This is a genomic window from Sporobacter termitidis DSM 10068 (assembly GCF_900130065.1).
GTDB classification, from domain to species: domain Bacteria; phylum Bacillota; class Clostridia; order Oscillospirales; family Oscillospiraceae; genus Sporobacter; species Sporobacter termitidis.
In genome coordinates this window covers 285,141-366,364 of the sequence record NZ_FQXV01000002.1, presented here as the reverse complement: position 1 = coordinate 366,364, position 81,224 = coordinate 285,141, and the positions used below count along the sequence as shown (strand labels likewise).

General features: G+C 56.6%; 75 protein-coding genes, 1 rRNA gene, 1 pseudogene and 1 riboswitch (1 of these 78 only partly in view). Of the genes and pseudogenes, 36 read left to right on the top strand and 41 right to left on the bottom strand.

Going from position 1 to position 81,224, the window contains the following annotated elements:
• The 4 genes from BUB60_RS05205 to glnA all read right to left on the bottom strand — a co-directional run.
• Positions 1–154: ribosomal RNA gene (locus BUB60_RS05205) — 16S ribosomal RNA — on the bottom strand; the annotation flags it as partial.
• A 505-nt stretch (positions 155–659) separates the two neighbouring features.
• Entirely contained in the window at positions 660–1,934 is a 1,275-nt protein-coding gene (locus tag BUB60_RS05200; RefSeq protein ID WP_073076587.1) for an adenylosuccinate synthase, read from the bottom strand.
• Positions 1,935–2,103: 169 nt separating this feature from the next.
• Positions 2,104–2,640: an ANTAR domain-containing response regulator gene (locus BUB60_RS05195; RefSeq protein ID WP_073076586.1), complete on the bottom strand. Its 537-nt coding sequence runs from the start codon at positions 2,638–2,640 to the stop codon at positions 2,104–2,106.
• Positions 2,641–2,680: 40 nt separating this feature from the next.
• A complete protein-coding gene (glnA, locus tag BUB60_RS05190) occupies positions 2,681–4,012 on the bottom strand; it encodes a type I glutamate--ammonia ligase (RefSeq protein WP_073076585.1) in 1,332 nt (443 codons plus the stop codon).
• A 366-nt stretch (positions 4,013–4,378) separates the two neighbouring features.
• Here glnA and BUB60_RS05185 point away from each other — a divergent pair, with 366 nt between their 5' ends.
• Positions 4,379–5,986 (top strand): CTP synthase, encoded by a 1,608-nt coding sequence (locus tag BUB60_RS05185; RefSeq protein WP_073076584.1) that lies wholly within the window; start codon positions 4,379–4,381, stop codon positions 5,984–5,986.
• A gap of 57 nt (positions 5,987–6,043) precedes the next feature.
• On the opposite strand, the gene BUB60_RS05180 is transcribed toward BUB60_RS05185, so the two are convergent.
• From BUB60_RS05180 to gpr, 9 genes are all read right to left on the bottom strand, one after another.
• On the bottom strand, positions 6,044–7,207 hold the full coding sequence (locus BUB60_RS05180; RefSeq protein ID WP_073076583.1) for a peptidylprolyl isomerase: 1,164 nt from the start codon (positions 7,205–7,207) through the stop codon (positions 6,044–6,046).
• 124 nt (positions 7,208–7,331) lie between these two features.
• Complete coding sequence (mfd, locus tag BUB60_RS05175; protein WP_073076611.1) at positions 7,332–10,835, bottom strand: transcription-repair coupling factor; 3,504 nt, start codon at positions 10,833–10,835, stop codon at positions 7,332–7,334.
• 247 nt (positions 10,836–11,082) lie between these two features.
• The gene (gene rsmG / locus BUB60_RS05170) at positions 11,083–11,787 is read right to left on the bottom strand and encodes a 16S rRNA (guanine(527)-N(7))-methyltransferase RsmG (RefSeq protein ID WP_073076582.1); all 705 of its coding nucleotides are present in this window, start codon (positions 11,785–11,787) and stop codon (positions 11,083–11,085) included.
• 9 nt (positions 11,788–11,796) lie between these two features.
• Positions 11,797–12,219 carry a large-conductance mechanosensitive channel protein MscL gene (gene mscL / locus BUB60_RS05165; protein ID WP_073076610.1) on the bottom strand — a complete coding sequence of 141 codons (423 nt, stop codon included), beginning with the start codon at positions 12,217–12,219 and terminating at the stop codon, positions 11,797–11,799.
• A gap of 22 nt (positions 12,220–12,241) precedes the next feature.
• Positions 12,242–13,537 carry a serine--tRNA ligase gene (serS, locus tag BUB60_RS05160; RefSeq protein ID WP_073076581.1) on the bottom strand — a complete coding sequence of 432 codons (1,296 nt, stop codon included), beginning with the start codon at positions 13,535–13,537 and terminating at the stop codon, positions 12,242–12,244.
• Positions 13,530–14,000, bottom strand: a complete 471-nt coding sequence (locus BUB60_RS05155; RefSeq protein ID WP_073076580.1) for a hypothetical protein — start codon at positions 13,998–14,000, stop codon at positions 13,530–13,532. The genes serS and BUB60_RS05155 overlap by 8 nt, the downstream gene beginning before the upstream one ends.
• Before the next feature lie 17 nt (positions 14,001–14,017).
• Positions 14,018–14,881, bottom strand: coding sequence for a ParB/RepB/Spo0J family partition protein (locus BUB60_RS05150; RefSeq protein WP_073076579.1), 864 nt, complete (start codon positions 14,879–14,881; stop codon positions 14,018–14,020).
• Between the two features lie 32 nt (positions 14,882–14,913).
• Entirely contained in the window at positions 14,914–15,687 is a 774-nt protein-coding gene (locus BUB60_RS05145) for a ParA family protein (protein WP_073076578.1), read from the bottom strand.
• Between the two features lie 209 nt (positions 15,688–15,896).
• Positions 15,897–16,802: a GPR endopeptidase gene (gene gpr / locus BUB60_RS05140; RefSeq protein ID WP_073076577.1), complete on the bottom strand. Its 906-nt coding sequence runs from the start codon at positions 16,800–16,802 to the stop codon at positions 15,897–15,899.
• Positions 16,803–16,966: 164 nt separating this feature from the next.
• Here gpr and rpsT point away from each other — a divergent pair, with 164 nt between their 5' ends.
• From rpsT to rnhA, 9 genes are all read left to right on the top strand, one after another.
• The gene (gene rpsT / locus BUB60_RS05135; protein ID WP_073076576.1) at positions 16,967–17,233 is read left to right on the top strand and encodes a 30S ribosomal protein S20; all 267 of its coding nucleotides are present in this window, start codon (positions 16,967–16,969) and stop codon (positions 17,231–17,233) included.
• 270 nt (positions 17,234–17,503) lie between these two features.
• The gene (gene dnaA / locus BUB60_RS05130; protein ID WP_073076575.1) at positions 17,504–18,814 is read left to right on the top strand and encodes a chromosomal replication initiator protein DnaA; all 1,311 of its coding nucleotides are present in this window, start codon (positions 17,504–17,506) and stop codon (positions 18,812–18,814) included.
• Between the two features lie 248 nt (positions 18,815–19,062).
• The gene (gene dnaN, locus BUB60_RS05125) at positions 19,063–20,181 is read left to right on the top strand and encodes a DNA polymerase III subunit beta (protein WP_073076574.1); all 1,119 of its coding nucleotides are present in this window, start codon (positions 19,063–19,065) and stop codon (positions 20,179–20,181) included.
• Entirely contained in the window at positions 20,171–20,437 is a 267-nt protein-coding gene (locus BUB60_RS05120; protein ID WP_073076573.1) for an RNA-binding S4 domain-containing protein, read from the top strand. Before dnaN ends, BUB60_RS05120 begins: the two co-directional genes overlap by 11 nt.
• Complete coding sequence (gene recF / locus BUB60_RS05115) at positions 20,434–21,537, top strand: DNA replication/repair protein RecF (RefSeq protein ID WP_073076572.1); 1,104 nt, start codon at positions 20,434–20,436, stop codon at positions 21,535–21,537. Before BUB60_RS05120 ends, recF begins: the two co-directional genes overlap by 4 nt.
• Positions 21,538–21,663: 126 nt before the next feature.
• Positions 21,664–21,924, top strand: coding sequence for an extracellular matrix regulator RemB (remB, locus tag BUB60_RS05110; protein ID WP_073076571.1), 261 nt, complete (start codon positions 21,664–21,666; stop codon positions 21,922–21,924).
• Between the two features lie 45 nt (positions 21,925–21,969).
• Positions 21,970–23,901, top strand: a complete 1,932-nt coding sequence (gene gyrB / locus BUB60_RS05105) for a DNA topoisomerase (ATP-hydrolyzing) subunit B (RefSeq protein ID WP_073076570.1) — start codon at positions 21,970–21,972, stop codon at positions 23,899–23,901.
• 42 nt (positions 23,902–23,943) lie between these two features.
• A complete protein-coding gene (gene gyrA / locus BUB60_RS05100) occupies positions 23,944–26,487 on the top strand; it encodes a DNA gyrase subunit A (protein ID WP_073076569.1) in 2,544 nt (847 codons plus the stop codon).
• A gap of 30 nt (positions 26,488–26,517) precedes the next feature.
• Positions 26,518–26,967, top strand: coding sequence for a ribonuclease HI (gene rnhA / locus BUB60_RS05095; RefSeq protein WP_073076568.1), 450 nt, complete (start codon positions 26,518–26,520; stop codon positions 26,965–26,967).
• A 314-nt stretch (positions 26,968–27,281) separates the two neighbouring features.
• On the opposite strand, the gene BUB60_RS05090 is transcribed toward rnhA, so the two are convergent.
• From BUB60_RS05090 to BUB60_RS05080, 3 genes are read right to left on the bottom strand one after another with little or no spacing between them, the layout of a single operon-like run.
• Positions 27,282–27,914 (bottom strand): ABC-2 transporter permease, encoded by a 633-nt coding sequence (locus BUB60_RS05090; RefSeq protein ID WP_073076567.1) that lies wholly within the window; start codon positions 27,912–27,914, stop codon positions 27,282–27,284.
• Complete coding sequence (locus BUB60_RS05085) at positions 27,898–28,776, bottom strand: ABC transporter ATP-binding protein (protein ID WP_073076566.1); 879 nt, start codon at positions 28,774–28,776, stop codon at positions 27,898–27,900. Before BUB60_RS05085 ends, BUB60_RS05090 begins: the two co-directional genes overlap by 17 nt.
• Positions 28,773–29,162: a GntR family transcriptional regulator gene (locus BUB60_RS05080; protein ID WP_479725496.1), complete on the bottom strand. Its 390-nt coding sequence runs from the start codon at positions 29,160–29,162 to the stop codon at positions 28,773–28,775. Before BUB60_RS05080 ends, BUB60_RS05085 begins: the two co-directional genes overlap by 4 nt.
• Before the next feature lie 141 nt (positions 29,163–29,303).
• Between BUB60_RS05080 and BUB60_RS05075 the strand changes: the two genes are divergently transcribed.
• Positions 29,304–29,675 (top strand): VOC family protein, encoded by a 372-nt coding sequence (locus tag BUB60_RS05075; RefSeq protein ID WP_073076565.1) that lies wholly within the window; start codon positions 29,304–29,306, stop codon positions 29,673–29,675.
• A gap of 125 nt (positions 29,676–29,800) precedes the next feature.
• Positions 29,801–31,936, top strand: coding sequence for an S-layer homology domain-containing protein (locus BUB60_RS05070; protein WP_073076564.1), 2,136 nt, complete (start codon positions 29,801–29,803; stop codon positions 31,934–31,936).
• Between the two features lie 88 nt (positions 31,937–32,024).
• On the opposite strand, the gene BUB60_RS05065 is transcribed toward BUB60_RS05070, so the two are convergent.
• The 11 genes from BUB60_RS05065 to BUB60_RS20590 all read right to left on the bottom strand — a co-directional run bounded on the left by BUB60_RS05065 (position 32,025) and on the right by BUB60_RS20590 (position 40,114).
• The gene (locus BUB60_RS05065; RefSeq protein ID WP_159435344.1) at positions 32,025–32,462 is read right to left on the bottom strand and encodes a zinc ribbon domain-containing protein; all 438 of its coding nucleotides are present in this window, start codon (positions 32,460–32,462) and stop codon (positions 32,025–32,027) included.
• 307 nt (positions 32,463–32,769) lie between these two features.
• Positions 32,770–33,201: an ATP synthase F1 subunit epsilon gene (gene atpC, locus BUB60_RS05060; RefSeq protein ID WP_073076562.1), complete on the bottom strand. Its 432-nt coding sequence runs from the start codon at positions 33,199–33,201 to the stop codon at positions 32,770–32,772.
• Positions 33,202–33,204: 3 nt separating this feature from the next.
• Positions 33,205–34,599: a F0F1 ATP synthase subunit beta gene (gene atpD, locus BUB60_RS05055; protein ID WP_073076561.1), complete on the bottom strand. Its 1,395-nt coding sequence runs from the start codon at positions 34,597–34,599 to the stop codon at positions 33,205–33,207.
• A 2-nt stretch (positions 34,600–34,601) separates the two neighbouring features.
• Positions 34,602–35,477, bottom strand: coding sequence for an ATP synthase F1 subunit gamma (gene atpG, locus BUB60_RS05050; RefSeq protein ID WP_073076560.1), 876 nt, complete (start codon positions 35,475–35,477; stop codon positions 34,602–34,604).
• Entirely contained in the window at positions 35,461–36,984 is a 1,524-nt protein-coding gene (gene atpA / locus BUB60_RS05045) for a F0F1 ATP synthase subunit alpha (RefSeq protein WP_073076559.1), read from the bottom strand. Before atpA ends, atpG begins: the two co-directional genes overlap by 17 nt.
• Positions 36,985–36,993: 9 nt before the next feature.
• Positions 36,994–37,212: a F0F1 ATP synthase subunit delta gene (locus BUB60_RS05040; protein ID WP_073076558.1), complete on the bottom strand. Its 219-nt coding sequence runs from the start codon at positions 37,210–37,212 to the stop codon at positions 36,994–36,996.
• Positions 37,213–37,214: 2 nt separating this feature from the next.
• Positions 37,215–37,694 carry a F0F1 ATP synthase subunit B gene (gene atpF / locus BUB60_RS05035; RefSeq protein ID WP_073076557.1) on the bottom strand — a complete coding sequence of 160 codons (480 nt, stop codon included), beginning with the start codon at positions 37,692–37,694 and terminating at the stop codon, positions 37,215–37,217.
• A gap of 21 nt (positions 37,695–37,715) precedes the next feature.
• On the bottom strand, positions 37,716–37,940 hold the full coding sequence (atpE, locus tag BUB60_RS05030; RefSeq protein WP_073076556.1) for an ATP synthase F0 subunit C: 225 nt from the start codon (positions 37,938–37,940) through the stop codon (positions 37,716–37,718).
• A gap of 18 nt (positions 37,941–37,958) precedes the next feature.
• Positions 37,959–38,846, bottom strand: coding sequence for a FoF1 ATP synthase subunit A (locus tag BUB60_RS05025; protein WP_084726252.1), 888 nt, complete (start codon positions 38,844–38,846; stop codon positions 37,959–37,961).
• Positions 38,839–39,288 (bottom strand): hypothetical protein, encoded by a 450-nt coding sequence (locus BUB60_RS20440; RefSeq protein WP_143162270.1) that lies wholly within the window; start codon positions 39,286–39,288, stop codon positions 38,839–38,841. Before BUB60_RS20440 ends, BUB60_RS05025 begins: the two co-directional genes overlap by 8 nt.
• Positions 39,289–39,751: 463 nt before the next feature.
• Positions 39,752–40,114, bottom strand: a complete 363-nt coding sequence (locus BUB60_RS20590) for a YbaK/EbsC family protein (protein WP_084726251.1) — start codon at positions 40,112–40,114, stop codon at positions 39,752–39,754.
• A 349-nt stretch (positions 40,115–40,463) separates the two neighbouring features.
• On the opposite strand from BUB60_RS20590, the gene BUB60_RS05010 reads away from it, so the two are divergent.
• The 6 genes and pseudogenes from BUB60_RS05010 (at position 40,464) to BUB60_RS04985 (ending at position 47,263) form a co-directional block, all read left to right on the top strand.
• On the top strand, positions 40,464–40,868 hold the full coding sequence (locus BUB60_RS05010) for a hypothetical protein (RefSeq protein WP_143162269.1): 405 nt from the start codon (positions 40,464–40,466) through the stop codon (positions 40,866–40,868).
• Between the two features lie 225 nt (positions 40,869–41,093).
• Positions 41,094–42,227 carry a DUF362 domain-containing protein gene (locus tag BUB60_RS05005; protein ID WP_073076553.1) on the top strand — a complete coding sequence of 378 codons (1,134 nt, stop codon included), beginning with the start codon at positions 41,094–41,096 and terminating at the stop codon, positions 42,225–42,227.
• Between the two features lie 119 nt (positions 42,228–42,346).
• Entirely contained in the window at positions 42,347–43,732 is a 1,386-nt protein-coding gene (locus BUB60_RS20080) for a hypothetical protein (protein WP_242941155.1), read from the top strand.
• Between the two features lie 165 nt (positions 43,733–43,897).
• Positions 43,898–44,014 (top strand): annotated as a pseudogene (locus tag BUB60_RS20825) (DUF255 domain-containing protein); the annotation flags it as partial.
• 210 nt (positions 44,015–44,224) lie between these two features.
• Positions 44,225–44,968, top strand: coding sequence for a hypothetical protein (locus BUB60_RS04990; protein ID WP_073076552.1), 744 nt, complete (start codon positions 44,225–44,227; stop codon positions 44,966–44,968).
• A gap of 240 nt (positions 44,969–45,208) precedes the next feature.
• On the top strand, positions 45,209–47,263 hold the full coding sequence (locus BUB60_RS04985; RefSeq protein ID WP_073076551.1) for a thioredoxin domain-containing protein: 2,055 nt from the start codon (positions 45,209–45,211) through the stop codon (positions 47,261–47,263).
• Positions 47,264–47,512: 249 nt separating this feature from the next.
• On the opposite strand, the gene BUB60_RS04980 is transcribed toward BUB60_RS04985, so the two are convergent.
• From BUB60_RS04980 to BUB60_RS04945, 8 genes are all read right to left on the bottom strand, one after another.
• Positions 47,513–48,169, bottom strand: a complete 657-nt coding sequence (locus BUB60_RS04980) for a hypothetical protein (protein ID WP_084726250.1) — start codon at positions 48,167–48,169, stop codon at positions 47,513–47,515.
• Positions 48,170–48,196: 27 nt separating this feature from the next.
• Positions 48,197–48,592, bottom strand: coding sequence for a permease prefix domain 1-containing protein (locus BUB60_RS04975; protein WP_073076550.1), 396 nt, complete (start codon positions 48,590–48,592; stop codon positions 48,197–48,199).
• A complete protein-coding gene (locus tag BUB60_RS04970) occupies positions 48,589–48,918 on the bottom strand; it encodes a PadR family transcriptional regulator (RefSeq protein ID WP_073076549.1) in 330 nt (109 codons plus the stop codon). The genes BUB60_RS04975 and BUB60_RS04970 overlap by 4 nt, the downstream gene beginning before the upstream one ends.
• 191 nt (positions 48,919–49,109) lie before the next feature.
• Positions 49,110–52,799, bottom strand: coding sequence for a beta strand repeat-containing protein (locus BUB60_RS04965; RefSeq protein WP_073076548.1), 3,690 nt, complete (start codon positions 52,797–52,799; stop codon positions 49,110–49,112).
• A 182-nt stretch (positions 52,800–52,981) separates the two neighbouring features.
• Positions 52,982–53,758, bottom strand: a complete 777-nt coding sequence (locus BUB60_RS04960; RefSeq protein WP_073076547.1) for a hypothetical protein — start codon at positions 53,756–53,758, stop codon at positions 52,982–52,984.
• A complete protein-coding gene (locus tag BUB60_RS04955) occupies positions 53,752–54,447 on the bottom strand; it encodes an ABC transporter ATP-binding protein (RefSeq protein ID WP_073076546.1) in 696 nt (231 codons plus the stop codon). The genes BUB60_RS04960 and BUB60_RS04955 overlap by 7 nt, the downstream gene beginning before the upstream one ends.
• Before the next feature lie 6 nt (positions 54,448–54,453).
• Positions 54,454–54,816 carry a GntR family transcriptional regulator gene (locus BUB60_RS04950; protein ID WP_073076545.1) on the bottom strand — a complete coding sequence of 121 codons (363 nt, stop codon included), beginning with the start codon at positions 54,814–54,816 and terminating at the stop codon, positions 54,454–54,456.
• A gap of 381 nt (positions 54,817–55,197) precedes the next feature.
• Positions 55,198–57,837, bottom strand: a complete 2,640-nt coding sequence (locus BUB60_RS04945; protein WP_242941154.1) for a cation-translocating P-type ATPase — start codon at positions 57,835–57,837, stop codon at positions 55,198–55,200.
• Positions 57,838–58,152: 315 nt separating this feature from the next.
• Between BUB60_RS04945 and BUB60_RS04940 the strand changes: the two genes are divergently transcribed.
• The 17 genes from BUB60_RS04940 (at position 58,153) to BUB60_RS04875 (ending at position 70,279) form a co-directional block, all read left to right on the top strand.
• A complete protein-coding gene (locus tag BUB60_RS04940; protein ID WP_073076543.1) occupies positions 58,153–58,614 on the top strand; it encodes a DUF6323 family protein in 462 nt (153 codons plus the stop codon).
• A 29-nt stretch (positions 58,615–58,643) separates the two neighbouring features.
• Complete coding sequence (locus BUB60_RS04935; protein ID WP_073076542.1) at positions 58,644–59,897, top strand: DUF6179 domain-containing protein; 1,254 nt, start codon at positions 58,644–58,646, stop codon at positions 59,895–59,897.
• Between the two features lie 265 nt (positions 59,898–60,162).
• Positions 60,163–62,001, top strand: a complete 1,839-nt coding sequence (asnB, locus tag BUB60_RS04930; RefSeq protein WP_073076541.1) for an asparagine synthase (glutamine-hydrolyzing) — start codon at positions 60,163–60,165, stop codon at positions 61,999–62,001.
• A gap of 163 nt (positions 62,002–62,164) precedes the next feature.
• Positions 62,165–62,300, top strand: a riboswitch (molybdenum cofactor riboswitch).
• Between the two features lie 320 nt (positions 62,301–62,620).
• Entirely contained in the window at positions 62,621–63,835 is a 1,215-nt protein-coding gene (locus BUB60_RS04925) for a molybdopterin molybdotransferase MoeA (RefSeq protein WP_073076540.1), read from the top strand.
• Positions 63,836–63,893: 58 nt separating this feature from the next.
• On the top strand, positions 63,894–64,841 hold the full coding sequence (gene moaA / locus BUB60_RS04920) for a GTP 3',8-cyclase MoaA (RefSeq protein WP_073076539.1): 948 nt from the start codon (positions 63,894–63,896) through the stop codon (positions 64,839–64,841).
• A 3-nt stretch (positions 64,842–64,844) separates the two neighbouring features.
• Positions 64,845–65,333 (top strand): cyclic pyranopterin monophosphate synthase MoaC, encoded by a 489-nt coding sequence (gene moaC / locus BUB60_RS04915; protein ID WP_073076538.1) that lies wholly within the window; start codon positions 64,845–64,847, stop codon positions 65,331–65,333.
• Positions 65,333–65,764, top strand: a complete 432-nt coding sequence (locus BUB60_RS04910) for an MOSC domain-containing protein (RefSeq protein ID WP_073076537.1) — start codon at positions 65,333–65,335, stop codon at positions 65,762–65,764. The genes moaC and BUB60_RS04910 overlap by 1 nt, the downstream gene beginning before the upstream one ends.
• A 33-nt stretch (positions 65,765–65,797) precedes the next feature.
• Entirely contained in the window at positions 65,798–66,826 is a 1,029-nt protein-coding gene (locus tag BUB60_RS04905; protein ID WP_073076536.1) for a molybdopterin-binding protein, read from the top strand.
• Between the two features lie 14 nt (positions 66,827–66,840).
• On the top strand, positions 66,841–67,338 hold the full coding sequence (locus BUB60_RS04900; protein WP_073076535.1) for a MogA/MoaB family molybdenum cofactor biosynthesis protein: 498 nt from the start codon (positions 66,841–66,843) through the stop codon (positions 67,336–67,338).
• Between the two features lie 858 nt (positions 67,339–68,196).
• Complete coding sequence (locus tag BUB60_RS20075; protein ID WP_159435343.1) at positions 68,197–68,346, top strand: hypothetical protein; 150 nt, start codon at positions 68,197–68,199, stop codon at positions 68,344–68,346.
• Positions 68,347–68,360: 14 nt separating this feature from the next.
• The gene (locus tag BUB60_RS20375; RefSeq protein ID WP_200796599.1) at positions 68,361–68,504 is read left to right on the top strand and encodes a CPC_1213 family protein; all 144 of its coding nucleotides are present in this window, start codon (positions 68,361–68,363) and stop codon (positions 68,502–68,504) included.
• Entirely contained in the window at positions 68,488–69,126 is a 639-nt protein-coding gene (locus tag BUB60_RS04895) for an HDIG domain-containing metalloprotein (protein ID WP_073076534.1), read from the top strand. Before BUB60_RS20375 ends, BUB60_RS04895 begins: the two co-directional genes overlap by 17 nt.
• 9 nt (positions 69,127–69,135) lie before the next feature.
• Positions 69,136–69,321: a hypothetical protein gene (locus BUB60_RS04890; RefSeq protein ID WP_073076533.1), complete on the top strand. Its 186-nt coding sequence runs from the start codon at positions 69,136–69,138 to the stop codon at positions 69,319–69,321.
• Between the two features lie 27 nt (positions 69,322–69,348).
• Positions 69,349–69,585, top strand: coding sequence for a heavy-metal-associated domain-containing protein (locus tag BUB60_RS04885; protein ID WP_073076532.1), 237 nt, complete (start codon positions 69,349–69,351; stop codon positions 69,583–69,585).
• 19 nt (positions 69,586–69,604) lie between these two features.
• Positions 69,605–69,739 carry a hypothetical protein gene (locus BUB60_RS20740; protein ID WP_278277464.1) on the top strand — a complete coding sequence of 45 codons (135 nt, stop codon included), beginning with the start codon at positions 69,605–69,607 and terminating at the stop codon, positions 69,737–69,739.
• A gap of 75 nt (positions 69,740–69,814) precedes the next feature.
• A complete protein-coding gene (locus tag BUB60_RS04880) occupies positions 69,815–70,024 on the top strand; it encodes an alpha/beta-type small acid-soluble spore protein (protein WP_073076531.1) in 210 nt (69 codons plus the stop codon).
• A 15-nt stretch (positions 70,025–70,039) separates the two neighbouring features.
• Positions 70,040–70,279, top strand: coding sequence for a hypothetical protein (locus tag BUB60_RS04875; RefSeq protein ID WP_073076530.1), 240 nt, complete (start codon positions 70,040–70,042; stop codon positions 70,277–70,279).
• Positions 70,280–70,420: 141 nt separating this feature from the next.
• Here BUB60_RS04875 and BUB60_RS04870 read toward each other — a convergent pair whose 3' ends face one another.
• The 6 genes from BUB60_RS04870 to BUB60_RS04845 form a co-directional block, all read right to left on the bottom strand.
• Positions 70,421–72,178 carry a [FeFe] hydrogenase, group A gene (locus tag BUB60_RS04870; protein WP_073076529.1) on the bottom strand — a complete coding sequence of 586 codons (1,758 nt, stop codon included), beginning with the start codon at positions 72,176–72,178 and terminating at the stop codon, positions 70,421–70,423.
• The gene (locus BUB60_RS04865) at positions 72,172–74,004 is read right to left on the bottom strand and encodes an NAD(P)-binding protein (protein ID WP_073076605.1); all 1,833 of its coding nucleotides are present in this window, start codon (positions 74,002–74,004) and stop codon (positions 72,172–72,174) included. Before BUB60_RS04865 ends, BUB60_RS04870 begins: the two co-directional genes overlap by 7 nt.
• Positions 74,005–74,274: 270 nt before the next feature.
• Positions 74,275–77,544, bottom strand: coding sequence for an FAD-dependent oxidoreductase (locus tag BUB60_RS04860; RefSeq protein WP_073076528.1), 3,270 nt, complete (start codon positions 77,542–77,544; stop codon positions 74,275–74,277).
• Between the two features lie 18 nt (positions 77,545–77,562).
• Positions 77,563–79,332: an NADH-quinone oxidoreductase subunit NuoF gene (nuoF, locus tag BUB60_RS04855; protein ID WP_073076527.1), complete on the bottom strand. Its 1,770-nt coding sequence runs from the start codon at positions 79,330–79,332 to the stop codon at positions 77,563–77,565.
• Positions 79,329–79,832, bottom strand: a complete 504-nt coding sequence (nuoE, locus tag BUB60_RS04850; protein WP_073076526.1) for an NADH-quinone oxidoreductase subunit NuoE — start codon at positions 79,830–79,832, stop codon at positions 79,329–79,331. The genes nuoF and nuoE overlap by 4 nt, the downstream gene beginning before the upstream one ends.
• Before the next feature lie 375 nt (positions 79,833–80,207).
• The gene (locus BUB60_RS04845) at positions 80,208–80,480 is read right to left on the bottom strand and encodes a GNAT family N-acetyltransferase (protein WP_073076525.1); all 273 of its coding nucleotides are present in this window, start codon (positions 80,478–80,480) and stop codon (positions 80,208–80,210) included.
• A gap of 258 nt (positions 80,481–80,738) precedes the next feature.
• Here BUB60_RS04845 and BUB60_RS04840 point away from each other — a divergent pair, with 258 nt between their 5' ends.
• Positions 80,739–81,224, top strand: partial view of an ATP phosphoribosyltransferase regulatory subunit gene (locus BUB60_RS04840; protein ID WP_073076524.1) — the start only. Its footprint extends 639 nt past the window's final position; only the first 486 of its 1,125 coding nucleotides appear in the window; the start codon lies at positions 80,739–80,741; the stop codon falls past the right edge of the window.

Sequence of the window (81,224 nt, the reverse complement as noted above, 5' to 3'; positions counted from 1 at the left end):
CCAGCTGTTGTCCCCCTCCGAAGGGCAGATTGCTCACGCGTTACTCACCCGTCCGCCACTAAGACAATCAGCGAACCAATTGTCTCCGTTCGACTTGCATGTGTTAGGCACGCCGCCAGCGTTCGTCCTGAGCCAGGATCAAACTCTCAATAATATGGTATCTTAACTACTCTTTCGAGCATTTAAAATCGTCACATTCTTGATCGCTGAATCTCAGCTTCTCAAAGTTTTTTATAGTTAGGCTCACGGTCGCTGACAACGCCGCTGCCCAACTTAAGGTCCCTTTTCACTGGCACATCTTTCGATGTGTCTGGTGCGTTCTTTTCTTACATTGTTTAATTTACAAGGTACACGCGCCGTTTGCCGGCGGACTTTAAGAATACCATACCCGGCATCCCTTGTCAAGCCTTAAATTGCAATCTCTTAACAATTTATCCTCAACTTGTCCGCCGCTCCGGCTCCCCGCATCCTCTCTTGAAGACGCTCCGTTATATTACCATCACCCTCTTTTTCTGTCAACCCCCTTTTCCGCCTTTTTCACACTTTTTTATTTTCAGTCTGCCAGAGCGCGATTTTGCCGGCAACGGCGCGGCAAAAAACAAAAACGCTCCCCGCCCTGACATGTCAAAGCGGGGAGCGCCGCAAACGGCAAATAACGCTTACCTTATTATTATGTCATCTCTTTCGGGTCCGACGGAGACATATGTCACCGGACATTCAATGGCCTTTTCGACATATTCGATATAGTCCCTGGCCGCCTTGGGCAGGTCGCCGTATTTGCGGACGCCGGAAATGTCCGTGCCCCAGCCCGGCATCGTCGTCGTCACCGGTTTGGCATGGTCCAGAAGCGGCGTATACGGAAAATCCGCCGTGACCTTGCCGTCGATCTCATACGCGCTGCAGATCGGTATCTCTTTTAGATACGAGAGGTTGTCGATTTTTGTGATGGCCGCCTCGGTCGCGCCCTGCATACGGATGCCGTAGCGTGTGGCGGGGATATCAATAGGACCGACGCGTCTGGGCCGCCCTGTGGCGGCGCCGTATTCGCCGCCGATTTTGCGCAGCTCCTCCGCCTGTTCACCGAACCACTCGGCCACAAACGGCCCCTCACCCACGCAGGTGGAGAAGGCCTTGATAACGCCAAGGACCCTGTCGACCTTTAGAAACGGCGCGCCGGAACCGACGGGCGCGTAGGACGCCAGCGGCGACGAGGACGAGGTGAAGGGATAAATGCCAAAGTCAATATCCCGCAGCGCGCCGAGCTGCGCCTCAAACAGGACGTTTTTGCCGGCCTTTGAGGCATGGTATAAATAGTCGGACGTGTCGCAGATATACGGCAGGAGCGGCCCGCCGAATTTTTCCGCCCAGGCCGTCAGCTCGGCCACCGAATGTGTTTCGGCATTGTAGACGCCCTTTAAATAAAGGTTCTTCCATTCAAGGACGGTCTCCAGATGCTTCTGGAACGTCTCGGGCAGGAGCAGATCGCCCATCTGAATGCCCTTCTTCTGATATTTATCGCTGTAGACGGGCGCGATGCCGCGCTTCGTGGAGCCGTAGGCGGCGCCGGCGAGGCGGTCCTCCTCCAGAGCGTCCTGCTCTTTATGGAAGGGAAACACGATGATCGCCCTGTTGCTGATTTTAAAATTATCCGGCGTTATTTTGATCCCTCTGTCCCGGAGCTTCTGCATTTCGCCGCAGAGGTGCTCCAGGTCGATCACTGTGCCGTTTCCGAGGATATTGACGGCGTGCTCCTGAAAAATTCCGGACGGGATGAGATTGAGCGCAAACTTGCCGAACTTATTGACCACCGTGTGCCCGGCATTGCTGCCGCCCTGATAGCGGACAACAATATCGTATTTTTCGGCGAGCAGGTCGATCATGCGGCCTTTGCCCTCATCTCCCCAGTTTACACCGACAATTGCGCAATTCGACATAGAGCTTCACCTTTCGTGCGGGCGGCAAGAGCCGCCGGATGTTTTCAACAGCACTGATTGTACATTATTATCCCCGTGAAGTCAATTTAATGATAAATAGAAATAGAATACAGGCCGCTTTCCGCGGCCTGTAAGCGTGTGTTATATGTTTCCGATGTATTTCCGCCTTTTAGTTGTATGTCTCGATGATCATCCGCGCCGTGTCCACCGCTTTCATGCCGGTATCCATACTCCGACGCTGGATGAAACGATGGGCCTCCTCCTCCGTCATGCCGTTTTTATTCATGAGGATTTCCTTGGCCTTATTGATCTCCGCCGTCTCCTTTTCGGAGCGGCGCGGCGGCGCCGCCTTAAAGTGCTTTGCCTCCATCTGCTGCAGCATCCGGACCGAGGAGACGAGATCCCCCTTGGTGAACGGCGTTGGCAGCTTAAAGACATTCTCGTTGCGGCACAATTCCAGCTGCTGCGGCGGTGCTATGGCGAGAACCATGGCGAGGCCCCCAAGGTCGTACGCCAGATCGGTCACCGTCATCTCCGAGAGCTTATACCCGCAGATGATGATGCCGCCGCTTAATTTCCTGGCGGCGCGGATGGCCTCCGATCCGGACCGGCAGCTGAGCCTGACGGTGATCCCGCTGGCCTCGAGCATCTCGCAGATCCGCTTTCTGTTATTCTCGTTTTCAAAAGCGACAATGATCCTGTCCACAGCATCACCTCCCTTCAAAGGGCTTCATCATACATTTAAATTAGTAAGCGATGAAATACTTTTCAAGCTCCCAGTTGGAAACGCGCGTTTTGTATTCGTCCCATTCGGCCTGTTTGCCCAGGGTATACTGCGTCAGCACGTGATCGCCAAGCGTTTGCTTGATGAGTTCGTCCCTATTGAGTTCGACGATGGCTTCTTCCAATGAGCCGGGGAGGCTGGCGATGCCGTTTTTCTCCCGGGTCGGTGCGTCCATATTAAAGATGTTTTCCGTCACCTCCGCGGGGGGCTGCAGCTTGTTCTTGATGCCGTCAAGTCCGGCCGCGAGACACACGGCCAGCGTCAGATACGGGTTGCAGGCCGGGTCCGGGCAACGCAGCTCCACCCGAGTCGACTGCCCCCGCGCCGCCGGGATGCGGATAAGCGCCGAGCGGTTCGACGCCGACCAGGCCAGATAGCACGGGGCTTCGTAACCGGGTACAAGGCGCTTATAGGAATTGACCAGCGGGTTTGTAATGGCGCACAGGCCGCGGACGTGCTTTAAAAGCCCGGCGATGAAGCTGAACGCCTCCTGGGACAGCCCCTTATTGCCGTTTTCATCGTAAAAGACGTTTTTCCCGTCGTGGAAGAGGGACATGTTCGTGTGCATGCCGGAGCCGCTGATGCCGAAGATCGGCTTCGGCATGAACGTGGCGTGCTGGCCGTTTTTCTGCGCCAGCGTTTTGACCGCCAGCTTGAAGGTCATGATATTGTCGGCCGCCTGCAGCGCTTCGGCATACTTGAAGTCGATTTCGTGCTGCCCCGCCGCCACCTCGTGGTGGGAGGCCTCGATCTCAAAGCCCATCTCCTCCAGCGTCATGCAGATCTCGCGTCGCGTGCCCTCGCCCCTGTCCAGGGGGCCCAGGTCAAAATACCCGGCCTCGTCGTCTGTCTTGGTGATGGGATTTCCCGAATCGTCCGTCTGGAACAGGAAGAATTCGCACTCGGGACCGACATTGAAGGTATAGCCCATGTCTAAGGCCTCTTTGAGGACCTTTTTCAGCACGTACCGCGGGTCTCCGACAAACGGCGTGCCGTCGGGATTGTGGACGTCGCAGATGAGGCGGGCGACCTTTCCGTACTGCGGGCGCCACGGCAGGATCGTGAAGCTGTCCAGATCGGGATACAGATACTGATCGGATTCCTGTATGCGCACAAAGCCCTCGATGGAGCTGCCGTCGATCGCGATCTGGTTGTTAACGGCCTTTTCGATCTGAGACGTCGTGATTGCCACATTTTTAAGCTGGCCAAAGATATCGGTGAACTGCATGCGGATAAACTTGATGTCATCCTCGTTCACCATTCTGATGATGTCTTCTTTCGTATATTTGCCCATAATACGTCTCCTTTCGGATTTTTGTTGTCTGTACTGATGCCGGGGCTGAGAAATGCCGATGAATAATAACGGAAGCTCTGAATCGATATTATTATATACCATTCAGGGCTCCGGATGTCGTCAAAAATAGAAAAAGGCAACGGCGGCTTAAAAAGCCCCATTGCTTTATTCTCCGAATTATACTGCAACAGTCCGCGCCGTGTCAATAACGAATTGGCGATATCATAGAATTACCGTTTTTTAATTTGTATAAATTGGCCATGTCCCATGCAGGTATTCCCATTATTGTTGATGTCTGTTTTGTTGACAACAGCTTGGCTCGATGCTAATATAAACTATTATGTGTGCGCGAGGGAAAGGGATATTATGGGAACAAAACATGTATTTATAACCGGCGGCGTCGTGTCCGGACTCGGGAAAGGCATCTGCGCGGCGTCACTGGGACGGCTCCTGAAGCAGCGCGGCCTCAAGGTGTCGCTGCAGAAGTTCGATCCGTATATCAACGTCGATCCGGGAACGATGAGTCCTTATCAGCACGGAGAGGTTTTTGTGACCGACGACGGTGCCGAAACGGACCTCGACCTCGGGCATTATGAGCGCTTCGTTGACGAAAGCCTGACCGGCGACTCCAGCGTCAGCTCCGGCAAAATTTACTGGACCGTTTTGAACAGGGAGCGCAGCGGTGATTACCTGGGGCGCACCGTCCAGATCATCCCGCACATCACAGATGAGATCAAGGCCCGCATTTACAGCCTGGATACAGGCGATCTGGACGTTATTATCACCGAAATCGGCGGCACGGTCGGCGACATCGAGAGCCAGCCGTACCTGGAGGCCATCCGTCAAGTGGCCAACGAAAAGGGCCGCGAGAACGTCCTGTTTATCCACGTCCCTCTTATTGTACAAATCCCCGGCTCGGACGAGCTCAAAAGCAAACCGACGCAACATTCCGTCAAGGAGCTTCTGAGCATCGGCATCCAGCCGGATATTCTTGTCTGCCGCAGCGACCTGCCGATCACGCAGAGCATCCGCTATAAAATCTCGCTGTTTTGCAATATCGAGCCGGACTGCGTCATCCAGAACAGGACGGCCGCGTGCCTCTATGAGGTCCCGCTGCTCCTAGCCGGCGAGGGCTTGGACCGCGTCGTCTGCCGGAAGCTCGGCCTCTCGGCGCCGGAACCCGATCTGACCGAATGGACGGCGATGGTTGAACGCGTCAAGGGCGCCACAAAGCACGTCACCATCGCGCTTGTCGGCAAATATACGCAGCTGCACGACGCGTATCTCAGCGTTGTCGAGGCGCTCAGTCACGCCGGGACCGAAAACGACGCGATCGTCACGGTCAAATGGGTCAATTCCGAGGACGTGACGGAAGACAATGTTTCCACCGTCCTCGACGGCTGCCACGGCATCCTCGTACCCGGCGGCTTCGGCGACCGCGGCATTGAGGGCATGATTTCGGCCGTCAAGTACGCGCGGGAAAACAACGTCCCCTATTTCGGCGTCTGCCTGGGCATGCAGATGGCCGTCATCGAATTTGCGCGCCACGTCTGCGGCTTCGCCGATGCCCATTCCACGGAATTCGACGAGCTGACGAAGTACCCTGTCATCGACCTGATGCCGGAACAGGTGGGCATCACCAAGAAGGGCGGCACCATGCGGCTCGGAAAATATCCCTGCAAGATCGACGAGGGCAGCCGGTCGGCGGCGCTTTACGGCACGACGACGATTTCCGAGCGCCACAGGCACAGATATGAGTTCAACAACAATTACAGAGGTATTTTTGTGGAACACGGCCTCAAGCTCGTGGGCCTGTCGCCCAACGGCAGTCTCGTTGAGATTGTGGAAAACGAGAACCATCCATGGTTTGTAGGCGTGCAGTTCCACCCGGAGTTCAAGAGCCGCCCAAACAGGGCGCATCCGCTCTTTTACGGCTTTATTAAAGCTGCCGTCGAGTGCCGCGGCGCCGACTGACCGGTCATATAGATAAAAAAACAGGCAGCAGTGCTGCCTGTTTTTTTTATTGCTTTTTTAACCCGCCGCAAAGAGCTTACTGAAATCCAGCGCCTTGTATTTATCGCTGTAGGTAACGTCCATGCTGTTCTGCCAAGTCTCGACGTTGGCGTTGAACATATTGAGCGCCGTAATATATCTTAAGGAATATTGGCCATAGGGAGCGTAACTGGACGGCGTCGAGTCGTAGTTGATCGGGATTCTGTAAATAATGTGGTACCCGAATTCCGACTCCACGAGAGAGGTTGTGTATTTCCCGATCTCCAGCGCTTTTGTCGCGTCCTCAAACTGACTGACCATCTCGCCGCTCTGGAACAGATAGCCCTCGGGGGATTGCTCGACGCCCGGGTCCTGACTGTACTGTTTCATCAGCTGATCGAAGAAACCGTCGAAATCGCTGCCCTGATATGCGTTCAGCTGGTTCAGGATATCCTCCATCTTGGCCTTGACGGCCGCTTTTTCCTCGTCCGTCATCGGTGTCTCATTCCCGGTTTCATCGGTGTTCGTTGTAACCATCAGGATATGCTTGGCCATCAGATATCCGTCCTCGGCGGTATAGTCCGCGACGTCCTGGTCGGAGAGCTTGCTGCCCTTGTCGCCGTACATTGATGTAAAGCAGTCCAGAGCCAGACGGCTGATCTGCTGCAGGTGCGTATAGATATCCTTTGAGCTGTACTGTGACTGCAGCTCCGCAAGGAGCGCCTCCTCGCCTTCGGCCGCCTGGACCTGGGAATCCCAGTCGGCCTGGATGTCGGACTGGTCCTGCTCGCTGAGCGAAATCTTCTGCTGATCGGCGCCGTATTCCACGGCGGCGTTCTGCAGGATTGTCCTGGTGGCGTCATTCAGGATATATTCGGCATATGTTTGCTCGTCCTGATAAGCCGCGGACCAGTCGGTGACCTGATCGCCCTTGGACTGCAGCTGGTAGATATCATAGTTGATGTAATAGAACAGCTCGTCCCAGGTGACGTCTTTCCCGTTGACTGTCATCATGACCGTCTTCGGGTCCAGCGACTTATACGCGCCGGCGATATTCAGCGTCTGTGCCGCCGCGCCTCCGGAAGAGGACGGCGAAGCATCGGGACTGACGAACGGCGACTTTGCCGTTTGGCTGCATCCGGAAAAGACCGAAACGAGCAGGACGGCGCCTGTCAGCAGGACGGTAATTTTCTTATATTTCATTTTTTCCCTCCGTTGTGGTGGCATTGACCGATAAACCTTTCATCAATATACCCCTTTTGGACACCTATGACAATATTAAATACGCATTATTCATTCAAAGTTCATCTTTGAACCCGGCACTTTTTTAAATCGCCTTTCCGTACGCCCTGACAAATTTTGTCGCTTCATCAATGACGTTCGGGGCGCGGAGCTTCAGTGCAATGACCGGGACCGTGCCCGCCTCGATCTTGACCCGGCCTTTGTATTCCGGCATACTGTACAGCGCGGAGACACGATTCATGTCGAAATCGGTCAGCTGCAGCCGCAGCCAGCCGCCTTTTTGCGATATCTCCGAAATTCCGACGGCCGTTGCCTCGCCGCGCAGGAGCGCGATGGAGACAAGGGCCACGGCCTCCTTCGGTGGGTCGCCGTAGCGGTCAATGAGCTCGGCGATCATATCGTCGGCGTCCTCCTCGGTGCGGATGCGGGCGATGCGCCTGTAGAGGTCCATGCGCTGCTCCCCGGAGGGGACATATTTTTCGGGGATATTGGCCGAGACAGAGAGGTCGGCGGCGCAGTCCGTCCGCTTTTCCGGCTTTTCCCCTTTTTCCTCCAGAACGGCCTCCTCCAAAAGCTTTAAGTACATGTCATAGCCGACGCTCATCATGTGGCCCGACTGCTCCGAACCCAAAAGATTTCCCGCCCCGCGGATTTCCAGGTCCCGCATGGCGATCTTGAAGCCGGAGTTGAATTCGGCAAACTCCCGGATCGCCGACAGGCGCTTTTCAGCGATCTCCGTCAGCACCTTGCCTTGCCGGAAGGTGAGGTAGGCAAAGGCACGGCGGGGCGATCGGCCGACGCGGCCGCGGATCTGGTGGAGCTGCGAGAGCCCCAGCTTGTCGGCATCCTCTATAATTAAGGTATTGACGTTGGGGATATCGATCCCCGTTTCAATGATCGTCGTGCAGACGAGCACCTGTATCTCTCCGGCCGCCATCCGTTCCATAACGGCGCCGAGCTGGTCCTCCTCCATCTGGCCATGGCCAACAGCGACGGTGACCCCCTCCAGCATGGCCGAAAGGCGCGATGCCGTCCGCTCGATGTTTTCCACACGGTTGTGGATGTAGTACACCTGCCCCCCGCGGGAAATTTCCCGCCGGATGGCGTCGCAGATGATGCCCCAGTCGTGCTCGAGCACGTACGTCTGCACCGGCTGCCTGTCCCGGGGCGGCTCCTCGATGGTGGACATGTCCCGGATGCCGGACAGTGCCATATTCAGCGTTCTCGGGATCGGCGTGGCCGACAGGGTCAGAACGTCCACCCGCCGGGAAATTTCCTTCAGCCGCTCCTTGTGGGATACGCCGAAGCGCTGCTCCTCATCGACGATGAGGAGCCCGAGCTTTTTGTACACCACGTCCTTTTGCAGCAGGCGGTGCGTGCCGATGATAAGGTCAACCGCGCCCGTTTCGATTTCCTTAACGGCGTTTTTCATCTGCTGCGGCGTCCGGAAACGGCTTAAAACCTCGATTTTTACGGGATAACCCGCAAAGCGGCGCATTGCCGTTACGTAATGCTGCTGGGCCAGGACCGTGGTCGGCACGAGGATCGCCGCCTGATAGCCGTCCAGGATACACTTCATCACCGCCCGGAGCGCCACCTCCGTTTTGCCATAGCCCACATCGCCGCACAAGAGCCGGTCCATCGGGACGGACTGTTCCATGTCGCCCTTGATCTCCTCGATGCATCGCATCTGGTCATCCGTTTCCTGATAGCCGAACTTCTCCTCGAATTCCGTCTGCCAGACGGCGTCGGGGGCGAAGGCGTGGCCCCTGAGGCGCCGCCGCTCGGCGTACAGGGCGATGAGCTCCCTGGCCATCTCCTTTGCCGCGCCCTTAGCCCGCGTTTTTGCTTTTGTCCAGTCGGCGCCGCCCATTTTCGATAGCTTTATGGGCGCGTCCTCGCCGCCGCCGATGTACTTTGAGACAAGGTCCAGCTGGGTGGCGGGGACGTAGAGGCTGTCGGTGCCGGCGTAGGCGATTTTAACGTAGTCCTTCTCGATGCCGTCCACCGGCATTTTAAAGATGCCGACGTAGCGGCCGATGCCGTGGTGCTCGTGCACGACAAGGTCGCCGGGCGACAGGTCCGTAAAGCTCTGGACCCTCTCCCGGTTCGACGGCAGGGCCTTTCTTTTTTTTCGCAGGGAAATGGGCTCTACGAACTGCCCCTCCGTGATGACGGCCAGCCTTGCCACCGGATATTCCATCCCAGCCGACAGTGCGCCGACGGTGATCACGCAGCCGCCGTTCACAGGCAGCTTTTCAAGCTGGGGGTCGACATTCGGGACAATGCCGCGTTCTCTGAGGTAGTCTGCCAGAATTCCCGCCCGGCGCTCGTCCTGGCAGAGGATGACCGTCCTGTAGCCGGTGTTCGCATAATGGGCGATATCCCCCGCCGCCGTCTCCAGGCTGCCCCCGTAGGACGGCAGCTGCTTGGCGGATATATTCAAAAGCGCCTTCGGCCGCACTGGATATTTGCTCGATGTGAAGCTGTCGGCCATCACGACGGCGAAATCCTCGATTTTTCCACAAAACTGCTCCCAGTCCAGGGAAAAACGGACGAGGCTGGCATCGATCACGCCGGCCTCCAGGAGCGTCCTGCTGTCCTCTCCCTGCTGCCACAGGTAGTTTTTCGCGCGCTCGGCAATGCGTCCCGGTTCATTAATTATGATGACGGCTGCGCTGTCGATGTAATCCAGCGCCGTCGCCATTGGATAGAGGAGCTCCATGTATTTGTCCGCCGATTGAAAGCCGCGCCTGTTTTCCAGGCGCTCGATATCGGCGGTAATATTCTTTTTAAGCTCGGAATTCGCGGTTTTCCTCTTTTCGAGATTCTTCAAAAAAGCCTTCAGCGCGCTTTTGAGCCCCTCCTCCCCTGTACCGTGGCCGCCGCTGTACAAAGGCGCGAGCGTCTCGGCTGAGGGCAGGATTTCCGCGGTATCGAGATTTCCCGTCCGGCGCTGGGTCGAAACGTCAAAGCCGGAGAGCGAATCGATCTCGTCGCCGAAAAACTCGCACCGGACAGGCTCGTCGTCCGCCGGCGAAAAGAAATCCAGGATACCGCCGCGCTGGGCAAATTGTCCCGGCCCTTCCACCTGCTCAGACCGGCTGTATCCGCAGCGCAGGAGCAGCTTGACGACGTCCTCCATATCGATAGAAAGCCCCATTTTAAGACTTAAAACGACGCTTTTCATGGCCTCCGGCGCCATTGTCCGCTGCAGCAGGCCGTCGATCGTGGCCACGACGACAGGGGCGCGACCCTGCATCATCCGGCACAGGGCCCGCAGGCGGCGCTGCTCCAGCTGCCGCGATACGCCCTCGGCGTTATAAAAGGTAAATTCCCTCCCGGCCAGCAGCACCGCCGGCTCCGATGTCAAAGCCTCCAGGTCGGACGCCGTCCGGGTCATCTCCATTTCGTCGGCGACAATGACGACAACGGGACAGCCGACGGTACGGCGGACCGCCGCGGCGGCGTGGGACTTGTGGATGCCGTCCAATCCGGAGACGGCAATGGGGCAGCCGCCGCCCTCGATTCTGGCGGCAATCTGCCCGAAACCGATATCGTTGATAATTGATTCTGTCAGTGCACGCATTTGTTCACAGCCGTTTCTGTTAATATTTTCCATACGCTGAACGCGGCACCGCCCCGATAAATGATATATCGGGGGGTACCGGTCATTGTTATTGTTTCACGTGAAACATTTCATTTTGCCATGTCAGTTCGCTCACTTTGCCAGTCCCGCGCATTTTATCATATCATTTCCCGCGCAGGCGGGAATCTACCCCGCGAGTGCGACACCATGGATTCACACATTCACAGGAACGACATTTGAGGGAACCTTACAGCGGACTCTTCTGAATCTTTGCAAACCGCCTTGGATATGCGGTTGGCGTCGGTGAGGTTTTGCGGATCATAACGGCGCGGTGCGCCACGTCGGTTCCGGGGATCGTGTAATCCGCGACCCTTTCAAGCGCGCCGCCGAGCAGCTTTAAGGCATTTTCCGCCCCGCGAAGCTCGGCATCCGAGTCGGCGCTCTTCATGGCGATAAACAAGCCGCCCGGTTTTACAAAGGGCAGGCACAGCTCGCAGAGCATACTCAGCCCGGCCACAGCCCGGGATACCGCCATATCATAGCTGTCCCGCAGACCTGTCAGCGCCGCCTCTTCCGCCCTGACGTGGAGACAGGCAACATCCGGCAATTCAAGGAGCGCACACAGTTCGTCCAGAAAAGCAACTCTTTTCTGCTGTGCGTCCAACAGTGTGAGCTTTATGCTCCGCTGGGCGAGCTTCATGGGCAGGCCCGGGAAGCCGGCGCCGCTGCCGATGTCGATAACGGATTTGCCGGCAAAGCTGTCAAGCGTCAGCAGTGCCAGGCTGTCCAGAAAGTGGAGCTCGGCCACATCCTTCTCGCCGGAGATGGCCGTCAGGTTCATCACGCGGTTTTTCTCTTCAAGAAACTCATAGTAGCGATAAAACGCCGCGGCGTCTTCCTCAGAGAGCGTAAGGCCATATTGTTGAGCGCCTTGAATCAGTATATTCCTCATGGGCACCGTCTATTTATCCTTCTTTTCATTCTGCGCCTTCAAAAGGTCGCAGATCTCCGCCAGCAATAGCTCTTCTCTGGTGGGAACAACCGGCGCCGGCGGTGCTTCCTCCTGCTTTTTCTTCAGTCTGTTGATTGCTTTGACAAAGAGAAAGACAATAAAAGCGAGAATAACGAATTCAACAACTGTATTAATGAAATTGCCGATGTTGAAATTGATGACCTCCGTCTGCCCGAAAAAACGCGGAAGCTCAATGGTCCATTTTGAAAAATTGACACCGCCGGTAAACATGCCGATGACCGGCATGGCAATATCCGTAACGAGTGAGGAGACGATCTTGGAGAATGCGGCGCCGATAATCACGCCGACAGCCAGATCAATCACATTACCCTTGACGGCAAAGGTCTTAAATTCCGCTGCCAGCCTTTTCATTTTTGACGTTTCATGCTTCATACTATTTACACTGAGGCCGGATGATTTCCATGCCGCCCAAATACTTTCGCAGCACCTCGGGGATCACGACGCTGCCGTCCTTCTGCTGATTCTGTTCGACGAGGGCCGGCAGAATGCGGCTGGTGGCAAGGCCTGAGCCGTTTAGTGTGTGGACAAATTCCGTTTTGCCCGTGACCTCGCGCTTAAAGCGGATCATGCCGCGCCGGGCCTGATACTCCCGGGCGTTTGAGACGGAGGAAACTTCCTTATAACCCTGCATGGAGGGAATTTGAATCTCGATATCATACGTGCGCGCCATAGAAGCCGAGCAGTCGCCGGCCGCCAGCTTGACGGTCCTGAAGTGGAAACCGAGTCCCTTAACGAGAGCCTCCGCCTTTCCGACGAGCTCTTCAAAGGCCGCGTCGGAATCCTCAGGCTTTGTGTACTGCACCATTTCAACCTTATTGAACTGATGGCCGCGCACCATGCCGCGCTCATCGGCCCTGTAGGAGCCGGCTTCGCGCCGGAAGCAGGGCGTGTAGGAGATGTATTTCCGGGGCAGGTCCGCTTCGGCAAGAATTTCGTCCCGGTGGAGAGAGACGAGCGCTGTCTCCGCCGTCGGCAGCATGAAGCGCCGCCGTTCGTCCTCGCTGCTGTCCAGCCAGAAAACGTCCTCCTCAAACTTTGGGAATTGCCCGGCCGTCAGGCCGCACTCATAGCCCAGCATGTGCGGCACCAGCACCAGCTCATAACCATCGCCCAAATGCGTGTCTATAAAATAATTGAGGAGCGCCCACTCTAGCCGGGCGCCCATGCCGCGATAGATCCAGAAGCCGCTGCCGGAGAGCTTGACGCCCCGCACGTAGTCGATAAGCCCGAGATTTGTACAAAGGTCCACATGATTTTGCGGTTGAAAGTCGAAAACGTGGGGCTCCCCAAAATACCGGATCGGCTTGTTGTTCTCCTTCCCGCCCGGCTCAAGATCGCCGTCGGGCAGATTCGGGAGACCGAGCATCAGCGTGTTGTACTCGCTCTCTACCTCCTTCAGCTTTGCCTCAGCCGCCTTGATGGACTCTTTCAGCTCATTCATCTGTGAAAACAGCGCGGTTGTGTCCGCGCCTTCTTTTTTCAGCTGCGGAATCTGCTTGGATATCCTGTTCTGCTCGGCCTTGCCGTTGTCCGTTTTGGAGATCAGCTCGCGCCGCAGGCCGTCCAGCGTCATTATCCTGTCCACCGCAGCATTACAATTAATTTCCTTGTTGAGGAATCTTGCCTTAATTTCCTCAGGATTTTCTCTGATCAATTTAATGTCAACCATGCGTCTTCCCCTTGCTCCCGCTCTTTTCAACAAGCTCGTTATATTTCGCCTGCAGGTCGTTATAGGCCGCCTGGTCGGCGTCCTTCACGCTCTGCACGTCGTTTTGCCATTGCTGCTTGATATCCTCGATCTGTTTTTCCAGGTCGTCCACCTGCGACTGAAGATCGGAAATCTGCTTCTTGTCGGTATCGCTTTCAGATTTCAGCTGCAGGTTCGTACTCTGCAGATTCTCAATATTCAGCTGCGCCGAGGCGTTTTTTTCGTTCAGCGAGCTTATTTCCGAATTGTTGCGCTGCTGCATGAAATACGACAGCAGCGTGAACAGTACCACCACAAGAAAAAGCGCGGCGATATAGACGTAGACGGATTTTTTTGACTTCTCCGTCCTGGCCTTGTCCTGCGCGGCAGGTTCCGGCGGCATCTCGCTCAACGCCTCCGCCAGCCCGTCTGATCTTTTTACCATTTTGTCCACTTCCCGTTTCAGGCCTGAAGAGAGGACAGCAATTCAAAAAGCCGTTCGAAGTCTTCCCGGTCATAGTATTCGATTTCAAATCGTCCCTTATGTTTTCCTTCTACTATTTTAACGCGGCGGCCAAGGGTTTTAGTCAGCCTGTTCTCAAGTTCTTCAACATAATTGACGATGACGCCGTCATTGCCGGCCTGGTCGCGCTCCGGCTTTTCTTTTTTTATGGTCTTGACCAGCTTCTCCGCATCGCGGACGGTCATGTTGTTCTCCGCAATCTTAAGCGCCGCAGCCTGCATCTGCGCTTCGCTGTCCAGCGATAAAAGCGTCCTGGCCGATCCCACCGACAGCTCGCCGGACTCCAGCTTTTTCAGGAGATTCGGCGGCAGGGACAAAAGCCTCAGGGCATTTGCCACCACGGGCCGCGATTTGCTGACGCGGCGGGCAACCTCCTCCTGTGTCATACCATAATCCGACATGAGCTTTTTATAGCCCGTCGCCTCCTCCACGGGGTTCAGGTTTTCTCGCTGGAGGTTTTCGACCATTGCCAGCTCCGTGGCCTTTTTGTCGTCGGCGTCAATAATGCGGGCCGGAACCTCGCTGAGACCCGCCAGCCTGGACGCACGCCAGCGGCGTTCGCCGGCAATGATCTGATAATAGCCGCTGCCGATACTCCTGACGGTCAGCGGCTGAAGGACGCCGTGCTCTCTGATGGACTCGGCAAGCTCGCCAAGTCCTTCCTCATCAAATATATTTCTGGGCTGGTCACTGCGCGGTTCCACCTTCGCAATGGGCAAGTAAACAAAATCGTTGGGAATCGCGTCGAATACCGCATCCCCGAAAAGCGCGCCGAGACCCGTTCCAAGTCCCTTTTCCGCCATATTATTCTCTCCTTATGGTTCTTTACGCCTGGCTACCGCACAGGTACCGGCCTGTTTCGCCGCATAAATTCTTTTGCCAACTCCATATACGTCACGGCACCGCGGGAGGTCCGGTCATACACCAGAACAGGGATGCCGTGGCTTGGCGCTTCGGAAATTCGGACGTTGCGCGGAATGACGACATTATAGACCTTATTTTTAAAAAACTTTTTAACTTCCTCCGCAACCTGCATCGAAAAATTTGTGCGCGCGTCGTACATCGTCATAAGGACGCCTTCGATTTCCAATGCTGGATTGAGGGCCTTTTTCGTCATCCGAATTGTCGAAATGAGATCCGTCAATCCTTCCAGCGCGAAATACTCACACTGTACGGGGATCATGACGGCATCCGCGGCGCACAGCGCATTCAATGTCAGCATCTCCAATGACGGCGGACAGTCTATAAATATGTAATCGTACTTCTGCTTCATGTCCGCTAAAGCATTTTTCAGTACAAACTCCCGTTTATCCGCATTGACGAGCTCGATGCCCGCGCCGGACAGTATCGCGTTGGACGGCAGGACGTCGCCGTACTTTGTGCCGACGACGGCCTTTTCTGCATTGACACCGTCGACCAACACATTGTACAGATTCGGCGACGCCGTATTTTTATCAATACCCATGCCGGATGTGCAGTTTCCCTGAGGGTCTATATCGCACAGCAGAACCTTTGCACCGGCTTCCTTAAGAGCACAGCAGAGATTCACGCATGTTGTCGTTTTTCCAACGCCGCCTTTTTGATTGGCAACAGCGATTGTTTTTCCCATGTTTCACCTCCGCTGGCTGATTGCTTCATCAATTATAGCATACTGGAAGTTGTTTTCAAGGAAAAAAGTAAATAATATTCCAGAAATAAATCTTATGCTTTTGTCCGCGCAGCACAACAGCGTGAAATTTTCGGCAAAGTTTCACGTGAAACATTTTATCGATTTAGATCGCTACCTTATAAAATCAGACTCTACTAATTAATAAGGTATCAACTCAGGAACATGTTGATGTCCTCGATCTCCAGATCCTTGTGCAGGGCGAGATTGATGCCGTAACCGATAAGCTTTGAAATATCGCTGACGTTATTGTCTATCTCCTTAGGCGTAACGATCATGGAGCCTCCGAACTGCGACAGGTCCTCCGGATTTAAGTCCTTCGCGCCGGCCTGCTCGGCAAGATCCGCCGCCAGAGTACCGGCGTCTACCACAGTGGGGACGCCTATGGCCGTTACCGGGACGCCAAGCGTCTCTTTGCTGATAGCCGCGCGGCTGTTGCCGACGCCGGAGCCCGGGACAATCCCCGTATCGGCCAGCTGGACGGTGCGGCACACACGCGCCAGCTTGCGGGACGCCAAAGCGTCCACCACGATCACCTGGTTGGGCTTCAGTCTTTCCGCCACAGCCTTAATGAACTCGGCGCTTTCGATACCGGTCGTCCCCAACACACCGGACACCAGCACGGAAACGCGGCGCACGGAGCCGAACTCCTCAGGCATCTTCTCAACGAGATGACGCGTTACCATGGTGTTTTTCGCCGTTTGCGGACCAATGGCATCCGGCGTGATAGCGTCGTTGCCAAGGCCGACGACAAGAACACTGTCGCCGTCCCCCAGCTTCATAATCTCGGCGATCTGGCGACCCAGCGTTTCCGCGCCCAAGGTAAAAGCATTGTCTTCCCGGCGCACCAGCTTGTCGATTTCCATAGTGATATATGTGCCGACGGGCTTGTTAAGGGCCTGGGCGCCCTCGTCGTCCAAAATCTCTACCGTCGTTATCTTAAAGCCGTTATCCTCCGTATCCCGCGATTTAACACCCTTGAGCTCCGTCGTTTTTTCGGCACTCTCTTTCCAGATCTCCTTTGCCTCCACGGCAAGGTCGGTACGTTTTGTCCACATAATTGTTATTCCTCCCGGCATTTTGAAATTATTTTCTGCAAAATAGCCGGTACTATGCTAAAATATATAGGAATGTACTTGATTATTATAAATTGATATGGTACAATCGTAATCCGCACAACTGACACAGCTTGTGACGTTATAGGAGGAGGTGGCTAAGAAATATGCCCAATATTAAGTCTGCTGAAAAGAGAGTACTCGTCGCCAAGGAGCGCAACGCCAGAAACAAGGCGGCCAAGTCAGAGCTCAAAACAAGCCTGAAGAAATTTGATACGGCGGTGTCCGAGGGTAACCAGGAAGCAGCCGAAAGCGCCTATAAAGTTGCTGTAAAGACTGTGGATCAAGCGGCAACCAAGGGCCTTATTCATAAGAATAACGCAGCGCATAAAAAAAGCAGCCTGACAACGAAGCTGAACAGCATAAAGCAGTAAATCTCAATGATATATCAGGAAAGCGGGGGGAAAGCCCCCGCTTTCTTTTTTTACGATTCTCCGGAGTCCGACGTTTCCTTTATTAATTGTATACAGAGTAAAACGCTTGCTTTTGTGGTCATTTTTTGATACTATAAGAAGGAGCGGCTGTATGTGTTCCTGCTGTTTTGGGTTATTCAGCTTCGGATGAACCGGCGCTTATTTTTCGCAGCGGTCAGCTGAAAGGGACCGTTTTTCTTTTTTACGATTCTCCGAAAGGATGGAAGATTAATGAATTCAGCTTCCGATGTCTGGAATAAGGTGCTTAAGATTCTAGGGAGCGAACTGACGACCACGGCGATCACAACCTGGTTCGACGATTGCAAGGCCGTGGAGATCACCGACAACAGACTCGTCATCTACACGCCCTCAAATTTTAAAAAGGATGTCATTGAAGGCCGCTTTCTCGGCTCGCTGAAAAACGCGCTCCGGGAAATATTTTCGGGCGATTTCGACGTACTCGTCCTCGGTGAGGGAGAATTCGACTCATTCAAGCCCAAGGGCGCCTCAGGCCATGACCCGGCGGAGGAGGAATACACCTTTGAGCGCTTTGTCGTCGGCAATTCGAATAAATTCGCTCACGCGGCGGCCAAGGCCGTGGCCGAAGGACAGATCAAAAACTTCAATCCTCTTTTTATATACGGAGATTCCGGCCTGGGCAAGACGCATCTTTTGCACGCCATCCGGCACGCCGTGTCCGAAAAGCATCCGGAGTACAATATCGTTTATGTCAAGGGCGATGATTTTACAAACGAGCTGATCCATGCCATTCAGGTGGGCAAAAACGTCGAGTTCCGCGAAAAATACCGCGTGGCCGACCTTTTTCTTATGGACGACATTCAGTTCATCGCGGGAAAAATCCAGACGCAGGAGGAATTTTTCCACACCTTCAACACGCTGTACGAGGCCAACCGCCAGATTGTCTTCACCTCGGACCGGCCGCCCAATGAAATGATGCGGCTTGAAGACCGCCTGAAAACGCGCTTTGAATCCGGGCTTTTGGCCGATATTCAGCCGCCCGATTACGAAACGCGTATGGCCATCATCAAAAACAAAGCCCAGCAGCTGGGCTTGTTTCTGCCGGACGACGTCTCAAATTACATCGCCGAAAATATGACCTCCAACGTCCGTCAGATCGAGGGCGCCGTCAAAAAGGTCATGGCATACCGCGACCTGATGAACGACAGCATTACGGTTTCCTCTGTGTCGAAGGCCATTAAAGACATGTTCAAGGAGAAAACAGAATTTACGCCAACCTCCGACCTTATTATCGACGAGACGGCAAAATATTACTCTCTCACCTCGGACGACCTGAAGGGCCAGAGAAGAACACGCAATACCGCACTGGCGCGGCAGATATCCATGTATCTTATCAGAAAGCTTACAAATCTTTCTTTAAAGGATATCGGCGACCTGTACGAGGGGCGTGACCATACGACGGTCCTGTCGTCGATCCGCCGGATCGAAAGCGAACTCAAGTCTTCCGCGCCGTTCAATCAAACCATCAAGGATATCACCGCGAACATCAATTCCAGAAGCTGATTTTCCACATTGTCCGTGGTTATCGTGTGAACTTTTGTGTATAACCGTCGAGGGCGCGCGGATGTGGACAAAAACCGAAAGTTTTTCCACATTTCCCACGCGCCGGGAAATCCTGAAATTTCAGCAATATTTCACGTTTCCCACAATTTCTCGTACTACTGCTTCTGTTACTGAAAATATATATATATTCTTTCTGTCTGTCATTCATGCCTTATTTTTCTGACAAGCGGAGAAAGGAAAAGAGAACGATGAAATTTACGGTAGAAAAGAACCTGCTGCAGGCCGCGATCACAACGGCGTCGCGCGCTTCCGCCGCAAAAAGCGCGGTGCCGGCTCTGGAAGGTCTTCTTGTCGAAGCTGCCGGAAACAACGTTAAAATCTCCGGTTACGATTTGAAAACAGGGATCATTACCTCTGTCCCTGCGGACGTCACGAGCGAGGGGGCCATTGTGCTCAGCGCCCGGTTGTTTGGGGAAATCATCCGAAAGCTTCCGGATAACATCGTCTCGATGGCGGCGGACGAGAGCCTGATGACGAAAATCGAATGCGGCATGAGCGAATTTCAGATTCTGGGCACGCCCTCGGCCGATTATCCCGATCTGCCGGTCGTCGATTATCAGCGGACGATTACAATCTCTGAAAAAAACCTCAAAAGTATGATCGCCCAGACAAATTTCGCCGTCAGCGACAACGAATCGCGGCCGATTCACACCGGGGCGCTCTTTGAGGCGGAAAAAGGCCAGCTGACAATTGTGGCCGTGGACGGATACCGCCTGGCCCTACGCCGGGAGCAGCTTGAAAATTTCGACGGGTCGATGCTCAGCTTCGTCGTCCCCGGCTCGGCCCTCGGCGAGGTGGAAAAAATCGTGTCGGACGCGGAGAATCCCGTTTCGATCACGCTGGGCTCCAAGCATATCATGTTCGTCATTGGCGGTACAATACTCATTTCGCGGCGGCTTGAGGGTGAATTCCTCAATTATAAAAATTCGATCCCGCATACTGAAAAATATACCATTGAGGTGGACCGGCGCGCTTTTGTCGATGCAGTGGAGCGCGTATCTCTCATCATTAACGACAAGCTGAAGAGTCCCGTCCGCTGCACATTCTCCGACGGCGTTATCAAAATTCTGTCCAGCACGGCCCTGGGCAGGGCCAGCGACGAGTGCCCGGTAAAGGGCGACGGCGAGGAGCTCGAAATCGGTTTCAACGATAAATACCTGCTGGAGGCGCTGAAGGCTGCCCCGGCCGACCAGGTCCGGATCAAGATCACCTCCGGCATTTCCCCGTGTGTTATCATCCCCGCCGACGGGAGCAGCAATTTTCTATATATGATCCTGCCGGTCCGCCTGAAGGCCAATGAAGGTTAAGGTTCGGAAGGCCGGCGATAAAAGCCCGAAGCCGATTGCCATCGACAGCGAGTTCATCCGGCTGGACGCACTTTTAAAATTCGCCGCCGTCACACAGACGGGCGGCGAGGCAAAGCTTTTGATTCAAGACGGCCTCGTCACTGTCAATAACGAGGTCTGCACACAGCGGGGGAAGAAAATCCGGCCGGGCGATGTGGTGTCTGTTGAAGGCACCGCCCTGAAAATCGTCGCTGCCGGCAAGGAAACGCTTGAATGAACGTCAGGCAGATAACGCTTAGAAATTTCCGCAACTATTCGGAATTTGAAACCGAATTTACCGATAAGGTAAACGTCATCATCGGAGACAACGCCCAGGGAAAGACAAATCTCCTTGAAGCTGTTTATTTTATGTCCGCCGGGCGGTCCTTCCGGGCGAAAAGTGACCGGGAGCTGATCAGCTTTGACAGCGACGCGGCCTATATCCGCGCTGATATCTCCGCCGGCGGCCGCGAACAAAAGCTCGAAGCGTACCTCTTCCGGCAAAAGCGGCGCCAGCTTCTGGCAAACGACGTAAAGCTCCGGACCGCGGGCGAGCTCTGCGGGCGGCTGCGGGCCGTGCTGTTTTGCCCCGACGACTTGCAGATGGTCCGGGAGGGGGCGGCCGTACGGCGCCGGCTCATGGACAGCTGCCTGTGCCAGCTGCGTCCCCGCTACGCCGCCGCACTGACGGAAAATAACAGGCTCCTGGAACACAAAACGCGCATATTGCGGGATCACCATGAGAAGCCGTCTTTACTCTACACCCTGGACGATTTTGACCTGCGCCTGGCCCAAACCGGTGCGGAGCTTATATACTACAGAGCAGCATACGCTGCTCTGCTCTCTGAAAAGGCCTCGAAAATACACAGGGAGTTCTCCGGCGGCAGGGAAAACCTGACACTGACTTACAAAACGGTCAAAACGATCCCCGATCCGCGAAAAAAACCGGCGGAGCTTCTGCCGCATCTCCAGGAGCATCTCCGGGACCACCGCCGCGCCGAGCTGGAAACGGGCACATGCCTGTCAGGGGCCCACAAGGACGATCTGGAGATCGACATCGACGGCATACCCGCCAGGAGCTTTGCCTCCCAGGGGCAGGCCAGGACGGCGGCCCTCTCCGTCAAGCTTGCCGAGAGGGAAATCCACTATGACGACGGCGGGGAATACCCCCTGCTCCTTCTGGACGACGTTTTATCGGAGCTGGATATGACCCGGCAAAACTTCGTTTTGAATAAAATCGGCGAAGGGCAGGTATTCATCACCTGCTGTGAGGACGGACGCCTCAAGTCCCGCACCGGCGGAAAAGTTTTGCACATTGACGGCGGCAGGCTTGCCTGAAACCGGCACGGCCGGGTTTTTCGGCGCTGTTTTTATAGATCAGGTCCGTTTTTGGCTACAATTACTTTGATATCCCGGCGCATGAACGGCTTAAACGCAGCTTGCTGCGCGAAGGAGGAAAACGCGATGTATCTGCATCTTGGCCAGGACGTTGTCGTGCCGATAAAGTCTGTGCTCGGCATTTTCGACCTGGACAACACCACAGGCTCGCAAATCACCCGCACGTTTTTAAAAAATGCCGAAAAAGCGGGTCAAATCGTCAACATTTCCGACGACCTGCCGAAATCGTTTATCGTCTGCTCGGACGACGGTCAGATGAAAATATACCTGTCGCAGCTGGCGTCGTCAACGCTTCTCAAACGCAGCGAAACGATGCGTTTTGAATAACGGTGCCGCGGCAATAAGCGCAATACGAGCGAAGGAGATAGTTCCATGTCCGATATGAAAAACAAAGTGACCCATGAATACGACGCCTCGCAGATCCAGGTGCTTGAGGGGCTGGAAGCCGTCCGCAAGCGGCCGGGTATGTACATCGGCTCGACGTCCGTATCGGGACTTCATCATCTTGTCTACGAAATTGTGGATAACTCCATCGACGAGGCCCTGGCGGGCTTCTGCACCGATATTTCCGTCATCATCGGGGAGGGCGACGTCATTACGGTCGTCGACAACGGCCGCGGCATCCCGGTGGATATCCAGGAGCAGACGGGAAAAAGCGCGCTGGAGGTCGTCTTTACGGTCCTGCACGCCGGCGGCAAGTTCGGCGGCGGCGGCTATAAGGTCTCCGGCGGCCTGCACGGCGTCGGCGCGTCCGTCGTGAACGCGCTCTCCGAATGGCTGACCGTGCAGGTGCACCTGAACGGAAACATCTATGAAATGAGATTCTGCCGCGGCGATATCACGCAGCACCTGACCGTTGTCGGCCAAACCGACAAAACCGGTACGACGGTCACCTTCAAGCCGGACAGCCAGATTTTTGACGAGCTCGGTTTCAACTATGATACCCTTCTGACGCGCATGCGCGAACAGGCCTTTCTAAATGCCGGCCTGAGAATACGCACCGTCGACGAGCGCCCCGGCTGCGAGGCCAGGGACGAGATGTGCTATGAGGGCGGTATCCGCGAGTTTGTGACCTACATCAACAGAAACAAGGAGCCGCTGCATCCGGAAGTCATTTATTTTTCCGGCACCAGGGACGATTCTATGGCGGAGGTCGCTCTTCAGTATAACGACAGCTACAACGAGCTTCTGCTGAGCTTTGCCAACAACATCCACACGCCGGAGGGCGGCATGCACGAGACCGGCTTCAAGACGGCGCTCACCCGCGTGCTCAACGATTACGGCAAAAAGAATAATTTCCTCAAAAACGACGACAAGGTCTCCGGCGAGGACTGCCGGGAAGGCCTCACCGCCGTCATTTCCGTCAAGCTGACGGAGGCCCAGTTCGAGGGCCAGACGAAAGCCAAGCTCGGCAACAGCGAGATACGCACCCTTGTGGATAACATCGTGTCCGACAAGCTGATGGAATTCCTCGAGAAAAACCCTATCATTGCCAAGACGATTCTCGACAAGGCGCTCACGGCCTCCCGCGCGAGAGAGGCCGCCCGAAAGGCCCGGGAAAATATCCGGCGCAAAAACGCGCTGGAGGGTATGGCTCTGCCCGGCAAGCTGGCCGACTGCAACGAAAGCGACGCCTCCCTCACCGAGATCTACATTGTTGAGGGAGATTCGGCCGGAGGCAGCGCCAAGGGTGGCCGGGACAGCCGCTTTCAGGCCATCCTGCCGCTGTGGGGAAAGATGCTGAATGTGGAAAAAGCGCGGGCCGACAAGGTCTACGGCAACGATAAGCTGACGCCCGTCATCACGGCGCTGGGCGCCGGCATCGGCGAGGATTTTGACGAATCAAAGCTCCGGTACCACAAAGTCATCATCATGGCCGATGCCGATGTGGACGGCAGCCATATCCGGACGCTGCTCCTCACCTTCTTCTTCCGCTTTATGCGCCCCCTGGTCGAAGGCGGCTACGTTTACGCGGCCCAGCCGCCGCTGTATAAGCTGGTGCGCGGCAAAACGATCCGGTACGCTTACAGCGACGAGGAACGCGACAGAATTTCCGCAGAGATGCGCGGCGAGGACGGGCGAGGCAAGGTCGACATCAGCCGGAACAAAGGTCTCGGCGAGATGGACCCTCACGAGCTGTGGGAGACAACGATGGACCCCACAACACGCATCCTCAAGCGCGTCGAGATGACCGACGCCGTCCTGGCCGACGAGATCTTTACCATCCTGATGGGCGAAAAGGTCGAGCCCCGCAAGGAGTTTATCGAAAAGAACGCCAAGTATGTGCAAAACCTGGACAAATAAAAAGACATCCAGTAACACTACTCCCGGGAAAGGTTTGATATAATGGCACGAAAGGAAAATAACCAGGAGGACATTCGGTTCCCTGACCAGAAAATCGTCGTTTCGCCGCTCGAAGAAGAGATGCAGAACTCGTATATCGACTACGCCATGTCCGTCATCGTCAGCCGGGCCCTGCCCGACGTGCGTGACGGCCTGAAGCCTGTGCACCGGCGTATCCTTTACTCGATGTATGAGGATAACCTGACCAACGACAAGCCGTTCAGAAAGTCGGCCACCGCCGTCGGTAACGTGCTGGGCCGGTACCATCCCCACGGCGACGCTTCGGTGTACGACGCCCTTGTTCGGCTGGCGCAGGATTTCTCCATGCGCTATACCCTTGTGGATGGCCACGGCAACTTCGGTTCCATCGACGGCGACCCCCCGGCTGCTTACCGATACACGGAAGCCAGAATGTCGAAGATATCCAACGAGCTTTTGCGCGACATCGAGAAGGAAACGGTGGACTGGGACCCGAACTTCGACGAGCAGCGGAAGGAGCCGCGGGTGCTGCCCAGCCGCTTCCCGAACCTCCTCGTCAACGGTTCCTCCGGCATTGCCGTCGGCATGACGACGAATATCCCGCCCCACAATCTGCGGGAGGTCATCGACGCCACGATCTGCGTTATCCGCAATGAAGACGCGGACCTGGACGAGATCATGGAATATATCAAGGGTCCCGATTTCCCCACAAAGGGCATCATCATGGGCCGGGCCGGCATCCGCGCCGCCTATGCCACGGGCCGGGGCCGCATCCACGTGCGGGCCAGGACCGAGTTGGAGGAGTTCAGCCAGGGCCGCACGCGCATCATCGTCACCGAGCTGCCCTACATGGTCAACAAGGCGCGGCTCATCGAGTCCATTGCCGACCAGGTGAAAAATAAAAAGATCGAGGGCATTTCCGCCCTCCGAGACGAGACCGACCGCGACGGCATGCGCGTCGTCATCGAGCTCAAGCGCGACGCCAATCCCCAGGTCGTTTTAAACCGCCTGTACGCGTCCACCCAGTTCCAGACGACGTTTGCCATCGTCCTGCTGGCGCTTGTGGATAACCAGACGCAGCCCAAGGTCCTGACGCTCAAGCAGATTCTTGACGAATATATCGTCTTCCAGCGGGAGATCATCCGCCGCCGGACCGAGTATGACCTCAAAAAAGCCCGGGAACGCGCGCACATTCTGGAAGGCCTGCGCATCGCGGTGGATAACATCGACGAAGTGATCCGCATCATCCGAACGAGCTATAACGACGCCAGGGAGCGCCTGATGGAGCGCTTCAATCTGTCCGAGATCCAGGCGCAGGCCATTCTTGAAATGCAGCTGCGGCGCCTGCAGGGCCTGGAGCGCGAAAAGATCGAGAGCGAATATCAGGAGCTCATGGAGAAGATCGCCTACTTCCTGCGGCTCCTGTCCGATGAAGAGCTGTTAAAATCCGTCCTTGTCGAGGAGCTCACCGAGATCAGGGAAAAATACGGCGACGACAGGCACACCGAAATCGCCCTCGTGGAGGACGAGATCGATATCGAGGACCTCATCGACGAGGAAGAGTGCGTCTACACGCTGACCCACGCCGGCTACATCAAGCGCATGCCGGCCAACACCTACAAGGCCCAGCGCCGAGGCGGCCGCGGCATTACCGCCATGACGACCCGGGAAGAGGACTATGTGGAAACCGTCTTCACCGCCTCGACCCACGATTATATCCTGTTCTTCACGAATTTCGGCCGGGCTTACCGCAAAAAGGGGTACCTGATCCCGGAGTCGGGGCGCCAGGCCAAGGGCACCAACATCGTCAATATCATTCCGCTGCAGGTGGGTGAAAAGGTTTCGGCCATGATCCACATGCGCGATTTTGAAGAAGAGGTTTATTTCGTCATGGTCACGCGGGGCGGCACAGTCAAGCGTATGGCGATGACCGCGCTGAAAAACATCCGGAATGTCGGCATCCGCGCCATCACGCTGGACGAGGACGACGAGCTGATCTCTGTCCGCGAGACGGACGGCAGTCAGAAAATCCTCATCGCTACTCACGACGGCATGGCCATATGCTTCTGTGAGACGGACCTGCGCCCCATGGGCCGTATGGCGTCCGGCGTCCGGGGCATCCGCCTGAGAAAAGGCGACTATTGCGTCGGCGCGGCGCGCACCCGCGACAGCGGCTCCGTGCTGACCGTTACCGAAAAGGGTTACGGCAAGCGCACGCCGATTGAGGAATACCTGCGCGGCGTCGTGTGCGAGGGCGCCGAGCGCGAGGCGCAGAACCGCGGCGGCCTCGGCCTCAAAAACTATAACATTACCGAAAAAACCGGCAAGGTGGCCGACGTCAAGATCGTCGACGACAGCGACGATATCCTGATCATCTCCGACGACGGCACGATTATCCGCATGGCGGCCGCCGACATCAGCACTTACAGCCGTGCCACCCAGGGCGTCAAGCTCATGCGTATCGGCGAGGATGCCCGCGTCATCTCCATCGCCAGAACAGAAAAAGACGAAGACATCGGCGAGAAGGATAATGAATCCGAAGCAATCCCGGACGAAACAGAAGAATAAGCCGCAGGGGCGAATAAGGTTGGTACAGCAATGAAAAACGTCACCATCTATACCGACGGCGCGTGCAGCGGCAATCCCGGCCCCGGGGGCTGGGGCGCGATACTGCAGTATGGGGAAAAATCGAAGGAGCTTTCCGGCGGCCATCCTGAGACGACGAACAACCGCATGGAGCTCATGAGCGTCATCGCCGCGCTGGAGGCGCTGAAAGAGCCGTGCAAGGTCGACTTGTATTCTGATTCTCAGTATATTGTCAACGCGATTAACGAGGGCTGGCTCGCCTCCTGGCAAAAGCGCGGCTGGCGGCGCAAGGAGGGGGAGGTAAAAAACCTCGACCTCTGGCAGCGGCTCGTCCCCTTGCTCGAGACCCACGAGGTCGCCTTCAACTGGGTCAAGGGCCACGCCGAAAACGAATTCAACAACCGCTGCGACGAGCTCGCCGTCGGCGAACGGCTGAAGTTCGCGGTTAAAATAAGCGGTTAAAAGCAAATACCATCCGCCTGTGCGGATGGTATTTCAGTTTGTCGAAAAATCCGTATATAGAGGGGAAGGCCTCGCAGAGTTTGCCGCCGGAGCGGCAAATAAATTTACGATTTGTCACGCAGGAGGACATGTGCCTCCGGAGTGACTCTTCTCATGCAGCGCGCGGCTGAGCGCACTGCATGCATCCCCTTGTCGATAAAGCCCAAAGGGTTTTATCGATAGACTGAAATACCATCCGTCTGTGCGGATGGTATTTTTATATCAGTATATACGGCGTGATACTACAGCAGCATGAAATCCGAGGATTTTACCGTTTAAAAATCCTTTTTTGTGTAGATCGGTACCGTGATCAAACAGGATATGGCGTTGACAAGCAGGGCGGCGGCGGTCAGAAGCAGGCTGAAAGGGCCGCCGCTGAGATTCCCGAAAAGGGCCGTAACGCCGGATATGTCGGGTTCTTTCAGGAATGATCCCAGGAAGAAGATGGAGAAGAAGAGGATAAAGGGCACAAAGCGGGTGGTTTGGGCACTGAATTTATACGCCAGGGGCAGCGTGATGCCGTTGAAAACGCTGATCGCCAGAAAGCCCATCGCCGCGCTGAACGGGGTCAGCGCCGTGATCTTGTCGTAGCCGGCCGCTTGGCTGACGACGAACAGCAGCGTATACACGAGAAAGCTGAGGACGAATATTACAAGGATCAGCAGGTATTTACTGAAAACGATATCCTTCCGCCGGACCGGCAGCGTGGTCAGCAGGAGATCGATCTTGTAGCGCTCGTCGAGCACAAGATTGGTGGTGGATACGGTGTAAAAGCTGATGATCAGGCACGTTGTGAACAGCGCGGCGTTGGTCTGGGCAAAGATGAACATATAGACGACAAAGATGCCCAGGCCGTACAGCAGATACCGGACGTTGGCCGTCAGCTCTTTTTTAATTAAGTATAGCATGACCGTTCTCCTTCCTGGTGTAATACAGCATAATATCTTCTACGGTCGGGCGCTCGAAGACGGCGCCGCTGCCGAGTGCCCGGCGGATGGCCGCCCTGTCTCCCGCCAGTCCCTCGAAGCCGTAGCCACTCTGCTTGACGCCCACGAAATATGGCCGGACCGTCTCAGAAAGCAGCTCCGCCGGACCCTTGACGATGGCGTGCCGGTCGAGCAGCTCGTCCTTCTGCTCATTTAAAACGAGCTTGCCGTCACTCAGAAAAACGATGTAGTCGGCGATCTTGTCCAGGTCAGAAGTGATATGTGTGGAAAAGAAAACGGATTTGTGCTCATCCTGGATCATGCGCTGCAGCAGCTCCAGCAGCTCTTCCCTGACCAGCGGGTCGAGGCCGGAGGTGGGTTCGTCCATGATCAAAAGGTCCGCCTCATGGGACAGCGCCAGCGCGATGCTGTATTTCATGCGCATGCCCTTGGACAGCTCGGAGATCTTTTTGCGCTCGTCCAGCCCGAATTCCCGGATAAAATCGCCGTAGGTCTTCTCATTCCAGTTCTTATAAAAAGGCCTGAGCATATTCTTCATGGCCCTCAGCGTCAGGTGCCCGTAAAAATGGCCCTCGTCCTGTACCACGCCGATACGGTTTTTGAGCTCGACCTCATCCTTGATGTTGTCCTTTCCCCAGAGCGTGATGACGCCGGCGTCTCTTTGAATCTGGTTCAGGATGGCTTTGATCGTTGTCGTCTTCCCGGCGCCGTTGGGGCCGATAAAGCCCATGATGGTGCCTTCCTCCAAAGAAAAGCTGATGCTGTCCAGGCAAAAGCTTTTATATTCTTTCTTCAGTCCCCTGACCTCAAGCGCGTGACTCATCCGTTTTCCTCCTCATATAAAAGCTCCAGAAGCCGAAAGACCTCGGCGCGGTCAATATCCAGCACGCCGGCCGTATTAACGGCGTCCTCCAGCTTCGCCTCGACGATGGCCAGCCGGGATTCGTGCAGCAGCTCGGCGTTGCGCTCGGCCACAAAAGAGCCCTTGCCAAGCACGGTGACGATGTAACCCTCCTGCTCCAGGTCGTCATAAGCCCGTTTTGTTGTGATAACGCTGATCCGCAGGTCTTTGGCCAGCGCGCGGATGGAGGGCAGCGGTTCTCCGTCCGTAAGATCGCCGCGCAATATGGCGTCCCTGATCTGATTGACGATCTGCTGGTAGATCGGCACGTCGGCGGTATTTGAAATGATGATGTTCAGGCAACTCATCCTCCTGTGTATCGTCTGCTCATACTGTATATAACCATTATATACAGTATGAGCAGTTTGTCAACAATGAAAAAGAGGAATTTATGGAATACCTCCGGTGGGTGTGCTATAATTGACGCAAAAACACGGGAGGCATAATTTATGGAATTTACTTTTATGCACAACAATTTTAATGTTCTGGACCTCGATAAAAGCGTTGCCTTCTATAAAAAGGCGCTGGGACTTATCGAGGAGCGGCGGATGTCGGCGCCGGACGGCAGCTTTACCATCGTTTTCATGGGCGACGGGCGGACGGGCCACCAGCTGGAGCTCACATGGCTCAGGGACAGGACGGAGCCCTACAACCTCGGCGACAATGAGATACACCTGGCCCTGTGCGTGGAGGACATCGAGGCGGCACGGAAAATGCACAAGGAGATGAACTGCGTCTGCTTTGAAAACCACGATATGGGCATCTATTTTATCGAGGACCCGGACGGCTACTGGGTCGAAATCATCCCCAAAAGAAAATAGCCCGCCCACCCTAGAGCCGGACGGCCACTGGCCATCCGCTATTTTATATGAAAAAGAATGGAACAACTTCCCTGCCGGCTGCGTCAAAGGGGCAGATACACAAAGCAAAGAAAGGAAATGACGTTATGAAGAAGATTCTCACGTTCGTTCTGTGCCTGGCGCTGCTTGTCTCCACGGGTGTCACCGCCCTGGCCGCCGACACGTCCGACAGTGCCGTAAAGGAGCGTTTGACTGCCATCACGCTTAAGGTGAAGGACACGCTCGGCATCGACGACAGCTTTACCTCGTTCAACGGGGACCTCAACGAGACAGGCGCCGCCAGCCTCTGGGCGCTGAACTGGTCCAATGATAAGGAGCAGATTTACGTCTCCGCCAACGAAAACGGGACCATCGTCAGCTACAACGACAACGTCGCCGGCGTGAGCACTCCCGCCAACGGCAGAATCCCGAAATTCCCGACCCTGACCATCGACGACGCCAAAACGATCGCGGGCACGTTTTTAGGCAAGGTCCTGGATACGAAGCTTTCCTCCGTCGACCTCAGCGGGACGAGCGCCCTCGATTACTCGGGCAGCGCCGTGTATTATCTGAATGGCAGCCTGAAGCTGCACGGCGTCGAGACGCCCGTTTCCATCAGCGTCAGCGTCAGCGCGGCGACAAGGAAGGTCGTCAGCTACTACAGGGGCGACGACGGGCGGGATTACAGCGGTGTGACGAATCCGGCTTCCGCTGTCGATAAGGCCGCCGCGGCGGAGACCCTGAAGGGAAAGCTGAACATGCAGCTGGTGTATGCTCTGCAGGGCGACGGCACACGCAGCGCGCAGCTGCAGTACCGGCCGAATCCGGACGGAAATTATGTTGTAGACGCCGCCACCGGCAAGCTCGTGGACCTCAGCAAGCTGGATTATACGAGCGACTCGGGCTCTTATTCCGGGAGCAGCAAAGCGACCGCCGACGCCGCGCCGGCAGCATCCGCCACGGCGATCTCCCCAGTGGAGCAGGCCTCCATCGACAAGCTGGAGGGCGTCCTGCCTCAGAGCGAGCTGGAAAAAATCGTGCGGTCGTACCCCGAGCTGGGCCTCACCGATAATTTCAAGCTGCAGACTATGGGCTATTATACCTATCAGGACGACAAGAAAGTAACGCATGTCACGGCGAATATGCAGTTTACGTACGCACCGAAGGACGCTTCGGTCCAATACCGGATCGTCACCGTGGATGCCAAGGCAGGCAAGCTGCTGTCCGTCAATGGCAACGTCATTTACTATGCCGACGGAAAGGCGCCCGCCTCCTTTAATTATACCGCGGCGCAGACGGAGTCCACCGCCAGGTCCTTCGCCGGCAGGATACTGCCCGACGAGCTGAAGGAGACGGTGCTGTCAGGCACCACAGCGCAGCCGGACTGGAACAGCGCGCGGTATTATACCTTCCAGCGCACGCATGAGGGCATCGCCTTCCCCGAAAACTACATCAGCGTGGGTGTGGACGCCAACACAGGCTATGTGGTGAGCTTCAGCTATACCTGGTATGACGACGATGTGACCTTCGCTTCTTCCGAGGGCGTGATTTCCGCCGATACGGCCGCGGCAAAGTTTTCGGAGGGTGCTGGCGTGGCGCTGGAATATGTCAGCGTTCCCACATCCCTCCAGTCCAGCGGGCTGCTGCTTTCATATACAAAGGCCGACACGAACGTCTGGGGCATCAACGCCCTCACGGGCGAGCTCTTAAAGGCGACCGCCGTTGCCGACACCGGGCTCAAGTACGACGATCTTACCGGCAACCCCTATGCCTCGATCATCAATAAGCTGGCCTCCTACGGCGTGGGCTTTGCCGGCGGGTCCTTCAAGCCCAACGCCCAACTGACGCAGGAGGACGCGCTGAGCCTCATCGAGAGCACAAACGGTCGGAAGGTCGTGCCCCTCATCAGCGCCGTCGATACCGACGATATTTACAACATCGCCTATTCCATGGGCATCCTGACGCCGGCCGAGAAAAATCCCGCCAAGCTCATCTCGCGCGTTGAGTTCGTCAAATATCTCATCAATGCGCTGGGCTACAACGAGGTGGCCAACCTGCAGGGGATTTATAGCCCCGGCTTCAAGGACGACGGCACCATTCCCGCCGGCTTGGCGGGCTACGCGGCCATTGCCAAGGGCCTCGGGATTATTAAGGGCGACCAGAACGGCAAGTTCAATCCGAACGATACCGCCACCCGTACCCAGGCGGCCATCATGCTCTACAACTGCATGAGCCGGAAATAAAGCATTGACAAACCCGTAAGGCGGGGGTGCGAGACGAACTTTGTGTTCGTCTCGCACCCCCGTTCAGTGTGTTCCCGGTGTGATATAATCAGCGGTATTCAAATTTCGTGCCGCATTTATAACAAATCAATCTGTTTGACATCTGCGCCGTACCGCACTCCGGACAAACAACCTGTCCGTTGACGGTTGAAACCAGCACCGGCCCCGGTTCCTTTTTTGTCAGATCCCATCCGCAGCTGCCGCAAAATCCATCGCCGTCATTTATTTCATCGCGGCATTTTGGACAAACTGCTTCTTCAGATTTTTGGATACGCGCCAGCATAGCGCCGCATTTGGTGCAGTACTTCGTGCCGGCCTCGTTTTGATGCCCGCATTGCCGGCATATCGGATCAATGCGCTCCCGGTCAAGGTCCTTTCCGTTCGTTTCACCAAAGGGCCGAGAATTTATGTCTTGTCTTAATCTGCTGATTTCTTTTCTCAGGCTTTCTTCTCTCTCCTCGGCTGCCGTTTTATCCTCAAGAACCAATGAGACAATCAGGGCCGGCAGAAATAAGAAAAAGCCGAACGCGTAAAATCCTCCAAAGCTGTACCCCTTGCCGGAGGCGATATACGCCGGAATGAAAGCCAGCCCGACAAGAAGCAGTAAGTAAATAACTGTACCGGCACCGCTCAATACGTTTACCCCTTTCTAAGTCCCTTTTACGCTATTATAATTTGGAAATAAATAGAGTTCAAGAAAAAAAGACAGATGAGGATAACTAAAATACCCGGGACCTTCAGCGGGGGAGAGCCCCGCGGTAAGTTCCGGGTATTGCTGAGTTTATGATAATTTCTTACACCGGCGGGTTGCCGCCGCCGAAGCCGTCTCGCCTTGAGACGCTGAGTCGGGCCATCGCCCGCGCCAGAGCCATCTTTGACTGCTGGTATTCCTGCATGCTTTGCTGCTGCCGCAGGTGTTCCTCGGCGCGCAGACGTGCGTCCTCAGCCCGCTGCTTGTTGATCTCATCCGGCTTTTCGCAGGCCTGGATGTAAACCAGGACACCGTCGTGCCGGACCTCCAGAAAGCCCTCGGAATTGAAGACTTCTATAGTTCCTTCCGGCGCCTTGATAAGGAGCGTGCCGACAACGAGCGGCATGATCGTTGGGACGTGATCGGCCAAAAACTCAAACCGGCCGTCCGTCGTGGTGACGGTGAGGGACTCCGCCGCGCCGTCAAAAAACTGCTTTTCCGGTGTCAGGACCTTAAGATTGAACAGTTTGGCCATGGCCTATACCTTCATATCCTTGGCTTTGTTGTAAACATCGTCGATATTGCCGACCATGGTAAAGGCCGTCTCGGGATAGCTGTCGGCCTCCCCGCCCAGAATCGCTTCAACAGAGCGGATCGTATCGGCAATCGACACGTATTTACCCTTGTTGCCCGTAAACTGCTCGGCAACGTTGAACGGCTGCGACATGAACTGCTGGATGCGGCGCGCCCTGTAAACCGTCTTGCGGTCTTCCTCGGAGAGCTCTTCCATGCCCAGAATGGCGATGATATCCCGGAGCTCGCGGTAGCGGTTGAGACAGGTAATAACGCCTTGCGCCGCGTTGTAGTGCGCCTGGCCCACGATCGCCGGGTCAAGAATTCTCGAAGAGGATTCCAGCGGGCTGACGGCTGGATATATGCCGATTTCAACGATCGAACGCGAGAGAACGGTCGTGGCGTCCAGATGCGTGAAGATGGTGGCCGGGGCGGGGTCCGTCAGGTCGTCGGCGGGGACGTAAATCGCCTGCACCGAGGTGATCGACCCGTTTTTGGTGGATACAATGCGTTCCTCCAGATTGCCCAGTTCGTTGGCCAGCGTCGGCTGATAACCGACGGCCGAGGGCATACGGCCCAAAAGCGCCGAAACCTCGTTGCCGGCCTGGACGTAACGGAAGATGTTGTCGATAAACAGCAGCACGTCGCGGCTCATCTCGTCGCGGAAGTATTCCGCCATGGTGAGGCCCGTCAGGCCGATGCGCATACGGGAGCCGGGGGGCTCGTTCATCTGGCCGAAGGCAAGGGCCGTTTTGCTGATAGCCCCGGAATCTATCATATCGTGGATCAGCTCGTTGCCCTCACGGCTGCGCTCGCCGACGCCGGCGAAAACCGAAAAGCCGCCGTGCATCGTGGCGATATTGTAGATGAGCTCCATGATCAGAACGGTTTTGCCGACGCCGGCGCCGCCGAACAGGCCGATCTTTCCGCCCTTTGAATAGGGGGTGATCAGGTCGATAACCTTGATGCCCGTCTCAAAAAATTCCGTGACCGGGGTGAGGTTTGTGAACGCGGGGGCGCTCCTGTGGATATCCCATTGCTGCTCGGCTTCGATAGGAGGGCCGTTGTCGATGGGGCGGCCAAGGACGTCCACGACGCGGCCGAGGACTTCCTTGCCGACAGGCACCCTGATGCCGTGACCGGTGTTCGTGACTTCAATGCCGCAGCTGAGGCCATCCGTGGCTTCCAGCGCGACACACCGGACGACGCCCGGTGAAACATTGGCGGCAACCTCCATGTGTCGGCCGTCAGAGGTTATCAGAAGGTCGTTGATCTGCGGCTCGCTCTCGGCGTTATCGAAACGCACGTCTAGAACAGGTCCGCTTATTCTGATAAGCAATCCGGTATTATTACTCGCCATATCTACCTGTCTCCTCCTCTAAGGATCTCAGCAGCGCCTGTGATCTCAGCGATCTCGTTGGTGATGGCGCTCTGGCGTGCCATGTTGTATTTTGTCCGGAGGCCCTTGAGCATGTCCGTTGCATTCGTCGTCGAGTTATGCATGGCGGTCATCCGCGCAAAATGCTCGCCGGCGTAAGCCTGCACCATCATTCCGAACAGCAGGCCCAGGATATACTGCGGCACGAGAAGGTCAAAGACCTCCTGCGCCGAGGGATGGAAAATGACCTCTCTGAGCTGCTCGGCATCCCGGATCTCCATATAGTCGTCGAGCCGGATCGGGAGAAGACGGCGGACGATCGGCTTGTTTTTCGTCTCACCATAAAATGAAGTGTAGACGATCTGTATTTCTGAGGTCTCGCCGCTGTCATACATATTCATGATATCGCGGATGAGGATGCGGGCCCGCGACAGCGCGGGGTCCTGCGCGATGCCTAAAACCGTGATATCCGGCGGCATGCCCTTGGAACGGAAAAAATCCTCCGCCGTGTTGCCGATCGTCATGATCGAATGCTTCGGGCGGTCGATGATCTTATCGTACGCCAGCTGCAGCACGTTGTGGTTATAGGACCCGCAGAGGCCCTTATCGCCTGAGATGACGATAAACGTGCAGTGGCTGTCCGGCGGCACATCCTGCAAATACGGGTGTGTGATGTCGTTTGCCGAGGCAAGGATTTCTCGCATGGTGCGCTGAACGTTGTCGAAATAGCGCCTGTTCTGCTCGATATGGGTCATGACCCGCTTGATGCGCGTCGACGAGACCATTTCCATCGCGCCGGTTATCTTTTGCGTTTGCTCAACGGCGGCGATATGGTGGCGGATCTCAGTTGCGCTCGCCATTGCTCTCCCCGCTTTCCGCCGCGAAGCGTTCAAACCAGCGGATCAGATCCGCCTTATCTTCGTCCGACAGCTTGCCTGTCGTATCGATGCTGTGCATCACCGATTCGGCGTTTTCATGCAGATATTTCAGGAGCGCCGCCCGCGCGTCATCCACGCCGCGCTTTTCATAGCGCGTAAAGACGCCGTTGGAGACGGCCAGCAGAATGGATACCTGCTCAGACAGGGAGAAGAGCTGATCCTGGTGCTGCTTTAACAGCTCCATAAGACGCTCGCCGTTTTTGAGCATGGCGGCCGTCGCGGCGTCGATATCGGCGCCGAACTGAGTAAAGACAGCCATCTCACGGTACTGGGAAACGTCAAGGCGCAGACTGCCGGAGACGGCGCGCATGGCCTTGGACTGTGCCGACCGGCCGACGCGGGAAACCGAGAGGCCCACGTTGATGGCCGGGCGCATGCCGGCGTTGAAGAGCTCCGTTTCCAGATAAATCTGGCCGTCCGTGATGGAAATGACGTTTGTGGGGATATATGCGGAGATATCGCCAGCCATTGTCTCGACGATCGGAAGGGCCGTCAGAGAGCCGCCGCCCAGTTCGTCGTTCAGCTTTGCCGAACGCTCCAAAAGACGGCTGTGCAGATAGAAGACGTCGCCGGGATAAGCCTCGCGGCCCGAAGGACGGCGGAGCAGAAGGGACATGGCCCTGTAAGCCACGGCGTGCTTGCTGAGGTCGTCGTAGACTACGAGCACATCCTTGCCGGCATACATAAATTCTTCGGCAATGCTGCAGGCGGCGTACGGCGCGATATACTGCATGGCGGCGGCGTCGCTGCTGAACGCGGCGACGATGACGGTGTTCTCCAGCGCGCCGGCGACCTCCAGCTGATGCACGAGGCTCGACACCGTGGACGCCTTCTGGCCAATGGCACAGTAGACGCAGTAGACGCCGCGCCCCTTCTGGTTCATGATTGCCGACAGCGCGATAGACGTCTTGCCGGTCTGACGGTCGCCGATAATGAGCTCACGCTGGCCCCGGCCGATCGGGATCATGCTGTCGATCGAAAGAATACCTGTCTCAAGGGCCGTATCGACGCCGGCGCGCTGCATGATTGTGGGCGCCGGTGATTCGATGGGCCGGAATTTCGTACTTGCTATCTCGCCCTTGCCGTCCAGCGGACGGCCGATCGGGTCGACGACGCGGCCCAGGAGCTCCGGTCCCACCGCAACCTCAGCCACGCGTCCCGTGGGGCGCACGACGCTGGAGGTCGAGACCTTTCCGCCCAGCAGCGCCGCGCCGACACCGCCGAGATGAAGATCCAGGGTCAGGCCGACGGCGCCGCCGTCAAAATCCAAAAGCTCGCCGTAGCGGCATTTGGACAGGCCTTTGATCTGGACGATATTGTCACTGAAGCTTTCTACCTCGCCGTATTCGTAAACTGCCGTGTCCGGTTCAGCGGCCGTGACACGCTGCTTTAAAAATGCGCCGACGGTTGCAAATGAAGATTCAACCATCAATCCACCTCATTCAGTCAATTGCCGGCTGATCTCGTAAAGACGCGACGAAAAGCTCGCGTCGTAGACCTTACCGTCAATGATCGCTATAAATCCACCGATGATTTTATTGTCTTCGACGATCTCGAAGTCCAGCTCTCTGCCGAGCTGCTTGGAAAAGCCGTCGCGTATCGCCTTAACCGTCGCATCGTCATATGGCGCGGCGATTATCAATACAGGTTTATCCATGATTACTTCACCTCGCGGAAGAAATCTTCCGCAACGGCCTTGTTATCGACGGCGCTGACCTCGCGCTTTAGGATGCGCGCGGCGATCTCGGTCGCGAGCAGAGCCACTTCCGTACGTGCCTCGGCGACTGCCTGCGCTTTTTCGCCCGCAATCCTCTGGTGCGCGTCCGCGATGATTTTTTCAGCCTGGCCTCTGGCGTCTTTGACGATCGCCGTCGCTTCCTCGGAAGCCTTTACCTGGCTGGCGCGGATGATCTCATGGCCCTCTTCTTCATACGTCTCGATACGCTTCTCATAAGCCGCCTTCATTTCAAGCGCCTCGGCATTTTTCGCCTCGGCGTCCTTCAGCTCGCCGGCAATGCGCTCTGTGCGCGCCGCAAGAAATTTAGTGACTGGTTTAAAGAGAATAACTCTGAGCAGTACAAAGAGGACAAGGATATTGATGATGTGAATCAGGATGTCGGAAGGGACCAGATTCTCCATCCATAGGTACCTCTCTTTGAATTATTTGAGCGAGAAGAGCATGATCAGGCCGGTGACAAATCCGTAAATGGCACAGGATTCGGTAAGAGCCAGACCAAGCAGCAGCAATGCGTTGATTTTACCCGACGCTTCGGGCTGGCGGGCCACGCCTTCAACGGCCTTTCCCGTAGCCAGGCCCATTCCAAGACCCGACAGAGCTGCGGTAAGGAGACAGATTCCTACACCAATTGGCATCATTGCGAACATAATAATTTCCTCCTGTTCTTATTCTGTGGCTTCGTTTATAAAGGTTAATGTCAACGTGACAAAGATAAACGCCTGGATCAAGGGGTGGAATACATTGAAATATAGGCCGGCGACACTGGGGATGCCTATGGCGCGATTTCCGAGGGCCATATAGAGCAGATCCATGACGACAAGACCGCCGAGCATGTTGCCGAACAGACGGCTGGCCAAGGAAACAGGGACCGCGAGGTCTGTCAAAATGCGTATCGGGAAGACAATAGGCGTCGGCTGCGCCAGCGATTTCAGCCTGCCGCCGAGCCCTTTCTTTTTAAAACCGTAAAAGTTGATGAAGAAGAACGTGAGGATGGCCAGCGCCGCCGTCAGCGTAATATCCGATGCCGGCGTCCTGAGCCCGAAAAGCTCCGTAAAGGCACAGCCCACCAGAAAAATCGCGATGGTGAAAACATAAGAGGCCATAAATTCGCCAAGGCTGTGCGCCGTGCTGTGCGTATACTTCAAGATCGTTTCGATCGCGATTTCAAGGACGTTCTGCGTCCCTGTGGGCACGTCTTTCAAACGCGGGATCAGCGTGAGGCGCAGGATAATGGCGACGACCACGAGGATAGCCATGATTCCCCAGGAGTACAGAACCGACGTGCTGATATTCAGTCCGAAAAAGTTCACCCGATCGGTGGCGATGGAAACCTCGATCATACCCGATTTCGGTTTGCCGAAGATAAGCTGGATGAGCTGGGTGACTAAGACATAAAGCCCCAGCACAATAAGCCACGTGGAATATTTTCTGCCGCGCTTTTCTTTTTTTGTGGGTTTTTCAATACCTTTTAGTTTCGCACAGGCGATTTTCCGCCAGCAAAAACCCGCGACGGTTAATAAAGCCGCAGCAACAATGACGATGATATCAGACATTCTTATCCTCGCGTCCTCTCGTCCTGCGCGTATTGATCACAAATTTTGAAACCGCGCAAATTATAAGGGAACCAACAATTCCCACAGCCGTCCACAAGAGATCCGACCGTTTGATAAACGCCATGGCAACCAGCACGCCCATGGGCAGGACAAACTGGAGCAGGCCGAAAAAAAGGCTTTTCGCGCTTAATTTGCCTGTCGTAATACCCGTGGTAAATTTAGTCAGCAGCCAGAACTGAATGCAGCCTGAAACTATGCCGACGCCAAGTCCGATCATATTACGCGCCCTTTCTGATGGGGTAACTGTACTCCTGCATATCGTAAAAATCAATCCATCAAACATCATAAAGTTTGACTGTACCAAAAAGCGTTTTATGTTTAATATTCTTGCAGGAAAAAAGGCGATGTCTGAGTTTTGCGCGATTGCAGGAAATTTATTCACCCGAAAAACAGCCGCATAAATATATATCGTCAGGAATTGTCAAATAATTTAACAGCAAAATAAATATTTTCCGCATACCGGCCTTGAAAGTGAATATTCATACATATTATGAGCAGTTTAATTCTTCCGGATGCGCGTGACCGCTGACGGTATGGAGATAAAATGTGCCGCTGACGTCCGGGACGCCGTGAAAGGAGCCGGTATCGATCTCCCGGAGGCTGCGGCGGATACAAGGCCCGGCCAATAAATATTTATTCACTACATTTGCCAGCCGAACGGCTCGCGCTATATCTTTGCCCTCCAGGCGCTCGAGATCGCGTGCTTTTTTAGCCGTTTTCCCATGAGCTTGGTTTATGGCGGCTGCCTTTTTTGGTCAGAACGCGCGCGGCATCCTCCCGGCCTGCCGTGCTTTCACCGTGCCGGATTAAATAAATATTCATAAATACGACCGATTTCTCTCTTTTCAAATATCGGCGAAATGTACGATGCTGCCGTAATGCGCCACATATTTTTCCAGTGCTTCAAAGGTCAGCCAGACGGTGGCCGTATTGTCGTTCGGGTGGACGCCGATACGGTCTTTGCCGGCAAGGTCCGCGTCAAAGACGACCTCGACCTCATGTCCGGTGTCATTGGCGACAGCCAGAGGGGTCACCTCGCCGGGGGTAAGGCGCAGATATTTATAGAGCCGTTCCTCCGAGGCAAAGCCCAGGCGGGAGGTGCCCAGCTGGCGCTGAAGGGACTTGAGATCGGCCTTTTTATCTTTTTTCAGAACCACAAGAAAATGGCGCGTCCCCTTCGCGTCCCTCAAAAACAGATTTTTGCAGATGTCGCCTCTTTACATCCAGGCCCAGCGCGTCGATTTCCTCGATTGTGAACACGCCGGATGCGTCGTCACCTGATAATCGATATGAAGTGCATTTAAAACGTCAAAAATCTTGTCCCGCCCGCTCATTGCTATCGCCTCCAGGTAAAATTACGTCAATTTTATCTCATATTACCATAGGGAAATTTAAAACAAAAGCCCGCTGAACAGCGAGCTTTTTTGGAGCGAATCAATATTTTGATATTTTTTTTGAAAATTTTCCACATTTGGTATAGACAAATTAATAATTTGAAGGTATATTCAAATTGAAGAATGATTCAAGATATGTGCGATCATATAAGGTGGTTGTATTTTGATGAACAAATGTCAATTGCTCGAAACCATTGCCAACCTTGTTTTGCAATCCATAACTGTCTGGGAGGATGTGCATTCGTATGCGCTGACCGTATCGTCGGAATACAATGCCTTCTGGGAGCTTCTCGACGACCGCGTCAGAGACAACGCGCTCAAATATCAGAAGAAGAACAGGGATGCCCGGATCATTCCCTTTTCCTTAAGTCATATAAAATACTACGAGTATCTCCTGACGCGGGACAGCTTCGGCAAGGTCCGCGGCCTGCATTGGAGAGAACAGCTCAGAATCATCCTGTCGGACGCGAAGTTCCGGAGCGTCATGACAAGCCTGGCCCTTGAATTCCGGTCCGTGCAAAAGCCGCGTTACGATTATGTTTCGGGCCGTGCCGCGATCAATACATAAAAAATAACAACACAGCAGCGAACAAGGGAGTCCCGCGCGCGGGGCTCCCTTGTCGTATCTCTGGCGGCGGGTTATGTTTTTTGCGTTTTTGCTCTTGACTTAAAGTTCACTCTAACAGGTATAATCCTGTTGGACATGGTGCGCTCTGCGTTTTCCGGATAAGCGCGGCGCACCGCGCCGACATTTCCAGGCAAACAGTGATTTCAAAACAGGAGTGAGCGAACTATGGAGAAAGCAAAGGTTTATTTTACGGATTTCCGCACGGAATCCTTCGGAGACGGACTGCCCGCCAAGCTGAAGAAGCTGATCAAAAAGGCCGGCATCGGGCAGATCGACATAGACGGCAAATTCGTCGCCATCAAGCTGCATTTTGGCGAGCTGGGCAACGTCAGCTACCTTCGCCCCAACTATGCCAGAGCCGTGGCCGACGTGGTAAAGGAGCTGGGCGGCAAGCCTTTTCTGACCGACTGCAACACCATGTATCCCGGCAGCCGGAAAAATGCCCTGGAGCATTTGGAATGTGCGTGGGAAAACGGGTTTACGCCGCTGACGGTGGGCTGTCCCATACTGATCGGCGACGGGCTGAAGGGCACCGACGATATTGCGGTACCCGTTGCTGGCGGCGAATACGTAAAGGAGGCCAAGATCGGCAGAGCCATCATGGATGCGGATGTGTTCATCAGCCTGACCCATTTCAAGGGGCATGAGATGACCGGCTTTGGCGGCGCTATCAAAAATATCGGCATGGGCTGCGGCTCCCGCGCCGGAAAAAAGGATCAGCACTCAAACGGCAAGCCGCACATAGATCCGGAGCTGTGCCGCGGTTGCCGCAAATGTCAGAAGGAATGCGCCAATAACGCCCTGATGTTTGACAATGCCGCCAAAAAGATGACGGTCAATGCCGAAAACTGCGTCGGCTGCGGGCGCTGCCTGGGCTCCTGCAATTTCGACGCGATTGAGTTTGACAACGACGCGGCCAACGCGCTGCTGAACTGCCGCATGGCGGAATACACCAAAGCGGTGGTGGACGGCCGGCCCAGCTTCCACATCTCCCTGGTGGTGGACGTGTCCCCCAACTGCGACTGCCGGGGAGAAAACGACGCGCCCATCCTGCCCGATCAGGGGATGTTCGCGTCCTTTGACCCGCTGGCGCTGGATCAGGCCTGTGCGGACGCCTGCCTGAAGGCCGCGCCGCTTCCGGGCAGCCAGCTGTCCGACAATATGGCGAAAATCGATTTTGTCGACCATCACGATCATTTCACCAATTCCTCGCCCGAATCCGAGTGGCGCACCTGCCTGGAGCACGCCGAGAAAATCGGTCTGGGTACCCGGGATTATGAGCTGGTCGCCGTCAAATAATAATAAGGTGTCCGGAAATGGTGCGCAGGGTGCTGCGCACCATTTTTATATGTGAACACTGCGATGCTTAAAAACATATGCTGATTTAGCGGGGTTTTGATGTTAAGAGGAGGTTTATCATGAGTGATATCGCATTGCAAATTGAGCGCCTGACCTCCGGAACGGTACCCGCCGCAGGCAATGTTATCTTTGATACGATCGTCTATTCCGCAGGCAATATCAGCTATGACAGTACCACGGGCATCATAACTTTTAATGAGGCCGGCAGGTACGTCTTTAACTGGATCGTCACGACACAGTCCTCCGCGTCGACGAATGGCGCGACATTCACGCTGTCGTCTTCTCAGGGAGATCTGCTGGAAGGCAATTCTCCTATTAAGACCGGAGGGGTCGTGGGGGTAGGGGTTATTGAGGCTGTTGCCGCTCCTGTGACCGTCTCGCTGGTAAACACAAGCACGGCCCCTGTTTTCTACGGGACAGACGTCCCGGTTAAAGCGACGCTTGTCGTCATCCAGGATGACATCACAGGCGCCGGCCCGACGGGGGATACCGGCCCAACCGGCCCGACAGGGCCAACGGGTGCCACCGGCCCGACGGGTGACACGGGACCCACGGGCGCGCCGGGTCCGGAAGGCGGCGACACCGGCCCGCCAGGGCCAACTGGTCCCACTGGTCCAACGGGACCCACAGGACCCACGGGCGATACGGGCCCGACAGGAGAAACCGGCCCAACAGGCAGTACAGGACCAACGGGTGATACCGGTCCCACGGGCGCGACCGGCCCGACAGGCACGTTTGAACCCAATCCGTTTGAGGTTTTTGTTCAGGCCGGAGCGGTTGGGGGAGACGGCACACAAGCCAGCCCGTTTGGCACGATACAACAGGGCGTGACGGCTGTATCGCCGACAGGGACCGTCCATGTACTCGGCGGAACGTATCCTGTCACGGCGTCAATAGCCGTCAATAAAGCGGGAGTGACGATTAAAGGATATCCCAATACGCTGATACAGCTGCAGGCTGCGGTCATTCCGTTCCTGGTTACCGGAAACGGCGTCACCATCGAGGGGCTGACGATCACCAGCAATAATCCGTATGCCGTAGAGTTTATACAGCTGGGCGGCACCAATCACAAGCTGGTCGACAACGTGATCTTTGGGCCGCCGCAGGCGGGACCGTCGACCGATTGGGTAGTAAACCGCGGATTTCTCACGCAGGCAAACAATATGACGAACCTGATCGCGCAAAACAACATTTTTTATTCGCTGAGGCAGGCCGCCTATCTGAATCCGAACGCAACCGGCTATATTGTGGACAACGTGGTTTATAACACGCGCGGATTCGTGGTAGACAGAGCGGTCGTTGTCCTTTCGGGTAATTCCTGGGGCAGCCCGGAAAATGCGGTCGATATCGCGCTGCTGGTGGGGACGGTTACCGGGCCGCCCTACGATCCGTTAACCGATTTGGCCGACAACAACAGCAACGCGTCCATCAGCGACCAGCGCTAGAAGCCTATGCCGCAGTGCCAGGACGGCAGAGCACGGCGGCGATACCCGAGAATTTTCCGGGCCTGCTTATCAGAGAACCCAGTTTATGTTCTCTGATAAGCAGGCCCGGTGTTTTGTTTTGACTTGCCGACTATTGCTTTAATTTGAGATAGTCCGGTTTAAAATCACGCACACAACCCCGTGACTGGTACCCTTGGGGGAGGCGGCGTTTGAACGGGCATATCAGGAGGACAAGCCTGTTTTTTATCTATCGGTTATTCCACCTGTCACTGGTGTCAAGTCCGTAAAATAAACCATTAAAATCATAGTATGTTCAATGCTTAAGGACTCTCTTACATGCACTATGATCGATAATCATTACGCAGAGGCCTATGCCTATGCTTTTTATTGGCATTTTCGGCACATTTATAGTAATATGTGGTCAGATTCAATCAAGCAACGCCGAGGCGGTTGCAAAGCGGAAATAAAGATATGTAAGCGAAGGGGCTGTCAATGGATAACTTTCTGAACAAGCTGCCTCCCATAATGATTGGATACATCGTTGCGCTTCCAATCCTAATAGCCTCGTTAAAACTCGAGTCAGACAGAATAATGAATATAAAGTATCAGAAAGCGCTTTTTCGGGTTCTTAATATTACTTTCCTTGGGCTATGGTTTTTTGTAGAAAATGTTTTTAGTTACTACGAGCTTATGGAAAACACTTCCGCATGGATGATGCTTTTTGTTTATCTTCCGTCAATTGTTTTACTTTTTCTGCTTATTTGTAATCTGCCAAAGCGAAGCGACAACGAGAATAACAGTGTGCCTTTCAAAAAAATCTATGGCTTTTCACGTAACGGATTAGCCATCCTCGGTATGACATTATTGGTCGCTATAATTCTTATAATTCTTGGGACAATCAAAAGTTCCTCGATTGTTATGGATCACCACAAGCAGTTCTTTGAGGAACTTGCAAGTTCTGAGAATAAAGAGGAAGTACTCTATCATGAGACATATAAATCCGCTTCTTGGCTGTCATTAACAACTGATAGAATTAATTACATTAAGAATAATCCAGCGTATGTCAGCTCGGTTTTGCCGTGGAAAATGGAGGTAACTGTTGGCTCCAAATCAGATAATGTTTCGACGCACTTGGTTCTTACATATGTGAGAGATGGACGTGCGTGGATACTCAACGGCATAGAGGAGGAAAAGACAAAATCAAGGGGCTGGTTTGATGTGCGTCCCGGTTGGTGAGATGCGACCCTCAAATCGTCACCCTGTCGTCCTGCTTAGCGAATCATCGAGATAATGACCAGTTTCTCAAAACACATAAGATAGCACACATTAATGATTAAAAAATTCTCTGGGATGATGCCTCTTTGGATAAATTACTTCAGGGATGGAGATGCTGTTAACATATATAGCTTTTCGTTAGGCGTATTGTATAGGATACTCCAGACATAATTTAGCAGAATAAAAAGGCGGTGATACCCGTTGACCGACAAGAGAAAACCCAATAGATTAATTCATGAGAAATCGCCCTACCTCCTCCAGCATGCCTACAACCCCGTTGATTGGTACCCCTGGGGCGATGAAGCGTTTGAGAAAGCAAGACAGGAAGACAAGCCTGTCTTTCTGTCTATCGGCTATTCCACCTGTCACTGGTGCCATGTGATGGAGCGGGAGTCGTTTGAGGACGCGGAGGTCGCGGCGTATCTGAATGGGAATTTCGTGGCTGTCAAGGTGGACCGGGAGGAGCGGCCGGACGTGGACGCTGTTTACATGCAGGTGTGCCAGGCGCTCACGGGGTCCGGAGGCTGGCCGCTGACGGTTTTTCTCACGCCGGATAAGCGCGCGTTTTTTGCCGGGACGTATTTCCCGAAAACCTCGCAGCGCGGGATGAACGGGCTGCTGGAGGTTTTGTCGACTGTCGCTAAGCTGTGGAAAACAAACAGGAAAAAACTCCTCCATCAGGGGGATGAGCTTTTGCGGCGGCTGCGGCGGGCGGAGTTCAGGGCAGAGGAGCTGGTCACGGCCGGCGATTTCCATACGGCCTTTGAAGCATTTCACCGGAGCTTCGACCCGGAGTACGGCGGATTCGGATACGCGCCAAAATTCCCGACGCCGCATAACCTCATGTTCCTTTTGCGCTATGCCGCGCTTGAGCGCCGGGAGGAAGCGCTGGAAATGGTTTCGACGACGCTCCGCCAGATGTACCGGGGCGGCCTGTTCGACCATATCGGGTATGGCTTCTCGCGGTATTCCACCGACGAAAAGTGGCTTGTGCCGCATTTTGAGAAGATGCTGTACGACAACGCGCTTCTGACCATCGCCTATCTCGAAGCCTATCAGCTGACGGGGGACGAATTTTACAGGCGCGTGGTCGAGAAGACGCTTTTATACATCCGGCGCGAGATGACCGATGAAAACGGGGCTTTTTACAGCGCGCAGGATGCCGACAGCGAGGGCGGGGAGGGGAAATATTATGTACTCCGGCCGGAAACCGTCACCGCCGTATTGGGCAACGACGACGGGAAGTATTTATGTGATTATTTTAGCATCACGGAAGCGGGCAATTTTGAGGGCGGCAGTATCCCGAATCTCCTGACCAATCCGGCCTTCGGCACGCCCGACGCCAGGATCGACGGGCTGATCCCGAAAATCTACGATTACCGGCTGGAAAGGACGGCGCTTTTCAAGGATACGAAAATCCTCACCGCCTGGAACGCGCTCATGATCGCCGCCTATGCCAAGGCCTATCAGGCGCTCGGCGACGAGGACCACCGGCTTTCCGCGGAGCGGGCCGCGGCATTTTTGCTGGACAGGCTGACAAGGCCGGACGGCCGGCTGTATGTCCGCTGCCGGGACGGCGAGGCGGCGGGCACGGGGTATCTGGAGGATTACGCCTACACCGCGTGGGCATTCTTGGCGCTATACGAAGCGACGTTTGACGCCGCGCACCTGAAAACGGCGCTCAATTTTGCCGAGATGTTGTGCGCGCTCTTTGAAGACAAAGAGGCCGGCGGCTTTTATCTTTACGCCGCGGACGCCGAGGCGCTGCCGGTCCGCCCCAAGGAGACGTACGACGGCGCGCTGCCGTCCGGCAATTCCGTGGTCGCCTGGGTGCTCGGAAAGCTGTCGAGGCTGACCGCCGAGATAAAGTGGGAGGAGCGCGCCAAGCGTCAGCTCAGCTTTTTGGCGTCGTCGATCAAGGAATATCCCGCCGCCCACTGTTTTGGGCTGACGGCGGCGATGACGGCGCTTTATCCATCCAGGGAGGTCGTGTGCGCCGCGCCTTCCGACGACGAGGTGAAAGACATCCGAAAGGCGCTGTCGCGTGTTTTTCTCCCGAACACGTCCGTCCTGGTCAAAACGAAGGACAATGAGGCGCTTTTGGACGAAATCGCGCCCTTTGCCAAGACGTATCTCGTGATGGGTAAGAAGACGAGCTTTTATCTCTGCGAAAACAAGACGTGCGCTATGCCCTTTACCGGCGTCGACACGCTGATAAAAAAGTTATCGGAAAGCCATAAACCGGCCAACAAATAGCACGCAAAACAAAGGGCCTGCCGTCTGATAACGGCAGGCCCTTTGTTTGTCAAAAACCTACATATAAGGGGCAAAGCCTCGCAGAGTTTGCCGCCGGAGCGGCAAATAAATTCAACATTTGTCACGCAGGAGGACGACATGCGCCTCCGGAGTGACACTTCTCATGCGGCGCGCGGCTGAGCGCGCTGCATGCATCCCCTTGGCGATAAAGCCCGGAGGGCTTTATCGCCAGCCTGCGGCCTGCCGTTATCAGACGGCAGGCCTCTTTTTATAGACGAAGCAGAAGACGGACAAAGGCCACCAGAGAAGCGCGAAAATCGGATAAACAGCCCAGATCTCATGGGGCGTCGTCACGGTGTTGAGCACGATGAAAAACAGGCTGCTCCACAGCACGGCGGAAAGAGAAAAGAGCATCGGCCTTCTCTTTTTGGCAAAGGCCACCGCCAGCGGCCACCACAGCACGGCGTACGTGGGAAAGATAAACCACGGAAACCCGGGAGAATAAAAAATGTTCAGAAGAATATAGTAGGCGATCACGAGAAGGCTTATAGACATTGCCGCCGGCAGACGCCCGGCCCGTTTTCCGAGGCAGACGATGACAGGCCAGCACAAAAGGGGGAAGGCGGCGTACAGCACCCAGAGATAAAACGGCGAAAACATAAGATTGATCAGGGCGAGAAATAAAAGCGTCATGACGCTGCAGACGACGGAGAATATCCTGGGGCGGCCCCGCGCGAAAATCACCGAGACCGGCCACCAGAGGACGGCGAAGGAAGGATAGATAAACCAAAGATACCCGCGGCTCGTGATGATGTTGACGATCGCGAAAAAGACGATCGTCATGAGGGCGCCGGCCACGGCGAAACCGGCGTCAAACCGGTGCTTGTTCGTTTGTGACATGTTCATTTCGGCCTCCGTAATGTGACGATACGGTTATCGTCTTTTGAGATAGAGATACAGCATGCTGAGCGGCCACCAGAGGACGGCGAAAATCGGGTAGACGCACCAGATGACTCCCGGCGTGTAATAAAAGTTGGCGAAGACGACGAGCAGGATGATGAGAATACTGCCGGCGATGGAATAAGCAAGGCTCAGCCCGTGTTCCCGATGCCTTTTGACGGCCGGCATCAGCTCGGCCTTCAGATCGTCGATATCTCCAAAATCGATGATGGCCTTGTTGACCGCGTCCTCCTCCGTCTTGCCGGCGGACATAAGGTCGGCCACCTTTTCCTCAAGGTCCTGAATGATCTCCTTGGTGAGTTGGGTTTTGCGCTCGCTGTCGGGTATTTGCCGGAATATTCTGTGTACGTGCTCTTCGATTCTGCTCATTGCAGCCCCTCCAATAAAGTATCAATGATTTCTTTCGTTTTTCGCCACTCCCGGAGCTCCTCGCTTAAATACGCGCGGCCCAGTGATGTGATCGTGTAATAACGCCGCTGTCCCCCGTGGGATATGCTGCCCTGGTAGGATTCGATCAGGTCCTTTTTCTCCAGGCGCTGAAACACCGCGTACAGTGTCGCCTCCTTGATTTTGAAGTCGCCGCCCGTCCTGGCTTCGACTTCCTTGGCAATTTCGTAGCCATAGCGGTCTTTCTCGTAAATGAGGCGCAGGATAATGGCATCCAGATGCCCGCGGATGATATCGCTGCTGATCAATCGTATACCTCCTTTGTCTGGCCGGTACTCTATTAGATGGTGCTCTGTCAGACAGTACACAATCTGATAGAGTTCTATCTGATGGAGCAATCATAGCATAGATTGTTCTGCCTGTCAAAGTAATTTTTAAAAGATGGGCAAAAAAAGGGCAGGCAGCGCCGTAAACGCTGCCTGCCCTTGTGGGTTTAAACTTAATATTTTGTCATGACCCGGTATAAAATAACGGCCATTTCCGCCCGGCTGAGGTTGCCTGCCGGATTGATCTTGTTGGAATCGCTTCCCGTGATGATGCCGGCTTTGACAAGGGTCTGGACCGCGGTGAGCGCATAGCTGGAGATTTGGCCTTTGTCGGTGAAGCCGGAAATATCGCTGCTTGTTCCGGTGGAAAGGTTGACGCCGGTGAGCTGAAGCGTTCTGTAGATAAGCGCCATGGCGTCCTGCCGGGTCAGCGCGGTGGTGGGGTAGAACCTGTCGCCGCTGCCTTGGGCGATCCCCAGGGCTTTGGCGGCGGCGATCGCATCATAGTAATAGCTGCCCTTCGGCACGTCGGAGAAGTTGCTGCTCGTGCTGCCGGAAAAACCGAGGGCCCTGTAAAGCATCAGGACAAAGTCGCCTCGGGCAATGCTTGTGCCCGGTCCGTACTGAGAGCCGCCCGTTCCCGTGGTGACGCCGGCCTCGTACATATAGTCGATGGCCCCTGCCGCCCAGTCATACGACGTTCCGACATCGGTGAAATAGCGGGAGCCCGCTTTCTGGTTGACCTTGACGTTCACCTTGCCGGTATAGGTGCCCCCGCCGGAAGCGGTTCCCGTATAGGTGATCGTGACGGTGCCGGCGTAGTTGGCCGCCGGGACAAAGGTGATGCTGTCGACGGACGGCGTCGTGCTGGCGTAATACAGGGTGCTTGCCGATACCGCAGTGCCGGCATGCGTGGTCGTGGAGTAGCTATAATAGAGAGTGCCGTAGGCCGATGCCGGGAGCGTGAAGGTCACATGGTCCAAATTGAGGCCCGTGGCGTTTTTGCAGACGGTGTTAAAGTCCGAAGCCGAGAATTTGACGGCGGAGTTCTCGTCTGTCGTATAGGAAATATCGGTGACCGAGCTCGTCACAGTGATGACGAGCGATCCGGTGAAGGTCACGTTGTTCGAGTTGACGCCCGTATAGCTGATGGTGACGGTGCCGGTATAGTTATTGGCCGGCACAAATGTCAGGCTGGACAGGTACGGCGAGCTGTTTGCGTAAAAGGTCGTCGCCGCGGTGATCGCCGTGCCGGGGTTTGCCGCGGAGGCGTAGTTATAGTAGAGCTTCCCATAGGAGGAGGAAGGCGCGGCGATGGAAATGGAGCTCAGGGCGTAGCCGGTCGTGTTGACGCTTGCGGTGTTGAAATCGGCTGCGGTAAGCTGTTTCGGCATGTTTTTGACGATGGTATACGTCACTGCGGCGGTACTGCCAACGGTGATCCTGAGCGTGCCGCTGTAGGATATGCCGTTAATATTGACGCCGGTGTAGGGGATCGACACGGTCCCGGTGTAGTTGGACGCGGGGACAAATGTCAGGCTGGAGATCGCGGGGGAGCTGCTGAGATAGAACCGTGTCGTGGAGGTGACGGCGGTGCCGGGGCTCGACGCGGAGGAATAGCCGGTGTAAAGCCTTCCGTAAGAGGAGGACGGTGCGTTGATATCCAGATAGGAAAGGGCGTACCCGGTCGCGCTTGTGCAGACGGTATTGAAATCGGCTGCGGCGAACGCCTTCGGCGTATTCTTGGCGACGGTGTAGGTCACATCGCCCGCACTGCCGACGGTGATCTTAAGCGTACCGCCGTACGACGTGCCGTTCACATTGACGCCGGTGTAGGGGATCGACACGGTCCCGGTGTAGTTGGATGCGGGGACGAACGTCAGGCTGGAGATATAGGGACTGCTGCTGACGTAGAACTGCTTCGTGGAGGTGACGGCAGTGCCGGGATTCGATGCGGAGGAGTACCCGGAGTAAAGCCTGCCGTAGGAAGTGGACGGCGAGTTGATAGAGATGGAGCTCAGGGCGTCGCCGGTCACAGTCGTGCAGACGGCATTGAAGTCGGCCGGAGAGAACGTCTTCGGCGTATTTTTGGCGATAGAATAGGAAATGTCGCCGGCGGTGCCGATGGTGATCCTGAGCGAGCCGGAATACTGCTGATTACTGAGGGCCGTGCCGGTATAGGGGATGGTGACGGTCCCGGTAAAGCCGGAGGCCGGGACAAACGTCAGGCTCGAGATATAGGGGCTGCTGTTGACGTAGTACCGCGCCGTGGAGGTAACGGCGGTGCCGGGGCTCGACGCGGAGGCATAGCCGTAATAAAGCCTGCCGTAGGAGGAGGACGGCGAGTTGATGTCAAGGTAAGACAGGGCAAATCCGGTCGTGCTTAAGCAGACGGCATTGAAATCGGTGTCGGAGAGCGCCTTGGGCGTGTTCTGCGCGGTGGTGTAGGAGACCAGATTTGTGGTTGCGTCGACCAGGATGCTGCCGCTTCCGGCCGCCGAGGTCCCCTTTTCGTTCGACACCGTCCATTTGAATGTCGCCTGGCCGGCGGCGGTGCCTTTGAAGGATAAGGTCCCTATGTCGCTGGCGTTAAACGACGTGGCGCCGGTGAACGTGCTGGCGCCTTTGTACCAGGTGCCGTACCCGGTGTTTGTGGGCGTGACGACAATATTTGACAGCGTGCCGTTGTTCAGGTTGTAGCAGCTGCGGAAATCGCTGAGGCTGAAGGACAGCGTATTGCCGGCGCTCACCGTTTTGACAACCTGCGCCGTGATGGTGGGCGCCGAGACGGTTCCGACGGTGATGATACCGCCGCCGGCGGCCGACCAGCCAGCCTCGTTTGAGGCTTTCCAGGTAAACGTCGCCTGGCCGGCGGCGGTACCCTTGAAGGAAAGCGTCCCTATAGCCCCGGCATCGACCTGCGTGGCGGAGGTGAAGGCGCCGGAGCTCTTGTACCAGGTGCCGTACGCGCTGTTTGTGGGCGTAATCTCGATTTTGGTGAGGGTGCCGCTGTTCAGATTGCACAGGCTGCTGAAATCGCCGGCGGAAAACGTGAGGCTGGAGCCGACGCCGACCGATTTTGAAAGGCTTCCGATGATCGACGGCACGGCGGTCTCGTTGACGGTGATCTTCAGCAGAACGGTACCCGTCGCGGGCGTCCGGTCTTCCCCGGTGTACGCGGTGACGGAATACGTCACGGTACCGCCGTCCAGGGCGTCAAAGGAGAGTCTGCTAAGGTCGGCCAAGGCAATAAATTGACCGGCATACAGGTCGCCGCCGTAATTCAGATTGCCGCAGCTCGTGTTGCTGCCGGAAATCGAAATGCCTGTCATCGTGCCGCCGTCATGGGGGTTAAACAGCGTCGCGCTCGTAAAATCGGCGGCCGTAAACGAGATATCGTCCGTTGTCGAGTTCGGCATGACGCCCGTCACCGATTTCGCGATCGTGCCCGAAAAGGTGGGGTCGGCTTTTGCCGTTCTCACGATTTTGATGGTATACGTGGTCGTATATGGCGTCGCGTTCCCGTTCCTGTAATATGTAACCGTCATATTAACGCCCGAAGAGCCGTCGACCTGGGCGACAGAGCCCGAATTGAAGTCGGTAATGACGTCGCTGATGGTTGATGCCATGTCGTAAATGAGACCTGTCCGTAAGTCTACCGTGCTCTCGGAATAAAGGTATGGAACAGTCAGTGTCACAGCTCTTGTGGAAGCGTTGCTGATCGATACCGTATTGGTGTCCATATGGCCGATTTTTGTCAGCACAAGCTCGTTGTCGGCAGCGGATGCCACGACCGGCAGGAAGCCGGCCGTCAGGGAAATAATGAGAACGAAAACGAAAACCCGAAGAAAGTGTTTTTTCATAATCTGACCTCCGATCATGATCTTATCTATCTGACGATCATATCTGCTAAAAGTTCTGTATTTTTCAAATAATTGCCTCTACATATAGTACAGTAATTATGAGGAAAAGTAAAGAAACAGAAAAAACTTGCCGCCGCGTCTGGCGGCAGCAAGTTTTTTCAGGTCGGAAGAAAGCACGCGGCTTATTCCAGATTCAGCTTATATTTCAGCATGAGCCGCGTGACGACGTAGAAGATGCCGCCGGCGATGAGCTCAAAGAGGAAGCAAAGGCCCAATACCGTCTGGACCTGGCCGAAGCCGGACATGTTGTCCACCAGCGCGGTGAGGCTGTCTAAATCCACGGAAACAGCCAGGATGCCGAGGATCGTCTGGCCGATGATGTTGATGACGATGAACATCAAAAAGGCGAAGCCGACGCGGTGCTTGCCCACGAACAGGCTCAGCGCGATGCAGGCGTAAAGCGTCAGGATGCCGCTGAAAAGCCCGCCGATGGCCAGGAGGACGCACTCGATGCCGATGAGAATCCCGGAAAATCCCGCCTGGGAAAGGCTCCTGAAAAACTCTTTCAGCGACGCCATCATGCTGGTAAAGGTATCGCCCGTTGCCGCCATGATGGCAATGGCCAGCATGACGACGATAAGGCTGACGATCATCCAGACCGCGGCCACCAGCAGCTTGCTCCAAACCAGGCTGTCAGTCCTGACGGGGAGCGTGAACATCAGATAGCCCTCCCGGCTGAGGAGATTCCGGTAAAAGCGCTGGATCGTGAGGATCAGGGCGACGACGATAACAGCGACGATCAGCGAGCTGGAGATCGTTGTGCCGATAACCTTGGGGATCGTGAAATCAAGCGCGATAAAGAGCCTGTTGATGGCGGAGGCCACCAGGAGCGCGCCGAACAGCGGGAGGAAAATCCGTCCCATCGCCTTGAACTCGTATTTCATGAGCTTGCCTAGCATTTGAATACCTCCCTGAAGAGCGCATCCACCGAGACGCCTTTCTCCTCGCGGATATCGTCCACCGAAGAGGTCAGGACGACCTCGCCGTCCTTGAGGAAGATAACGTCGTCGAGCACCCGCTCAATGTCCGCGATGAGGTGCGTTGAGATAACCACGCTGGCCTCCGGATTGTAGTTTTTGATAATTGTATTCAGGATGTAGTCCCGGGCCGCGGGGTCGACGCCGCCGATCGGCTCGTCGAGCAGGTAGAGCTGCGCCTGCCGCGCCATGACGAGGATCAGCTGGACTTTTTCCTTCGTGCCCTTGGACAGCGTTTTCAGCTGTTCCGTTTTGCCGATCTTCAGGTTGGTCAGCATTTCCTCCGCCTTCGGCACGCTGAAATCCTTATAGAAATCGCTGAAGAAATTCAAAACGTCGGAGACTTTCATCCAGTCGGCAAGATAGGTGTGCTCCGGAAGATAGGAGACAATCTGCTTTGTTTGGATTCCCGGCGCGCTGCCGCCGATGGTGAGCGTGCCTGCCGTCGGCGTCAAGAGGCCGTTGCAGAGCTTGAGGAGCGTGCTTTTTCCGCTGCCGTTGGGACCCAGAAGGCCGATGATGCGGCCCTTTTCGACGCTCAGGTTCACATTCGACAGGGCTTTTTTGGCGCCATACGTTTTTGTGAGTCCGCTGCATTCAAAGATAGCCACCGCGTATCACTCCTTTACCAGGTTATTGATGAGCGCGAGCGTTTCTTCCTTGGTGTAGCCGAGGCCGGCCATTTTCTTCAGGAACAGCTCGATCTGCTCATATGCCAGATCTTTTTTTGCCTGCTGAATCATGTTGTCATCCTCCGTCACAAATCTTCCGCTCGTCCTCTGCGTGTAGACCAGGCCGTCCCGTTCCAGCTCAGAAAGCGCTTTCTGTAGCGTGTTGGGGTTGACCGCCGCCTCCGCCGCCATGTCCCGGACCGCGGGCAGCTTTGAGCCCGCCGGATATGATCCCGAAACGATGAGAAGCAGAATCTGCTCCTTCAGCTGCAGATAAATCGGCCGGTCGGTATCGAAGGTCCAATTCATGAGATCACCGCCTGTATTATTGTATTAAGCGCTTAATACAATAATACACGAAAATAGCGGAATGTCAATAGGGTCGGAGAAAAATTTTTAATACCAAAAAACGGGCTGCCTGAAGTTAAAATTCAGACAGCCCGTTCAGCTTGTCGAAAAAGCTGCATACAGAGGGGGAAGCCTCGCAGAGTTTGCCGCCGGAGCGGCAAATAAATTCATAAATTGTCACGCAGGAGGACATGCGCCTCCGGAGGGACTCTTCTCATGCAGCACGCGGCTGAGCGCGCTGCATGCAGCCCCATGTCGATAAAGCCCTTTGGGCTTTATCGACAGCCTGAAACGGGCTGCCTGAAGTTAAAATTCAGACAGCCCGTTTTTATATCGGATGGGTCAGGCGCGCGTCCCCGCTCTTCGCTGAAGGAGCTTGACGAGCTCGACAATCGGGATGACGCAGACGGCCAGCACGAGAGCCACGGCGTATTCGCTGAAGCTGATGTGCTCAAAGGAGAACGCTTCCGCCAGGAACGGCACATAGATCACGAGCGTGGTCAAGGCCAGGCTGGCCACGGCCGCCAAGTTTAAAATCAGGTTCGTCGTTTTGAGTGTAAAGATACTGCCGCGGCGGGAGCGCATATTGAGACTGTGGAAAACCTCCGCCATGCTCATCGTCAGGAAGGCCATTGTCATACCGTCGGCGCTGTTGGTGATTTCCCAGACGCCGGCCTCCATAAAGTGACCGATGAAATAAGCGGCAAGCGTCAGCAGGGTCACCATAATGCCCTGATAGGCAATGTCAACGCCCATACCGCCGGCAAAGATACCGTCCTTCGGCGAGCGGGCCGAACGCTCCATGAGATTGGGCTCGGCTTTTTCAAGTCCAAGAGCCATTGCCGGGATGCTGTCCGTGACAAGATTGATCCAGAGCAGATGCACCGGCCGGAGAATGGTAAAGCCCAAAAGCGTCGCGGTAAAGATGCTGATGACCTCGCTCATATTGGAGCTCAAAAGGAACTGGATGACCTTGCGGATGTTGTCATAAATCCGCCGGCCTTCCTCAACGGCGCTGACGATGGTGGCGAAATTGTCGTCGGCCAGCACCATGTCCGCCACGTTCTTTGTGACGTCGGTGCCGGTGATGCCCATGCCCACGCCGATATCCGCGGACTTGATGCTGGGCGCGTCGTTAACGCCGTCGCCCGTCATGGCCGTGACGTAGCCGGCCTTCCGCCAGGCGTTGACGATCCGCACCTTATGCTCCGGCTGGACGCGGGCGTACACGGAAATCTGGCGGAACTGCCGCTCGAATTCCTCGTCGCTCATGTCGTTCAACGCGCTGCCGGGCATGGCGGTGGTGTCCTCCGTCAGGATGCCGAGCTCGGTGGCGATGGCGATTGCCGTGTCGATATGGTCGCCGGTGATCATGATCGGGCGGATGCCGGCGGTGCGGCACTTGTCGATGGCGGCCTTGACCTCGGGCCGCACCGGGTCGATCATGCCCGTAAGGCCGATGAGGCACAGGTCCCGCTCCAACGCGTCCGGCTCGAAGGACTCGGGCTGCGCCGCATACGTCCTTTTCGCCGCCGCGAGCACCCGCAGGGCGCGGTCGGCCATATTCTTGTTGGCCGCGAGTACTTCCTCCCTGGCCGCCTCGGTCAGCGGGTGGACCTGGCCGTCCTTGAGGATGTGCGTGCATTTTTTCAGCACCTCGTCCGGCGCGCCTTTGGTATACTGGATAACGCTGCCGTCCGAGTGGAGATGGACGGTGCTCATCATCTTTCGCATTGAGTCGAAGGGCGCTTCGCCGACGCGCGGAGCATCGATGCGGAGCTGGTCCTTGCTGAGGCCCAGCTTGTTGGCCCAGGCCACCAGCGCCGCCTCCGTGGGCTCTCCGGTGACGCTGCCGTCCTCGTTCAGCTCGGCGTCGCTGCACAGCGCCATGGCGGTGGCGAGGAGCGCTGTGTCGGGTGTAAAGTCGTCGACGACCGTCATCTTGTTCTGCGTCAGGGTGCCCGTCTTATCCGAGCAGATGATCTGGGCGCAGCCCAGTGTTTCCACGGCGGTCAGGCGCCGGATGATGGCGTTCTTCCGGCTCATGTTCGTCACGCCCACGGACAAAACGATCGTTACCACAGCCACGAGCCCCTCGGGTATGGCCGCCACGGCCAGCGATACGGCCACCATAAAGGTATCCAGCAGCATCGGCCCGTTGAAGCTTCCCTCACGGAGGGCGCCCACGGCAAAGATAACGGCGCAGATCCCGAGAACAAGATAGGTCAGTATTTTGCTCAGCTGGGACAGCTGCATCTGCAGCGGCGTCTGCCCCTCCTTGGCTTGCGTCAGGGCGTCGGCGATCTTGCCCATTTCCGTATCCATGCCGGTGCCCGTGATGACGGCCGAGCCGCGGCCGTAAACGACGGTGCTGCCCATGTAAACCATGTTTTTCCGGTCGCCCAGCGGCACGTCGCTCTGATCCCCGAGGCCGATGGCCTCGGGGTATTTGCTGACCGGCACGCTCTCGCCGGTGAGCGGGGCTTCCTCGATCTGCAGGCTGGCGCTTTCCAGAACCCGCCCGTCCGCCGGCACGGCGTCCCCGGCCTCCAGGAGCACCACGTCGCCCACCACCAGGTCCTCGCTTTTGACGATGGCGATTTTGCCGTCCCTCAGGACCTTGGTGGTGGCGGCGGCCATCTGCTGCAGCGCCTCAATGGCCTTTTCAGCTTTATTTTCCTGATAAACCCCCAGGATGGAATTGACGATGACGACGAAAAGAATAATAAAGACGTCGGCAATGCTCTCTCCTGAAAAATAGGACGTCACGCCGGAGACGATGGCGGCCACCAGCAGGATAATGATCATCGGGTCGGCCAGCTGCGCGGCAAAACGCTTGGCGAGGGAGTCCTTTTTTCCCTCGGCCAGCTTGTTTTTGCCGTTTGATGCCAGCCGATTTGCCGCCTCGCCTTCCGTCAGGCCGGACGACGTGCCGCCCACCGTCGAAAGCACATTGTCAATGTCGTCGCAGTAGTATTTCAAGTGCATCCTCCTCAGTCCTCTATATATAAATAGTATTCCTAAAACATTAAAAAACTCATGGATAGGTTTTTCCTATCCATGAGTCTGGTCATTTCATTCAAGCCAGGCGGCCAAAACCGCCATGTCTGTTGACTTGAAACGCGATAAAGCGCCGACTACTCCCTCACAGAGATATGTGAATGTAGTGTAACACGCCCCCCGTACAATGTCAATAACCGTGCCTCTTTTCTGCTTGTATATTACCACAAAATTGAAGAAATTTCAAGTCTTGTTATGATGGCCGGCCGCGGCTATAGTCATGGTGAGGTGAATTTAATGGACGATGACTTTGAAAAGGCCCTGATAAAGTCCAGCCGCCTCGGCGCCGCCGAGGAGCTCCGGCAGACGAACGCCCTGACCGGCCGGTACGGCCTGTCGCTTTCGGATAAACAGATCGCGGACATTGTGGAAAAGCGGTTCGAGGCGATCGAGGCCACGGGGCGCGTGGAGTTCGGTCACGGGATCATGAGGATGCTGATCGGGGAATTCTGTGACTCGCCGTTTATTTACCAGGAAAACTACGAGGAGACGATCCTCGAGCTGGTGGACTCCTTTTATTATTTTAAAAACGAGTCGGAGGACCGCATCCCTGACGACGAGCTGATCAAAATCATGCGCCGCCATTTCGACACGATCTGCCAGGGCTCGCTGGAGTATCTCAGCGGCACGACGCTGGAGGACCTCTGCCGCAACACCCGCTACGGCTACGAAACAGACGGCGACGGGCGATTATTTTAGCGCGGCGGAGATTCTATGACGAGGTTATTATGGAAACAAATGAAGAAAATTTTCTCTCCATCCTGTCGGAGCGGAAGCTGGAAAGCCTCCTGTCTCCCGCCGAGGCCCTGACGATCCAGGGCAAGCTGTGGGACGTCCTGGCAAAGCGGGCGGAGAGCTATACAATGGGCGGCAGCAGCTCCGTGCGGGCCGAAACGGCGCGGGAGCTTTTAAACAGCGCCGGGTTCGTCCTCCGGCACGGCTTGGGTGATATCGGGCCGGAGGCCGTCAAGGCGCATCTCCTGAACGACGATTACGACGCGCTGTTCAAGTCGGGGCTCCGGGCGGTTGAGGCGCAGGTCGCGGAAGGCAAAACGCTTCTTGAGACGGCGCTCCGGACGGCGACGGCGGTGGAAAACGGCGCTTACCGCGAGACGCTTCGCGCGCTTGGGGATTTTTTCAGGCGCTATCATTACCATCACTTCGCCCATGACATTCCGTGTATGCTGGACTACCCTCTGGCGCAGCCCGTGGACGAGGCGCTCCTGGGCATCGATTATATCAATGAATACCTCCGCCGCCTTGGTATCGAAAATGACTTCTGCGCCCGGTTTGACGCGGAGACGGTGACGCGCCTCCTGCGGAGCGTCTCGCCGGACTTTGAGGAAAACCTTCTGAGCATCTATGAGGCGGTTTCGTCGAACGCCCTCGCCTTGACGCTCCTTGGCGGCGACGTTTTTTCTCTCGATATAACGGACAAAGACCGGACCGGCCTGCTGGCGCTGTTCGGGGCATGGACGGCGGATACGGCGCCGCCAAGGCTTGCCGCCGCCGTCTCGGAGCTTTGTGTCATCCTGAGCATTGACGGCGCCCCGGCAAAGGCGTATCTGGCGGAGACAGCCGCGGCGCTGTATGACCGTGTCGGGCCGATGCTCCCGCTCCGGCGGCTGGAGCACCTCTTTCCGCCGCTGTACAGGGAAAAAGACGAGAAAAAGCCGGCCGTCACCTATATCGACGGGGCGCTCATGGACGATGAAAAGCTGCGCGCACTGATCGACGAGCTCACCGCCTGCCGGCATGCGTCCGACAAAATCGCGCTGGCCCGCCGGAATATTTGCAGCCTGCGGGACTGGGCCGAGGTGCTGGACATCTGCTTCTGGGGCGACGAGCTGGAGGCGCTGTTCGGCACGTTCAGCGGCGAGGAGCTCCGGCAGCTGCGGTTCTTTGCCGCCCACCGGCGCCAAAAATATCCGGGCAGGCGCTCCGAAACAGGCTGGGAGGTCCGGCTCGACGGCTATAAATAAAAACAAAAACAGCGTCCCCGGCATATACTGGATTGAAGTAGTATCGAGGGACTGTGTAAAGACAGGGGAAAGCGGCGCAGAGAAAACGGGCCGATGCGGGCATCCGGCCCCGACGTTTGTCATGGAGAACATCATGACCGACGGCGGGCCGGCCGTCCGCGTCGCGCCCGCCGTCGTTTTGGCGCGGCGTATCCCGCAAGGGCCGATGCCCGTATCGGCCTGTCTTTATGTTCGGCAGTCCCGACGTTATGGGAGGCGATTTGATTTGTGCGGAATAGCCGGATGGGTTGATTTGAAAGGGAAGCTGACGGACGAAGAAAATACGATAAGAGCGATGACCGGGACGCTCTCGCGCCGCGGGCCGGACGAGGAGGGGTTCTGGCAGTCGGACCACGTGCTTTTGGGCCACCGCCGGCTTGTGGTCGTGGACCCCGAGGGCGGCAAACAGCCGATGGTGCTGCGAGACGGCGGGGATACATACGTCATCGTCTATAACGGGGAGCTTTACAACACCGAGGACTTAAGAGCCGAGCTGAAGGCGCGGGGCCACGCGTTTGAAAGCTGGTCGGACACGGAGGTGCTGCTGCACGCCTACGCCGAGTGGAAGGAAGACTGCGCCTCAAGGCTCAACGGCATCTTTGCCTTCGCCGTCTGGGATACGAAAAAAGAGCGCGTTTTTCTCGCCAGGGACCGCATCGGCGTCAAGCCCCTCTTTTACGCGCAGCGCGGCGGCGCGCTGATTTTCGCCTCCGAGCTGAAGGCGCTGTTAAAGCACCCGGCGGTCTCGCCGAAGCTGAGCGGCGAAGGGCTTTCCGAAATACTTGCCCTGGGGCCCGCCAGAACGCCGGGGCACGGCGTCTTTGAGGGCGTCAATGAGCTGCGGCCCGGCTGCAGCATGCTTTTCGACAGAGACGGCGCGAAAATCAATAAATTCTGGTCCCTTGAAAGCCGCCCGCATGAGGACGATTTTGACAAAACCGTTGAAAAGGTCCGGGAGCTTGTCCTCGATTCGGTGACGCGGCAGCTCGTTTCGGATGTGCCGCTGTGCGTGCTTTTGTCCGGCGGGCTCGACTCCAGCGCCATTGCCGCCATCGCCTCGGACGTCTACAAAAAAGAGCGGAACGAAAAAATAAGGACCTTTTCCATAGACTATGTGGACAACGACAAAAACTTTCGCCCCAGCGACTTTCAGCCCAATTCCGACGCGCCCTGGGTCAAAATCGTCTCGGACTATCTGGGGACGGACCATGAAAGCTGCCTGATTGACACGCCGGAGCTCACAAACGCGCTGTTCCCCGCCGTCGTGGCCCGGGATCTGCCGGGCATGACGGACGTGGACTCCTCGCTATTGCTGTTCAGCCGGTGGATAAAGGAGCGGGCCACCGTGGGCCTCTCGGGTGAGTGTGCCGACGAGGTTTTCGGCGGGTACCCGTGGTTTTATAAAAAGGCCGAGGCCCGCACCTTCCCCTGGTCCCAGCACCTCGACGCGCGGATCAAGATGTTTTCCCCGGAGCTCATCGACCTCGTCAAGCCCCGGGACTACGTGGCCGCCCGGTACGAGGAGGCCCTCGGCGAGGTGCCCCGGTATAACGGCGACACCCCGGAGGAAGACAGGATGCGCGAGCTGTTTTACCTCAATCTCACCCGCTGGATGCCGACGCTTCTTGATCGCAAGGACCGCATGAGCATGTACTGGGGCCTGGAGCTCCGCGTGCCCTACTGCGACCACAGGATTGTGGAATACGTCTGGAATATCCCCTGGGCGATGAAATATTACAACGAAAGGGAAAAGGGTCTCCTGCGCCTGGCCCTCAAGGGCCTCCTGCCGGAAGACGTCCTCTGGCGCAAAAAAAGTCCGTACCCCAAAACCCATAATCCCAATTACATTGAAGCCCTCAAAACGCTGACCCTGAAAATGCTCTCCGGCAAAAGCGAGCCGATCCTGCCCTTTATCAATGTGGAAAACGTCAAAGAGCTCGCCCTGACCATGACCCGGGACACCAACATCCCCTGGTTCGGCCAGCTCATGAACGCCCCGCAGATGCTGGCATACCTCCTGCAGGTGGACTTCTGGCTACGGGAGTACAAGGTGACGGTGGAATAGAAAGATAATCGAGACTTTCCGAGATGACTATGCAAAGGCAGCGGCGGGAGCGCGCCGCCCCGGCAGCTTAAACAAGAAAAATTCCCCATTGTGGAGAAATTTGTCAAACATCTGTTAATACATATGATTGACAAGCGGCGCGGAGGGTGGTATGATAGTCGCATAATTAAATAGTTGCCGTGCCTTTTGGTCTAAGGGCTTTGCCTATGATCATCTGGCCTGAGCAGAAATGCTCACGGGGTCGTGATTGGAAACGATGCGGCCTTCACGTTTTGAGAAGGAAACAAAAAAATGTAGGCCTGTAAGGCTTAATTTGACATGCTTATGGCAGTCTGTTTTGTGTCTCAAAACGGGCTGCTTTTTAATTACCTCTCCGCTCCTCGTTTTCCAGCTAAACCTTCCCGTTCTTTTCTTCCTGAGCCGGGTATCCGTAATGGGGACGGATACCCGGCAACCATTATATGCGGGGAATTTATGCGCGCGGAGGTTGAAAACGGAGAATTTCATTTGCAAATTTAATATTCATTGCTATACTGGTTATACAAACATCAGTTTATTTTTTTGCGCAGATCACACCGGGCGACAGCGCCCGGGGTGCTCTTAAGATGTGAGGATATTTATGCTGAAGAATATAGAAGCCGACGCGGCGCGGGACATGCTGTGCGCGCTCCCGGTGACGTGCCGGACCGAGACGGCGGGGCTGCGTGACGCGCCGGACCGGGTCCTGGCCGAGGATGTCACGGCGCGCATCAACACGCCGCCGTTCGACAGGAGCCCTTTTGACGGCTATGCCTTCAGGGGCGAGGACACGAAAAACGCCACGCGGGAGAAGCCCGCGGTGCTGAAAATAACGGAAGAGCTCCCCGCGGGCAAGGCGCCGACCATCAAAGTCACGGTCGGCTACGCCGCCAAGATTCTCACCGGGGCCCCTATACCCGAGGGCGCCAACGCCACCATCAAGTACGAGCTCACCGAATTCACAAAGGATGAAGTCCGCATTTTTGAGCTGGTCGCGCCGGATTCCGACATCGTCCGCGCCGGCGACGATATCAGGGCCGGCACGCACATCGCGGAAAAAGGCGCCATGATCACCGCGCCGCTGGTGGGAATCCTGGCCAGCCAGGGCATCGAGCATGTGGCGGTGTACAAAAAGCCGGTCATCTCCATTCTCAACACGGGGACGGAGCTCACCGAGGTGGGGCAACCCCTCTCGCCCGCGATGATCTACAACAGCAACGTTTACACGCTGAGCGGGTACCTCAGGGATATGGGCGCCGCGCCGAAAAACGCCGGCGTTGTCCCGGACCTGCCCGACGCGATCGCCGACAGGATCAGCGCGGCGCTCCGAGAGTCCGACATGGTGGTTACCACCGGCGGCGCGTCCGTGGGCGATTACGACTGGGCGGTGACCTCTGCCGAGCGCCTGGGGGCGGAGGTGCTGTTCTGGAAGATCAACATGAAGCCCGGCGGCTCGATTATGGCGGCCGTCAAGGACGGCAAGGTCATTCTGGGCCTGTCCGGAAATCCGGGCGCGGCCGTTCTGGGGCTTTTACGGATCGCGCTGCCGTACGTGCGGAAGCTGTGCGGCCGGACCGACGTCATGCCGCCGGTGATCGACGTGTTTTTGAAGGAGCCGCTCACAAAGCCGAGCCCCAAGCTGCGCCTTTTGCGCGGCCGGCTGGAGCTTTCGGCCGGCCGGGCGTATTTCGCGGAAAACGAGGGCCAGAGCAATGGCGCCGTATCGTCTCTTTTCGGCTGCGACCTGCTGGGAGAGATCGCCGCGGGCAGCCCGCCCTTGCCGGCCGGGACAATCATCAAAGCTTACCGGATATAACGCCGGCCCGGAAACGGGCGGCGGCGCCCGGTTCTGAAATGTGGTGCAAAGAGATACCATGGAAGATAAATTTGGAAGAGACATCTATTATCTGCGCCTGTCGGTGACGGATTTGTGCAACCTCCGCTGTGTTTACTGCATGCCGGAGCAGGGTGTTGTCAAGCGCCAGCACTGCGATATTTTGTCCGTGGAGGAGATCGAGGAGATCGTCCGGGCCACGGTCCAGTGCGGCATCAGAAAGGTGCGCGTCACCGGCGGCGAGCCGCTGGTGCGGCGGGGGATCGTGGAGATCTGCCGGCGCATTGCCGCCATCCCCGAGGTGGAGGAGCTGTGCATGACGACCAACGGCACGCTGCTGACGAAGTTCGCAGCTCCGCTGAAGGAGGCCGGCGTCAGCCGCCTCAATATCAGCCTGGACACGCTGGACAAGGATAAGTACGCCATGATCACCCGGGGCGGCAAGCTGAAGGACACGCTGGACGGCATCGCCGCGGCCGTCAAGGCCGGTTTTAAGAATACGAAGATCAACGCCGTCTTGATCGGCGGCGTCAACGATACGGAGATCCGGGACCTTCTGGAGCTGACCAGAAAAGAGAGCATCCACATCCGGTTTATCGAGCTGATGCCCATCGGGGAATGTGCCGGCTGGAGCCACGAGCGCTTCATCGGCAATTCCCGGGTGCTGGAAACGGCGCCCGAGCTCCAGGAAGTCGGCTCCTCGGGCGTGGCAAAGCTCTACAAGCTCCCGGGCGGGACCGGTACCGTCGGGCTCATCAGCCCCATCAGCTCCCACTTCTGCCCCACCTGCAACCGCATCCGCGTGACGGCGGACGGAAAGCTCAAGCCCTGCCTGCACTCGGCCGAGGAGGTCAACCTCCGGGGCCTGCACGGGCAGGAGCTTTTGGATGCGATCCGCGGGGCGGTTACCGGCAAGCCCCAGCGCCACCACCTCGACGAGGACGACAGGAGCCTCAGCCGGCGCAACATGAACGCGATAGGGGGATAAAAAGTGGCTGAGCTGACACATTTCAACGATCAGGGCCGGGCAAAAATGGTCGACGTGAGTGCCAAGGAGCAAACCCTGCGCACGGCATCGGCCCGCGGCACGGTCACACTCAACGCGGAGACCTTCGCCCTGGTGGAGGCCGGGCGGATGAAAAAGGGCGATGTTCTGGCGGTGGCCCAGGTGGCCGGGATCATGGCAGCCAAGAAAAATTCGGAGCTCATCCCCATGTGCCACCCTATCGCGCTGACGGGCGTGGATATCTCCTTTGAGCTCGACAGGGAAAAACATACGATCGATATTATGGCCACGGCCCGCTGCAAGGGCGAGACGGGCGTTGAGATGGAGGCGCTCACCGCGGTCTCCGTTGCCGCGCTGACCGTCTACGACATGTGCAAGGCCGCCCAAAAGGATATCGTGATCGATAACATCCGCCTTCTCAAAAAGAGCGGCGGGAAAAGCGGAGACTATGTATATACGGAGGAGAACAGGTAATGGCTTTCGTAACTGCTGTTTGCATCAGTGACAAAAAGGGCGTGCAGAAGCACCCCGTCCCGGAAATAACGGTCAGGAAAAATCACGGCATCGAGGGCGACGCCCACGCGGGCGACTGGCACCGCCAGATCAGCCTCCTGGGCGAGGAGAGTGTGGACAAGCTGCGCAGCCACTTCCCCAACCTGCCTGCCGGCGCCTTTGCCGAAAATATCCTGACAAAGGGTATCACCCTCTATGAGCTCCCCATCGGGACAAAGCTCCGCGTGGGCCAGACGCTTCTGGAGGTGACGCAGATCGGCAAGGAGTGCCATACCAGCTGCGCCATCAAAATCGTCACCGGCGACTGCGTCATGCCCAGGGAGGGCATTTTCGCCATCGTCCTGGAAGAGGGCGCGATAAAAGCGGGTGACACCGTCGACGTCGTACAATAAAAGAGAAAACGCCCTGGGCGTAACGAGGATGATATGAGAAAAATCAAAGTGGAGGACGCCGTCGGCGAAATGCTCTGCCATGACATGACGGGCGTGAACGACAACGGCGTCAAATGCGTGCGGTTTAAGCGCGGGCACGTTATTACCGAGGCGGATATCCCGGCGCTCCTCAATATCGGCAAGGGCCATATTTTTGTCTGGGAGCCGGACGCCGACGAGGTCCATGAGGACGACGCGGCCATCGCCCTGGCGGAAGTGATCTGCGGCGATAATCTCAGCTACGATAAAAAACCCTCCGAGGGCAAAATCCAGATCAATGCCGCCGCCGACGGACTTTTTACGGTAAACCGCGAGGCGCTTCGTAAAATCAACAGCGTGGGCGACTACACCGTGGCCACCCTGCCGAATTTTACGCGTGTGGATAAGGGGCAGAAGCTGTGCGGCCTCCGCATCGTTCCGCTGGTGACGAAGCGGGACAACGTGGACAGAGCCGTGGCCCTCGCCCGCGAAAACTTCCCGGTGATCACCGTGCTGCCGTTTAAGCCGCTTAAATGCGGTGTCATTATCACCGGCAGCGAGGTCTACTACGGGCGCATCCAGGATCGATTCGAGCCCGTGATGACAAAAAAGCTCGCGGGCTACGGCGCGCAGCTTTTGGGCTTCACGAAATGCCCGGACGATCTGGCTATGATCGGGGCGGCAATTCAGGACTTTTTGAAAAAAGGCGCCGAGGTCATTCTGCTGACCGGCGGCATGTCGGTGGACCCGGACGATCTGACCCCCACGGCCATCCGCCAAAGCGGGGCCGAAATTATCACTCAGGGCGTGCCGATGCAGCCGGGCAATATGCTGACGATGGCGTATCTGGAGGAAACGATACTCATCGGCGTCCCCGGCGCGTCCATGAATTTCCCCACGACGAGCCTGGAGGTTTTTCTGCCCCGCATCTTTGCGGGCCTTAAAATTACGAAAGAGGAAATCGCCGGATACGGCGAGGGCGGCTTCTGCCTGATGTGCGCGGAGTGCCGGTACCCAAACTGCTATTTCGGTCACAGCGTTTAGATTGGAGGCACTTTATGTATACCGCAGCCGTGATTACCGTCAGCGACAAGGGCTCACAGGGGCTCCGCGTGGACACCGGCGGCCCGCTGGTGGCGCAGATGCTCAAAGACGCGGGCTATGATGTGGCGTATACCGTCATCGTCCCCGACGAGCAGCCAGAGATCGAGCGCGCGCTCATCCACTGCGCCGACGACCTGGATATCGCCCTCGTCGTCACCACCGGCGGGACGGGCTTTTCCCCCCGGGACGTGACGCCCGAGGCCACCGTCGCCGTCTGCCAGCGCATGGCGCCCGGCATCCCCGAGGCGATGCGCCAGGAGAGCCTGAAGATCACGAACCGCGCCATGCTCACCCGCCAGCAGGCCGGCATCCGCGGCCTCACGCTCATCGTGAACCTGCCGGGCAGCCCCAAGGCCATCCGCGAAAATTTCGCCGTTTGCCTCCCGGCCCTCGACCACGGCCTCACGATGCTCCGCGCCAAATCGGGCGACTGCGCCGCGCCGGAAAAATAGAACACCCGGTTGAATAGTTCAGCGGGCGATTCACAGATCGCCCCTACGGCATATGATTGAAGCATTTTCCGTAGGGGCGAACTGTGTTCGCCCTTTTTTTGTCGGCGCGGCAAAGCACGGCGTACCGACGGGGCGATGTGGACATCGCCCCACGAATACTCGGGCCAGCCGGCGACTTATAGTCGCCCCCCGGCAAATTTTTCGCCGCCGTACCGTTGTGTTAGCAGCGCTGTCGCCTCCGCACCGGCACGCTCAGTATAACATACTGAGCGTGCTTTTTCCGTTATAAGAAAGCCGTCTTCCCACCCGCATACTCATTCGACATAAACCGACAAACGCCTCCAATCGGCGTTTCTAAAAATATAAATATAGCACAAATCAAGATTTTCAAAAATCGATTATCCAGCAACCGCAACGCTTTGACCACTTTTCAAGCCCTAAACGCTTAATGTTTTCGTAACATATCAAGGAAAATACCGCGTCACTCCAGCCCCTTATCAAAGCTTTACAAGGCATTTTCGTTCAAAATCAGCCCCAAAACATCCAATACAAGCCCTTTTTCATCCAATACAAGCCTGTTTTCCCGTCGAATCCCTCGTAGGGGGCGATGCCCACATGGCCCCGTCGGTCCTTACCCACAGGCCGCCGCGCCAACAAAAGAGGGCGGCCGATGACCGTCCCTACGGCATATCTTCTTAGGGCGAACTGGGTGTCAAGAGTAACATGGTATGCATGTATTGCCCATTTTTCTATTTTTAGGATTTCATTCCAATATCAGCAATCCCGCATCCGCGGCCTATGAGAATTGTTTTGCACCTGCCGCTTATAATAATAACAGCTTCGATGCGAGGTGAAGATATGAAAAACGGTCACGACAGGCGGATAGAAAACAAAAAGATCGAGCAACTGGAGATCAAGACGGAGCCCAGCTCCAATGCGGACAACGACAGCCGGAACAAGAACCACAACACAAAAAAAGTTTCCATGGGGCCGAACACGAAAAGGTAGGGATAACGGATCAGATGAGCAGCGGCAATAAAACACACAATAAAAAAAGCGATAAAAAGGAAGACAAGGCCTTCCGTTCCAAAAACATCAAGCACGACCCGAACGCCGAGAGCGCCAGAGCGGTGTTCGGCCTGAAGGACGATGAAGACAATAAGTAGAACAGCCGGCCCGGCGGCTCGGCTGCTGTTTTCCCGAATTGAAGAGCACCTGCTCCGGGACCCGTCGCCGTCGGCGGCGCTCCGGGAGCTCATAAAATCGCCCGAATTCGACGCGTACCCTTTTTCGATGCTCAGAAAGCTCGAGCCGACGCCGCAGTCGCCGGTGCACCATCCCGAGGGCAACGTGTGGAACCATACGCTGCTGGTCGTCGACGAGGCGGCCAGGCGCAGGGAGGAGAGCGGCGACCCGAGGGCGTTCATGTGGGCCGCGCTCCTGCACGACATCGGCAAGCCGCCCACGACGAGAATCCACAAGGAGCGGATCACGGCGTACGACCACGATAAGGTGGGCGCCCGGATGACCCAGGAGTTCTTGTCCGCCCTGACGGACGACCGGCGGTTTATGGACAAGGTGACGCACCTGGTGAAATACCACATGCAGGTGCTGTACGTGGTCAACGACCTGCCGTTCAAGGACATCGGCGGGATGAAGCGCAATGCGGACGTGGGAGAAGTCGCCCTCCTCTGCCTCTGCGACAGGCTCGGGCGGGGCGGCGCGTCAAAGCGGGAGGAGGAGGCGCAGGTCAAAATGTTCGTGGACCTGTGCCAGTATGAATATTAAGGAGAGCATATGGCAAAAGCAGGAATGAGACGGCCGGACCCGGAGGCACCCCACGGGGAGAGCCGGCAGCGCAACCACTTCTCAAAAAATGAGGTAAAGCCCGTGGAGGAGCTGCAGGGCAAGGCGAAATTCACAAAAGAAAAAGCAAATCCGATTTTATACGACGCGCCGGACGGTTCAAACCGTTCCGTCTGAAAAGCGCGGCAGGAAGGGGGTGACCTCGTGAAGGCAAGCGCCTATTTTACGGTCGGCGACCTGAACGGAAAGCACGGGGCGAAGGAGCTCAAGCACGCGCTCGACGCGCTCGGCGGCGTCATCTCCGTGAGCGTCAGCCAGAAAAGCGGCAGCGTCGCCGTGGATTACGACACCACCGGCGAAAGCTGTGAAAAAATACAGCAGAAAATCCAGGATCTCGGCTATGACGTCCTCGACGTCAGGCTGGATGAGCACATGATGTAAACAAGCGAAAGGAGCGCCCATGCCGAAAGACAGCCAGCCCGATAACAAAAAAGCGAGAAAAGAAAAGGCCAGAGGCCAGACGCCTCTGACGCGCGAAAATCAAAACCAGAACCCGAACGCCAAGAGGCAGTCGATTGAAAATAATGACGTGTAGCGTTTCGGTATAACCCGGTCATAAAGTCAGATACTAAAGATGCTACAAATCACGCGCCATACGGAGGTAAAATGTATGCGCAGCAACGATGTCAAAGAAAAGCTTAATAAACTTAAGATGGAAGCCGCCAATGAAATCGGCATGACTCAGTACGTCAAGGAAAACAACGACCATTACAAGGGAGATCTGCCCTCAAAGGTCAACGGCGCACAGGGCGGGCCGATCGGCGGCCGGATGGTACAAAAAATGATTCAGTCCGAAGAGAGTAGGCTGTCGGGCTCGTAAAGGATGGCATGCGGAATGGAACAAAACGACATTCTGCTGGACGACGTCAAGGAGTATAAGCCCAGAAAAAAGACCGACAGGACAAGCGTCCGCTTTATGGACAACTACAACGTGTCGCCCGACGCATCGGCCAAGCTGACGAAAGGCGAAGGCTTAAGCGACGCCGTCGAGGAGCTTGACAGCGGCGTCATGTTGTCCACCTCGGAGGTCCTCGATTTCGCCGAAGGCACAGACTCCTGGATGAACCAGCATTAAAAAACGGTAAAAACAAAAACACGATGGCCTTGTCCATCGTGTTTTTTGTTATTATCCGTTGCCGAATACGCCATAGATGCGATCTGTGATCACCTAAATCGGAACCGTGTAAAAGAAGCTGCAGCAAAGGCGATACCCACCTCAGCAGTCCTTCCCCCGGAGCCATGGCGAGAGCGGCATTTCCCAGGCGTTGTGGTCGGTGTGCAGCAGCTCGTGGACGCGGTGCACCAGCTCGTCGCCCTCAAAGCGCTCGTACAGCGCGCCGATGGAGGGGTTTTCGTGGGAAAAGCGGAGCGCCGAGTTTTTATCCAGGCCATAAAGGCTCTGGCCGCGGACCTGGGCCAGCTCCTTGTTCATGGCAATCGGCTGCCCGCCGCCGCCGGAGCAGCCGCCGGGGCAGGCCATGACCTCCACGAAATCGTACCGGACCTCCCCCTTCCGGATGGCCTCCACCAGGTTTCGCGCGTTTTGGAGCCCGCTGGCCACGGCAATATGGACGGGCTTGCCCTCGATGTGGAACGTGGACTCCCGCCAGCCGTTCATGCCGCGGACGTTGGCAAACGCGTCGGCGTCCGGGTTCTTGCCGGTGGCCAGAAAATACACGGAGCGGAGCGCCGCCTCCATGACGCCGCCGGTGGCGCCGAAGATGACCCCGGCGCCGGTGGAGATGCCCATGGGCTGGTCGAATTCCTCCTCCGTCAGGTTCATGGGCTGGATGTGCTCGGCCACGATCAGGCGGTCGATTTCCCGCGTCGTCAAAACCAGGTCCACGTCCGGGCCGGTGCCGGTGGAATCCATGCCCGGCAGGGCACATTCGGCCTTTTTGGCCGTGCAGGGCATGACCGAGACGCAGAAGATCCTCGACGGGTCGACCTTTAAAATTTCGGCCAGATATGACTTGGCCACGGCGCCGAACATCTGCTGCGGCGATTTCGTCGTGGAGAAGTGCTCCATCATGTCCGGATACTGCGATTTCATGAAGCGGACCCAGCCGGGGCAGCAGGAGGTGAACAGCGGGTATCTGTTGGGCTCGGGGTTGTTGAACTTCCGTTTGACGAACTCGTTTCCCTCCTCGATGATGGTGAGGTCGGCGGTGAAATTCGTGTCGAAGATGTAGTCAAAGCCGATCTTGCGCAGGGCGGCCACGAGGCGCTTGACGGTGGCGAACTCCCTGGAGATGCCCAGCGTTTCGCCCCACGCGGCGCGGACGGCCGGCGCGATCTGCACGACGGTGATAAGGTCGGAGTTTGCCAGCGCGCGAAAGGCCTTCATCGTGTCGTCGCGCTCGCTGAGGGCGCCCGTGGGGCAGTGGGTGACGCACTGGCCGCAGAGGACGCAGTCGGATTCGGCGATCTCCCTGTCGCCCGTCACGCCGATGGTCGTCCTGGAGCCGGTGTTGTCCAGACCCCAGATGCCCACCGACTGCACCTTGTTGCAGACCTGGATGCAGCGCATGCATTTGATACATTTGGAGTCATCCTTGATGAGCGGGAAGGTCATATCCCATTTCTTTTCGGGGACGTCCTTCGTGAAGGGCTGCGAGATGATGCCCAGGTCGTTGGCGAGCTTCTGCAGGCCGCAGTTGGTACTGCGGATGCAGGTGGGGCAGTTGCAGTCGTGCTGGGACAGGATGAGCTGGACGTTGATGCGCCGCGCTTCCCGCGCTCTGGGGCTGTTGGTCAATACGACCATGCCCTCGCTCGCCGGGGTGTTGCAGGTGGTAACGAGCTTGCTGCGGCCCTCGATCTCGGCCACGCAGACGCGGCAGGCGCCGATGTCGTTGATGTCCTTTAGGTAGCAGAGGGTGGGGAGAACCACGCCGACGGATTTCGCGGCGTCGAGGATCGTCGTCCCCTCGGGGACCTCCACCGGCAGATTGTCGATCGTCAGTTTTACCATGTTGTGTTTACCTCCCCAAGAGCGCCGTAGCCGAAGTGGTCGCAGCGCAGGCAGCGGCGGCATTCCTGCGCGACCTCTTCGCGGGTCATGCCGTTTTCGGCCAGCTCAAAGTTCTTCTTTCTCTCGCCCGCCTCGCGTTCCGTCAGCTCGATGCGGCCGATGGACGGCTTTTCGCGCAGGGCGGTAAATGGGATATCGACCTGGACCTCCAGCTTGTGAGGGCAGCCCAGGTATTCGTCGATATTGGCGGCGGCCACCTTGCCGGCCTCGATGGCCTTGATGACGGTGGCCGGGCCGCTGGCGCAGTCGCCGCCGGCGAAAATGCCGGGCATGTTCGGCACGGCGGTGCTTTCCGAGGTAACGAGCGTGCCCCATTCAACAGGCACGACACATTCTGTAAAATGGCGGGACTCCACATCCTGGCCGATGGCGACGATGACGACGTCGCAGGGGACGGAGATTTCCGGCAGCTTGGCGTTCACCGGCGCGGGCCGGCCGTCCTCCTCGACCCTGCCCACCATCTGCGGCTGCGTGCGGAAGACGGTGACCTGGCCGCTCTCATCGTAGTCGATGCCGGCCGGGGCGTTCAAGGACATGATCTCCACGCCCTCCGCGATGGCCTCCTCCACTTCGGAGGGGAGCGCCGTCATGTCGCGCTCCCGGCGCCTGTAAACGACGCTGACCTTTTCCGCACCCAGGCGGACGGAGACGCGCGCGGCGTCCATGGCCACGTTGCCGCCGCCGACGATCACCACCTTCTTGCCGGTGAAGTCAGGGATCACCTCGTCGCCGATGCCGCGGAGGAACTCCACGGCGGAGATCACGCCCGCCTTGTCCGCGCCGGCGATCTTGAGCTTTTTGTCGGCGTGGGCGCCAATGGCGATGTAAACGGCGTCATACCGCCGCCGGATGTCGTTAAAGCTGATGTCCTTGCCGATCTCGGTGCTGAGCTTGATCTGCACGCCGGTGGCGATGATGGCGTCCAGGTCGTACTGCAGCTTTTCCCGCGGCAGGCGGTAGCTGGGGATGCCGTAGCGGAGCATGCCGCCCAGCCTTACCCTTTTTTCAAAGACCGTGACGCTGTGGCCCATGAGCTGCAGGAAATACGCCGCCGTCAGGCCGGCCGGCCCGCCGCCGATAACGGCAACCTTTTTTCCTGTCCCGGGCAGGCATTTGGGGGGCGGCACAATGCCGGAGTTGTCGGCGGCAAAGCGCTTGATGCCCCGGATATTGATCGCGTCGTCGATCATGATGCGTCGGCATCGCGTTTCGCACGGGTGCTCGCAGACGTAGCCGCAGACACAGGGGAACGGATTGTTCTTGCGGATAAGGCGGATGGCGTCGGCATACCGCTTTTCGCCCACCAGCGACAGATAGCCGGGCACGTCGATATGGGCGGGGCATTTCGATACGCAGGGGACGGCCTGCTCGAAGCGCTCGCTGCACTTGCCGCGGAGGATGTGGTATTCATAATCCTTTCGGAAAGCCTTGATGCTGTGGAGTATGTAGTCGGCCGCGCCGTAGCCGATGGCGCAGTCGGCCGTGTCCGAGATGACCTGCGCCGTGTTTTCGATCAGGCCGATCGTCCCCATTTTGGCCTTGCCGTCCAGAACGGATTCCATCAGGTTGACAAGGTTGTTCAGCCCCACGCGGCAGGGGACGCATTTGCCGCAGGACTGCGCCTGGCAGACCTTGACGAAGGCGGCGGCCATGTCGATCGGGCAGATCGCGGACGAACCGGCCTGTACCCGGCGGGCCACGTCCTCGTACAGACGCTCCAGCACAACCTGCGCGTCGCTCGGGATCATGATGTTTAGCCTATTCACCATTTTCTTCCTTTCAAAACAGACTGTGATTTTTCTGTCGCCGGAGCCGGATTGTTAATAAAGACGACATGTATAGGGAGCAAAGTATAGCGAACTTGATTATAATACATAATAACTATATTGTCTTTAAAAATTTAAAATTATAGTGATATTTTATAAACAATGTTAAAATAATAACAATTAAAAATTCCGAAGCATGTCGGAACGCGAAAAGATAAAAAGCGCCGCCCTCTTTAGGGCGGCGCTTTTTGCTGTATGAAACTCTGACTTTTATTCCGCGGAGGCCGCGATGTGCTTGCGGTGCTCGACGAGCATCGCGTAAACGACGTCGGACTGATAGGCGGTGCGGTCCTTGGCGGAGGCCAGCTCTGGAAGGCCCAGCGTTACGGCCGGCGCGGAGGTCTCTGTCCCGCCGAGTTCCTTTAAAAGGCCGGTCAGGACTTGGCGGTTTTCCCCGCCGGTCTCGAGCGCTTTGCCGAAGCTCTGTACATTGCCGAAGGCGTTTTCAAAGGTCCCGGAATTCTCCGCCACGGCGCTCATGGGGATCACGACATCTGAGAGCTTTGCCGTTTCCGTCATGTAGAGGTCGAAGACGACGGAGAACGCCGCGTTCTTCAGCAGGCCGGCGGCCTTGGCGTTGCCGCAGCCCACCGGGTCTTCCCCGAAGATCAGCGCGGCCTTCGCCGGGATGCCGGCGGGTCCCGCCACGCATTTTTCAAGGTCGATAAATTTCGAAGAGCCTCTGGTGTTGGCCATGCACGGGACGTAAATCTTCGCGCCGGCGGCCTCTGCCAGAGCGGCCGCTTCCTTCAACACAGCGCCGTCGGGCGCGTCGCCAAAGACGAACAGCGGCTTGGACGCGGCCTTGACCTTTTCGGTGATCTCAGCCGTCAGCTTATCGCTCTCCAGGACAGGCACACCGTTTCTCCGGGCCAGGCGCACCGCGACGAACACGTTCGTGTTGACGTTCTTCAGGTCGGCACCCAGGACGACAAACAAGTCCTTCTCCTTGACCTCGTCAATGCCGGAGACGGCCAGCTGCGGATACGCGCCATAGAAGATGGCGGCGGTCGGGTCGATGCCGAAGCTCAGCACGTTTTTCGAGCCCAGCGCGTCGGCAATGCCGCGGATGAGGCCGGCTTCCTCGTTGGAGGTGTTGCCGGAGAGGTACAGCGCGGTATCCTTCCCGGCTTTCTTCAGGCCGGCGGCGGCCGCGGAGAGCGCTTCCTCCAGGGAGGCGTCCGTCCACACGCCGTTCTTTTTGATCCTCGGCGTCGTCAGGCGCTCGGCATCGTTGAGATAGGCGTTTGAGAACCGGCCGAACTCGCAGAGGTTGCCGTGGTTGACGCCCTTTTCCGTGCTGGAGGTGCTGCGGACGAACCTTTTGCCGCAGGTGCGCAGCTCGACGGTGCAGCCCTCGCCACAGAAGGAGCAGATGGAATCCGTCGACTTTTCGTTAAACGGGCCGCTCTGAGTAAGCGGGACCTTTTCGGTGAGCGCGCCCACGGGGCAGGAGGAGACGCACTGGCCGCAGCGGATGCAGTTGGGCTCCTGTCCAAAAGGCATGCTGAAGGACGGTTCCACCGTGGTGTTATAGCCTCTGGAGACGAAGCCGAGGGCGCCGGCGCCCTGGACCTCGGAGCAGATCCGGATGCAGCGGCCGCACAGGATGCATTTGTTCCTGTCGCGGACCAGATAAGGGTGCGACTCGTCGATGGGGTGCTTTTTGAGCTCCCCGGCGATGTGGTACTGCTCGGCCTTGAAGTCCGTGGCATAGTCGCGGAGCTTGCACTCACCCACGTCCTTGCAGCCGCAGGACAGGCAGCGCTTTGCCTCGGCGATGGCCTGCGCCTCGGTAAAGCCCAGCTCGACTTCCTTGAAGTTGTGCTCCCGCTGGCCCTTATCCAGCATGGGCATGGCCTCTTTATGGAGCTTTTCGTACTGCTCGAACTCGGCCTTGTCCAGGTCCTCGAGCTTCTTGCCCTTGAGATGGTTATAAAATTCCTTGGGCTTTTTGAGCTCCTCCTGGCCGTTTAAATACTGATCCATCGCCATGGCGGCCCGGCGGCCGGCGGCAATGGCCTTGATGGCCGTCTGGGGTCCGGTGACGGCGTCGCCACCGGCGAACACGCCGCCGAGGTTTGTGGTCATGAGCGCTTCGTCCGCCGTGATGCGGTTTTTGACGGAATCGAGCGCGAACTTGTCACTGATAAAGGAGAGGTCCTGCGTCTGCCCGATGGCCGCGATGACCACATCTGCCGGCATGTCGTACTCTGAGCCGGCCTTTTCAACAGGCGAGCGCCTGCCGGAAGCGTCCGGCGCGCCCAGCTCCATCCTGATGAGCTGCACGACGACCTTGCCGTCCTCCGGCCAGACCTTTTTCGGGTTGGCCAGCAGCTCAAACTGCACGCCCTCCAGCTCGGCCTCTTCGACCTCGGCCACGTGGGCGGGCATTTCGCTCTTGCCGCGGCGGTAGACGAGGACGACCTTACCGGCGCCCAGGCGCAGGGAGGTGCGGGCCGCGTCGATGGCGGTGTTGCCGCCGCCGACGACCATAACGGTTTTGCCGGTGAAATCAAGCTTTTCCCCGCCGCCCACGCGGCCCAGGAAATCCACGCCGCGCAGGATGCCGGTGTAGCAGACGTCCTCGCCGTTGCAGCCCAGCGGCTGGCCCACCTGCGAGCCGACGCCCAGGAACAGGGCGCCAAAACCCTGCGCCTTCAGGGATTCCCAGGTGACGTCCTTGCCAAAGGCCGTGTTGTACTGGATTTTAACGCCCAGCTTTTCGATGATGGCGATCTCCTGGTCCAGCGCCTCGCGGGGCATTCTGTAAGCGGGGATGCCGTAGCGCAGCATACCGCCGCCCTTGGGGTGCCTTTCAAAAATGGTGACCTCGTGGCCTGCCGCCGCCAGATACCAGGCGCAGGTGAGGCCGGCCGGGCCGGCGCCGATGACCGCGGCCTTCTTGCCCGTGGCGGGCTTCTTTTCCGGCAGGTACGGGATGCTGCTTTCCAGGTCCAGGTCCGCCACGAAGCGCTTGAGGTAGTCGATGCCGACGCGCTCGTCCACGAGATTGCGGCGGCAGGCGTCCTCGCAGGGGCGCGTGCAGACGCGGCCGCAGACCACGGGCAGCGGATTGCGGTCCTTGATGAGCTTCAACGCCTCGTCGAACTGGCCGTTGGCGATATGGGCGATATAGCCCTGAATGTCGATGTTCGCCGGGCAGGTCAGGGAGCAGGGCGCCTTGCAGTCCCCGTAGTGCTGGGACAGCAAAAGCTCGATGTTCATCCTGCGCGCCTTGGAAATGGCGTCGCTCTCCGTGGTGATCTCCATGCCCTCGGTGACCTCGGTGCCGCAGGCGAGCATGGTGCCGCGGGCGCCCTTGACCTCGATGCGGCACAAAAGGCAGGAGCCGAAAGGCTTCAGCCGTTCGTCGTTGCAAAGAGTCGGGATCTCAACGCCCTGGTCCCGGCAGGCCTGAAGAATGGTCTTGCCGGCTTCGGTTTGATAGTCTGTTCCGTTTATTTTAATGTTCAGCATGATACCAACTCCTTTCCGTCAATCTACCGAGACGGCGCCGAACTTGCAGACCGTTTTACAGGTGCCGCACTTTGTGCAGATTGTCTGATCTATGGTGTGTGGCTTTTTAACAGTGCCGGAAATGCATTTCACTGGACAGTTCTTGGCGCAGACGGTGCAGCCCACGCATTTTTCCGGGTCGATGCTGTATTGGATGAGCGACTTGCACTGCTTGGCGGGACACTTCTTGTCCCGGATGTGCGCCTCGTATTCGTCCCGGAAATATCGCAGCGTCGTCAAAACGGGGTTCGGCGCCGTCTGGCCCAGGCCACAGAGCGCGTTTTTCTTGATCTGCTCGGCCAGCTCCAGAAGCTTCGGGATATCCTCCTCGGTGCCGTTTCCTTCCGTAATGCGCGTTAAAATCTCCAGCATGCGCTTTGTGCCGATCTTGCAGTAGGTGCATTTGCCGCAGGATTCGCTCTGTGTAAAGTTGAGGAAATAGCGGGCGATATCCACCATGCAGTTGTCCTCGTCCATGACGATCATGCCGCCGGAGCCCATGATGGCGCCCGTGGCGTTGAGCTCCTCATAGTCGACGATGGTGTCCACGAGGTTCGCGGGGATGCAGCCGCCCGACGGGCCGCCCATCTGCACGGCCTTGAAGGGCTTGCCGGAGGACGTGCCGCCGCCCGTGTCGAAGATGATCTCTTTGAGCGGGATGCCGATGGGCACCTCCACGAGGCCGCCGCGGGCGATCTTGCCGGCCAGGGCGAAGACCTTGGTGCCCTTGCTCTTGGCCGTGCCGAATTCGGCGAACTTGTCGGCGCCGTTGCGGATGATCCAGCCGATGTTGGCCAGCGTTTCGACGTTGTTGATATTGGAGGGCTTGGCGAACAGCCCCTTGTTGGCCGGGAAGGGCGGACGCATGCGGGGCATGCCGCGCTGGCCCTCGATGGAGGCGATCAGCGCCGTCTCCTCGCCGCAGACGAACGCGCCGGCGCCTTCCTTGATCTTGATCTTGAAATTAAAGCCTGTGCCCAGGATATTCTGGCCCAGATAGCCGCGCTCCTTGGCCTGCTCAATGGCGATTTTCAGGCGCTTGATGGCGATGGGGTATTCGGCGCGGCAGTATATGTAGCCCTCGTCGGCGCCAATGGCGTAACCGCCGATCAGGAGGCCTTCCAGCACGGCGTGGGGGTCGCCCTCCAGGACGCTGCGGTCCATGAACGCGCCGGGGTCGCCCTCGTCGGCGTTGCAGATGATGTATTTCTTTTCGGACTGGGGCGCCCGGGCGAACTTCCATTTCTGTCCCGTGGGGAAGCCTGCGCCGCCGCGGCCCTTGAGCCCGGATTTTAAAACCTCGTCGATGACCTGCTCGGGCGTCATCGTTTTCAGCGCCTTTTCAAGCCCCTTATAGGCGTCCCAATGGAGAGCCTCGTCGATGGACTCGGGGTTGATGTGGCCGCAGCGGGCCAGGACGATGCGCTGCTGCTTTGCGAAAAAGCTGTCTTGCGCGTTGGACTCGGTGCTGGAGCGGACCACATAATCTCTGACGGGGGTGCCGCCGAGCACGTGGCTGTCGAAGATTTGCTTCGCCTTTTCCTCGTTCACTTCGCCGTAGATGGTGCTGTTCCCGTTGTCATCGATGATTTCCACCATGACTTCTTTATAGCACATGCCCATGCAGCCGGTTTCAGCCATGCTGACATTTAAGCCGGGGTGCTCTGAAAGGAGGTCCTGAAACGCTTTCTTTACCTTGAGGCCGCCGGCGGCAATGCCGCAGCTGCCAAGGCCGATGACGATTTTCATTCTTCTGCTCCTTTCGTATAGAGCTCGCGGATAATTTTCCGTGCCTTGTCGGGCGTCAGGCGGCCGTAGGTCTCGTCGCCGATCATCATGACGGGCGCGAGGCTGCAGCAGCCCAGGCAGGCCACCGACTCCAGCGTGAACTTGTTATCCGGCGTCGTGCCGCCCATCTCGATTTTCAGCTCGTCGCACAGCGCGTCGGCCACCTTTTCGGCGCCGTTGACATGGCAGGCTGTGCCGAAGCAAACCTTGATCGTCTTTTCGCCCACCGGCGTGAGTCGGAACTGTGAATAGAATGTCGCCACGCCCATGATCTGCGTGACAAAGATGCCGGTTCTTTCGCTGAGTCTGGAGATGATGTCCTTGGGCAGATAACCATAGGCGCTTTGCAGCTTCTGCAGGACCGGGATCAGGTCCGACTCGCTGCCATGGTAATATTCGCCCATGACATCCTCAAACGCTGCGTAATATTGGCTGTTTTCCTTGCAGCAGTTTGCGCACATAAAAATTCCTCCCTGGCTGTATTTTTAAATATTTAAACCGGTTTTCACCGGTAAAAAGACAGCCGATTTCTAAGTATGAACGGACCTTGTAAAATTCGTCATATTTAAACCCATTATAACTTTCTATCCGCCTGGATGTCAATGTAATATACTATGATCTGCACAAAATGGAAAATACAAAATTGTTCAATATGATAATTAATTAACAAGATTGTTAATATTCCTGAAAACTAGAATCTGATATAATCGATATATTGTCTAATGTTTAACATAAATCGTGAAAACCGCGTTCCTGTCGAAAAAGAACCGCCGCTTACAGCCGGAAAGCCATAAGCGGACTATGAATTGATTATTATTAAGGTGTGACCGGCGACGCTAATTTTTCAGGATGTCCGCGTATTCGCCGTGCTCCCCGAACCATTTGAGGGCATAGCTGCACGTCAGGACGGCTTTCCTGTCAGTCCGCCGGAGCTCCTCGGCCGCCCTGGCCATGAGCTGGCCGGCAATCCCCTGCCCGCGCAGGGTATCGTCCACATAGGTGTGGCAGATATCCACCGTGCCGTCCGGCAGCGCGGGATAACAGACCTCGCCCAGCACGGCCCCGTCCCGCTCGTATTCGATCTTGTCTTCTCTGACGATAAAAGCCATCGGATAACCTCCCCGAAGCATGCGATAAACCATATAATACGCGATCCATCTTATTAAACACCTTTTCCGCCGGAAGGGCAAGATAAAAAAGCGCCGTCTCCCGGCATACCGCCGCCCGGCAGAAAAATATGCCGGCAAAATAGATAAAAAAAGACGCAGAACAACTTCGATGCCAATGAATTATCATATTACCGAATTACTTGACTAATATGCTAAAGTATCGTATACTGATGTCACCAACAGAAAGTGAGAAAGAGCATGACCGTTTCAGAGGATGTCCTGAAAAACGAGGAGAAGGCGATGATGCGCCTGCGGTCCCTCTATAAGCAGTACGGGTACACGCAATATAAGATGAGCAAATTCGAGGAATACGACCTCTATGTCCGCAACAAGAGCTTTCTGGCCTCGGAACAGATCATCACCTTTACCGACACCAGCGGCAAGCTGATGGCCTTAAAGCCGGACGTGACGCTGTCCATCGTGAAAAACACCAAGGACAGCGACGGGGCGCTCTATAAATATTTCTATAACGAAAATGTCTACCGCCTGTCGCATACCTCGGGGGAGTTCAAGGAGCGGATGCAGGCGGGGCTCGAGTGCATCGGCGGCATCGACGTCTATTCCATGAGCGAGGTGATCATGCTGGCCGAAAAGAGCCTGGAGACCATCAGCGGCCGGTATGTGCTGGACGTGTCGCACATGGGCTTTCTGAGCGCGCTTCTGGACGACATGGGGCTCGACGAC

What these genes read in the sequence shown, in the direction of transcription:
- BUB60_RS05200 (WP_073076587.1), bottom strand. Translation starts at nt 1,934, where the DNA reads ATGTCGAATTGCGCAATTGTCGGTGTAAACTGGGGAGATGAGGGCAAA.
- glnA (WP_073076585.1), bottom strand. Translation starts at nt 4,012, where the DNA reads ATGGGCAAATATACGAAAGAAGACATCATCAGAATGGTGAACGAGGAT.
- BUB60_RS05185 (WP_073076584.1), top strand. Translation starts at nt 4,379, where the DNA reads ATGGGAACAAAACATGTATTTATAACCGGCGGCGTCGTGTCCGGACTC.
- BUB60_RS05180 (WP_073076583.1), bottom strand. Translation starts at nt 7,207, where the DNA reads ATGAAATATAAGAAAATTACCGTCCTGCTGACAGGCGCCGTCCTGCTC.
- mfd (WP_073076611.1), bottom strand. Translation starts at nt 10,835, where the DNA reads ATGCGTGCACTGACAGAATCAATTATCAACGATATCGGTTTCGGGCAG.
- rsmG (WP_073076582.1), bottom strand. Translation starts at nt 11,787, where the DNA reads ATGAGGAATATACTGATTCAAGGCGCTCAACAATATGGCCTTACGCTC.
- mscL (WP_073076610.1), bottom strand. Translation starts at nt 12,219, where the DNA reads ATGAAAAGGCTGGCAGCGGAATTTAAGACCTTTGCCGTCAAGGGTAAT.
- serS (WP_073076581.1), bottom strand. Translation starts at nt 13,537, where the DNA reads ATGGTTGACATTAAATTGATCAGAGAAAATCCTGAGGAAATTAAGGCA.
- BUB60_RS05155 (WP_073076580.1), bottom strand. Translation starts at nt 14,000, where the DNA reads ATGGTAAAAAGATCAGACGGGCTGGCGGAGGCGTTGAGCGAGATGCCG.
- BUB60_RS05150 (WP_073076579.1), bottom strand. Translation starts at nt 14,881, where the DNA reads ATGGCGGAAAAGGGACTTGGAACGGGTCTCGGCGCGCTTTTCGGGGAT.
- BUB60_RS05145 (WP_073076578.1), bottom strand. Translation starts at nt 15,687, where the DNA reads ATGGGAAAAACAATCGCTGTTGCCAATCAAAAAGGCGGCGTTGGAAAA.
- gpr (WP_073076577.1), bottom strand. Translation starts at nt 16,802, where the DNA reads ATGTGGACAAAACGTACCGACCTTGCCGTGGAGGCAAAGGAGATCTGG.
- rpsT (WP_073076576.1), top strand. Translation starts at nt 16,967, where the DNA reads ATGCCCAATATTAAGTCTGCTGAAAAGAGAGTACTCGTCGCCAAGGAG.
- dnaA (WP_073076575.1), top strand. Translation starts at nt 17,504, where the DNA reads ATGAATTCAGCTTCCGATGTCTGGAATAAGGTGCTTAAGATTCTAGGG.
- dnaN (WP_073076574.1), top strand. Translation starts at nt 19,063, where the DNA reads ATGAAATTTACGGTAGAAAAGAACCTGCTGCAGGCCGCGATCACAACG.
- BUB60_RS05120 (WP_073076573.1), top strand. Translation starts at nt 20,171, where the DNA reads ATGAAGGTTAAGGTTCGGAAGGCCGGCGATAAAAGCCCGAAGCCGATT.
- recF (WP_073076572.1), top strand. Translation starts at nt 20,434, where the DNA reads ATGAACGTCAGGCAGATAACGCTTAGAAATTTCCGCAACTATTCGGAA.
- remB (WP_073076571.1), top strand. Translation starts at nt 21,664, where the DNA reads ATGTATCTGCATCTTGGCCAGGACGTTGTCGTGCCGATAAAGTCTGTG.
- gyrB (WP_073076570.1), top strand. Translation starts at nt 21,970, where the DNA reads ATGTCCGATATGAAAAACAAAGTGACCCATGAATACGACGCCTCGCAG.
- gyrA (WP_073076569.1), top strand. Translation starts at nt 23,944, where the DNA reads ATGGCACGAAAGGAAAATAACCAGGAGGACATTCGGTTCCCTGACCAG.
- rnhA (WP_073076568.1), top strand. Translation starts at nt 26,518, where the DNA reads ATGAAAAACGTCACCATCTATACCGACGGCGCGTGCAGCGGCAATCCC.
- BUB60_RS05090 (WP_073076567.1), bottom strand. Translation starts at nt 27,914, where the DNA reads ATGCTATACTTAATTAAAAAAGAGCTGACGGCCAACGTCCGGTATCTG.
- BUB60_RS05085 (WP_073076566.1), bottom strand. Translation starts at nt 28,776, where the DNA reads ATGAGTCACGCGCTTGAGGTCAGGGGACTGAAGAAAGAATATAAAAGC.
- BUB60_RS05080 (WP_479725496.1), bottom strand. Translation starts at nt 29,162, where the DNA reads ATGAGTTGCCTGAACATCATCATTTCAAATACCGCCGACGTGCCGATC.
- BUB60_RS05075 (WP_073076565.1), top strand. Translation starts at nt 29,304, where the DNA reads ATGGAATTTACTTTTATGCACAACAATTTTAATGTTCTGGACCTCGAT.
- BUB60_RS05070 (WP_073076564.1), top strand. Translation starts at nt 29,801, where the DNA reads ATGAAGAAGATTCTCACGTTCGTTCTGTGCCTGGCGCTGCTTGTCTCC.
- atpC (WP_073076562.1), bottom strand. Translation starts at nt 33,201, where the DNA reads ATGGCCAAACTGTTCAATCTTAAGGTCCTGACACCGGAAAAGCAGTTT.
- atpD (WP_073076561.1), bottom strand. Translation starts at nt 34,599, where the DNA reads ATGGCGAGTAATAATACCGGATTGCTTATCAGAATAAGCGGACCTGTT.
- atpG (WP_073076560.1), bottom strand. Translation starts at nt 35,477, where the DNA reads ATGGCGAGCGCAACTGAGATCCGCCACCATATCGCCGCCGTTGAGCAA.
- atpA (WP_073076559.1), bottom strand. Translation starts at nt 36,984, where the DNA reads ATGGTTGAATCTTCATTTGCAACCGTCGGCGCATTTTTAAAGCAGCGT.
- BUB60_RS05040 (WP_073076558.1), bottom strand. Translation starts at nt 37,212, where the DNA reads ATGGATAAACCTGTATTGATAATCGCCGCGCCATATGACGATGCGACG.
- atpF (WP_073076557.1), bottom strand. Translation starts at nt 37,694, where the DNA reads ATGGAGAATCTGGTCCCTTCCGACATCCTGATTCACATCATCAATATC.
- atpE (WP_073076556.1), bottom strand. Translation starts at nt 37,940, where the DNA reads ATGTTCGCAATGATGCCAATTGGTGTAGGAATCTGTCTCCTTACCGCA.
- BUB60_RS05025 (WP_084726252.1), bottom strand. Translation starts at nt 38,846, where the DNA reads ATGTCTGATATCATCGTCATTGTTGCTGCGGCTTTATTAACCGTCGCG.
- BUB60_RS05005 (WP_073076553.1), top strand. Translation starts at nt 41,094, where the DNA reads ATGGAGAAAGCAAAGGTTTATTTTACGGATTTCCGCACGGAATCCTTC.
- BUB60_RS20080 (WP_242941155.1), top strand. Translation starts at nt 42,347, where the DNA reads ATGAGTGATATCGCATTGCAAATTGAGCGCCTGACCTCCGGAACGGTA.
- BUB60_RS04990 (WP_073076552.1), top strand. Translation starts at nt 44,225, where the DNA reads ATGGATAACTTTCTGAACAAGCTGCCTCCCATAATGATTGGATACATC.
- BUB60_RS04980 (WP_084726250.1), bottom strand. Translation starts at nt 48,169, where the DNA reads ATGAACATGTCACAAACGAACAAGCACCGGTTTGACGCCGGTTTCGCC.
- BUB60_RS04975 (WP_073076550.1), bottom strand. Translation starts at nt 48,592, where the DNA reads ATGAGCAGAATCGAAGAGCACGTACACAGAATATTCCGGCAAATACCC.
- BUB60_RS04965 (WP_073076548.1), bottom strand. Translation starts at nt 52,799, where the DNA reads ATGAAAAAACACTTTCTTCGGGTTTTCGTTTTCGTTCTCATTATTTCC.
- BUB60_RS04960 (WP_073076547.1), bottom strand. Translation starts at nt 53,758, where the DNA reads ATGCTAGGCAAGCTCATGAAATACGAGTTCAAGGCGATGGGACGGATT.
- BUB60_RS04950 (WP_073076545.1), bottom strand. Translation starts at nt 54,816, where the DNA reads ATGAATTGGACCTTCGATACCGACCGGCCGATTTATCTGCAGCTGAAG.
- BUB60_RS04940 (WP_073076543.1), top strand. Translation starts at nt 58,153, where the DNA reads ATGGACGATGACTTTGAAAAGGCCCTGATAAAGTCCAGCCGCCTCGGC.
- BUB60_RS04935 (WP_073076542.1), top strand. Translation starts at nt 58,644, where the DNA reads ATGGAAACAAATGAAGAAAATTTTCTCTCCATCCTGTCGGAGCGGAAG.
- BUB60_RS04925 (WP_073076540.1), top strand. Translation starts at nt 62,621, where the DNA reads ATGCTGAAGAATATAGAAGCCGACGCGGCGCGGGACATGCTGTGCGCG.
- moaA (WP_073076539.1), top strand. Translation starts at nt 63,894, where the DNA reads ATGGAAGATAAATTTGGAAGAGACATCTATTATCTGCGCCTGTCGGTG.
- BUB60_RS04910 (WP_073076537.1), top strand. Translation starts at nt 65,333, where the DNA reads ATGGCTTTCGTAACTGCTGTTTGCATCAGTGACAAAAAGGGCGTGCAG.
- BUB60_RS04905 (WP_073076536.1), top strand. Translation starts at nt 65,798, where the DNA reads ATGAGAAAAATCAAAGTGGAGGACGCCGTCGGCGAAATGCTCTGCCAT.
- BUB60_RS04900 (WP_073076535.1), top strand. Translation starts at nt 66,841, where the DNA reads ATGTATACCGCAGCCGTGATTACCGTCAGCGACAAGGGCTCACAGGGG.
- BUB60_RS20075 (WP_159435343.1), top strand. Translation starts at nt 68,197, where the DNA reads ATGAAAAACGGTCACGACAGGCGGATAGAAAACAAAAAGATCGAGCAA.
- BUB60_RS20375 (WP_200796599.1), top strand. Translation starts at nt 68,361, where the DNA reads ATGAGCAGCGGCAATAAAACACACAATAAAAAAAGCGATAAAAAGGAA.
- BUB60_RS04895 (WP_073076534.1), top strand. Translation starts at nt 68,488, where the DNA reads ATGAAGACAATAAGTAGAACAGCCGGCCCGGCGGCTCGGCTGCTGTTT.
- BUB60_RS04890 (WP_073076533.1), top strand. Translation starts at nt 69,136, where the DNA reads ATGGCAAAAGCAGGAATGAGACGGCCGGACCCGGAGGCACCCCACGGG.
- BUB60_RS20740 (WP_278277464.1), top strand. Translation starts at nt 69,605, where the DNA reads ATGCCGAAAGACAGCCAGCCCGATAACAAAAAAGCGAGAAAAGAAAAG.
- BUB60_RS04880 (WP_073076531.1), top strand. Translation starts at nt 69,815, where the DNA reads ATGCGCAGCAACGATGTCAAAGAAAAGCTTAATAAACTTAAGATGGAA.
- BUB60_RS04875 (WP_073076530.1), top strand. Translation starts at nt 70,040, where the DNA reads ATGGAACAAAACGACATTCTGCTGGACGACGTCAAGGAGTATAAGCCC.
- BUB60_RS04870 (WP_073076529.1), bottom strand. Translation starts at nt 72,178, where the DNA reads ATGGTAAAACTGACGATCGACAATCTGCCGGTGGAGGTCCCCGAGGGG.
- BUB60_RS04860 (WP_073076528.1), bottom strand. Translation starts at nt 77,544, where the DNA reads ATGCTGAACATTAAAATAAACGGAACAGACTATCAAACCGAAGCCGGC.
- nuoF (WP_073076527.1), bottom strand. Translation starts at nt 79,332, where the DNA reads ATGAAAATCGTCATCGGCCTTGGCAGCTGCGGCATTGCCGCCGGCGGC.
- nuoE (WP_073076526.1), bottom strand. Translation starts at nt 79,832, where the DNA reads ATGTGCGCAAACTGCTGCAAGGAAAACAGCCAATATTACGCAGCGTTT.
- BUB60_RS04845 (WP_073076525.1), bottom strand. Translation starts at nt 80,480, where the DNA reads ATGGCTTTTATCGTCAGAGAAGACAAGATCGAATACGAGCGGGACGGG.